We start from the raw sequence: 112,315 nt of genomic DNA, 5'->3' as shown, positions 1-112,315 counted from the left end.
CGTGATGTTTTATTGAGCAAAATAGGCTGCCAGCCGGAAAGGCTAAAGCGTTTAAGCATCAGGCCGATTTCATCGATCGCCAACTGGCGAATTTGCTCATTCGGGCTGCTTGTTTCCTGCTGCCAGCGCAACACTTCAAAGGTGCTAAGCTGCTGGGTCGCCAGTGATTTAACCACCATCCCGTGCGTGACGTGGTTGATAAGATCGCGATCCAGCGGCCAGGAGAGAAACAGGTGCATCGGCAAACTGAAAATCGCCATCTGGCGGCAGTTGCCGGGGCGGGTAAGCTGGTGTGGCGTACAGGCCCAAAACAGGGTGATATGTCCCTGCTTTATCTGCACGACTTCATTGTTGATTAAATACTCCACATCGCCGTCAAACGGAACATTCACTTCTACTTGCCCATGCCAGTGACTGCTGGCCATTCTGTGCGGTGGCCTCAGCTCAACGTCCAGTCGTTGATATTCGGAATAGAGCGACAGCGGGCTACGGGTTTGCTTTTCATCGCCGTTGCACATGTGCGGGTCGGGCGGGAGGAGGGATATTGCTTGCGTACTCATCGTCACTCCATTTCCTGAATTATCAGAATTATGCCCCTTTAGCCGGGAGGAAACCGGGAATCCGGACACAGAATCCGTCGATATTGTAGAGCGTAGCCTGACTATCAGGCCGAATACTCTGCTTTTTACACCATTTTGTCCCAAAAACTCAGATCTTCCGCGCGCCAGCATACGATCTGAGTTTTCGGGAATGCTCATCGGGGAAGACGGAGGTTTTCACCGGGAACGCGTGCCACCATGAAGGTGTTCACTACTGTTCTGGAGAGTCATGATGACGGCACCCAAAATTACCTTTATCGGCGCAGGTTCTACGATTTTCGTCAAAAATATCCTCGGCGATGTGTTTCACCGCGAGGCGCTAAAATCAGCGCATGTCGCCCTGATGGATATTGACGAAACCCGGCTGGAAGAGTCGCACATTGTGGTACGGAAACTGATGGACTCAGCGGGCGCTTCTGGCCGGATTACCTGCCATACCAACCAGAAAGCGGCGCTACAGGATGCGGATTTCGTGGTGGTCGCCTTTCAGATTGGCGGCTACGAACCCTGCACCGTGACCGATTTTGAGGTTTGTAAGCGTCATGGCCTGGAACAGACGATCGCCGATACGCTGGGGCCGGGCGGCATTATGCGCGCGCTGCGGACCATCCCGCATCTGTGGCGGATTTGCGAAGACATGACGGAAGTCTGTCCGAAGGCCACCATGCTCAATTATGTCAACCCGATGGCGATGAACACCTGGGCTATGTATGCCCGCTATCCGCATATCAAACAGGTCGGCCTGTGCCATTCGGTACAGGGAACGGCGGAAGAACTGGCGCGCGACCTGAATATCGATCCCGCTTCGCTGCGCTACCGCTGCGCCGGCATTAACCACATGGCGTTTTACCTCGAACTGGAGCGCAAAACGGCTGACGGGACTTATGTCGATCTCTATCCTGAATTGCTGGCAGCCTATGACGCCGGACAGGCGCCGAAGCCCAATATTCACGGCAATGAACGCTGCCAGAACATTGTGCGCTATGAGATGTTCAAAAAGTTGGGCTACTTCGTCACCGAATCATCAGAGCATTTTGCCGAGTACACGCCGTGGTTTATTAAACCGGGACGCGAGGATCTGATTGCGCGCTACAAGGTGCCACTGGATGAATATCCGAAACGCTGCGTAGAACAACTGGCGAACTGGCATAAAGAGCTGGAGGAGTATAAAACCGCCGAGCGTATCGACATCAAACCGTCCCGCGAGTACGCCAGCACCATTATGAACGCTCTGTGGACCGGCGAGCCGAGCGTGATTTACGGCAATGTGCGTAATGAGGGGCTGATTGATAACCTGCCGCAGGGAAGCTGCGTGGAAGTGGCTTGTCTGGTGGATGCCAACGGCATTCAACCGACGAAGGTGGGGACGATCCCTTCTCATCTGGCGGCGATGATGCAGACCAACATCAACGTGCAAACGCTGTTGACCGAAGCCATCCTCACGGAAAACCGCGATCGCGTGTATCACGCGGCGATGATGGACCCTCATACCGCAGCGGTGCTGGGTATCGAAGAAATCTATGCGTTGGTTGACGATCTGATCGCCGCGCATGGCGACTGGCTTCCGGCCTGGTTACGCCGTTAATCTCCAGCCGCGCTGGACGGCAGATCCGGCGTTTAACCTCTACTAACAGAAGGCGGGCGCTGGTAACAGCGACCCGGTACCCTATGAGCATCTCTCTGACAACAAAGCTGAGTTACGGGTTCGGTGCGTTTGGTAAGGATTTCGCCATCGGCATTGTGTATATGTACCTGATGTATTACTACACCGATGTGGTGGGACTCTCGGTCGGCCTCGTCGGCACCCTTTTTCTGGTCGCGCGAATCTGGGATGCGATAAACGATCCCATCATGGGATGGATTGTCAACGCCACGCGTTCGCGGTGGGGGAAATTTAAGCCGTGGATATTGATCGGCACCTTAACCAATTCGCTGGTGCTTTTCCTGCTGTTCAGCGCCCATCTTTTTGAGGGAACCGCGCAGGTTGTATTTGTCTGCGTAACCTACATCCTGTGGGGCATGACGTATACCATTATGGATATCCCATTTTGGTCGCTGGTGCCGACCATTACGCTTGATAAGCGAGAACGCGAACAACTGGTGCCGTTCCCGCGTTTCTTCGCCAGTCTGGCTGGCTTCGTCACTGCCGGTATAACGCTGCCGTTTGTGAACTACGTTGGCGGAGCGGATCGTGGGTTCGGCTTTCAGATGTTTACGCTGGTACTGATTGCGTTCTTTATCGCCTCGACTATCGTGACATTACGCAACGTACATGAGGTGTACTCCTCCGACAACGGTGTAACGGCGGGCCGCCCACATCTGACGTTAAAAACGATCGTTGGATTGATATACAAAAACGATCAGCTCTCTTGCCTGTTGGGAATGGCGCTGGCGTATAACATTGCCTCCAATATTATCAATGGCTTTGCGATCTACTACTTCACCTATGTGATTGGCGATGCCGATCTTTTTCCCTATTACCTTTCTTACGCCGGCGCGGCGAATCTGCTGACGCTGATTGTCTTCCCCCGGCTGGTGAAAATGTTATCGCGGCGGATATTGTGGGCGGGCGCCTCCGTGATGCCCGTTCTGAGTTGCGCAGGGCTCTTCGCGATGGCGTTGGCGGATGTCCATAATGCCGCTTTAATCGTGGCGGCGGGTATTTTCCTGAATATCGGGACCGCGCTCTTTTGGGTGCTTCAGGTAATCATGGTGGCGGATACGGTCGATTATGGGGAATTTAAGCTCAATATTCGCTGCGAGAGTATCGCTTATTCCGTACAGACGATGGTCGTGAAGGGCGGCTCGGCGTTTGCGGCGTTCTTTATCGCTCTGGTGCTGGGGCTGATTGGCTACACGCCGAACGTGGCGCAGTCTGCGCAAACCCTGCAGGGGATGCAGTTTATTATGATTGTCCTGCCGGTACTGTTTTTCATGATGACGTTGGTTCTCTACTTCCGCTACTACCGTTTGAACGGCGATATGCTGCGCAAGATTCAGATCCACCTGCTGGATAAATACCGGAAAACGCCGCCATTCGTCGAACAGCCGGATAGCCCGGCGATTTCTGTGGTAGCGACCAGCGATGTAAAAGCGTGAGCATGGTCTCTCGTGCAGGCCGGATAAGCGTAGCGCCATCCGGCAATTAACCGATAACGCGGCCCGGGAGAACGCCGGGCCTGCCAGGTTATTTCGCGCAGTTAGCGCACTGTTTGCTGACAATCTGCTGGAAGAAATCGTTGCCTTTGTCATCCACCAGGATAAAGGCCGGGAAATCTTCTACTTCAATTTTCCAGATAGCTTCCATGCCGAGTTCCGGATACTCGACGCACTCCAGATGCTTAATGCTCTGCTGTGCCAGAACCGCCGCCGGGCCGCCGATACTGCCCAAATAAAAGCCGCCGTGTTTTTTACAGGCATCCGTGACCTGCTGACTACGGTTGCCTTTCGCCAGCATGATCATACTGCCGCCGTGGGATTGCAGCAGATCGACATAAGAGTCCATTCGGCCTGCGGTGGTGGGGCCTAATGAGCCAGATGGATAACCTGCCGGGGTTTTTGCCGGACCTGCGTAATAGATGGGGTGGTCTTTAATATACTGCGGCAGGTCTTCGCCGGATTCAATACGCTCTTTTAGCTTCGCGTGGGCGATATCGCGACCTACGATAATGGTGCCCGTCAGCGACAGGCGAGTCGAGACCGGGTACTGCGATAGCTGGGCGAGGATCTCTTTCATCGGACGGTTGAGATCGACTTTCACCGCGTCGCCTTCGCCCGCCTGACGCAGCGCTGGCGGAATATACTGGCCCGGATTGTGTTCCAGTTTTTCGATCCAGATGCCTTCGCGGTTGATTTTCGCTTTGATGTTACGGTCTGCCGAGCAGGAGACGCCCATCCCCACCGGACAGGAAGCGCCGTGACGCGGCAGGCGAATTACGCGAATATCGTGGGCGAAATATTTCCCGCCGAACTGGGCGCCGAGGCCAAGTTTTTGCGCTTCTTCCAGCAGTTCCTGTTCCAGGTGGAGATCGCGGAATGCCTGGCCGTGCTCGTTACCTTCCGTCGGCAGCGCGTCGTAATAGTGGGTGCTGGCGAGTTTAACGGTTTTCAGCGTGCTTTCCGCCGAGGTGCCGCCAATGACAAAGGCGATATGGTATGGCGGACAGGCCGCGGTACCCAGCGTGCGCATTTTCTCAACGAGGAAGTTTTTCAGCTTGCCTGGGGTGAGCAGCGCTTTGGTCTCCTGATAGAGATACGTTTTGTTTGCTGAACCGCCGCCTTTCGCCACGCAAAGGAACTTGTACTCGTCGCCATCGACGGCATAGAGATCGATTTGCGCTGGCAGGTTGCTGCCGGTATTGACCTCTTTGTACATATCCAGCGGTGCGTTCTGCGAGTAGCGCAGGTTATCTTCGATATAGGTATTAAACACGCCTTTGGAGAGCGCGGCTTCATCGCCGCCGCCCGTCCAGACGCGTTGGCCTTTTTTACCCATGATAATCGCCGTGCCGGTATCCTGGCAGGTCGGCAGAATGCCTTTGGCGGCGATCTCGGAGTTTCTCAGGAATTGCAACGCCACATATTTATCGTTTTCGCTGGCTTCAGGGTCATGGAGAATGGCGGCGACTTGCTGCTGGTGTTCAGGACGGAGCATAAAAGACGCATCATGGAAGGCCTGCTGAGCCAGCAACGTTAACGCCTGCGGCTCAACGTTGAGGATAGATTCTCCGTTGAATTCACTGACGCTGACATAATCGGAGGTGAGCAGATAATACTCTGTTTTGTCCTCTCCCATCGGGAAAGGCGCCTGATAGATAAACTCTTTTTTCGACATGTGCTTCCAGCCTAATAGTAAGAAAATGTATTAAGAGCCTCATGGGCCAGACTCTAAGTCGCGCGCCGCGCATAACTTGGCGGCGCGCGCGGCCATTACAGGAATCCGTACATTGCGGCAAAGATCCAGCCAAAGACGCAGGAGACGCTCACGCCAATCAAACCCGGCAGAATGAAGCTGTGGTTAATGACGAAGCGGCCAATACGGGTTGTGCCGGAACGGTCAAACTGAATCGCCGCCAGATCGCTTGGGTAGGTCGGCAGGATATAGTAGCCATAACATGCCGGCGCAGAGGCCACGATATACGCCGGATCGACACCGATAGCCAGCGCGACGGGAACAATCGCCGCCAGCGCCGCGGCCTGGGAGTTAACAAACTTGGAGACCAGCAGCAGAACGATGGCGTAGGCCCACGGATACTCTTTGACCATTTCGCCCAGCACGCCCTGAATTTCCGACATATGCGCGCCGAACATGGTTTCCGCCATCCAGGCGATCCCGTATACCGCGACAATCGCAATCATACCGGAACGAAAAACTTCGTTTTTTGAGATAGACGCAGGATTGGTTTTGGTCAGAATGATAATGAGCGCCCCGGTCAGCAGCATGAACATCTGAATGACCAGCACCATCGACAACGGTTTGCCGCCGAAGGTTGGACGTAAGTCGGAGTCCGCGCCCAGGAGAGCGACCACGGCAATCGCCGCCAGGAAGATCCACATCGCCAGCCAGTTGCTTTTCGGCAGTTTTTTATCCAGCAGCGTCGCGGTATCGCCGTACACGTACTGACGGTTTTCCGGTACGGAGATAAATTTCTGAAACGCTTCGTCTTTATCCAGATCTTTACCGCGGAACCAACTAAAAATACCGATTGCCAGGATACCGAGCAGGGTAGACGGGATGGTGATCGACAGCAGATCGAGGAACTCCAGATGTTTTCCGTCAAATGTCACGTTGCCCAGCATCGCTACCAGAGAAACCACGGCGACGGAAACCGGACTGGCGATGATGCCCATTTGCGCGCCGATAGAACTGGCCGCCATTGGACGTTCCGGACGGATATTATTCTTGATCGCCACGTCATAGATAATCGGCAAAATGGTGTAGACCACGTGGCCTGTCCCACACAGAATCGTCAGGGTACAGGTGACGAACGGCGCCACAATAGAGACGTATTTGGGGTTGCGACGCAGCAGCTTTTCGGCAATCTGCAGCATCACATCCAGCCCGCCTGACGCCTGCAACGTTGCCGACGCGGCGACTACCGCGATAATGACCAGCATTACGTCAACGGGCGGTTTACCTGGCTGGAGATGGAAAACAAACACCAGAATGACCAGACCAATACCGCCCAACAACCCGAGCGCGATGCCGCCCTTTCGGGCGCCATAAAACAGACATATTAATATTATGAGAAGCTGTATACTAAATAACATTTTTATTTATCCTCGCGATAAACCCAGTCAATTTTGATAAATGGATCACAGCCATCCTCTGATTTGTGTGAATGAGCATCAGGAAATGGCGAATATTCAATGCGCCAGTGGCGACGATTAACGATTAAGGTTTTTACAGAGTTGCTTTAAGTAATTATTTTCTTGCGATGGTGATGTTCAGAGGGGAGTACCCTCTGGCGATGGGCAGGTGGAGTCAGCGAGAGCAGTAAATTATGATTTGTCTGTTTTAAAAACAGGCGTTTATTCTTTAATTTTTGTGTCTCGCCATCAGGTAAATCACGAGATAAAGCGAACAGAATGTGACTTATGTGATCATTGTCACGCCATTTTTTTAAATTATTAGTATGGCGTGTGGAGACGCGTATCTGCTCACCAATATACGTATTGTCCATAGGCGTAGCACAAGCTCCATTGCTACAAACATAATTTTATTTAAGTGTCAGGAAAATTCCGGACAAATCCCTTTTTTAATAAAAATACACACTCTCGGCATGGGATAATACTTAATTAACTTTTGTTAGCGTTTTGAAATTAAAAACAGCGCAGAGCGCTGTAATAATAGAAAATAACGTTAACAGGCCTGGGTTGAGTATATTTGATCTGACACAATTTCCCAGATTTGTTATTAATGTGATAGCGTTTTTATTGGCATTGTTATAATAAATGTTACCAGGATATAACGCTTCGCGTCGGCTTTATGCGGTATCCTTACTGACAATATTGTTTCAGTAAAGAGTAATGTTCCGGCTGAACGCGGTAGCGGTAAACCGGCCTGCCGGTCACGCCGTAATGAATACTGGTAAACAAGATATGGCAATTCACCAGCCAGATGAGATATTTACGGCAGGAGACGCGCGAGATATTCACTTCGTTGGCCAACTCGTCGGTAGAAAATTCCTGCTCCTGATGCGCATCAATCCACTGGCATAAGGTGCGTAGCGTTTGCTGCGTCAGCCCTTTTGGCAGCCGGCGAGGCTCCTGCTCGCTGGATGAATTACCGTGAATGAGCAGGTCAAGCTCAGACTGTTCGTAATACTGGCGTTTTTCCATCGCCGTTTTCTTACGTAGCCAGCCGGTCAGCGCTTCTTCAAAGCGCGTGGCCTGAAAAGGCTTGATCAGATAATCCACCACGCCGTAGTGAAGCGAATCTTTAATGGTGGCGGCGTCAGCGGCAGAAGAAATGACAATAACGTCGCTTTTGCAGCCTGCGCTGTGCAGGACAGGCAGCAGATCCAATCCGTTTTCCTGCTGCATGTAGATATCCAGCAGGATTAGGTCAATGTGATTTTCACTGTTGAAGATAAACTCTTTCGCTTTTTCCAGCGTCGAAGCGGTTCCACAACAATGAAAACCGGAGATTTGCGCGACATAGCGGCGATTTAACTCCGCGACCATCGCATCGTCATCGACAATTAATACATTGATCATAGGCTGGTCCTTTTTCCATCCCAGGGTAACTGTACAAAAAATTGTGTGAAGATCCCAGGCTCGGACTCCACGGAAATTACGCCGCCAAGCGCTTCAACCTGCTGTTTAACCAGCGCTAAACCGACGCCGCGTTCGGCGCCTTTCGACGAGACGCCTTTTTCAAAAATCGCCTCGATGCGCTCAGGTTCGATACCCGGACCGTCATCGCTCACTTCGCAATGCAGCCAGCCATGGCGGTAGTGTAACGAGACGCTGATTTCGCCGCCGGATTCCTGGCTCAATGCTTCCAGCGCGTTTTCAATCAAATTACCCAGCGCCGTAATCAGCACCGTAACCTGATCTTCATTGTTATTATCCGGTAACTGGCTGTCGCTGCTTATCACCAGGCTGTGCCCGAAATCAGAGGCGCGAGTAATTTTACTGAGCAAAAAGCCAGCGATAATCGGCGACTTTATTTTACCCAGCAGCAAACCGATCTCTTCCTGATAGTTATTGGCCGTCTTGATAATATACGCTTCAAGCTGCTTATAACTCTTCAGGTGCAATAATCCCAGAATCACATGTAATTTGTTCATGAATTCGTGGGATCGTTCACGGAGCGCATCCGCGTAGTTCACCATCCCGTCCAACCGCTGCATCAGTTGGCGAACTTCTGTTTTATCCCTGAAGGTGGATATCGCGCCGATAATTTCGCCGTTGCTGCGCACCGGAACGGTATTCACCAGCAGCAGGCGGCCTTTGACGATAATCTCTTCATCGCGGCGCGGCGTACCGTCACGCAACACTTCGCTAATGTCCACCACCTGCGACCAGGCATGACTCAGGGTGGATAATCTGGCGTCATCCTGCGTTTTTCGATAATCGAGCAGCGTCTGCGCCGCATGGTTAATCAACGTGACTTCGCCGCTATCATCCACGGCGATAACGCCCTCTTTGATTGACTGCAGCATCGCCTGGCGTTGTTCAAACAGGGTTGAGATCTCATAGGGTTCGAGGCCAAACAGGATACGTTTTAGCACCTTGACCAGCGCATACGTGCCTAATAACCCCACCAGAGCGCCGAACAGAATGGACCAGATAATACTGCCGCGGCTATTGTTGATCTGCTGCGTAACGTGACTGAGTTCCAGGCCGATCGCTACCACACCGATCTGCCGGTGGCGTTCATCATAAACCGGTGTGAAAACGCGCAGCGCTTTGGCAAGAAAGCCGCGATTAATGGCAACGTTTTCCTTTCCCTGCAGCGCGAGCAGAATGTCATCGCCTTTGAACGGTTGGCCGATTCGCTGCGTTTCTGGGTGTGAATAACGGATGCCCTGCATGTTGGTCACCACAATAAACAAAAAGCCATTATGCTGGCTCACCGCTTCGGCGAGCGTCTGAATGCCGCTTTCCGCAGGCGGTTTTTTCAGCCCCTCGCGAATTGCCGGAGAGTCCGCCAGCGAGCGCGCCACCGCCAGCGCTTTATCTGCCAGCGCGTCGCGCGTCATGCTGCTGATTTGCGAAAAATAGATCAGATGGACCACAACGAGCACCGAAAACAAAACGGCGCTGACCATCAGAATGACGGTAGTGCCGAGTTTCATGGGGCGTTTGCGTAACGCCCGGCATGGCAGGGAGTGTTTCATAGTGGACCTGAGCGGACGAATCGTAAGGTTATTATCCCTGATGAGGCGTCTAATTCAAAGGCATAGGCGATGTTGCTCCAGTGTTGAAAAGCCCGTCTTACCTTGTAGGGGGCGCTACCTGCTCATGTCGACTGGCAAACGTCATGTCGTTAATTAATATCGCCGGATACCGTGATGGGTAATTTATTTTCATCAGAATTGCATAAAATAATTTTTCATTAATTTTTATAATAACGTATGCGGTGTCACGTTTTATTTTTACTGACGTTCAGAATGCGTTTGATCACAATCAATCAGCGCTAATGTTTAATCTATTATGATTAGTTTTCATTACATATTATTAATAATTATGGAAGCAATGTGAGAAATAAAAAATGGAAATAAAAAAATGGCTGAACACAACCATAACCCGACGTGATGCTATTGTCGCTACTGCAAAAGTAGGGGCGGCGGTGACGCTAAGTCAGGCGATTACGCTGCCTTTTGCTACCACTGCCCAGGCGCAGGATACCCCGATACCGAAGGATGCCAACGACGAAACCGTCAGGCACAGCGCCTGTCTGGTCAACTGTGGCAGCCGATGCCCGCTTAAGGTTATCGTGAAAAATGATCGCATCGTGCGCATTGAGCCGGAAGACGCGAAAGATGACGCGGTATTCGGCGAGCATCAGATTCGTCCCTGCCTGCGTGGGCGTTCCAGTCGCTGGCGCGTCTATAGCCCGGATCGCATTAAGTATCCGATGAAAAGAGTGGGAAAACGCGGTGAAGGAAAATTTAAACGTATTTCATGGGATGAGGCCACGGCCTTTATTGCAGCGGAATTAACGCGCGTTAGCGAACAATATGGCCGGGAAGCTATTTATTATAATTATCAATCCGGGGCATATTATCATACGCAGGGCAGGCCCGCCTGGATAAGATTATTAAATCTCACCGGCGGTTATTTAAATTATCACAACACCTATTCCACGGCGCAAATCGCCACCGCCACGCCCTATACCCACGGCGATTATGTCGGTAGCCATTTTACGCAGATCGCGCATTCCGATCTGGTGGTGCTATTTGGTCTGAATCTCTCAGAAACGCGGATGTCCGGCGGCGGTCAGGTTGAAGAGCTGCGCCGGGCGCTGGAGACCTCGAAAGCCCGAGTCATTATTATCGATCCGCGCTATACCGATTCGGTGATTACCGAACACGCCGAATGGCTACCGATTCGCCCAACCACGGACGCTGCGTTAGTCGCCGGCATCGCGCATACGCTGATTACCGAACAGCTTCTCGACGAGGCGCTGGTAAACCGCTATTGCGTCGGCTATGACCGTAGCACTTTGCCGGACACGGCTGCGCCTAACGCCAGCTATAAAGATTATGTTCTTGGCACGGGCGATGACGGTATCGCGAAAACCCCGGAATGGGCGGCGGATATCACCGGTATTCCGGCAACGCGTATTCGCCAACTGGCGCGCGAAATCGCCTCGGCGCGCGCCTGCTATATTTGCCAGGGCTGGGGGCCGCAGCGTCATGCCAACGGCGAACAAACCGTGCGTGCTATTCAGACGCTGCCAGCGTTAACCGGCCACTTCGGGCGGCCCGGCACCAACAATGGCAACTGGCCTTACGGTACGCCGTATGGCGTGCCATTGTTGCCTGTCGGTAAGAATCCGATCAAAACCTCTATTCCTTGCTATCTATGGACGGACGCCATTCAGCATCCGGAGAAAATGACCGCGACGACAATGGGCGTGAAAGGCGCGGACAGGCTAAAAACCGGGATTAAGCTGTTTTTCAACCAGGCCGGTAATACCTTGCTGAATCAGCACGGCGAAACGAACCGCACCCGTCAAATTCTCGCGGATGAATCGCTGTGTGAAACCATTATCGTGATTGAAAACCATATGACGCCCAGCGCGATGTATGCGGATCTGCTGTTGCCGGAGACCAGCTATCTTGAGGCGGAAGACCTGGTGGACAGCTCCTATGCGGCGGGATCGCATAACTATATGATTGCGATTCAGAAAACCGTTAAACCGATGTGGGAAGTGCGCAGCACGTATGACATCTGCGCGGATATCGCCGGGCATCTTGGACTGCGCGAGCAATATACCGAGGGCCGAACTCAGGCGCAGTGGGCGGAGATGCACTATCAGCAGATCCGTGAGAAACGTCCATACCTGCCGGAGTGGAGCGTGGCGAAAGAGATGGGCGTGATTGACCAGCGTATCGCGACCGAGCAGCAGAGCCTTGCGTTTGCCGATTTCCGCGCCGACGCCGAGGCTAACCCACTCTCCACGCCGTCGGGCAAAATTGAAATTTACTCCCAGGCGCTGGCGGATCTGGCGCAAACGTGGACTTTGCCAGAAGGCGAGCGAATTCCCGCATTGCCGGAATTTTGTCCGGCGAAAGAGTCGCATCTTAACAAAGCGCTGACGGCGAAGTATCCGTTGCAGTTAAGCGGCTTCCATACCAAAGGGCATACCCACTCGACCTACAGCAATGTGCTGATGCTACATGAGGCGGTGCCGGATGAAGTCTGGATTAACCCGATTGACGCCAGCGCCCGCCAATTGAAGTCCGGCGATCGGGTGCATGTATTCAATGACCGCGGCGTGGTGGAGCTTCCCTGTAAAGTGACCCAGCGCATTTTACCCGGCGTGGCGGCGATGCCGCAGGGCGCGTGGACGCAGCTTGACGGCAACGGCGTTGATGTCGGCGGCTGTATCAATACGCTGACCAGCCACCATCCTTCGCCGCTGGCGAAAGGCAATCCGCAGCATACCAATCTGGTTGAAATTAAACGCGCTTAAGGAGTGATGTACGATGAAACAGTATGGCTTTTATGTTGACTCCTCGCGCTGTTCAGGCTGTAAAACCTGCCAGGTAAGCTGCAAGGATAATAAAGATCTGGATGTCGGTCCGAAACTGCGCCGCGTCTATGAATATGGCGGCGGAAGCTGGGTGAAAGAGGGGGAAAGCTGGCATCACGACACCTTTACCTACTACCTCTCTATTGCTTGTAACCATTGCGATGAGCCGGTATGTGTCTCCGGCTGTCCGACCGGGGCGATGCATAAACGCAAAGAGGATGGTCTGGTAGTGGTGGATGACAGCGTATGCGTCGGCTGCCGCTATTGTGAAATGCGCTGCCCCTACGGCGCGCCGCAGTTTGATACGCAGGCGAACGTGATGCGTAAATGCGACGGTTGTCTTGACCGACTGGAGAACAATCTGCGCCCTATTTGTGTGGATTCTTGCCCGCAGCGAGCGCTGGATTTTGGCCCTGTCGATGAATTACGGGCAAAATATGGCACGGAGAATCAAATTGCGCCGCTGCCTTCGGCGTCGTTCACCCATCCTAACCTCATTATTAAACCGCATCCGAAAGCGAGACCCACAGGCGATACGGAAGGCGCAATCATGAACATTCGGGAGGTGCGCCATGCATGAGTTACCGCTGGTCTTTTTTACGGTCTTTACCCAGAGCGCGGTCGGCGCGTTTATTCTGCTGCTGATTGGCGGCGCAATGGGGCTGGTCGCGCCGCGGCGTAAGGCTATCGGTCTGTTCTCGGTGATGTGCCTGTTTGGGCTTGGCGTCATTGTCGGCATCTTCCACGTCGGGCAACCGCTGCGCGCGCTGAATATGCTGCTGCGCGTCGGACATTCGCCGATGAGTAACGAGATTGTCTTGTCGGCGGCTTTTGCGGCGCTCGGCGGTCTGGGGGCGCTCGGTTTGTTGCTGAACCGGGCGACGCCGCTGTGTAACGCGTTGGTATGGTTGGCAGCGATAGTCGGGGTGGTCTTCTTATACGCCGTTCCGCAGATTTACCAACTGCCGACGGTGGCGACCTGGCGTTCATCTTACACCACGGCAATGATGATATTGACGCCGTTGATTGGCGGCGGCGCGTTGGCGGCATTGTTTGGCGTGCGCCGTCTGGGGCTACTGGTCAGCGTGTTGGCGATTTTGGTGAGCTTTTGTCTGCGCCCGGGCTATATGGCGACGCTGATGAGCGCCGATAGCGCTTTGACCGCTGCGCAGCATAGCTGGTTTACCGCCCAGGCGATATTGCTGGCGGTGGGCGTGGTCGGGGTGGTGGCCTGCGCGCGCCTGAAATCGAGCGCTGCGGTGCTGGCCATGACGGCAGTGGTGGTTATCGCGGCGGAGTTGGCGGGTAGGATTGCGTTTTACAATCTGTGGACGCTGCCAATGTAGTTTTTTGCCCGGTTTATGCCATGTAAGCCTGATAAGCGTAGCGTCATCAGGCGAAATATTTCAGGAGCTATTGCTATGCCTTCCCGTGCTGTTTTGCCGCGTATCCTCGGCGCACTGTTTTACTTCTCCCCTGAGAGGCCGGAGGTGAAAGCGTTGTTCGACTGTTTGCCAACGTTGCCTGAGCTTTACCCCTGGCGCGATCGCGGACATATTGAATCACTATGTGCGTCATGGTCGCTACCGGATGATGATGCGCTTACATGGCAATTTTCCGTGTTGTTTGAAGGCCAGGGAAAGATGCCCGTCCCGCCCTGGGGATCGGTCTATCTGGAAAAAGATAATTTGCTGATGGGGGAAACCACCGCCGATTATCGAGCTTTTTTACAGGCGCAGGGCATGGTATTCACTGACCGTGAACGCGAGCCGGAAGATCAGTTTGGCCTGATGCTATTAGCCTGTAGCGATCTGCTGGCTCGAGGCGACAACGTGGCGGCCAACCGGTTACTGGAGGCGCATCTGCTGCCCTGGGGATTCCGCTATCTGGAATTGCTGCAACGCAATACCGTTAGCGCCTTCTATGCCCGGCTTGCCATCGTAGCGACCTGTTATCTGCAGGATGTTCAGCAGCAACAGGGACTACAGCCTGAGAATAAACGGTTGTTTTTCTGAGGTATTGGTCAGGTTTTGATGGCGTGCCATAATGCTTGTGCCGCCATCGTGCCCGCTGTTGCGTCAGCGGGCACAGTTTACTATTACAGCTCCGGCGTCTTTTTGAAACCGGTCAGCATCAGCACCAGGCTCTGTTTTGAGTCCGCTGGCGTGAAATCGTAGTGATTTCCCTGACGGTCGCCGCCGATATACCAGGATATTTCCGTTTTCCCTTCCGCCAGCGCTTTGCGCACCGCTTTATCGACATCAACCATGCGATACTCATGTGAATGGTTTAGATATAACACGGCATCGGAACGGTAGTTGATCGCCGGTTTATTGTTCCAGGACACGGTACTGACGTGCCAGTCACTGCTGGTCGGGTAAAAGAAAATTTGATCGGCGCCGTTCGTTTCCGTTTTGCCGCCAAAAAGGCGAATACGGTATTTGAATAGCGAAGCGTCCATATTGGCAGGCAGGGGCGGGATCTTAAATTTCACCAGCGTGAGCGTTTCCGGGTGCTGCGTGCGTCCGCCATTTGTCCAGTCATCCTGTACGTACAAGGTATCGATGCTGGCATGAGGCTTGTCATCTTCGCTGCTTACCCAGGTATTTTCTTCCGCTTTACTGTAGGCGTAAGGAACCGTAGTGCCGCAATCCAGTCCCTGATTCATACACAGATCCGTCATAAACTGCGCGCCATCTTCCGTCCAGCCATTCATAAAATCGGCATGGGCGGTATAAAGACTTCCCCAGCGATCTGCCCGGGTTTCGCCATGCATTACCGGGTCCATCGACAATTCCACTTTAGACGTATCCAGCGAGGAGATCTGCGGGAGTACCCAGGCGATGTTCATATTCACCGTCGGGATTTTGACCGGATAGTCTGCGGAACATTTCCCGTGGTCGGCATAGATAGCGTTATTGTGACTATGGGTCGGTTTCAGGTTGACGCCATCCCAACAGTTGGGGAAAGCGATCCCGATATTAAACTGGACGGCATCGCCCGCTTTACGCAGGCCGCATATTTCGCCTACCTTGTTGGTGTAACCTTTGCCGTTGGCACATAAAAAGGTGATTGCGGAACTGGGGCCAGTACCGTGATGATCGCCTGCCAGTAACTCCAGCCCGGCCGGGAATGGATGGAGCGGATATTGCGCAACATTTGTAGATTGATAATAGGTCTTTTGGTAGGCCGGATTTACGATTTCACCATCGGGTAATTTCATGGACGGCGCCCAGTAAGCGGAGCTGTCGGCTTTATTATCACAGGTGGTATCTGGTTGCGCGCGCAACGTCTGGTAGGTTGAGACCGCGTCGGTGTGGGTGTTGCCAAAAAAGTCATGCCACATCGCCTGATTCGCTTTACCAAACATCATAATCGCGTCATCGCCCAGCGTGTGGTGATAGCCGCACACGACATGCGCCTGAGGACCGGCATGGGCCGGGAATGCGCCAGCGGCAACGAGCGTAGCCAGGCTGACGGTAATAAGGTTGAGTTTCATTTTTTTGCTGCCCGGTTGAATAGAAGTGGGAGCAGCAATAGCAGATCAGATTGCGGTGTTACATCTCATTAATTATCACTTTTTGTCATTCGCCCTGCATACAGGGGCGAATTTGCAGACGTACTATTTAAATAATTAGCCGAAACTACCCTCCTCTTGATTATGTCAATTTACAAAAAGGGTACGTTAGTGATTAAAATCGGGCTTTTTGTGATAACCCTCACTATTTCATTTTGCCTATGCTAATGGCGCTCGCCATAACCGAATAACGATTCTATCGGACATCGGCTTTATTTTTAAGAAATGCGTTACGACATCAGTCGTGGCGCGATCTGCTATGGATTTTTTATGAGATTACTAAAACGCGTTATTGTGGTTGTACTCTTGGGCGTGATTTTATTTATGGTCAGGGACGATATACGCTATGTTTATCAACTGATCCTCAAATATGGTGATAAACCCTCGGCGCTAGCACTGAGTAGCTATAAAGCGGTTATTCAGCAAAAACCAGTCGCAGGAGTTGAGAGTAACCTTTCAGGTTTGACCTACTCCGCCGAAGATAGGATGCTTTTCGCCGTTATTAATAATCCCCCTGAACTGGTCTGGTTAACGACAGAAGGGCAGCTGGTAGGGCGGATGCCGCTCCAGGGCATCCACGACCCGGAGTCTATTGCATGGAGTGGGGGCAACCAGTTCCAGATAGGCAGTGAGAAAGATGGCGCGGTCTATAAAACACAGGTGGATATTCAGCGCGGCACCATGCAGATAATCTCCATGGTGAAGCTTGAGGGCTATGACAAAGCAAAAAATAAAGGGCTGGAAGGTACGGCATGGGATGCGAAAAATGAGAGATTATATGTCGCAAAAGAAAGAAAACCCATTATGATCAAAGAAGTAGAGATGAGCAAAAATGGTATCACCAGAGCGTTGCCTTCTGCCATCACTGCAAGTGTGAGCGATGTCTCCGGACTTGAATACCATGCCCCAACGGATTCGCTGCTGGGGTTGTCGGACGAGTCAAAAATGATTCTGGAGGTCAGTTCCGAGTGGCGGGTGCGCGATCGATTGTTCCTGACGGCGGAGTGGTCAGGGCTCAGAGACGATATCCCCCAACCAGAAGGGATTGCCATGGATAATGAAAATAATTTGTATATTGTGAGTGAACCAAATCTGTTTTATAAATTTTCGTGTGATATACAGAATGACTAAAATCTATTTTTACTGTCACAGTATGCTAAAACAGAACAAGGTTATTAATACCATGATTTGACGATTGTTTGATTCGTTGATTCATTGTTGGGGATATTTATGTTTTACTTACCTCAGTAACGGATTACTTTGTGGTGTAGCGTAACGGTAATTGTCCTCCTCATATTTGCGGCAGCGTAGTCTGCCGCTTTTTTTTATAAATTAACTCTCTCTGTAATAATTAACAGACAATAAATATTATGCTGTTTTTTTCAGGAGGCCTTCGAAGAGACCTCGCATGGTGATGTTTAGTTATCAGGCATAATATTCTTCATCAACACTTACCGAATGCCATGTCGCCTCGCTAAGCGAAATCATTTCATCTACGCCGGAACTCTTGTTAACCGGGTTTTACGTCGGCGATGTGCCTGTAAATGTTCCATTGGCGGTGGCGCTATTCCCGGCGGGATCGGTGGCCGTAATGATGTACTGATTCTCCCCCCCGACAGAATAGCGGATTGCGGAACAGAAACATGCCAGTTACCGGTATCGTTATCAACACTGGCGGAGTAGAGTCGATCGTCAGCCAGCCGATAGACAGCGAAGAATTACCCCATAGCGTTTGCGGAACGAACACTGATTGAACAGCTTTCATTCACTGCTGTTCCCGGAGATTTTATGGGTATTATCGGTACATCAGGTTCAGGTAAATCTTCTTTAATCAAAGCACTATCAAATTCCAGTCATTGCTATACGGGAACAGTTAAATTAAACAACGTAGATATCACACCGATCTCTGAAGATGATATCCAGAATTGCCTTGCCTACCACTTTGGCAACATTTTAGAAAAAATTACGTAATATCGACTGATATGTAAAACTCATTCAGCATCAAATGGATTAATTCAACATCAGTAGTAATATCCATTTTTTTATAGGCTGATCTCTTTTGTGTTGAAATCGTTTTTATATTTCGATCTAATAAATTTGAGCAACTTTTAACAGATAATCCTGCTGCCACGTAATAAATGACTTTTTTCTCGCTCAATGTTAGGTCGAATTTTTTAGCGAGCAACAGAATCCCATCTCTTATATTAATATGTTTTGCTTTGTTCTTATACTGCATTGTCAGATATCTCAATTAACATATTGATGACGAGAGGAAGATAAAAACGCTAAAAATTCCGATGGTGTAGTTTTGAAGTGTTTTTTAAAAACGCATGTAAAATAAGAAGCACTATCATAACCACACATATAAGCCACTCGGGTAATATTATATTCACTATTGCGTAGAAGTTTTGTCGCTTTATTCATTCGCGCATTAAGGTAAACTTCGCTGAATGAGGTGTTCTCTTGTTTCAATTTCCTCTTTAATGTGGAACAACTCATATAGAGTGAGTCAGAAATATCCTTGAGCGCCCATTTTCGACTTATGTCGCTTATAATAATATTATAAATGTTTTCGGCTAATGTATTTTGCGATAGTTCTCTGAAGAGAGCAAATGCTTCGGGTTCATAGATGAACTCTGAAAGTAGAAATCTTATTAAATATTCCTTTTTATCTTGGGATAGTTTTTGGCTTTTATTTGAAGAGTGTAAGAGGTTGAATACTCTTGCTACGCCTGTTTCTATTGGCGCTAACAGATGTTTTGTCGTCGGTTTTGTTAATGGGGCCGAAAAGTCTGCATGTTCATACAGAAAAAAATTATAAGCATTTTTTATTGACGCTGAATCTAATTCAATTAAATTATAATTTAACTGTTCATGAGTCTCTTCCATTGTGATATGAATGGTTTGATCTTTAGCTAAAAATATTAACATTGGCCCTGATGCCGTAATATACTCCCCGGACGATGTCGTAATTGAAATTTTACCCGTGGTGAGCTTGATGAGCACGGACTGCAGTAAATTTAATCCCTGAAGTGATAAGGATTTCCTCTGCCAGTTTTGCGCTGATTGTAAACATTCAATGCTCCCCACCTGGACAGGTGAGGGATTAAATACTTTTAGCATGATAATTTCCTTTTATTAAATGTGCGTGTAAATCAAAAATTATTCTGAAAAATATTTCAAAAAAACTAATATATAGCTATATAATTATTTGCGAACTTAAGGTATCAGGTGGCGATCTTTTCATTTTCTATGGAAAATGCTATTTTATATTGCATTTCTACATATTATAGTATCGTTAAAAAACTATGTCGCGTATAAAAAAAAGATGGAAATTTACAAGAATTGGCTCATGTTATTATCAAATTATCTCTTTAAAATTTGAATTAAGTAATAATTTCCTTTAATCTTTTAGAGAATAGCTCTTTAATTTCATGGAGGTAGTTAGCATGAGGTATAAGATCTGATTTTAATTTGTGATAAGGTTTATCCTGGAGGTAAATATTAACGTTCTCGGTTAGGAAAGGCATACAACGCGGTAAATATATACTGCGGCGGGTAGATGGCGTAGCGATATCCGGAAGTTTGAGGGGGAGGGGACGCATTCAATCGTATGGTTGGCTTTATGAAAAACGGTGTAACACGTTATTGGGGTTCTTACTGTGCGTATCCGTTAGGTTTATGCTTTCTGATTATATAATGTTGCGTGTTTTGGCGCGGCAGTATTGAATCTTTTGCTGCGTCGGCCCCGAGGAGGAATCACTCACAGCGAATGCCAGCGCACAGCCTGGTACTGAATCTCTAAATGAGTAGAAAACCTTTCGGTTCGATACTCCGGTTCTATTCCTTCTAAATTTATCGTAATGACATCTGCGTTACGCGTGTTGTATACTTAATATCCACAGAAGTACAAGAGGACAACACTATGCCAGCCGCAAACAGTATGGCGATGAAACGCGAAACCCTGAACCTGCGTATCAAACCCGCCGAGCGCGATCTTATCGATCGAGCGGCGAAAGCCAGAGGGAAAAACCGCACAGACTTTGTGCTGGAAGCCGCCCGCGCTGCCGCAGAGGAAGCGCTGATCGAACAACGCATCATTATGGCCGATCCACAGGCTTATCAGGAATTTCTGGCTCGTTTGGATCAAACACCTTCACCTAATGCCGCACTGCGTAAAACCATGCAGACCCCTGCGCCGTGGGAGCAGGAAAAATGATCTCCGCCCCTGAGCCGCTTCATGCCGGACATATTCTTACTCCGTTTTGCTGCGGTGTGGATTCTATGGATAACTGGCTGAAACAGCGGGCGATGAAAAATCAGACCACTGGTGCGTCCCGTACCTTTGTGTGTTGTGGCAGCGATTCGAGCGTACTGGCCTATTACTCGCTGGCGTCCAGCGCGGTCACGACGAATACCTCCCCCGGTCGCTTTCGTCGCAATATGCCTGACCCGATTCCGATTGTGGTATTGGGGCGTCTGGCGGTGGATAAATCGCTTCATGGGCAGGGCGTTGGTCGGGCGCTGGTACGCGACGCAGGGCTGCGGGTTATTCAGGTGGCGGAGACTATCGGCATTCGCGGGATGCTGGTTCACGCCCTGTCGGATGAAGCGCGGGAATTTTACCAGCGGGTGGGGTTTGTACCGTCGCCGATGGATCCGATGATGTTGATGGTGACGTTGGGGGATTTGGTGGAGAGTGTTTAAACTCCAGAACGTATCCATTAACCTCACAGACACTTCAAGTTACGGATGAACATTGCCCCTGAAATAAAAAATGAATTCAGTTTTGAACATTTTCCATCAAATTAAGTGGGTTTTCGTCGATATGCAGCGTCAAGTTGTACAAAAAAATAGTTACGAAACACACCCTGGTCCTACGTTACTTATAAGAGTTATCGCTTGTTATTATGCAGCAGCGAGGTCAGCACAGAACCAATAAGTAATGAGTTACGTAAACAGAGAGTCTTTATCTCCGGAAGCGGTGTCCGTTCTGTTTGGTTTCGCCATAACCTTGAGAACTTCAAAAAGCGCCTGAAAGCGCTGGAACGTAGAGCCAGTGACGACGAGGCGTGTGGAGAAATCGAAACGGCGCATCCCGGTTATCTGGGGGCACAGGTCATATTCTATGTTGGCAACCTGAAAGGCGTTGGGCGTATTTACCAGCAGACATTCTCGACCAGACTGTGTGTTCTGTTCTTTTTGACGATCGGATGTCAGAAGATGATGGCTGCCGCCAGACTGACGATGTCTGTCCTGCTGCTCAATGTCCCGTCCGGGGGCGTGATGATGCTGTCAGGTCTGCTGCCCGGTGGCCGCTGGTTTGCGCAACTTTGTGTCCTGCACCTGACCGTTATCGGAGCCGTGTTATATCTCCCCTGATCATTCCTTTCCTGTCGAAAATTACACTGTCTGTTGTTTAATTATGTATTAACCCGGAGAGACTCTTTTAGCTCCAGCAGTCAGGCATTGCGGGTTGTTTATCTGCTGACTGAACGTTTTCTCTGTGTGTAAACACCTTCCCTTCTTCCACCTGTTCCATGTTTAAGAATGGAACGGAGGTTATTTTATTACGGCAACCATGTCCGTTTTTTTTATTTATTTCCCTTTTTTTAATATCTGAACATAATTTAATGCTCTCCCAGCCTGTTTTCTGAACGTTGTTTTTATCCGGCATTAATGATTCTGTATTTTATATACCCTGTTCACCGGCCCCTTTAATTCCCGGTTACTGTTTTACGTTTTGTTGAAAAACAGGAAGATACTTGCGTAGTGAATAATATCCTGCGGTACTTGTTCGGGGCTGGGAAGCCTCTGTGTTTGCGGTCGATTCCGGCTTAACTATAAATCAACGTCTTTTTTAAGTGCTGCGAGGATGCTGTGTATCCATTTGATTTAAATGTATTTTATATCGTGATATTCAGTTTTATTACATGAAGTTCTGTCTTTTTCGTTATTATTTTCTGTTTTTGATTCTGGTTAATTAATTCTTTATTTTTTAATGGAGTGGAATGCATGGTGGACTGGTTATTTGGCGATCTTTTGTATTGGCTTAATGCTATTTTATGGTGTATTAATCTATTATTTGTTTGTTTTTTGGTTTTTAGTGTTACATATTGGATTTGTTATGGATTAAAAGATCGTTAAAAATGGCCTTTTCAGCATTAATCTCTTAAATATAATAAGCGAAAAGATTAGTTATCTTCCCTTTACATGTTTTCCTTGCCGGGAAGGTTAAGGAAAAGTTAAGGAAGTTCCGTTGAAACTGAATAAAAAATCATTTTCCGGCGTCAGGATAGTGAGGGCCGGGGAACTCGAACCGGGGGCAGTGTCCGAAGAGCAGTTCTGGCTACTTGTTGATATATCCCCGATACACAGTGAAAAGATTATTCTGGCCCTGAAAGATTATTTCGTTTCCGGGTATTCCAGAAAGGTTGTGTGCGAACGCCACGGTATGAGTGGCGGGTATCTCAGCACCAGTGTTAACCGGCTGAATTTTATCAGCAGGAATGTGCATAAACTGGCGGGTTATTACAGCCATCATGAATGATAAAGCAGACTGAACCGTCTGCTCCGGATTTGCGATGAAAAAAATAAAGATACTTTTCCTTCTGCTGCTGGCAGGGGGCGGGCTTTCTCACGCTTCCGTTCAGAAAACCCTGTTCAGTGCTGATGTGGTGGCCTCTGCCTGTCATGTGGTGGTGGATGCTGACGGTACCGGCAGCAGCCGTCTGACGTTCGGGACATACCGTAAGTCGTCCGCTGCACCCGTGCCGCCGCGTGATTTCACCGTGCGTCTGTATGAGACCGGCGCCACCGTTCAGGGCTGTTCGGCCTTTCTGGCCGGGCAGATCGCCACCCTGAATTTCGGCAACCCGGGCCAGCTGGACGGACAGGGTGTGGTCACCCGTGGCGCCGGCGACGGTATCCGTATCGATGTGCGGGCCGCGGATACGCAGGCGGACTTCCGGGGGCGCATCACGCAGGCAAATCATGAGGTGAAGTACCCGGTGGATTTTGCCGCGAAGGGGCAGTTCCGGTTTCGTGCGCAGCCGGTGTTTCCGGCGGACGTGAAGGCGGGTGAGTACAACGGCGCCCTGACCTTTGTGGTCACCTACCAGTAAGGAATGCTGATGAACGGGAATAACGTAAGACAGCCAGCCTGCCAGATGTCTTTTCGCCATGCCGTGCTGGCATTTGCGATAGCGGTTGCCCTGGGCAGCGGTACCGCAAGTGCCGGAGAGAAACTGGACATGTCCTTTATTCAGGGCGGGGCGGGGATTAACCCTGAGGTCTGGGCGGCGCTGAACGGAGATTATGCGCCGGGGCGCTACCTGGTGGACCTGTCCCTGAACGGGAAGGATATCGGGAAGCGGATCCTGGACGTAACACCACAGGACAGCGAAGCGCTGTGTCTGTCAGAAGCGTGGCTGGCAAAGGCCGGAATTTATGTCAGCGCGGAGTACTTCCGTAAGGGATATGACGCCACGCGGCAGTGCTGGGTGCTGGCGAAAGCGCCGGCGGTGAAGGTGGACTTTGATGTCGCCACCCAGAGCCTGTCGCTGGCCATTCCGCAGAAAGGACTGGTGAAAATGCCGGAGAACGTGGAGTGGGACTACGGCACGGAGGCGTTCCGGATGAACTACAACGCGAACGCCAACAGCGGGCGGTACAACACGTCGGCGTTCGGCTCAGCAGACCTGAAGGCCAACATCGGTCGCTGGGTGGTGAGCTCGTCAGCCACAGCCAGCACCGGGGATGGCGGGAGCAACGAGGCCACGATAAACATGTTCACGGCCACCCGGGCCATCCGCTCCCTGAGTGCGGACCTGGCGGTCGGGAAGACCTCGACCGGTGACAGCCTGCTGGGCAGTACCGGCACGTACGGGGTGTCCCTGTCGCGGAACAACAGCATGAAGCCGGGCAACCTGGGGTATACCCCGGTGTTCAGCGGCATTGCGAACGGTCCCTCAAGGGTGACCCTGACCCAGAACGGCAGGATGCTGTACTCGGGGATGATGCCGTCCGGGCCGTTCTCCGTCACGGATGTGCCGCTGTACAGCAGCGGGGACGTGACGATGACCGTCACCGGGGATGACGGGCGGGTGCAGACGCAGGTCTTCCCGCTGTCGGTAATGGCCGGGCAGCTGAGTCCGGGACAGCACGAGTTCAGCGTGGCGGCCGGGATACCGGACGACGACAGCGACCTGGAGGGCGGGGTGTTTGCCGCGTCATACGGGTATGGTCTGGACGGGCTGACTCTGCGCACGGGAGGCGTGTTCAACCAGGACTGGCAGGGCGCCAGTGCCGGTGCGGTACTGGGACTCGGTTATCTGGGGGCGGTGTCTGCTGACGGCGCTTATGCCACGGCGAAGTACCGGGACGGCAGTCGCAGCGGGAACAAGGTGAAACTGGCCTGGAGCAAACAGCTGGCGCTGACGAACACCGGCCTGCGGGTGAGCTGGTCACATCAGAGTGAGGAATATGAGGACATGTCCTCCTTTGACCCGGCTGAAACATGGCTGCAGCAGAACCAGGGGCGCCGGACCCGGGATGAGTGGAATGCGGGCATCAGCCAGCCGGTGGGAGGGCTGTTCAGCCTGTCGGCGTCGGGATGGCAGCGGAGCTATTACCCGGCCTCCACGACCGGCAGTTACCGGTACGCTGATGACAACGGTAAGGAGACAGGAATTACCGGTACCCTGAGCACACAGATAAAAAGCGTCAGCCTGAATCTGGGCTGGTCCGGGTCCCGGAACATGAACGGGGAGAACACCTGGTCGGCCTCCGCGTCGGTGTCGGTGCCGTTCACCCTGTTTGAGCGGAAGTACAGCAGCAGTACCACGGTGAGCACCGGTAAAGATGGCGGCACCGGCGTCAGTACCGGTATCTCCGGGGCCCTGAACGACCGGTTCAGCTACGGTCTGGGCGGCGGCCGTGACAGTGACGGCGGTATCAGCAGTTACCTGAACGCCGCCTACAGCGGCGACCGGGCGAACCTGAACGGCACGGTGAACCACTCGTCCGGTTCGGGCACCAGTGGTTCGGTGTCAGCCAGCGGTTCGGTACTGGCGGTGCCGGCGGCGCGGGACATCATGTTCAGCCGGACCACCGGCGACACGGTGGCGGTGGTGAGCGTGAAGGACACGCCGGGGGTGAAGGTGATGTCCGGCAATGAAACGTCGGACAGTGACGGAAACCTGGTAGTACCGCTGAACAGCTATGACTGGAATACGGTGACCATAGATGCGGGCACGCTGCCGCTGGACACGGAGCTGTCCACGACCAGCCGGAAGGTGGTGCCGACGGACAGGGCGGTGGTGTGGATGCCGTTTGATGCTCTGAAGGTGCACCGTTACCTGCTGCAGGTGAGGATGCCGGACGGGGCCTTTGTGCCGGGCGGCACATGGGCACGGGACAGCAATAACACGCCGCTGGGCTTTGTGGCGAACAACGGCGTGCTGATGATTAACGCGGTGGACCGCCCCGGCGATATCACGCTGGGACAGTGCCGGATACCTGCGGCGAAACTGCAGGAGACGGCGAAACTACAGGAAATTACGTGCGAATAAGCATAACCGGACAATGATGACGATGAAACAGACCCAGAAAATGCGTTCTTTTTTCCGTAACAGAGTGACGAAGGCGCTGGGAATGACCCTGGCCCTGATGATGGCGAGCCAGAGTGTGCTGGCTTCCCTAGCGGCGGACCAGACCCGCTATATTTTTCGCGGCGACAAGGACGCGCTGACCATCACGGTGACCAACAATGACAAGGAGCGTACTTTCGGCGGCCAGGCGTGGGTGGACAATATTGTGGAGAAAGACACCCGCCCGACGTTTGTGGTGACGCCCTCCTTCTTTAAGGTGAAACCGCAGGGGCAGCAGACGCTGCGTATCATCATGGCCTCTGACCACCTGCCGAAGGATAAAGAGTCAGTGTACTGGCTGAACCTGCAGGATATTCCGCCGGCGCTGAAGGGCAGCGGAATTGCCATTGCCCTGCGCACGAAGCTGAAGCTGTTCTACCGCCCGGAGGCGCTGCTGAAGGACCGTAAAGGCGCCGAGGAAGGCATCAGCCTGCAGGTCCGTCCGGACGGGCGGACGATGCTGGTCAACACCACGCCGTATATCTACGCCATCGGCAGCCTGCTGGATGCGAACGGTAAAAAAGTTGCGGTGGACAACGACACGGCTCAGAAACTGCTGATGTTTATGCCGGGGGATGAGGTGCAGGTGAAGGGGAATGTGGTGAAGGTGGATTCCCTGAACGATTACGGCGAGCTGCAGACCTGGACCATCAACCAGAAAAAAACGGCGACTTCTCCCAGGCAGAAGACATCTGATACGGCGGTTAATTCGTCTGATAAAGCAGGTAAAAAATAACCCTTTCCGGTCCTGCGGAATAAAGAGAAACCATGATGAAAAAAGCACTGATGGCGGTGGCCCTCTTCAGCGCCCTGCCGGTCCTGGCGGCGGATTACAGCGAGAAGACGCAGTACCTGGGCGTGGTGAACGGTCAGGTGGTGGGCAACAGCGTGGTGAAGGTGACGCGCACCCCGGCGGACCCGGTGCTGTACCGGACGGAGAGCAACGGTCCGCTGCCGGAGACGCTGGTCATCCGTAATGCCGAAAGTCGCCCGGCATCCGGAAACATGGCGTATATCACGGTGAAACGGACACTGGGAGACGGCCGGGACGCACGGCTCACGCTGAAGACCACCCTGATGGTGGACGGGCAGCGGGCGGCCCTCTCGGCCAGCCAGCGGGGAGAGGATGTGGTTATCACGGTGCCGGCGGCAATCCGGCAGGTGGAGCTGAGAAGTGACGCGCCGGCGGAGCTGGAGGTACCGGCGAACTACCGGGGGAATGTGCAGGTGCCGGTGGAAGTGGAAGGTATCAGCGCCGGTTAAAAAGAACGGCAGGGCACCACGAATTACCTGAGTGAATGACGCACAGTTATTTACGGCAATAACGTAAAGCCATTCTGTATTACAGGGATAAATATCTCAGTGATGCCACATAAATAAGGTGGCAGGGGATGGCTTTGCGGTAAGACCGGGTAACAGACGGAATTACTATTTAATAACAAAATAGCTCTTTAATTGTTTTATAAAACTGAAAGGAATAAATTCATGAAAAAAACACTGATTGCACTGGCAGTGGCTGCATCTGCAGTGGTATCCGGCTCGGCTATGGCGTGGACCGGCGGCGGTAATGGCGGAAGTTTGGAATTAGGTGGTACCCTGGCACCGCAGGACAAATATATTCCATGGGAGACGAGTGTTGGTGCCGCTGTGAGCGATTTGAATGCACAGATTATAAAAGGTGAGAAAGCCGTTTCTATTTCACATACGAGTGCAATTCCAGTACTGGGTATTCGTAACGTAGCTAATGGTTTTACAGGTCTGCCGTTGATTGACCCACAGATTGATTATAAGGGAGCTGTTGATGCATCCCAGTTCATGACTGATGGAAAGGGACAGGTATATCTGAACGCAACAGTGAATGATGATAAAGGGAACAAAATCGGTACACTGAAAACCGTTCTTCGTGTCGCAGCTCAGGCAAACAATGGTGTTGATAGTAACGTTATGTTGTATGCTTCTTCAGCAGATAGCGGCTTCTTCGGGGGCTTACCACAATCAGCTGAAGGGGTGTTTGACTCAGGTGACGCTTATTCGTTTGCACGCACTCTGTTCCCGGGCATTGCTGAAACCTGGAGTGATAACGGAACAGCGTACGCTCCCGGTAATGTTGGTCAGTTTGATTTTAGTTCCACAGCGAACACCTACCATGCTTATTATGCTTCAGGCATCCCGCAGGATGCTAACTTGTCTATTACCCTGGATCAACCAGCTGCCAGCGACGCTATTAAATGGCACGTTTCCTTGCCGATTACGGTTTCTTATAACTAACCCGGCAGTTATCAGGCATAAACAGAATATAGCTGTTGTCTGACCATTAACCCGGTGTTCTGCTTTACGGCCGCTCACCGGTAATAAACCCGGTATTCCGGTATATTTATTTCCTGCTTCTCTGTCAGTCAGGAAATGTCCGCGAACGCCGGTGCCGGGTTTATTCTTTTCAGCTTATCTGAATGCTCGTTTTTTATTAATTATGACCAACGGATAAAACAGAGTGAATAACGATGAAAATAACGCATCATTATAAATCTATTATTTCCGCCCTGGCCGCGCTGGCCCTGTTTTATTCCGCAGCACCCCGGGCCGGAATTCTTGACGGCGGGGAAATACAGTTTCACGGTCTGGTCACTGACGAGGCCCCGAAATGGACCTGGCAGGTGGGCTCCCCTGACCAGACATGGGCGGTGGATACCGCTGATGCCCGAACAGAGAGCGGACAACTGGTTTTTGATTTACGCGGCAAGGATTCCCTGCCGTTTCTGGAAGGCCATCTGTATGAGGTGGCAGAGCGCGGTGGTCCCGGCTTCACGCCTTTCATCACGTTCAGCAGTAACGGTCAGCCGTTTTCCGTGACGGCTGGCGGTAGCACGACGGCGCAGCACTTCCGCGCCTCTGTCCCGGTACGTAACCCGGAGAACGGTCACGTGGCGGGGCAGCTTTCTTTCACCCTTGACCAGGGAATGGCCGTCAGCGCCGGACACCAGGAAGACGGGGCGGTTCTGCCGGCAGGCATGTCGCTCGTAAACGGTCAGAGCGTGAGCGGTGTGCAGGCCGGCACCCTGCCGCAGTGGCTCAAAAGCCGTCTGCCTTCCCTGCTGATGCTGAACCGGGGCTTCGGTAACGGAATGAGCACGGCAGATAACGGTCAGGTTATCAGTCAGGGCGTGCTGGCTGACGGCCGGGTGACCCGGCTGGCGGCGGCCTATGCGTCCGCCGTCTCGGATTTTGAGCTGCGCCTGCCGGCAGAAAACACTCCGGCGCAGTGGCAGACCGGGCTGAGTGTGACAGTGACGGTCCAGTAAAGAACGGGCAGGGAGAGGAAGAACACAATGAAACGAATGACGCTTTTACTGCTGGCTGCCAGCCTGCTGCCATCCTGTGTGCTGGCGTGGAACACGCCGGGGGAAGATTTCAGCGGAGAGCTGAAGCTGGGCGGGCCGGTGACCAGCACCCGTAATCCCTGGGCCTGGAAGGTCGGGGAAGGGAACACACAGATAAACACGAAAGCTGTCTCTGTCCTGCGCAGTGGGGAGCAGGTAATACCGGTTCCCCTGCCGGCCATGACGGTCCTGCTGGGAAAAACTATCCTGACCACCCCGGCCGGCCGGGAGGGGCTTGCGCCGCAGGTGACGTACGGTAAGGACACAGAGGGTTTTGCACTGACGTGGACGGCACCGGGTATGGCATCGGTGACACTGCCGGTGACGGGGGAGGGAAATGTCCGTACCGGGACATTCACCTTCCGGATGCAGGCGGCGGGTGTGCTGCGCCATGTCCTGGGGGACCGGGCGGAGTATGCCGGGCTGTATGGCGACCTGCAGGGCAACGGCTTGCCGCCACAGACGCAGGTGATGCCGGCAGGGCAGACGCCGGGTGTGCTGCAGACCCTGTTTGACAGTGAAGGCCCGGTCTGGCTCCGGGAGATGACGGTCAGCAGCGTGTCCGGACTGAGCCGGTTCAGTGACGCCGCCCTGCGCCAGGTTGACGGGGTATACGGCGCACAGACGGTGGCGGACAGCGGTGAGCTGCGTTTTAAGGGGGCGGTACCGTCCCGCTGGCATACCTCCCTGGCGGTGAGCATTGAATATCGGTAAGGCTGCAGGCCCCCGGTCACCCGTTCCGGGCCCCGCCGTTTTTGTGGGGCTGGAGCGGGCTGACGGCGTGTTTTTCTTTGTGAGTGTCCGGGATATCCGGCAGGTGCAGGAACATAACGGCCGGGTCAGGCTGGTATTCGGGGAAGGCACGACATTCATGACCAGAATGACGCTGTCTGAGTTTACTGCTGCCTTACATGAAGCCGGTGGCTGTTATCTGTCGGTTGTTGATGCAGGTACTGTGTTATGTCAACCACTCGCAGAGAAACCTGATGCCGGTAGTGAACTATTTCTGAGCAGGGATCGTAATGAAAATATCTGTACGTGTACTGGTCACGGTTTATCTGCTGGTTCTTGTGGGACTGTCAGCCATGCTGGCAGAGCTGATAAGCCCGGCGTTAAGTTAGCGGGGGCAGGATAAATGGAAAATGCCATGTCCCGCCGGAAACGCATACTGCTGACGGGGAACTGTGAATATGAACTGCTGGGGCTGTCACATCTGCTTGCCGGTATGGGGTATGCCGTGGTGCGACCGGAGATGTCACCTCCCGGGGCATATGACCTGGCCCTGGTGGCACTGAGTGCGGAGCCGCTGGCCGGCTGGGGGCGGCATCTGCAGGACATCAGAATGCTGCACGCGGCCAGTCCGGTTCCCATGGTTGTTCTGGTACCTTCGCGGCTGCAGGAAATGCGGCTACTGAGAGGAACTGCGCAGGTTATCAGTGGCCGGGACAGCCTCCTCCGGCTGCGTGACATGCTGCGTCAGGCGCTTGAGGGAAGAGCCGGGCCGGAAAGCTCAGGTGAACTGACTGAGTTGCGAAAGCGGACTCTGATATCCCTGTGTACGGCCATAAACAGGAATGCCTCACTGAAGGCGGCATCACGCAAGGATTATTACCTCCGGGCCTGCCTGGTGGAGTATGCAGGGGTGGAGAACCTGCATGTACTGTGCACGAGCGGCCTGTTACCCGGGGTGATTACAGATGAAACCGGACAACGGTTCTGATATGTGAAGACCCGGGGCAGGTATTTCAGCTTCCGGGACAGCATTGCTTCCCCGTAGTCACAGGAGAACAAAATGAGTAATGACGCTTGCGACAAAATTCTGTCTTTTATGCAGTCACAGGCAAACGGCAGGATAAATATACCGGTCAGGACCCGGAGTATTGCGGATGCGGCCGGGCTGACAATATACCAGGCCAGGGCTTATCTGGTTACGCTTGAGGGAGCGGGCGTGGTGGAGAAAATGAATGCAGGTAAAGGCGTGTCCGGCCGATGGCGGCTGGTCTGACGGATATCCGGTAAAACAGGGGCATGGAGAGAACAAGTGGCCGGAACAGATATTGTGGTAACTGACTGATGAACTTTCTGAAGATGATTTATTACATCTGTATTTCTTTTGTCGTCATGATATCACTGGTGTTTTTTGTATCGGTATTTCTGTTACTGAATATTGAATGAATATAATCCGGGGCTGCATGACAGGCCTTACGGGAATAAAGCTCTTTTTATCCGGACATCTCCATACCGGTAATTCCCCGGAGAATTTTTTTTGCAGAAGGACAACATGCCGGATGACGAAAGACGCGCCGGGTATGGCGGGGGACGCTTTTCGCTCCGGGCGCTGATTTTACTGCTTCTGACCAGCGCTTTCATCTCCGGCTTCCTGACCGGAGCCCTGGCCATGCTCTGGTTTGTCATTGACTGCATGTAATGCGATGAACTGAACATCCGGAACCATGACTCTGAGACGTTTACTTAAACAAAAACCGGCACTGCTGGCTGGCGCTCTTCTGATGGTGGCCGGTGCGGCCACACTGTATTTTCCGGAAACCTGGTACCCGGAGGAAACGCAGTGGCAGCTTGCGACAGAAAAAGACATTCCCGGTATACAGGGCGGTCTCTCCGGCCTGACGTGGAACCCGGACAGCGGAACGCTGTTTGCCGTGACCGACCATCCGTCGTCGGTGGTGGAGCTGGACACGGACGGGAACGTGCTGCGGGTGATACCATCGGATGGCGACCATGATTTTGAGGCCATTGAGTATCTCGGCCGGAACCGCTATGTCCTGTCCCGGGAACGGGAGCGGATACTCACCACCCACCACATTGACAGGAATACGTCTGTCCTGCCGCCGGCGTCATACACCCTGACCCTGGATGTGGACAGAAAAAGCGACAATGCCGGTTTTGAAGGCCTTGCCCGTGGACGGGGAGAGAATGCCCTGATAGTGGCGCAGGAAAAGAAACCGCTTCGTTTTTTAGAAACGGACCACAGCCATGACTCTCTGTCGGTCAGTGATTCACTGACGCACCGGTTGTCCCTGCCGTGGTTCCTGAAGGATATCTCCGGCCTGCATTACGACAGGAAAAACAGGCGGCTGTATGTGCTTTCCCATGAATCAGCCCTGGTACTGGTGTCAGACCCCGAGGGCGGCTGGTGGGTGATGCCGCTGCGCCGGGGACACAGTGGTCTGGAGCGGGACATTCCGCAGGCGGAAGGGATAGCTTCTGATGGCCGGAATTCGCTGTGGATAGTCAGTGAGCCAGACCGGTTTTACCGCTTCAGCCGGACAACGACGTCATGACGGTCTGGACGGACTGCAAACGGGTGGTTTGCGAATCGGGGAAACCAAAGGCGTTCTCCACGCCCGGTCGCCCCTACGCAGTTGCACTTCCTTTCATTTACTGTGGCCAGTTTGCGGGAAGACTTTCACCTTCAGTAATTAAGTTTGGGGTGATCTTCTTTACTCAATAAATTATTTTTGTCGTTCAGCTCCTCACGGACTTTTGCCAGTGACTTCTGAAAAGCCGGGATTGTTTGCAGCCTTGCAAACTCTACTGCTCCCACATAACGGCCAGCATCAACATCGCTTTGCCAGTGAGCACCGCATATCACTCTGCTTTGCCCGAACTCCCATCCTCGTCTGGCGAGCTCCTGCGCGCGTTCCGGTCTGGCCTGGGATAATACTAATGCCAGAAGTGTACCATAAGCAGTATGCCCGGAAGGGTAAGAGCCATCTTTTCTCAAAGTATCCTCATCTTCAGGACGGCAGGTAGAATGATTAAATAAGACAAAGGGACGAGTACGCATATAATATTTTTTTGCCGAAGCAGTAGCGTAGTAGCCGCCCATTTTCAGAAGATTCTGTAACATATTCCAGGTTTCTGGCGTATCTTTGGGATTAATTTTAGCACCCACTACTGGCGAGAATATTCTGGCTATATTTTCCACGCTTACATCTGCATCCTCAGCAGCTTGTTTCCATCGTGGGGAACCTTTTATCGCATAGCCCTTAAAATAAGCCTCCTTATCATAGCGGAAAGCCGGATCATCATTACCTGGCGGTGGTGGTAAGTAGAACTGACTGTTCACTGATTCTTCAGGAGAATGAAAGGGTTGCACTGTTTCTGCTGATGTATATTTAGCTACGATCAGTGGTAGAAAAAATAGTAAATAACGACTTTTCATAAAGACTCACTCCGGATCAGGAAATAATAAACAGATGTAATCCTATAATGATTTATTGCAATGGTTATTCAACATACAGGTAAAAAAGCAGGACGCTGCACTGGCATTATCGTCTGCCCATACCGAACTGACTGCAGCGGACAACAGAACAATACTGGTACTTCCGGCTAACAGCATTTTGTTTAACTTTTCCCCCGGTTATTTTTTATCTGCGTGCCTGACTGACACGCATTAGGTTAAAATGTTTACGTAATAACAAAGTATGAATGAGTATTTTAAAATATGTGCCCTGTTACCCCGACAGTTACCACCAGTTATGATGTGCTGAGTATTAATTTATGATTATGAACAAGAGCCGGAAACAGTATTTAAGAATAAAGAAACCGAAAAAGAAAAAATGCTAAAATTGGCGAAGGAATTGTTGTTGTCAGTGATGGAAAAGTTCATGGCGGAGATATTGGACTCACTTGTCGAGGCTAGCGAACCGTCAGATGGAGTGATACGCGTTATTACTGGTAATAATCTCCCTGTAGCTAAGTAAGCTTTTGACCCAGGCCCAAAGATGAGCGGCTGATCGCCGAAGCGCTGGGCGTTGCGCCAGAGAAAATCTGGCCTTCTCGTTATAGCTAGTCAGGCCGGAGATGGGGGCTACGGATTTCCACTCCCAGAAAAGCAAAAACCCAGCCATAGGCTGGGTTTTCTGAATAAGTGGTGCCCGGACTCGGAATCGAACCAAGGACACGGGGATTTTCAATCCCCTGCTCTACCGACTGAGCTATCCGGGCAACGGGGCGCATTAAACCGTAAAGGGGCGCGGTCGTCAACGGCTTTACACGAAAAAAGTGATAAAAGCGCGCTGACTGCCTGCTTTTCAGGCAAAATGCATAAAATCAGTACCCGTCAGGTGAGCGCTCCACCCTGACGGCACTGTGCAAAACGCAGAATATCTTCCGCCAACCGCTGAGCGGTATCTACATCAGCCTGACTGCGGTTGACCAGCATTCGGCTGAGACAACCTTCCAGCACCAGCTCCATCTGCCTTGCGACCATCGCCGGATCGTCAATTTCCAGCGTGGTCAGTAGCTCATGGGTAAAATCATGTGCCGCGCGTTTTTGTTGATTGGCCAGTTGGTGAATAGGATGGGTTGGGTCGGGATAAAACGTACAGGCGGCAATGAACAGGCAACCAGGATAACGGTTATTACTGACACATTCCGAGAGCGCGCTGTAGCGTGCCAGTAGCTTTTGTTCAGCAGAAAGCGTCTCATCAAGAAGAAGCTGGCGTCGCCAGATATCTACCTGCTGACTCAGATAACGTAGCGCGTCATATAAAATGGCTTCTTTATCTGGCCAGAAACGCTGTAATGTGTCGAGTGGGCGATTTACGCGCTCCGCCACCATTTCCAGCGTAGTATCGGCTATCCCTTGCGTCTCCAGTAATTTCAGGGCTTCTCCCAGAATATCTTCACGTTGCACGGTATTCTCCTCCGTCTTTGCTTTTGCAAGTGTCGCTCACGGTTGGCGATCGTGCAAATGCGCGCTAAAGGTGGCGGCGTCCATAAAGCCGGTGACTCGCGATTGCGGCTGTTCCTGGCCTTGGGCATTAAAGAACAGAATGGTGGGCAGCCCGAGGACTTGCAGATGCTTTAACAGCGCGACATCCTGCGCATTGTTAGCGGTGACGTTAGCCTGCAAGAGCACCGTGTCGCCGAGCGCCTGCTGGACCCGCGGATCGCTGAAGGTATACTTTTCAAACTCTTTACAGGCCACGCACCAGTCGGCGTAGAAATCCAGCATAACGGGTTTGCCTTTGGCCTGCGCCAGCGCCTGATTGAGTTCGTCCACGGTAGAAATAGCCGTGAAATTGAGGTGCGCTGGAGCTTGCGCGGATGGCGATCCGAACGCCCAATCCTGTAGAGGCCGCACGCTAATGAGCGCAGCCGCCAGCAGGATAATCTGTACGATACGCATCCACGCTCGTCTGGCCTGAAGGCTGGTGATAAAGGCCCAACCAAAGAAAGCGACGCCCAGCAGCGACCACAGACGTAAACCCCAAGCCTCGCCAATAATCCGCTCCAGTAAAAAGACCGGTAACGCGAGGATCACGAAACCAAAAGCGGTTTTAACATGCGCCATCCACGGGCCGCTTTTCGGTAGCAGACGGTTGCCAAACACGGTGACCAGCATTAGCGGCAGACCCATACCTAATGCATACAAATACAGCGTGCCGCCGCCCAGCCACATGTTGCCGCTCTGAGCGATATAAAGCAGAATCGCGCTTAACGGCGCTGTAGTGCAGGGCGAGCAAATTAATCCGGCAATCGCCCCCATAACAAAAACACCGCCGGGCGAGCCGCCTTGCTGACGATTACTCATTAATGTCAGCCGGGTTTGCAGTGAGGAGGGGAGCTGTAGTGTGAACAGGCCAAACATCGACAACGCAAGCAGGGTGAACACGATGGCAAGGCCGATTAACACATAAGGGTGCTGCAGCGCCGCCTGAAACTGTAATCCCGCTGCGGCGACGACCAGACCCAGTGCGGTATAGGTCAGCGCCATCCCTTGTACATAGATAAAGGCCAGCAGCAGTGCGCGCCCCGTCGACAAACGTTGCCTTCCCCCCAGGACAATACCGGAAATCAGCGGATACATGGGTAAAACGCAGGGCGTAAAGGCGATGCCTATGCCGATCAGCAGTGCCCAGAGCGCGGAAAAAGGTAGCTGGGCGGCGGGTTTTGACGTCTCACTCGTCTGGGTGACAGCAGGCGTCGGCGTGGCGTCTATTGCCGCGGCGACTTCACTTAGCGGCACCGTTTTCGTTTCCGGCGGATAACAGAATCCCGCATCGGCGCACCCCTGGTACGTTACCGTTAATGTCGCGCCAGCCGCCGCCTGGTTAACCGTTACCGGAACGTTTAGCCGCTTACGGTAGATTTCGCTTTTTCCGTAGAATTCATCTTCATGCCAGACGCCTGCCGGGAGTTGGACTGCGGCGATATCCGCTTTCGTTGGCGTGATGCTGATTTGTTTACGGTAAAGGTAGTAACCCTCTTTTACCTGCCAGGAGAGGGTAAGATCGTGTTGATTTTGCTGAAAATCAAAAACAAACGCCCGGTCGGCAGGGACGAACTGCGAGCGACCCGGCGCGTCGAATAATCCGGCGAAGGCGGATGTGCTGCACAGCAGCAGGATCAGCGTAAAGATGCGTTGAGCCATGAGAGGTAATCAGTATCTCCGTGAGTAACAGGTAAAACCAGAAGTTCAGGCGTTTGATACGGGTGATGAGACTTCAGGCAGTCGATAAGCGCTTGCTGATGTGAAACGGTGGTCTTTAAGATCATTTGAACTTCATACTCCTGCTCCAGTTTGCCTTCCCAGTAGTACAGCGATGTCGCGCCGGGGAGGAGGGTGGCGCAGGCGGCCAGTTTTTCCGCCAGCACTTTGGCGGCCAGATCCTGGGCGGTAGCTTCATCCGGGGCGGTACAAAGCACCACAACGGCCTCGGGGATGGAAATATCCTGACTCTTAACATCAAGCATAAACACCTCGAAAGAACAAAAAGACCCGCAAGTGAACGGTCACTATACAACGGACGAGGGCAGGATGTTAGTCAAAGGGCGGGAGAATGCGGGGCGTGATACGCCCCGCGGGTGAAACACTTACAGCATAAAGCTGCCCAGCAGGAAGCCGAAGCAGACAGCCAGAACGACGCCCAGGGTGCCTGGGATGAAGAACGGGTGGTTAAAGACGAATTTACCGATACGGGTTGTACCGGTGTCATCCATCTGTACCGCCGCAACCAGAGTCGGGTAGGTCGGCAGAATGAACAGGCCGGAAACGGCGGCGAAGGAAGCGACTGCCGTCAGCGGAGAGACGTTCAGCGCCAGCGCCATCGGCATCAGCGCTTTCGCCGTTGCCGCCTGAGAGTAGAGCAGCGCGGAAGCAAAGAAGAAGATGACGGCCAGCAGCCACGGATGACCCTGGATGACGCTACCCGCAGTGTCTTTGATCCAGTCGATGTTAGCGGATACGAAGGTATCGCCCAGCCACGCCACGCCCAGAATACAGATACAGGCGCTCATCCCTGCTTTAAAGGTGCTGGAGTTGAGGATGGCGTCAGTTTCCACTTTACACAGGATGGTGGTCAGCGTTGCGACGCTCAACATGATGATCAAAATAGCGTTGGTGGTGTTCATCAGCGGTTTTTCAACCAGGCCGAGGCTCGGACTGTTGACAATCGCATAAACAACCACGCAGATAACGCCCAGCAGGAACAGCCAGACGGAATTTTTTGCCATCGGTTTGATTTCAATCTGCTTTTCACCACGCAGTTCAATCAGCCCTTCTTCCAGACGCTTGCGGTAAATCGGGTCGTCCGACAGTTTGGAGTTGAACAGCATCGTGACCAGGAAGGACATCACCAGCACCGCCAGCAGCGTAGAGGGGATAACCACGGACAGCAGGTGAATGTAGCTAATGCCATGACCTTCCATAACAGAAGACATATACACCACGGCCGCAGAAATCGGCGAGGCGGTAATCGCAATCTGCGCGGATACCACGGCGGTCGAGAGCGGACGGCAAGGTTTGATTCCCTGCTCCTTCGCGACTTCAGCAATAACCGGCAGCGTTGCCAGGGAAATGTTCCCGGTACCAGCAAAAATAGTCAGGAAATAGGTCACAATCGGTGCGAGGATAGTGATGTATTTCGGGTTCTTACGCAGCAGTTTTTCCGTCTGGTTTACCAAATAATCCAGACCGCCCGCGACCTGCATAGCAGAGATCGCGGCGATAACCGCCATGATGATGGAAATGACATCGAATGGAATTGTCCCTGGCTTCACGCCGATGGCGGCAAGTACCAGAACACCCAGCCCACCAGCGAATCCAATACCGATGCCCCCAAGTCTGGCGCCCAAAAAGATTGCCAGCAAAACAATGATAAGTTCGACAACTATCATATTAGCCTTCCTTGTTGTTTAACAAGTTGATATTAAATTGTTGTTATTTGGTAACTTCTTGTAAGAAAAAAGGCACGTCATCGTGACGTGCCTCTTTGGTACTACCCTGTACGATTACTGTTCGCTTTCATCAGTATAACGTTTAGCTTTATAAGCCGGGTGCATCAAGTTCTGTACGGAGAAAATATCGTCCAGCTCGGCTTCCGTTAACAGGCCGCGCTCCAGCACAACTTCACGTACGCTCTTACCGGTTTCAGCACAGATTTTACCGACGATGTCGCCGTTGTGGTGGCCGATGAACGGGTTGAGGTAAGTGACGATACCGATGGAGTTATAAACGTACCCTTCGCACACTTCTTTATTCGCGGTAATGCCGTTAACGCATTTTTCCAGCAGGTTGTAGCACGCGTTGCTCAGAATGTGGATGGATTCGAACATCGCCTGACCGATAACCGGCTCCATAACGTTCAGCTGCAACTGACCGGCTTCCGCCGCCATCGTAACGGTGGTGTCGTTACCGATGACTTTAAAGCATACCTGGTTTACGACTTCCGGTACAACCGGGTTCACTTTGGCTGGCATGATGGAAGAGCCCGCCTGCAGTTCCGGCAGGTTGATCTCGTTCAGGCCGGCACGAGGACCAGAAGAGAGCAAGCGCAGGTCGTTACAGATTTTGGACATCTTCACTGCCAGACGTTTCAGCGCGCTGTGAACCATAACATACGCGCCACAGTCAGATGTCGCCTCAATCAGATCTTCCGCCGGAACACAGGCGAAACCAGTGACTTCAGCCAGTTTTTTCACCGCCAGCGGAGAGTATTCTTTCGGCGTGTTCAGACCGGTACCGATTGCCGTTGCGCCAAGGTTGACTTCCAGCAGCAGCTCAGCAGTACGCTCGATGCTTTTCACTTCTTCTTTCAGCAGGATGCTGAACGCACGGAATTCTTGACCAAGCGTCATCGGTACGGCGTCCTGCAACTGGGTACGACCCATTTTCAGGATGTCCTGGAATTCAACCGCTTTACGTTCGAAACCTTCACGCAACTGGTTGATGGCATCGATCAGTTTGACGATAGAGGCGTAAACCGCTACACGGAAGCCTGTCGGATAGGCATCGTTAGTGGATTGACATTTATTCACGTGGTCGTTCGGGTTCAGGTACTGATATTCACCTTTCTGATGACCCATCAGTTCCAGCCCGATGTTGGCCAGCACTTCGTTGGTATTCATGTTGACGGAAGTGCCCGCGCCGCCCTGGTAGACATCTACCGGGAACTGATCCATGCACTTACCGTTGTTAAGGACTTCATCACATGCGGCAATGATGGCGTTCGCCACACTCTTAGGAATGGTTTGCAGCTCTTTGTTGGCCAGCGCCGCCGCTTTTTTTACCATAACCATGCCACGCACAAATTCAGGGATGTCGCTGATTTTGTTATTGCTAATGTAGAAGTTTTCAATCGCTCTCAGAGTGTGAACACCATAGTAGGCTTCAGCTGGAACTTCCCTGGTACCCAACAGATCTTCTTCGATACGAATGTTGTTTGACATGTGAACCTTCTTTTTCAAGCTGCCAATGATTTTTACTTTAAAACACACAGGATATATGTGATTTCGAATGTTTTCTGACCGACGATTATCCCCTCCATCGGCCTGATAAACGAGATCATATGCTGGTTCAGAATTCCTACCGTAATCTGGATCACTTAAAGTGTGGGAATTTACCCCTTATTTATTATTTTGTGAAATAGGTCACCGCTTTAGTATTACTACCTAAAATAGGTGTACAAACCACTTGAAATTTTGCTACGCACCACCATATCGGATCGATGCGAATCGCAACCCCATTCAAATGGTCGTCGCAGACGGCCATGACTTACAGGAGAGTCCTTTGCGCTGGATACCCTTTTTAGCTGTCTTTCTCTATGTTTACATTGAGATTTCTATCTTTATCCAGGTCGCCCATGTGCTTGGCGTCCTGATGACGCTAATCCTGGTGATTTTTACGTCTGTTATCGGTATGTCGCTGGTACGTAACCAGGGTTTTAAAAACTTTTTGCTGATGCAACAAAAAATGGCGGCCGGTGAGAGCCCGGCGGCAGAAATGATTAAGAGTGTATCGCTGATCATCGCTGGCTTACTGCTCCTGTTGCCGGGATTTTTCACCGATTTTCTCGGCCTTCTCCTTTTGTTACCACCAGTGCAAAAACATTTGACGCTGAAGTTGCTGCCGCATTTACGTTTTTCCCGGATGCCGGGCGGCGGGTTTAGCGCGGGTACTGGCGGTGGCGAAACATTTGACGGCGAGTATCAGCGTAAAGATGACGATCGCGATCGTATTGAACATAAAGACGATCGTCGGGATTAAAGGTAGAAATGTTGGTCGGATAAGTCGCGCGAGGCGTTATCCGGCCAGCGGATGCGTCTTACGCCATGCGTTTTCGCTTCGGTAAAAACAGCCATAATGCAGCCAGCATGATAATGGCATATAAGCTTTTCCACCCCAGCATTGCCAGCAATAACAGGCACAGTAGACAACCCGTCACCGCCAGTGCATAGCAACGCCCTTTCAACAGTCGACAGCCCGCCAGCATACAAAGCAGATAGAGCATAATAAAAATACCGTTAGCATAGACGATCAGCGCATTGAGGTTAATCTTCAGGGCATAGACGACCAGGGAACTCACGCAACAACAGGCCAGAATAACGTTTAACGCGTGCAAGGGAAGGCGCCCGGGAGAGAGTTGAGCCAGATAGTGATCGGGCTGATATTGCATTTGCGTCCATATCAGACGCGCAAAACTCTGAGCATACACATTCAGGCTGGCAAAGCAGGTGAGATAACCAATAATGCAGGCTACCCACAACGCCTGGATACCGAAGAGATGAACAATAATAAGCGGTAGCGATGCTGTTGCCGCTATCTTGTCGCTATAGACGCCAAAATGCAGCACCACGGCGGTACAGGCCCAATAAATGGCGCCGGCCAGCATCAGGCCAATGATCAATGCGCGCGGAAAATCACGTTCAGGATTTTTAAATTCAGATGACAAATGCGTAAACGCCTCAATTCCCACAAATCCCCAGAACATGATCGCCAGGGCGGTACACAGGCGGGAAAAGGTGATTTCGTTTGCGGCTGGGAAGGTGATATCTGCAGGTTTAATTGCGCCTTTCCACAGAATGGCGGCAATAAGCGCGATAATTAATCCAGCGATAATGGCTTGCAGGTTGGCGCTGGAGCTGGCGCCGCGCGATCCCATAAACCATAGTAAACCTAGAGTACCCAGCTCCCCAAATAAGAGCTGTTCGCTTTGCCAGCCAAACAGCGCCTGGCCGAAACCCACCGCAATATGCAAGGCTGCGGGAAAACTAACAGGAATAACTGATAAAAACAGCCAACTGATCACTCGTTGCAGACGCGGGCCAAATGCCATCCCGACAAAATGCGCTACGCCGCCAGCGTGTGGAAAATGACGCCCCAGCACAGCAAAGACAATCGCAATAGGGAAAATCAAAATAATGAGCAGCGGCCATGCCCAAAGGCTGATGTCGCCTGCCGCCAGCGCAGCCAGCTCCGGAAGCGCAAAAACGCCAGTCCCTAATAATGATGTGGTTAACAAGATAACGCCCTGAACCAACCCAAGCTCTTTTTTTAGTTCATTCATCAGCTCATTATCCGGCGGCATTGTAACGTCAGGTGACGACAGGCATTTTTAAGCGTATCACACACGCCTTTTCTTATAGCAGGATGTTCTAAACCTTGGGTAAACGTGAGATAAGTAGCGTTTTTACCGCTTTTTTCGCTCAGAAGAATTTTTTTTCATCTCCCCCCTTGAAGGGGCAAAACCCCATCCCCATCTCTCTGGTCACCAGCCGGGAAACCGTTTACGGGCCGGCGTCACCCATAACTGATAATGACTTTCTCAAAGGAGAGCTATCAATGAGTATTCGTCCGTTACATGATCGTGTGATCGTCAAACGTAAAGAAGTTGAGTCCAAATCTGCTGGCGGCATCGTACTGACCGGTTCCGCAGCGGGTAAATCAACTCGTGGCGAAATCATCGCTGTCGGTAAGGGTCGCATCCTGGACAACGGTACTGTACAGCCGCTGGACGTGAAAGTTGGCGACATCGTTATTTTTAACGATGGCTACGGTGTGAAATCTGAAAAGATCGACAATGAAGAAGTGTTGATCATGTCTGAAAGCGACATTCTGGCAATTGTTGAAGCGTAATCCGCGAACGACACTGAACATACGAATTTAAGGGAAAGAGAAAATGGCAGCTAAAGACGTAAAATTCGGTAACGACGCTCGTGTGAAAATGCTGCGCGGCGTAAACGTACTGGCAGATGCAGTGAAAGTAACCCTCGGTCCGAAAGGCCGTAACGTGGTTCTGGATAAATCTTTCGGTGCGCCGACTATCACTAAAGATGGTGTTTCCGTAGCGCGTGAAATCGAGCTGGAAGACAAGTTTGAAAACATGGGCGCGCAGATGGTGAAAGAAGTTGCCTCTAAAGCGAACGACGCTGCAGGCGACGGCACCACCACCGCGACCGTACTGGCGCAGTCCATCATTACCGAAGGCCTGAAAGCCGTTGCTGCGGGCATGAACCCGATGGACCTGAAACGTGGTATCGACAAAGCGGTTGCTGCTGCGGTTGAAGAGCTGAAAGCCCTGTCCGTACCGTGCTCCGACTCTAAAGCGATTGCTCAGGTAGGTACTATCTCCGCTAACTCCGACGAAACCGTAGGTAAACTGATCGCGGAAGCGATGGATAAAGTCGGTAAAGAAGGCGTCATCACCGTTGAAGACGGTACCGGTCTGCAGGACGAACTGGACGTGGTTGAAGGTATGCAGTTTGACCGCGGCTACCTGTCTCCTTACTTCATCAACAAGCCGGAAACTGGCGCAGTAGAGCTGGAAAGCCCGTTCATCCTGCTGGCTGATAAGAAAATCTCCAACATCCGCGAAATGCTGCCGGTTCTGGAAGCCGTTGCAAAAGCAGGCAAACCGCTGCTGATCATCGCTGAAGATGTTGAAGGCGAAGCGCTGGCTACCCTGGTTGTTAACACCATGCGTGGCATCGTGAAAGTGGCTGCGGTTAAGGCACCTGGCTTCGGCGATCGTCGTAAAGCAATGCTGCAGGATATCGCTACCCTGACCGGCGGTACCGTAATCTCTGAAGAGATCGGTATGGAGCTGGAAAAAGCAACCCTGGAAGACCTGGGTCAGGCGAAACGCGTTGTGATCAACAAAGACACCACCACCATCATCGATGGCGTGGGTGAAGAAGCTGCAATCCAGGGCCGTGTTGCTCAGATCCGTCAGCAGATTGAAGAAGCGACCTCCGACTACGATCGTGAAAAACTGCAGGAGCGCGTAGCGAAACTGGCAGGCGGCGTTGCGGTTATCAAAGTTGGCGCTGCGACCGAAGTTGAAATGAAAGAGAAGAAAGCCCGCGTTGAAGATGCCCTGCACGCGACCCGTGCTGCGGTAGAAGAAGGCGTGGTTGCTGGTGGTGGCGTTGCGCTGATCCGCGTTGCTTCTAAAATTGCTGACCTGAAAGGCCAGAACGAAGACCAGAACGTGGGTATCAAAGTTGCGCTGCGCGCAATGGAAGCTCCGCTGCGTCAGATCGTGCTGAACTGCGGCGAAGAGCCGTCTGTTGTCGCTAACACCGTTAAAGGCGGCGACGGTAACTACGGTTACAACGCAGCAACTGAAGAATACGGCAACATGATCGATATGGGTATCCTGGACCCAACCAAAGTTACCCGTTCTGCGCTGCAGTACGCGGCTTCAGTGGCTGGTCTGATGATCACTACCGAGTGCATGGTGACCGACCTGCCGAAAAGCGATGCTCCTGATTTAGGCGCTGCTGGCGGCATGGGTGGTATGGGTGGTATGGGCGGCATGATGTAATTGCCCACACCCTGCATCCTTCAGGCTGTAGATGCGTTGGCTAACCCCAGTCACTTACTTGAGTAAGTGACTGGGGATTAACAAACTGGCCGCCTTCCTGCAACCAGAATGATTTGGGTGCTTATCTCCCAGAATTGAGAAACCCCCGGGCAGAAATGACCGGGGGTTTTTCTTTTGGTCATCTTTTTAGTATAAGATTCAGATACGGACAAAACGTCCAGCTCATTGATTATGGGGAATAACATGCACGTGAAATATTTAGCAGGGATCGTTGGCGCCGCGCTGCTGATGGCGGGTTGTAGCTCCAGCAACGAACTTACCGCTGCCGGCCAAAATGTACGCTTTGTCGAAGATAAGCCAGGCGCGGAATGCCAGCTTATTGGTACGGCAACCGGTAAACAGAGTAACTGGTTTTCAGGCCAGCACGGCGAAGAGGGTGGCTCAATGCGTGGCGCAGCGAACGATCTGCGTAATCAGGCGGCCGCGATGGGTGGAAACGTGCTGTATGGCGTAAGTAGTCCGTCGCAGGGCATGTTGTCCAGTTTTGTCCCGACGGCCAGCGAGATGAACGGCCAGGTTTATAAATGTCCGAACTGATATGTCTGAATCGTAACGCCCTCTGAAAGATTCAGAGGGCAATATGGTTAGCGTTTTTCCTGCGATGATGCCATGCGTAGATTATGCAACGCGCGCATGCATTGATCTTGCGTCAGACGCGCTGCTTTACCGGTTCCAAGCGTTCTGACAAAAACCTTACACGGTTTTCCTTCCAGCTTTTTAAGACGCGGGCTGAAATTCAGCAAGCGGCGTGATATCGCTTCAGCTTCTTTAGAGCCTGACTGACTGCGGGTCTTAATGATGGTGCCGCAATCATGCGATTGTCCTGCCTCATCCGTATAACGATAAACGAGCGCTAAATAATGGTTATACAGATTATGTTTCCAGTCAGGCTGGTTATAGGTATCGAATTCGATATTACCGTTTTCCAGGCAGTCAGCATCGTATAATGGTAAAAAGTCCAGCATTGAAGAAATACGCAATGCGAGCTCACGCATTTCGGCATTATTAATGGCGTGAATAATAGCCATCACCAGAACTTCAACCTGCCACTCACCGACCTGTAAATCAAGATGGCTACCATTGTGCAGCTTTAACGTAAAGGTTAATACTTTTTCTGTATTATCGCTCAACGCTAAAGATTCAACACGCTGATTAACATCGGCGTTTTCCAGCTCTTCACGGAGTATTGCCGGAATATTCTCATGCATTTTAAGCACATGACTGCTTTTGGCTTTCTGGCGTTTTTCCTGCTCTTGTTCCGGAAGCGAGTGTTGTAAATAAAGCCGGTGTTCAAGGCCGATCAACAAGTCTCGCAGCGCGAGCACAGGAAAGAAAAGCAGTGTTTCTTTATTTCTCAGTGACTTCACCTTAAGCGCCAGCGCGATAAACTTATCATTGTGACGAATAACGCCGGTATTTAGTCCCTTAATCGTTAAGGCCATGTCAATTCTCCACAAATATAAAATAATTAAATGTTTTACTGCAATGTATTTGATATATAAATTGTTTATGCCGTCCTATAAAAAGGAGAACCAGTATAATTCGAAAATGCAGTACACGCTAAGCGAGTCCTAAAACGGACTTTATTGAAAAGAGAGGACCGGAAAGGTGTATTTAACGAAGGTTAGTTTATCCTCGCCAGAGGGTGAGGAGAATCGTGGGGGAATCTCCTCGTAATATTGCGCGGTAATATTTTTCGTCGTCCCTGACGCGCCCGCGAGGATTAGCACTGCCGAAGCTGTAAATCCAGCGGTGTTTTGCTCGGTTCGCCGCCGATTTCACGCGCCAGTCTTGGCACCATATAGCCGGATACCAGCGTGAGCAGTTCGCGCATGATTTGCCGGGCTTCGTCATCGGTGACCATAAAATGCGCGGCGCCCTGCACTTTATCCAGCACATGCAGGTAATAGGGCATCACGCCGGCGTCAAATAGCGCGTTGCTCAGATTCGCCAGCGTTCGCGCGTTATCATTCACGCCACGCAGCAGGACGCTCTGGTTGAGAAGCGTGACGCCCACGTGGCGCAGTTTCTTCATCGCCAAGCAGAACGCCTCGTCCACTTCATTGGCGTGGTTGATATGGTTCACCAACAAAATTTGCAGATGTGACTGGTCAAAGCGGGCGACCAGTTCGTCAGTAATGCGTGCCGGGATGACGATAGGCAACCGGCTGTGGATGCGTAGCCGCTTGACGTGCTTAATGGCTTCCAGTTGCGTGAGCAGCCAGTCCAGCTCATGATCTTTCGCCATCAGCGGATCGCCGCCGGAAAAGATGATTTCATCCAGTTCCGGGTGTGCGGCGATATACTCCAGCGCGACTGTCCAGTTGCGCTTATTGCCTTGATTCTCCGCATACGGGAAGTGACGACGGAAACAGTAGCGGCAATTTACCGCACATCCGCCTTTTACCAGCAATAGCGCCCGGTTTTGGTATTTATGCAATAATCCTGGCACCACGCTGTGTTGCTCTTCCAACGGGTCGGTGGAGAAACCGGGGGCGACAATAAATTCATCCCGGGACGTCAGCACTTGACGTAACAGAGGATCGTCAGGGTTGCCCTTCTCCATGCGCGCAATAAAAGCGCGCGGCACGCGGAGGGCAAACAAGCGCCTGGCGTCCTGTCCTGCCCGGAGGTTTTCATCAGCTTCAATCTGTAAAAGATGCAGCAGTTCGTCGGGATTGGTCACAACATCGGCAAGTTGCGCTAACCAATCTTCTCGCAATGGGGTATTTAGGGTTACAATATGCGCCATTTTGTGGCTTAGCTACCAGTTAACAATTTCAGAGGGCCTTATGGCGACTTACTATAGCAACGATTTTCGTTCCGGTCTTAAAATCATGTTGGATGGCGAACCTTATGCGGTTGAATCCAGTGAATTCGTGAAACCGGGTAAAGGCCAGGCGTTTGCCCGCGTTAAGCTGCGCCGTCTGCTGACCGGCACGCGCGTTGAGAAAACCTTCAAATCGACCGATTCCGCTGAAGGCGCGGATGTAGTCGATATGAACCTGACTTACCTGTACAACGACGGTGAGTTCTGGCATTTCATGAACAACGAAACCTTCGAACAGCTGTCTGCAGATGCCAAGGCTATCGGCGACAACGCAAAATGGCTGTTGGATCAGGCGGAATGCATCGTAACCCTGTGGAACGGTCAGCCTATCTCTGTCACTCCGCCGAACTTTGTTGAACTGGAAATTGTTGATACCGACCCAGGTCTGAAGGGCGATACCGCAGGTACTGGCGGCAAACCAGCCACGCTGTCTACTGGCGCAGTGGTTAAAGTTCCGCTGTTCGTGCAGATTGGCGAAGTGATCAAAGTCGATACCCGTTCCGGCGAATACGTATCCCGCGTAAAATAATTTACGTTATCGGGAAAAATGGTGCAGCGTATGCTGCGCCATCCTATTTTTCGCGCCTCAATGATGAAACGCTTTATCTGCCTTGTCGCACTGGTTCTTCTTACCGGCACATTATTAACGGCATGTAATACCGCCCGCGGCTTCGGCGAAGATATTCAGCATCTTGGCCACGCCATCTCCCGCGCAGCCAGCTAATCGCTTCTCGTCTTCCTAAAATTAGTCGATCGCCCGTCATTTTCTGGGATGTTGTCTATTATTAAGTTGCTATACACAAACAACATTGGCTAGAAAAGGAAGACATTATGGTTAAAAAGACAATTGCAGCGATCTTTTCTGTTTTGGTACTTTCCACTGTATTAACTGCTTGTAATACCACGCGCGGCGTGGGCGAGGACATCTCGGACGGTGGTAGTGCGATCTCTGGCGCTGCAACCAGAGCTCAGCAGTAATCATCAACGGTACGGCATGGCGTCGTACCGTTAATCGATTTTCTCCGGAAGCATAAGAAAGGGAGAATACCGGTTATCCATATGAAGTTTCATACGGATATTACGTTTATAGGTGTAAACCGTTTTCCCGTGAATGCCAAGCGCATACGCAATCTCTTTATTGCTGGTGCCTTCCGTCCACATCGCGAGCACTTTTTCCTCCTGCGGAGAGAGCAATGGCGTGGCGCTTTCCGGCGCTTCCTGCAGTGGATGAGTATATAGCGCTCCTTTAATTCGTTGTGCAAGCTCATGTAAAGGCGTGTGTTTAGATAACACCGCATGACTGGCATATTGCGGTCTGTACGGCATATTCCCTGACTGTAATAATACCAACGGCGTCATCCTGCAGGCGGCAAAAAATGCATTGATAGGCTGCTCGGGTAAGGCATCGTTGAGAAAACCATATAAATCAGCGATAACCAGATGGGGCTTCCATTGCAGAATATGTTCTTTCGCCAGTATAAGGTTATTCATCCCGGATACCAGCAGTGAAGAACTGAGCACATCAGTGTGATTAAGCCAGGCCTCCATGCCCGTACGGGTAAAGTGGCATCGGTCTATCACTAAAATTTTCAACATAGTTTTTTGCACCCGGAAGTAGTAAAGCACTTTCTTTCCCAGAAGGCGTTCCATCATAGAGAACTCCTGTGGGCGCTAAATGCGAAAACTACGCGGCTTAAAAGGGCCAATTCCCGCCTTTAGACGGAAAAAAATAAAAAGGTTGAAATTCATTTTCTCTCAGGCAAGAATGGCTTTTCATCCGTATACGTTACAGGACGACCTGTAAACGCTATTCTCACCGGGGACGGCCCCATTAATTATCTGGAGCCTGCTATGTCCTGGATCATTCTATTAATCGCTGGTTTACTTGAAGTGGTATGGGCTGTCGGCCTGAAGTATACCCACGGTTTTTCTCGTCTGACCCCCAGTATTATCACCATTACGGCCATGGTTATCAGTATGGCGTTACTTTCCTGGGCAATGAAAACGCTGCCCGTTGGAACAGCGTACGCCATCTGGACCGGCATCGGCGCCGTCGGGGCGGCAATCACCGGTATCCTTCTGCTGGGCGAGTCTGCCTCACCGGCGCGTTTGCTCAGTCTTGGCTTGATCGTCGCAGGTATCATTGGGCTAAAACTCAGTGCGCATTAATTCGTCGCTGACATTGCTACGAACCTGATTGTTTTACCCAAATTAATTTATTGACGTCAAACCCCTCCCGGGTCGCGACGGCCAGCATTTGCTGTTTTATTTCCTCAGAAAGCGTTGGCGTGCGAGAGAGTATCCACAGATAGTCGCGATCCGGGCCGCACACCAACGCATGACGGTATTCCCGGTCAAGCGCAATCACGTTATAGCCGCCGTAGAACGGGCCGAAAAAAGAGACCTTGAGCGCGGCGCGGTTTGGACTACCGGTAAAATACGCTTTGCCTTCTGTTTTTTGCCACATTCCCCGATCCGGGTTATAGCCTTTATTGATGACATTAATCCCGCCATCGTCACGCAGACTATAGGTGGCCGTGACTTGTTCCAGTCCACGTTCAAATCGATGATCGAGGCGTGCGATCTCATACCAGGTGCCGAGGTAACGTTTGGCATCAAAGTTATTTACCACGGTAACGCCTTTAGGCGGAGTAGGCGAACTACAGGCGACGACCAGAAATGCGGCCGTAACTGCAGCAACGACGGGCAGAATGCGCATAAGATTTTCCTTCCAGTGTTTTTTCTAAGTGTAGAACCTGGCGGGAAAATGAGAGGCAGGAAAAGAAAAAACGCCCTCTTATCGGGTAGATAAGAGGGCATCGTGGCAACTTAGAGAGTGATAACGCCAATCGCTGTCACAACGGTCAGGATTGCCGCCAGACCGTAAAAGACCCATTTGCCCGCGGGCACGTGGATTTTCAGGTCATGCATCGCGTGGTGCATACGGTGTAGGCCACACCATAGCGGCAGCACAATCATCAGGAACAGAAAAACGCGACCAATAAAGCTTTGGGCGAACGTCAGTACGCGCTCAAAACTCAGGGCATCGCCCGGAAATAGCCCCAGCGGCAGCATGATGCCAACCAGTAGCACGATCACCGGCGCGATGATCGCGCCCCACATACCGCCTGCGCCAAACAGCCCCCAGAATACGGGTTCATCAGAACGTTTTGGGTTTGGATTAATCATCCGGGACTCCTTACCAGAACAGGGCAACATACAGAATGACTACGGTGACTACCGCAGTGACCACCCAAAGCCCTTTGATGATTGGCTCTGGCCCCATTTTTTCGTCTTTTACAATGATATTGGCCGCCTTCGGCGCCAGTTCAAACCAGGTTTTGGTGTGCAGCAGCGCGGCCGCCAGGGTGATCAGGTTTAAGATCACCACCACCGGGTTTTGTAAAAAGCCGACGAATCCCATCCAGGATTCCGCGCCGTGTTTGAGCGCAAACAGACCGAAAATCAGTTCAATACTGAACCAGACTGCCGGCACTGCTGTGCCTTCGCGCAGCATATAAAAGCGATAAAACGGCAGTTTTTTCCACCAGGTGGACGTCATCGGCCGCACATAGGGTTTGCGTTTAGTCGTCATGTTGCACTCCTTAGCGTGGTTTCAGGGTGGCGATAAGAAAGTCTTTCGAGCTTTCCACTTTACCCTGCTGAATGGCCGCAGCCGGATCGACATGTTTTGGACAGACTTCGGAGCAGTAGCCCACGAAAGTACAGGTCCATACGCCGTTCGGACTGTTCAACTGCGCCATACGCTCCTTCTTACCGTGATCGCGGCTATCTTCGTTATAGCGATGCGCCAGCGTAATCGCAGCCGGTCCGATAAACTCAGGATTCAGACCGAACTGCGGGCACGCGGCGTAGCACAGACCACAGTTGATGCAACCGGAGAACTGGTGATACTTCGCCATTTGCGCCGGGGTCTGGACATTCGGCCCCTGATCTGGCGTGCGAGAGTTGCCAATAATGTACGGTTTGATCGCTTCCAGGCTTTCGATAAAGTGCGTCATATCGACAACCAGATCGCGCTCAATCGGGAAGTTCGCCAGCGCTTCCACCTTCATACCGTTGGTGTAATCGCGCAGGAAGGTTTTACACGCCAGTTTAGGGACGTTGTTGACCATCATGCCGCAAGAGCCGCAGATCGCCATACGGCAGGACCAGCGGTAGCTCAGGTCTGGCGACAGGTTATCTTTGATGTAGCCCAACGCGTCCAGTAGCGATGTTGTTTCATCATAAGGAACTTCATAGAAAGCACTGTGCGGCGCGGTATCGGTTTCCGGGTTATAGCGCACCACCTCAACTTTCAGGTTTTTCATCTCAGCCATTCGCCTTCTCCTTCTTATCGGCTGCTTCCGCTTCACCGCCGTAAACACGTTTGGCTGGCGGCAGGGTGGTGATTTTCACGTCGCTGTATTCCAGACGGGTCGTGCCATCAGCATCGCGGAAGGCGAGGGTGTGCTTGAGAAAGTTCACATCGTCGCGCTCGGTACAGCCTTCATCCAGACGCTGATGCGCGCCGCGGGACTCTTTACGCGCCAGCGCAGAGTGCGCCATACATTCCGCCACGTTCAGACCATGACCCAGTTCGATGGTATACAGCAGGTCAGTGTTGAACACGCTGGAGGTATCGGAGATACGTACGCGCTTGAAACGTTCCTGAAGCTCGGCCAGTTTATCAATGGTTTTCTGCATCAGTTCCGGGGTACGGTAAATACCGCAACCTTCTTCCATAGACAGACCCATCTCATCGCGGATCTTCGACCAGTTTTCGTTGCCTTCCTGGTTCACCAGATTTTTCAGACGTTGTTCAATATCGGCAACCTGGGCGTCGAGCGCGGCGCTATTTGCGGCACCTGCCGTCGCAGCGCGTTCCATTGCTTGTTCGCCAGCCAGACGACCAAACACCACCAGTTCCGCCAGCGAGTTGGAACCGAGGCGGTTCGCGCCATGCAGGCCAACAGAGGAGCATTCGCCAACGGCAAACAGCCCTTTGACACGGCTTTCACAGTTCTGGTCGGTTTCAATGCCGCCCATGGTGTAGTGCGCGGTCGGACGTACTGGAATCGGTTCTTTAACCGGATCGACGCCGACATAGGCTTTCGCCAGTTCGCAAATGAACGGCAGACGTTCATGCAGTTTCTTCTCGCCGAGATGACGCAGGTCGAGGTGAACCACATCGCCGCGCGGCGTGGAGATGGTGTTGCCTTTACGCCATTCGTGCCAGAAAGCCTGGGATACTTTGTCGCGCGGCCCCAGTTCCATATATTTGTTTTTCGGCTCGCCCAGCGGCGTTTCGGGGCCCATGCCGTAGTCTTGCAGGTAACGGTAGCCATTTTTATTGACCAGAATACCGCCTTCACCGCGGCAACCTTCGGTCATCAGGATACCGGAACCTGGCAGGCCGGTCGGGTGATACTGAACGAATTCCATATCACGCAGCGGAACGCCGTGGCTCAGCGCCATGCCCATCCCGTCGCCGGTGACGATGCCGCCGTTGGTGTTATAGCGGTATACGCGGCCTGCGCCGCCTGTCGCCATTACCACGGCGTTGGCACGGATTTGCACCAGCGTGCCTTCCATCATATTCATTGCCACCAGGCCGCGCGCATGGTTGTCATCAACCAGAATATCCAGCACAAAATGTTCGTCAAAGCGCTGGATTTGCGGGAACTGCAGGGAAGTCTGGAACAGGGTATGCAGCATATGGAAGCCGGTTTTATCCGCGGCGAACCAGGTACGCTCGATTTTCATACCACCGAAGCGACGCACGTTAACGCTACCGTCCGGACGGCGGCTCCACGGGCAGCCCCATTGCTCCAGCTGCGTCATCTCAGTGGGACAATGGTGGACAAAGTAATCCACGACATCCTGCTCACACAGCCAGTCTCCGCCTGCTACCGTATCGTGAAAATGGTAGTCAAAGCTGTCATGATCCTGGGCGACAGCGGCTGAACCCCCTTCGGCAGCGACGGTGTGGCTGCGCATCGGGTACACTTTTGAGATCAGTGCGATTTTAGCATTGGGATTCGCCTGTGCGGCAGCAATTGCAGCACGTAATCCCGCGCCACCGGCGCCTATAATGGCAAGATCGGCTTGAAAGGTTTGCACGACATTCCTCCAGATTATTGTAATTTCACCCTCGCGCAGCCAGATAAAGCCTCTGGGTTCTGCGAAGTATGAATGCGTTTCCACTGCTCCTTTATGGGTACAACAGTATAGTCTCAGGGATGTCAGGGAAATTTGACGTGTTCGATTTTTTTAGCGTATCAGAGGGATGAATTATCATTGATTTTGATTAATTTAATTACTAAACCATCTGAAATCACTTTTTTTACCCTCCAGAAGGCACCCGATACGCCTGCGCAAAATTTGTTTCGCCCGCGCGTTGCGAGTAGACTTCGTGACCTTGTCTTAAACTGGAGAAAGAATCATGAGCGAAACGGCAACCTGGCAGCCGAGCGCGTCCATCCCCAATTTATTAAAACGTGCGGCGATTATGGCGGAAATCCGTCGTTTCTTTGCCGATCGTGGAGTGCTTGAGGTTGAGACGCCCTGCATGAGTCAGGCGACGGTCACAGACATTCATCTGTTCCCGTTCGAAACGCGTTTCGTCGGACCTGGCCATTCCCAGGGGATGAACCTCTATTTAATGACCAGTCCGGAATACCATATGAAACGCCTGCTGGCGGCAGGGTGCGGTCCGGTTTTCCAGCTATGCCGCAGTTTCCGTAATGAAGAGATGGGACGACATCATAATCCGGAATTCACCATGCTGGAGTGGTATCGCCCGCATTACGATATGTACCGCCTGATGAATGAAGTGGATGATTTGCTTCAGCAAGTGCTGGATTGTCAACCTGCGGAAAGTCTCTCCTATCAACAGGCGTTTCAGCGCCATCTGGAGATTGACCCGTTATCAGCAGATAAAACGCAACTGCGTGAGGCGGCGGCAAAGCTTGATTTAAGCAATATCGCTGATACGGAAGAAGACCGTGATACGTTGCTGCAACTGCTGTTCACGATGGGGGTTGAGCCGCATATAGGTAAAGAAAAGCCGACCTTTATTTATCACTTTCCGGCAAGTCAGGCATCGCTGGCACAAATCAGTACCGAGGATCATCGCGTCGCCGAGCGCTTTGAGGTGTACTACAAAGGTATTGAGCTGGCGAATGGTTTCCACGAACTGACGGACGCACGTGAGCAACAACAGCGCTTTGAACAGGACAATCGTAAGCGCGCCGCGCGCGGTCTGCCGCAGCAGCCGATTGACCAAAATCTATTGGATGCGCTGGCCGCCGGTCTACCGGATTGTTCCGGCGTGGCGCTGGGTGTTGATCGTCTGGTGATGCTGGCGCTGGGAGCAGAAAGCCTGGCGGACGTGATTGCTTTTACGGTCGATCGGGCGTAAATCTGAAATTCACTCTTTGGCGAGATAAAATGGCGCAATAAGCGCCATTTTGTAGCATATTTTTTCAATTATCCTCTGTTTGCCACAACATAAGGCTGGAACTTTGATGCCATTTAGGTATCAATCCTGTGTTGATTTTTTTATCGCTGACCTTTGTAAAAAAGAAGGCGGCGTCAATCGGTGAGCGGCGTCTGGCAAACGCGCTCGAGCGTAAGGGATGGTTGAATGACCCACACGATAAAAAAGATGAGCCTTATTGGGCTTATCCTGATGATTTTTACTTCTGTTTTTGGTTTTGCGAATAGCCCGTCGGCGTTTTATTTAATGGGGTATAGCGCAATCCCGTGGTATATATTTTCTGCCTTGCTGTTTTTTATTCCATTCGCCTTAATGATGGCTGAAATGGGTTCCGCTTATCGCAAAGAAGAGGGCGGGATCTATTCGTGGATGAATAATAGCGTGGGGCCACGTTACGCGTTTATCGGCACGTTTATGTGGTTTTCATCGTATGTCATATGGATGGTAAGTACGGCGGCAAAAATTTGGGTACCGTTTTCTACTTTTGTTTTTGGCGCCGATATGACGCAGCACTGGCGTATTGCGGGGCTTGAGCCTACGCAGGTTGTCGGGCTGCTCGCCGTCGGCTGGATGATTCTGGTGACGTGTGTCGCCGCCAGAGGGATCAATAAAATTGCGCGAATTACGGCGGTCGGAGGTATTGCCGTAATGTGCCTTAATTTAGTTTTATTGTTAGTGAGTGTCGCTATTTTGTTATTAAATGGTGGGCATTTTGCACAAGAAATTAATTTTACCTCGTCACCGAATCCGGGTTATCACTCCGGCCTGGCAATGTTGTCATTTGTGGTATTTGCTATTTTTGCTTACGGCGGTATTGAGGCTGTCGGCGGACTGGTGGATAAAACCGAGAAACCGGAAAAGAATTTTGCGAAAGGTATTGTTTTCGCGGCTATTGTGATTTCAATTGGTTATTCTTTGGCGATCTTTTTATGGGGCGTCAGCACTAACTGGCAACAGATATTAAGTAATAGCGCCGTTAACTTAGGGAATATCACCTACATTCTGATGTCGAGTTTAGGCACGACATTAGGTAACGCGTTAAACCTTTCTCCGGACGCAGCGATGACGGTGGGCGTCTGGTTTGCGCGTATCACCGGCCTTTCTATGTTTCTGGCTTATACCGGCGCGTTTTTTACGTTGAGCTATTCACCGCTGAAAGCCATTATTCAGGGGACGCCAAAAGCGTTGTGGCCCGCGCCGATGACGACACTGAACGCTAACGGTATGCCGGCGACCGCTATGTGGCTACAGTGCGTGCTGGTGAGTCTGTTTATTTTGCTGGTCTCTTTTGGCGGTGACACCGCATCGGCGTTTTATAACAAACTCACGCTGATGGCGAACGTCTCAATGACCTTGCCATACCTGTTCCTTGCGCTGGCATTTCCCTTCTTTAAAGCGCGTCAGGATCTGGAGCGGCCATTTGTTCTCTTTAAAACCAAAGCCTCTACCCTGGTCGCGACGGGTGTTGTGGTGCTGGTGGTGACGTTTGCCAACGTCTTTACCATCATCCAGCCGGTGATTGAAGCTGGGGACTGGGACAGCGCCTTGTGGATGATCGGCGGCCCGATCTTTTTCTCGCTGCTGGCGATGGCGATTTATCAGAATTACAGCAGCCGCATGAGCGCCGATCCGGAGTGGGCGGCGGAGTAAAGGCCGTATGCCGGATAAGACCCGACGGGTCGCATCCGGCATTTCTTGCCTGGATCATGCGCTACAAACTGCCCGCCGGGCGGCTGGTTTTACCCGCTGACGTTAACGTTCTCCCCGTTTGTTTACCGCCGAGACTCTCCAGACGCATCTGGAACGGCGGGAACGGCATATCAATACCGTGCTCGCGGAAGCCCGCCAGAATCAATTGGTGGATCTCATGGCGTAATGGCATACGGTGTCCCATTTCCGCGGCATAGATACGCAGTTCGAAAATTTGAATACCCTGCTGGAGATCCACCAGAAAGATTTCAGGCGGCGGGTTGTCCAGCACCAAAGAACAGCGCTGCGCCGCCGTCAGCAGAATTTGCGTCACCTCTTCGCTATTGGCATCCGCTGGCGCCGGGATGGTTAACACCACGCGCGTAACGGAGTCAGACAGCGACCAGTTGATAAACTGTTCGGTGATAAAGGCTTTATTCGGCACGATAATCTCTTTACGATCCCAGTCGCTGATGGTGGTGGCGCGGGTATTGATTTTGGTCACGCTGCCGGTGAGATCGCGAATGGTCACCGTATCGCCGATACGAATCGGCTTTTCAAACAAAATAATCAGGCCGGAGATAAAGTTAGCGAAAATTTCTTGCAGGCCAAAACCAAGCCCAACGCCGAGCGCGGCCACCAGCCATTGTAGCTTCGACCACTCAATGCCGATCATCGAGAAACCGACCAGCCCGCCAATCAGCATTAACAAATATTTGGTGATGGTCGTGATGGCGTAACCGGTACCAGGCGTTAAATCGAGATGCTGTAATAACGCCAGTTCCAGCAGCGCAGGCAGATTACGCACCAACTGCGTGGTTATGATAAAGACCAGAATCGCAATGAGCACCGCCCCGAGGGTAATCGGCTCCAGGCTTTCCACGCCTTGCACCGTAGAGGTGACATCCCACAGCGAAATATTCTCCAGGAAGCCGAATGCCGAGTGAATTTCCGACCACAGTACAATTACCGATAGTAGGGCGATAAGCATCAGAATTGAGCGGACCAGACGCAGCGACTGAGCGCTAATAGCGTCAAGATCGATTTCACTTTCATCGATGTCGACCGCGCCTTCCAGGCTGGAGGAATGCGCCGGTTCTTCTTCGCCGCGCGCGCGCTGCGCCAGCATTTCCGCCCGACGATGTTTGGCGCGGTCAAAAGCCAGTCGGCGTCGTTGGATCAGCATCCAGCGGCGAATGACGTGATAAATGACCAGCAACAGGAACCAGATGGCGACCGAGGTTTCCAGTCTCGCCAGTAGCGCCTGCGCCGTGGCCAGATAACCCACTGCCGCTGCCAGAATCGCGATAAGCGGCGCGCCCATCAACATATTCCACAGCAGGCTGTTGACCATGTTGTCGCCGTTGCCTTCTTTATCAAGATAGAGCGGGATGCCCGCTTTTTTCAGACTCAGCGTGACCAGCGCCAGCGCGCCGCATATCAGGATGAAGCAAAGGCGGCCCAACGAGCCGGAAAACTCCCGATCGTTAAGATTATCAAACATGATCACTGCCATGATGAGCGGCACGATCAGCCCAATGCTCATCAGGTAGTAGCGCATCGCTTTCGCTACCCGGTTTCGCGGCCAGCCAAAATGCGCCACAAACAGGCCATTAGGGCGGGCAAACGCGGCGCAAATCATGACTACCCACAACAGCGGTACTGTCGCCGTCACGCCATCGCCGATGGCGACGGCCAGCGGATACGGCCAGGCTTCCTGTAGACCATAGCCGAGCGTCGCCCACAAGACCGGCAGCGGCGAGGCGACCAGAATCGACCAGAACACCGTTCGCAGCGTCAGCGAGAAGTGATCCTGGGTGACTTTCCCGACGCGCGAGGCCGAGCGCTCAAGGAACCGGTTGAAGTGTTGGCGTGAATAGAGGCTAAACCCGACCAGCGCCAGCGCGCCGAATAACGGCAGTAGCGTCTCTTTGCTGGTCAGCATCATGATGCTGGCTTTACCTAACTGATTAAACGTATCTAATGAGATAAGCCGGCGTAAATCCTGAACCAAATCAACAGGCCAGGAGAGCGATAGCGGGCTAACGTCAGCGGTCCAGAACAGATAACGGTGGGTCGCTTCATTAACCTCTTTAAGCGCATCCTCCAGTTGGCTGTTGGAGACTTTCAGTTTGGTCAGCTCCAGGATCAGCGTGTCGCCGCCCTGTAACAAAGAGTTGAGCAGCTCGCGCTGAGTGCGAAGCTGGGCGTCAAGGATCTGGTTTTGCTCGGCGGTCAGCGGCTGTCCATTGGCCTGACGTATTTGCCGTAGCTGCGGCTGCTTATTGAGTAACTCTTCATAGCGCATACGGTGGACGCGTAGCTGCGCCATTTCCGTATCAAGCTGCTGCGGCTTAGGCATCTCTGGCAGACGGGCGACCTGCGCGCGCAGCGCTTCGCCAAGCATGTTGGACACGCCAAGCCATTGCGACTGCTCCCGCAGCGTATTGAGCGCCTGGCGCACCTGTAACGTTTGGCTGGTAGCCTGTCGCTGCTGCGAGGCGACCAGATCCATCCGCTGCGCTTGTTGATTGAGTGCCTGTGACAGCTCGCGGTTGACTTTAAATTGTTCGACGATGCCTTCCGGCAAACCGGCGCTGTTTTCCGCCAGCAGCTCAGTGCTTTCCAGCGCGCGTTCCGCTTCACGTTGACGCAGGCTATTGAGCTGATTGCGCAGCGCCTGAAGATACGCATCCAATTGCTGACTCTGTTTTTCCGCCAGCTCGGAACGCAGACGAGCCAGTTCCTGCCGGTTGTTGGCGGACAGTTGCGCCAACTCCAGTTCGTCGACTAACGCTTTTAGTTTGGCGGACTCCGCCTGCATACTGAGACTTTGCGCCTGGCTAAGCGCGGCACTTCCGCCTGCGGCGCCGAGCCGTCGCTCAATCTCATTAAGCTGGCGGCGGGCATCGTTTTGCTGTTGGGGAAGCTGGCTGAGCGAGTCGGCGATCTCCCTGACGCGCTCCTGCTCCTGTTGCGCCTCGCGGGTTTTATCCAGTAGCTGGCTGCTAACCTGCAAGATCTCCTGATTTAACGCTTCGGTGGACATCTCTGGCGGTACGCTGCGAGGTTCATCGCGCAGATTATTCAACTGGGCGCGCAAGGTGGCGGATAGCTTAGGGAAATTATCAATAACGTGTTGATATTGTTTCGCACGCTCAAGCGAGCCTTTTCGCTCTTCAAGCGCGTTTAACGCAGTCTGGAGCGCCTCAACGGCTTCCGGCTGAGCGGGCTTCGCCGCTTTTGCCTGCTCCAGTTCCTGCGTGATTTGTTTGGCGTCGGGGGCCGTTGCGGCGAACGCCCCCGTGCTGAGGCACCAGGCCATCAGAAAAGCGATAATCAGGCGCACGTCAGCATTCTCTCTTGATTAGGTGTCGTCTTTTTTATTGTCAACCAGCGGGCTGGCGTCGTGTTCGGCTTTAATTTCTTCTGCCGGCAGCGGAGCAGGTTCTACCTCCGGCGCGACGAATGTTTCGGTCGACGTCGCCAGCGGTTGGCCAATTTTGGTAACGGACAGGCTTGCCAGCGACGCGATCAGATTCACTTTCCCCGGCGCAAATAAGTTGATGACCGTGGAACCCAGTTTAAAGCGTCCCATCTCCTGGCCTTTCAACAAGGCGACAGACCCTTCATGTTCGCCTTCTGGCCAGGTCCAGCGCTTGATGATGCCTTCGCGCGGCGGGGTAATGGTCCCCGCCCAGACGGTTTCGATACTGCCGACAATAGTTGCGCCGACCAGAATCTGCGCCATAGGGCCGAACTCGGTATCAAACAGACAGATAACGCGCTCGTTGCGGGCAAACAGGTTGGGGACGTTTTGCGCGGTCAGATGGTTAACGGAGAACAGATCGCCCGGTACGTAGATCATTTCACGCAGGATGCCGTTGCATGGCATATGCACGCGATGGTAGTCGCGAGGGGAGAGGTAAGTGGTCACAAACGTGCCGTTGCGAAACTTATCCGCCATCAGGTAGTTACCCGCCAGCAACGCTTCAAGGCTGTAATTATGGCCTTTGGCCTGCAAAATTTTATCTTCTTCGATACGACCTAACTGGCTTATCACGCCGTCGGCAGGCATCACCAGGATGTTAGGATCGGTATTGAGCGGACGCACGTCATCACGCAGCGGACGAACAAAGAAATCATTGAACGTACGATAGCTGGCGGTATCCGGTTTTTGCGCCTCAGTCATATCAACTTTGTAATACTTTACGAAGAGATCGATAACCAGTTTTGTCAGCCATCCTGCTCGTTTGCTTGCGCCCCAGCCCGCCAGGCGAGTGAGCCATAGTTTCGGCAGAATGTATTGTAGCGAAAGTTTAAATGAGTTTAACAAGGTAGCCTCCAGGCCATTGTTGTTCCTGAACCGGCAGTTATACCGGTATCCTGAAAAAAGGGGACGATTCTAACGACGCCTAGCGTATCTGTCAGTCGTCCGTATCAGAAAAGTTTTTACGCGTTTTTACCTGCGCCATACTTTCAAGAATTCGGTGATAATTTTCGAAACGGGTTTCCGCAATAGCGCCGTTCTCTACCGCTTCGCGAATGGCGCAGCCTGGATCGGCGTCATGCTTGCAGTCCCGGTATTTGCAATGTCCCAAATAGTCATGAAATTCGACAAAGCCCCGGGTGATTTGTTCCGGCTCCAGATGCCATAAGCCGAACTCGCGCACGCCGGGGGAATCAATGACATCGCCGCCATGCGGGAAATGATACAGACGAGCAGCGGTAGTGGTATGTTGACCCAGACCGGAGACATTCGACACATCGTTCGTCAGAATCTCGTTCTGTAAGCCGAGTAGAGCGTTTAGCAGACTGGATTTTCCGACGCCGGACTGCCCGGCAAAAATACTGATGCGACCGGTTAATGCCTCTTCCAGCGGTTTCAGACCATCCTGCGTATGGCTGGAGACCATCAGCACGCGATAGCCGATATTGCGGTAGATATCCATCTGCTCATTAACGAAGTCCATACCTTCGTCGTCCAGCAGATCAATTTTATTGAGTACGATAAGCGGCTCAACCTGTAGGGTTTCACAGCCGACCAGATAGCGATCGATGATATTCAGCGACAGCTCCGGCAAAATCGCGGAGACGATAACGATTTGGTCAATGTTGGCGGCAATAGGCTTCACGCCGTCGTAGAAGTCCGGGCGCGTCAATACCGAGGTGCGCTCATGCACCGCTTCAACGATGCCTTTTACGTTGACGCCCTCTGCGGCGGCTTTGCCCGGACGCCAGACGACGCGATCGCCCGTCACCAGCGAACGGATAGTGCGGCGGATATTGCAACGGTGAACCTCGCCGTCAGCAGACTCCACATCGGCATGCATACCAAAACGGCTAATGACGATACCTTCTGCAGGCTCGCCAAACAGGTTGTCATCGTAGTCGGCTTTCTCCACGGACGTTTTTAAACGACGCTGGTGATTGGCGTTCACACGGCGCTGCTGGCCTTTGGAGAGTTTATTTTTGCTCAATCGTACTGGCTCCTGGTCGCCCATAGTGGGCAAAACATCTATGATACACGCAATTGTAGATGAATATAGTCACAGTGAATGTGACCTCTGAAGGGTGGAAAATAGCATGAGTGCCGATGAAAACAACCTGATTTGGATCGATCTGGAGATGACAGGTCTGGACCCCGAGCGCGATCGCATTATTGAGATAGCCACGCTGGTAACGGATGCCAGCCTGAATATTCTGGCGGAAGGGCCGACGATTGCGGTACATCAATCCGATGCGCAACTGGCGTTAATGGATGACTGGAACGTGCGCACCCATACCGGCAGCGGTCTGGTAGATCGCGTTAAGGCAAGTACGATGGGCGAACGAGACGCTGAACTGGCGACGATTGAATTTCTGAAAACGTGGGTGCCTGCGGGTAAGTCGCCGATTTGCGGTAACAGTATCGGTCAGGATCGTCGTTTTCTGTTTAAATATATGCCGGAACTGGAGGCTTACTTCCACTATCGCTATCTGGATGTCAGTACGCTCAAGGAACTGGCGCGCCGCTGGAAGCCGGAGATTCTGGCCGGCTTTACCAAGCAGGGCACGCACCAGGCGATGGATGATATTCGCGAGTCGGTGGCGGAGCTGGCTTACTACCGCGAGCATTTCATTAAGCTGTGAGGCGTAACATGCCGGATGGCAACGCCAGAGCGTCTCATCCGGCAGCTCTCCCGCCACTGAATTACTGCGTAAACCATTTCTCTTGCATTTGCGCATATTCCGGCGACGCTTTCACCTTGTCGAGCGCGGCATTAATTTCTTGCAATAGCGCGTCATTGCCTTTGCGTACCGCAATGCCTAACCCTTTTCCGTAGTAGTCAGGATCGCTGGCGCGTTCATCCATGATGGCGTAATCCGGATTGTTTTTTAGCCACTTTCCAATCGCGGCGACATCGCCAAACACGCCCTCAAGACGGTTATTTTTCAGATCGGTAAAGGCGTTTAGATAGCTGTCATAGGCGACAGGCGTGATAGCTTGTTGTTTATCCTGCAAATAGCGCTGATGCGTTGTACCGTTTTCCAGACCGACTTTTTTGCCTTTCAGATCGGCAAAAGTGTGATAAGCCCCTTTACGCGTGACGACTACCGCCGATAAACCTTCGTAATAGGGTTGGCTAAAGGAGACCTGCTGCTCACGTTTGGGCGTCATATCCATACCGGCGATCACCGCATCAAACTTTTTGAAGCGTAGGCCGGGGATCAGACTATCAAAGCTCTGGTTAGTGAATGAGCACTCCGCTTGCATCTCTTTGCAGACCGCGTTGGCGACATCAATATCGAAACCAACAATTTTATTATCGGCATCGACAAACTCATAGGGCGCATAGGTGGCGGAGGTGCCAAAATGTAATGTTCTGGCGGAAACGGAAGCGGCGTGAACGGAGAGGCTGGCTAACAGCATGACAATAAGTTTTTTTTTCATCTTGATCCCTGATATCAATTGGATGTTGTGGTCACCGTGCTATTCTTTTTTTGGCGCAGGGTGCTATTCTGATTCTGTGCCTTTAGGCGTGGCGTGAAAAGTTTTTTGTTGCATAGCGCGCGCTTTGCTCGTTTTTTGTCTTGTTTGGTGATTTAATCAGCATTCAAACAAAAATCGCGAAAAAATGCGTTCAGGGGCTTGCAGCTAAATGGATTTCTCGTATAATGCGCCTCCCGTAACGACGCAGAAATGCGAATTACGACAGCAACAAATTTGCGGGAATAGCTCAGTTGGTAGAGCACGACCTTGCCAAGGTCGGGGTCGCGAGTTCGAGTCTCGTTTCCCGCTCCAAAATTTGAAAGTACTTGTTAAGTACAAACCACCAATCGCAGGATTTCGAATTGCGACAAGGCGGCAACTGAACGAGTCCTCAGGAGCTTACTGAAGTAAGTGACTCAGGCGAGTGAAGGCAGCCAACGCAGTAGCGGTTCGAAAGACGAAGATTATGCGGGAATAGCTCAGTTGGTAGAGCACGACCTTGCCAAGGTCGGGGTCGCGAGTTCGAGTCTCGTTTCCCGCTCCAAAATTTGAAAGTACTTGTTAAGTGCAGACCACCAATCGCAGGATTTCGAATTGCGACAAGGCGGCAACTGAATGAGTCCTCAGGAGCTTACTGAAGTAAGTGACTCAGGCGAGTGAAGGCAGCCAACGCAGTAGCGGTTCGAAAGACGAAGATTATGCGGGAATAGCTCAGTTGGTAGAGCACGACCTTGCCAAGGTCGGGGTCGCGAGTTCGAGTCTCGTTTCCCGCTCCAATTCTTATCTACAGTAAAATTATCCACAACGAATATCGCGTTGGGGCACGTTTTGTTCCGCTTTCGTCAGATCCTTGTAAACAGACTTATCCACAGGTTGGCCCATTACTCCTGGAATGCAAAAAATTATACCTGACGCGTAGAATTTCTATAATTTACTGAAAAATATAGAAAAAATAAGATTTCAAAACGTTAGCGTTATTGACTGTTCCTTTTTTCCCTCTTGAATCGCAATGTGTTTTTATTTTTATACACAGCCTGTGAATAATTCAGGCATCGCGCACCAGCCCTTTTTCAATCACCCTGACCAGACGCTGTTTTTTCGGTAGCTGCACTTCAATGATGCAGGCGTTGCGCTTTTCAATTTGTTGCGCAATCGCCCATTCGATATGCTCATCGAGAAGTGGATGCTCACCCTTGCGGCTTTCCAGCGCCGTAATGACGGCATTACTCCACGGCGCATTCCCCAGCGCGACGGCAACATTGCGCAGCCAGCGTAAATGACCAATGCGCCGAATCGCAGAACCTTCAGTGACTTTCAGAAACTGCGCTTCGCTCCAGCTAAACAACTCAACCAAATCTGGGTTATGCAGCGCCTTGCGTGGGCTAAAATCTGCTTCGTCGGTCAACTGAGAGTAACGATTCCACGGACAGATAAGCTGGCAGTCATCGCAGCCGTAAATACGGTTGCCTATCAGTGGGCGAAATGCTTCCGGAATAGCGCCTTCCAGCTCAATGGTGAGATAAGAAATACAGCGCCGCGCGTCCACCGTATACGGTTCGACAATCGCCCCGGTCGGGCAAATGGTCATACAGGCGACGCATTTGCCGCAACCTTCCTCGACCGGCTGGTCGACCGGCAGCGGTAAATCAATCAACAATTCCCCCAGGAAAAAGAATGAGCCTGCCTCCCGATTAAGGATAAGTGAGTGCTTACCCGTCCAGCCAAGTCCGGCTTTTTCCGCTAATGGGCGTTCAAGAATAGGCGCAGAGTCGACAAACGGTCTAAAATTCAGCGAACCGCAGTACTGCTGGATCTGCTCGCCCAGTTTTTTAAGGCGGCTGCGTAATAGCTTGTGATAATCACGCCCCAGCGCATATCGGCTAACGTAGCCCAGCGTGGGATCCTTCAACGTACTGGCAAACGCGGCGTTGGCGGGCAGATAGTTCATGCGCACGCTGATGACACGTAGCGTACCGGGTAAGAGTTCATGAGGCCGGGCGCGCATCATACCGTGGCGCGCCATCCATGCCATCTCGCCGTGGTATTGTTTGTCCAGCCACGCCTGCAGCGCAGGTTCGGATGCGCGCAGATCGGTATCAGTAATACCGACCTGCTGAAAGCCCAGCTCCAGCCCCCACTGCTTAATATTTTGCGCTAACTGATTGAGATCGAGGGGCTTTGACATGATGGACCATAACATGAAGAAAAACCCTGTAAGTATACCACACTCCATTTGGCCCGCCGATGACATCAAACGGCTGGAACGCGATGCGGCGGATGCCTTCGGACTCACACTCTATGAATTGATGCTGCGCGCTGGCGACGCGGCATTTCGGGTAGCCCGTGACAGTTATCCTGACACCCGACACTGGCTGGTGTTGTGTGGTCATGGCAACAACGGCGGCGATGGTTACGTCGTGGCGCGACTAGCGCAAGCGGCGGGCATTAGCGTAACGTTGCTGGCGCAGGAGAGCGATAAACCGTTGCCTGAAGAAGCGGCGCAGGCGCGCGATGCCTGGCTGAATGCCGGCGGCATTATCCATGCTGCCGATATTATCTGGCCGGAAGCGACGGATCTGATTATCGACGCGCTGCTTGGCACCGGCATAGCCCAGGCGCCGCGCGACCCGGTAGCCGGTCTGATTGAACAGGCGAACGCCCATCCTGCGCCGGTTGTCGCCGTCGATATCCCGTCAGGCCTGCTGGCGCAAACGGGCGCCACGCCTGGCGCGGTGATAAGCGCCGCGCATACGGTCACGTTTATCGCCCTGAAACCAGGCCTGCTGACCGGCAAAGCGCGTGACGTTACCGGCATATTGCATTATGACGCGTTGGGACTGGAAGGCTGGCTGGCAAACCAGACGCCGCCGCTCCGGCGTTTTGACGCGACGCAGTTGGGGCAATGGTTAACGCCGCGTCGACCGACCTCGCATAAGGGCGATCATGGTCGTCTGGCGATTATCGGCGGCGACCAGGGAACAGCGGGCGCAATTCGGATGGCTGGCGAGGCGGCGCTGCGTACGGGGGCTGGGTTGGTCAGAGTTCTGACTCGCGGTGAAAACATCGCGCCGTTGCTGACGGCCCGCCCGGAACTGATGGTACATGAACTCACGCCTCAGTCGCTGGAAGAGAGCCTGACCTGGGCTGACGTTGTGGTGATCGGCCCGGGGCTTGGGCAGCAGGAATGGGGCAAAAAAGCCTTACAGAAAGTAGAAAACGTCCGTAAACCTATGCTGTGGGATGCGGATGCGTTGAACCTACTGGCAATCAATCCTGATAAACGTCACAATCGCGTGATTACGCCGCATCCGGGAGAGGCTGCCCGCCTGTTAGGATGTTCTGTGGCAGAAATTGAAAGTGATCGCTTACTTTCAGCGCAGCGTCTGGTAAAACGGTATGGAGGCGTGGTCGTGTTAAAAGGCGCAGGAACGATTATCGCCGCTGAACACCACCCTCTGGCTATCATTGACGCTGGTAATGCAGGGATGGCGAGCGGCGGGATGGGCGATGTCCTGTCCGGCATCATCGGCGCATTGCTCGGACAGAAGTTTACCCCGTATGATGCGGCATGTGTGGGATGTGTGGCTCACGGCGCGGCGGCGGACTTACTGGCAGCGCGTTATGGCGCTCGCGGCATGTTGGCGACCGATCTTTTTACTACGCTGCGGCGTATTGTTAACCCTGATGTGATTGACGTAAACCATGATGAATCGAGTAATTCCGCTACCTGACGAACAGGCGACGCTAGACCTGGGGCAACGGGTAGCCAACGCCTGTGATGGCGCGACCGTTATTTATCTGTATGGCGATTTAGGTGCCGGTAAAACGACGTTTAGCCGGGGATTTTTACAGGCGTTAGGCCATAACGGTAATGTAAAAAGCCCCACCTATACGCTGGTAGAGCCTTATGCGCTTGATAACATGATGGTATATCACTTCGACTTGTACCGTCTTGCGGACCCGGAGGAGCTGGAGTTTATGGGCATTCGCGATTATTTCGCCAACGACGCCATTTGTCTGGTGGAGTGGCCGCAACAAGGTAAAGGCGTTCTCCCCGACCCGGACGTCGAAATCCATATTGATTACCAGGCGCAGGGGCGTGAGGCTCGCGTAAGCGCGGTATCCTCATCGGGTCATTCGTTACTGGCGCGTTTAGCCGATTAGCTATAAAGGTGGCGGGATGATTTATCGCATCAAAAATGCCGTAATAGCAGCCTTAATCCTGCTGTGCGCGCAGGCGGGCGCCGCCAGTCTCTCTGATATTCAGGTGTCCAACGGCGAGCAGCAGGCGCGCATTACGCTGAGTTTTATCGGCGATCCGGAATATGCTTACTCACAGGACGGTAAACGTACCGTGGCGCTGGATATCAGGCAGACCGGCGTGATTCAGGGGCTGCCGCTTCAGTTTAGCGGTAACAATCTGGTGAAAACGATCCGTGCCGGAACGCCGAAAGATGCGCAATCTTTACGGTTGCTTGTCGATCTGACGGAAAATGGTAAAACCGAGGCTGTGAAGCGGCAAAACGGCGGCAACTATACGGTCATTTTCACCATTAATGCCGATGTTCCGCCGCCACCGCCGCCTGTCGTCGCGAAACGGGTTGAAAGCGCGCCCCGCCCGACGGAGCCGGCCCGTAATCCGTTTAAATCTTCTGATGATCGCCTGACCGGCGTAACCAGCAGCAATACCGTTACGCGGCCTGCGGCGCGCGCGTCGGCAGGCGCTGGCGATAAAGTGGTGATTGCTATTGATGCCGGACATGGAGGCCAGGACCCCGGTGCGATAGGCCCGGGCGGTACGCGCGAGAAAAATGTCACCATCGCCATCGCGCGTAAGTTACGCACATTGCTGAATAACGATCCGATGTTTAAAGGCGTGCTGACGCGTGACGGCGACTATTTTATTTCGGTGATGGGGCGGTCTGACGTGGCGCGTAAGCAAAACGCCAACTTCCTTGTCTCTATTCATGCGGATGCCGCACCAAATCGCGACGCCACCGGCGCCTCCGTCTGGGTATTGTCCAATCGTCGCGCGAATAGCGAAATGGCAAACTGGCTTGAGCAGCATGAGAAGCAATCCGAACTGTTAGGCGGCGCTGGCGATGTGCTGGCGAACAGTCAGTCAGACCCTTACCTGAGCCAGGCGGTACTGGATTTGCAATTCGGTCATTCGCAGCGGGTAGGGTATGATGTGGCGACGAACGTGCTAAGCCAACTGGATGGTGTGGGGTCGCTGCATAAACGTCGCCCGGAACACGCGAGCCTGGGCGTGTTGCGTTCGCCGGATATCCCGTCCATTTTGGTGGAGACGGGCTTTATCAGTAATCACGGCGAAGAGCGATTGCTGGCGAGCGACCGCTATCAGCAGCAGATTGCTGACGCTATATACCGGGGGTTGCGTAAGTACTTTGCAGCGCATCCGATCCAGTCTGCGCCGCAGGGCGGCCCAGGCCAGACGGCCAGTACCAACCAGCCTGGCGCCATAACCGCCGCGAATTAAGGAGATTTCATGCCGATTCAGGTTCTGCCGCCGCAGCTTGCGAACCAAATCGCCGCTGGCGAAGTGGTGGAACGCCCTGCGTCGGTTGTTAAAGAGCTGGTAGAGAATAGTCTGGATGCAGGCGCCACCCGCGTTGATATCGACATTGAGCGTGGCGGCGCGAAGCTTATTCGTATTCGCGACAATGGCTGCGGCATTAAAAAAGAGGAGCTGGCGCTGGCGCTGGCTCGTCATGCCACCAGTAAGATCGCCTCGCTTGACGATCTGGAAGCGATTATCAGTCTGGGATTTCGCGGCGAAGCGCTGGCGAGTATCAGTTCGGTCTCGCGTTTGACGCTAACGTCGCGCACGGCGGAGCAGGCGGAAGCCTGGCAGGCGTATGCGGAAGGGCGTGACATGGACGTGACGGTAAAACCCGCCGCGCACCCGGTCGGCACCACCCTGGAAGTTCTGGATCTCTTTTATAATACGCCCGCCCGGCGCAAATTCATGCGTACCGAAAAAACGGAATTTAATCACATCGATGAGATCATCCGTCGTATTGCATTGGCCCGTTTTGACGTCACGCTTAACCTGTCGCACAACGGCAAATTGGTACGGCAGTATCGCGCTGTCGCAAAGGACGGGCAAAAAGAGCGCCGGTTAGGCGCCATCTGCGGGACGCCGTTTCTCGAACAGGCACTGGCGATCGAGTGGCAGCATGGCGATCTGACCCTGCGCGGCTGGGTCGCCGATCCGAATCACACCACCACGGCGTTAACGGAGATCCAGTACTGCTATGTGAATGGCCGCATGATGCGCGACCGCTTGATCAACCATGCCATTCGCCAGGCCTGTGAAGATAAACTGGGCGCGGACCAACAGCCTGCGTTTGTGTTGTATCTGGAGATTGACCCGCATCAGGTGGATGTCAATGTTCATCCCGCCAAGCACGAAGTGCGTTTTCATCAATCCCGGCTGGTGCACGACTTCATCTATCAAGGGGTGCTGAGCGTTCTGCAACAGCAGACGGAAACGACGCTGCCGCTGGAGGATATTGCGCCAGCGCCGCGGCATGTCCCGGAAAACCGTATCGCCGCCGGGCGCAACCATTTTGCTGTACCCGCCGAGCCAACTGCGGCGCGCGAGCCCGCGACACCGCGTTATTCCGGCGGCGCATCGGGCGGTAACGGCGGGCGTCAGTCCGCAGGTGGTTGGCCGCACGCGCAGCCAGGTTATCAGAAGCAGCAGGGCGAGGTTTATCGCACGCTTTTACAGACGCCGGCGACGAGCCCCGCGCCGGAGCCGGTTGCGCCTGCGCTTGACGGACATAGCCAGAGTTTCGGTCGCGTACTGACAATAGTCGGCGGTGACTGCGCGTTGCTGGAACACGCGGGGACTATCCAGCTCTTGTCGCTGCCGGTTGCGGAGCGTTGGCTGCGTCAGGCGCAGCTTACACCGGGTCAAAGTCCGGTTTGCGCGCAGCCGTTGCTGATTCCGCTGCGTTTAAAAGTGAGCGCCGATGAAAAAGTCGCGCTGCAAAAAGCCCAATCTTTGTTGGGAGAATTGGGTATTGAATTTCAGTCAGATGCGCAGCATGTGACCATTCGGGCGGTGCCTTTACCCTTACGACAACAAAATTTACAAATCTTGATTCCTGAACTGATAGGCTACCTGGCGCAACAGACCACATTTGCAACGGTCAATATTGCACAATGGATAGCGCGTAATGTGCAGAGCGAACATCCGCAGTGGTCGATGGCGCAGGCCATATCGCTGCTGGCGGATGTTGAGCGGCTATGTCCGCAGCTGGTAAAAGCGCCGCCGGGTGGCCTGTTACAACCTGTTGATTTACATTCGGCGATGAACGCCCTGAAGCATGAATGATGTAAGCAAGGCGAGCCTGCCTAAGGCGATATTTTTGATGGGGCCGACGGCCTCCGGCAAAACGGCGCTGGCGATAGAACTGCGTAAAGTTTTGCCAGTAGAGTTGATAAGCGTTGATTCCGCCCTCATTTATCGGGGAATGGATATTGGCACGGCTAAGCCGAATGCCGATGAGCTGAAAGCGGCGCCGCATCGACTGTTAGATATACGCGACCCGTCGCAGGCGTATTCGGCGGCGGATTTTCGCCGCGACGCGTTAGCGCAAATGGCGGAGATCACCGCTGCGGGGCGTATCCCGCTGTTAGTGGGCGGTACCATGCTGTATTTTAAGGCATTGCTGGAAGGCTTATCGCCGCTGCCTTCAGCAGATCCGGAAGTCAGATCCCGGATAGAGCAGCAAGCAGCGGAGCTTGGATGGGAGGCGTTGCATCAGCAACTTCAGGAGATAGATCCGGTTGCCGCCGCGCGAATTCATCCAAATGATCCGCAAAGACTTTCCCGGGCACTGGAAGTTTTTTTCATTTCGGGTAAAACTTTAACGGAGCTAACGCAAACGTCAGGAGACGCGCTACCGTACCAGGTGCATCAGTTCGCTATCGCCCCGGCGAGCCGTGAACTGCTCCATCAGCGCATTGAACTGCGTTTTCATCAGATGTTGGCTTCAGGTTTTGAAGCAGAAGTCCGGGCGCTTTTTGCCCGAGGAGATTTGCATACGGACTTGCCTTCCATCCGTTGTGTGGGATACCGCCAGATGTGGTCATACATTGAGGGCGAAATCTCATATGATGAAATGGTTTATAGAGGTGTTTGCGCCACGAGACAGTTGGCGAAGCGCCAGATGACCTGGTTGCGCGGTTGGGAAGGGGTGCGCTGGCTTGACAGTGAGAATCCCGATCGGGCGCGAAAAGAAGTATTACAGGTTGTTGGTGCTATCGCAGACTGAATGTGTACAATTGAGACGTATCGTGCGCAATTTTTCAGAATCGAAAGGTTCAAAGTACAAATAAGCATATAAGGAAAAGAGAATGGCTAAGGGGCAATCTTTACAAGATCCGTTCCTGAACGCATTGCGTCGGGAACGTGTTCCAGTTTCTATTTATTTGGTGAATGGTATTAAGCTGCAAGGTCAAATCGAGTCCTTTGATCAGTTCGTGATCCTGTTGAAGAACACGGTCAGCCAGATGGTTTATAAGCACGCGATTTCTACTGTTGTCCCGTCTCGCCCGGTTTCCCATCACAGCAACAATGCCGGTGGCGGCGCCAGCAATAACTACCATCACGGTAGCAACGCGCAGGGTTCTACTGCGCAACAGGACAGCGAAGAGACTGAATAAGTTCACGCGCTGTTTATCCATGTCGGGGGCGTCGGATAATCGCCCCCGCTGGTTATTAAGAGGGTTTACGCTTGTTTGACCGTTATGATGCCGGTGAGCAGGCGGTACTGGTACACATCTATTTTTCGCAAGACAAAGATATGGAAGACCTCCAGGAGTTTGAATCTCTGGTCTCTTCCGCCGGTGTCGAAGCAATGCAGGTGATTACCGGTAGCCGTAAAGCACCGCACCCGAAGTACTTTGTAGGTGAAGGTAAGGCAGTTGAAATTGCGGAAGCCGTGAAAGCGACTGGCGCAGCGGTCGTATTGTTTGATCATGCATTGAGTCCAGCCCAGGAGCGAAACCTGGAGCGTTTGTGCGAGTGCCGGGTTATCGATCGCACCGGTCTTATCTTAGATATTTTTGCCCAACGTGCGCGTACCCATGAAGGTAAGTTGCAGGTTGAGCTGGCGCAGCTACGCCATCTGGCTACGCGTCTGGTGCGTGGCTGGACCCACCTTGAACGTCAGAAAGGCGGGATTGGTTTGCGCGGTCCGGGTGAAACCCAGCTCGAAACCGACCGTCGTTTACTGCGTAATCGCATTGTGCAGATTCAGTCGCGCCTGGAGAAAGTTGAGAAGCAACGTGAGCAGGGGCGGCAGTCGCGCATCAAGGCCGACGTTCCGACGGTATCGCTGGTGGGCTATACCAACGCCGGAAAATCCACCCTTTTTAATCAGATCACTGAAGCGCGGGTCTATGCGGCAGATCAGCTATTTGCGACGCTGGACCCCACGTTACGTCGTATTGATGTAGCGGATGTCGGTGAAACCGTTCTGGCGGATACGGTAGGCTTTATCCGCCATTTACCGCACGATCTGGTGGCTGCCTTTAAAGCTACCCTGCAGGAGACGCGTCAGGCGACGCTGCTGCTGCATGTGGTCGATGCGGCGGATGTTCGTGTGCAGGAAAACATCGAGGCGGTAAACACCGTTCTTGAAGAGATTGACGCTCACGAAATCCCCACCTTAATGGTGATGAACAAAATCGATATGCTGGACGACTTTGAACCGCGTATCGACAGAGATGAAGAGAATAAACCCATCCGCGTTTGGCTTTCAGCGCAAAGCGGCGTGGGAATACCACAGCTTTTTCAGGCTTTGACGGAGCGTCTTTCCGGCGAGGTGGCGCAGCATACGCTGCGTTTGCCGCCGCAGGAAGGGCGTCTGAGAAGCCGGTTTTATCAGCTTCAGGCAATAGAAAAAGAGTGGATGGAGGAAGACGGTAGCGTCAGTCTGCAGGTACGAATGCCGATTGTCGACTGGCGTCGCCTCTGTAAACAAGAACCGGCGTTGATCGAATACGTGATCTAGACGCGAAGTCATTCAGGTCGTATTGAGGCGGTAGCTGAGAGAATCTCAGGAGCTCACAACGAAGTGACCTGGGGTAAAAAAGCCGCCACTCAAGACGCAGCCTGAAAGATGATGTCTGTAACGGCGGTTCGTCTGAAGCATGGAGTAATTTCGCCTTATCCTCTGAGGTCGAAAGACAACGGGGATCACCGCATAACAAATATGGAGCACAAACATGGCGTGGAATCAGCCCGGTAATAACGGACAGGACCGCGACCCGTGGGGAAGCAGCAAACCTGGCAGCAACTCTGGGGGAAATGGAAACAAAGGTGGCCGCGATCAGGGACCTCCCGATCTGGATGATATCTTCCGTAAGCTGAGTAAAAAACTCGGTGGTTTTGGGGGCGGTAAAGGCACCGGTTCCGGCGGCGGTAGCTCATCGCAAGGCCCGCGTCCGCAACTGGGAGGCCGTATTGTCGCCATCGCCGCGGCGGCAGTAGTCATTATCTGGGCGGCCAGCGGTTTTTATACCATTAAAGAAGCCGAGCGCGGCGTTGTGACGCGTTTTGGTAAATTCAGCCATCTGGTAGAGCCAGGTCTGAACTGGAAGCCGACATTTATTGACGACGTCACGCCGGTGAACGTCGAAGCGGTGCGCGAACTGGCGGCGTCAGGCGTGATGCTGACGTCTGATGAAAACGTCGTGCGCGTTGAAATGAACGTGCAATACCGCGTCACCGATCCGCAGAAATATCTGTTTAGCGTGACCAGCCCGGACGATAGCCTGCGTCAGGCCACCGACAGCGCGCTGCGTGGCGTCATTGGTAAATACACGATGGATCGCATCCTGACCGAAGGTCGTACCGTTATTCGTAGCGATACCCAACGCGAGCTGGAAGAGACTATCAAACCGTACAACATGGGGATTACCCTGCTGGACGTGAACTTCCAGGCTGCGCGTCCGCCGGAAGAGGTGAAAGCCGCCTTTGACGACGCGATTGCCGCACGTGAAAACGAGCAGCAGTACATTCGTGAAGCGGAAGCGTATACCAACGAAGTTCAGCCGCGCGCCAACGGTCAGGCGCAGCGTATTCTGGAAGAGGCACGCGCCTATAAAACCCAGACTATCCTGGAAGCGCAGGGTGAAGTCGCCCGGTTTGCGAAGATTTTGCCGGAATATAAAGCCGCGCCGCAGATTACACGCGAGCGTCTGTATATTGAAACGATGGAAAAAGTGCTGAGCCATACCCGTAAAGTACTGGTTAACGACAAGAGCGGTAATTTAATGGTGCTGCCGTTAGATCAGATGCTGAAAGGCGGGAATGCGCCGGCGGCAAAGAGCGACAATAGCGCCAGCAACCTGCTGCGCCTGCCGCCGTCCACAAAGTCTAACGCCAGCGGAGCAAGCAACACGTCGTCCTCAAATCAGGGCGATATTATGGACCAACGCCGCGCGAATGCGCAGCGTAACGACTACCAGCGTCAGGGGGAATAACGATGCGTAAGTCAGTTATTGCGATTATCATCATCGTGCTGGTAGTGCTCTACATGTCCGTCTTTGTGGTCAAAGAGGGCGAGCGTGGCATTACGCTGCGTTTTGGTAAAGTTCTGCGTGACGATGAGAACAAACCGCTGGTTTACGCGCCGGGTCTGCACTTTAAGATCCCGTTTATTGAATCAGTGAAAATGCTTGATGCGCGTATCCAGACGATGGATAACCAGGCCGATCGCTTTGTGACTAAAGAGAAGAAAGACCTGATTGTCGACTCCTACATCAAATGGCGTATCAGCGACTTTAGCCGTTACTATCTGGCGACCGGCGGCGGCGATATTTCGCAAGCCGAAGTGCTGTTAAAACGTAAATTCTCGGACCGTTTGCGTTCTGAGATTGGTCGCCTGGACGTAAAAGACATCGTGACCGATTCTCGTGGTCGTCTGACTCTGGAAGTGCGCGACGCGCTGAACTCCGGTTCAGCCGGTACCGATGATGAAGTGGCGACCCCGGCGGCGGATGACGCGATTGCCGAAGCGGCGGAACGCGTCACGGCGGAAACCAAAGGTAAAGTACCGGTCATCAACCCGAACAGTATGGCGGCGTTGGGTATCGAAGTGGTCGATGTGCGTATTAAGCAGATCAACCTGCCGACCGAGGTTTCTGAGGCGATTTACAACCGTATGCGCGCCGAGCGTGAAGCGGTCGCGCGTCGTCATCGTTCACAAGGTCAGGAAGAAGCGGAAAAACTGCGTGCGGCTGCTGACTATGAGGTGACGAAAACTCTGGCGGAAGCCGAGCGTCAGGGACGTATCATGCGTGGTGAAGGTGATGCTGAAGCCGCGAAGCTGTTTGCCGATGCGTTCAGCCAGGACCCTGATTTCTACGCGTTCATTCGTAGTCTGCGCGCTTACGAGAAGAGCTTCGAAGGTAATCAGGACGTGATGGTACTGAGCCCGGACAGCGATTTCTTCCGCTACATGAAGACACCGAGTTCGACGACACGTTAAAATAGCGTCAGCGGTTTTAGACCAGCAAAACCACCGCATCCAAAGGATGCCGGTGGTTTTCTTTTATAAGGGCGATAAATGAATTCAACAATCTGGTTGGCGCTTGCTCTGGTATTAGTCCTCGAAGGGCTGGGACCAATGCTGTATCCCGGCGCATGGAAAAAAATGGTTTCGGCACTGGCGCAACTGCCGGAAAATGTTTTACGACGTTTTGGCGGCGGACTTGTGGTTGCGGGAGTTGTGGTCTACTACATGTTGAGGAAAACGATTGGCTGAGCAAAAAGTGGTCGGATTTGCCGCAGATTGAGTGCAAAAAGTGCTGTATATCTGAAAAAGCGATGGTAGAATCCATTTTTAAGCAAACGGTGATTTTGAAAAATGGGTAACAACGTCGTCGTACTGGGCACCCAATGGGGTGACGAAGGTAAAGGAAAGATCGTCGATCTTCTGACTGAACGGGCTAAATATGTTGTACGCTACCAGGGCGGTCACAACGCAGGCCATACTCTCGTAATCAACGGTGAAAAAAACGTTCTCCATCTTATTCCATCAGGTATTCTTCGCGAGAATGTAACCAGCATCATCGGTAACGGTGTTGTGCTGTCTCCGAGCGCGCTGATGAAAGAGATGAAAGAACTGGAAGACCGTGGCATCCCCGTTCGTGAGCGTCTGCTGCTGTCTGAAGCCTGTCCGCTGATCCTTGATTATCACGTTGCGCTGGATAACGCGCGTGAGAAAGCGCGTGGCGCGAAAGCGATCGGCACCACCGGTCGTGGAATCGGGCCTGCTTATGAAGATAAAGTGGCACGTCGCGGTCTGCGTGTTGGTGACCTTTTCGACAAAGAAACCTTCGCTGAAAAACTGAAAGAAGTGATGGAATATCACAACTTCCAGTTGGTTAACTACTACAAAGTTGAAGCGGTTGATTACCAGAAAGTTCTGGATGATACGATGGCTGTTGCCGACATCCTGACTTCTATGGTTGTTGACGTTTCGGACCTGCTCGACCAGGCGCGTCAGCGTGGCGATTTCGTCATGTTTGAAGGTGCGCAGGGTACCCTGCTGGATATCGACCACGGTACTTATCCGTATGTAACTTCTTCTAACACCACTGCAGGTGGCGTGGCGACCGGTTCCGGCCTGGGCCCGCGTTATGTTGATTACGTTCTGGGTATCCTCAAAGCTTACTCCACTCGTGTAGGTGCAGGTCCGTTCCCGACTGAGCTGTTTGATGAAACCGGCGAGTTCCTCTGCAAGCAGGGTAACGAATACGGCGCCACTACCGGCCGTCGTCGTCGTACCGGCTGGCTGGACACCGTTGCCGTTCGTCGTGCGGTACAGCTGAACTCCCTGTCTGGCTTCTGCCTGACCAAACTGGACGTGCTGGATGGCCTGAAAGAGGTGAAACTCTGCGTGGCTTACCGTATGCCGGATGGTCGCGAAGTGACTACCACTCCGCTGGCAGCTGACGACTGGAAAGGTGTAGAGCCGATTTACGAAACCATGCCGGGCTGGTCTGAATCCACCTTCGGCGTGAAAGATCGTAGCGGCCTGCCGCAGGCGGCGCTGAACTACATCAAACGTATCGAAGAACTGACCGGCGTGCCGATTGATATTATTTCTACCGGCCCCGATCGTACTGAGACGATGATTCTGCGCGATCCGTTCGACGCGTAATTGATGGATGATGCCCGGTAACGCTACGCTTACCGGGTCTATGATGAGTACGCATTTGTTGGCCGGATAAGATGCTTTGCATCACCCTTCGGCTCAAATGCGTCATTGTTCCCCGCTTTTTTCCTTCCTGAACCGAAATAAATTAGCAGCCTGACAGGTGGCTGGTTTATCATCAATACAGATAAGTTATATCCCGTTTTCCCTTTTCCTGAGGTTGATGTGCAGTTAACGAGTTTCACCGATTACGGCTTACGTGCGCTAATCTATATGGCGTCGTTACCAGATGGACGAATGACCAGCATTTCTGAGGTGACAGAAGTCTACGGCGTGTCCCGTAATCATATGGTCAAAATTATCAATCAGCTTAGCCGGGCGGGCTTTGTCACCGCCGTTCGGGGAAAAAATGGCGGTATCCGCCTGGGTAAACCGGCTAATACTATTTGTATTGGCGATGTGGTGCGTGAGCTGGAACCCTTATCACTGGTCAACTGTAGCAGCGAATTTTGCCACATCACCCCTGCCTGTCGTCTGAAACAGGCGCTTTCTAAGGCCGTGCAGAGTTTTCTCAAGGAGCTGGATAACTACACGCTTGCCGATTTGGTTGAAGAGAATCAACCGCTTTATAAATTATTACTGGTGGAGTGAAGTAAACTTCATTAGAGATGACAATGGAGGAACCTCAATGTCACAAGATCCTTTCCAGGAACGCGAAGCAGAAAAATACGCGAATCCTATCCCGAGCCGGGAATTTATCCTCGAACATTTAACGAAACGTGAAAAACCGGCCAGTCGCGAAGAACTGGCCGTAGAACTGAATATTGAAGGCGAAGAGCAGCTTGAAGCCTTGCGTCGCCGCCTGCGCGCGATGGAGCGCGACGGACAACTGGTCTTTACCCGCCGCCAGTGCTATGCGCTGCCGGAACGCCTCGACCTGCTGAAAGGCACCGTGATCGGTCATCGTGATGGTTACGGTTTCTTACGTGTCGAAGGCCGCAAAGACGATCTGTATCTTTCCAGCGAGCAAATGAAAACCTGTATTCATGGCGATCAGGTGCTGGCGCAGCCGCTGGGCGCCGATCGTAAAGGTCGCCGCGAAGCGCGTATCGTCCGTGTACTGGTACCGAAAACCAGTCAGATAGTCGGGCGTTATTTCACCGATGCGGGCGTCGGCTTTGTAGTGCCGGACGACAGCCGTCTCAGCTTCGACATTCTTATCCCGCCAGAAGACGTCATGGGCGCGCGGATGGGGTTCGTGGTCGTGGTTGAACTGACCCAACGTCCAACTCGCCGTACTAAAGCGGTAGGGAAAATCGTCGAAGTGCTGGGCGACAATATGGGCACCGGTATGGCGGTTGATATGGCGCTGCGTACCCATGAAATACCCTACATCTGGCCGCAGGCGGTAGAGCAGCAGGTCGCCGGGCTGAAAGAAGAGGTGCCGGAAGAGGCGAAAGCCGGTCGTGTCGATCTGCGCGATTTGCCGCTGGTCACGATTGATGGCGAAGATGCCCGTGACTTTGACGACGCGGTTTACTGTGAGAAAAAACGCGGCGGCGGCTGGCGTTTGTGGGTCGCTATTGCTGACGTGAGCTATTATGTACGGCCGCCAACGCCGTTGGATCGCGAGGCGCGCAATCGCGGCACGTCGGTTTACTTCCCGTCACAGGTTGTCCCAATGTTGCCGGAGGTGCTCTCCAACGGCCTGTGTTCGCTAAACCCGCAGGTTGACAGGCTGTGTATGGTCTGTGAAATGACCATCTCGGCGAAAGGTCGGCTGACCGGCTACAAATTCTATGAAGCGGTGATGAGCTCCCATGCGCGTCTGACCTATACCAAAGTCTGGCATATGCTGCAGGGCGATCAGGATCTGCGTGAACAATATGCGCCGCTGGTGAAGCATATTGAAGAGCTGCACAACCTCTACAAAGTGCTGGATAAAGCGCGTGAAGAGCGCGGGGGGATCTCGTTTGAGAGCGAAGAGGCGAAGTTTATCTTTAACGCCGATCGTCGCATTGAGCGTATCGAACAGACCCAGCGTAATGACGCGCATAAGCTTATCGAAGAGTGCATGATCATGGCGAATATCTCGGCGGCGCGCTTTGTCGAAAAAGCTAAAGAGCCGGCGTTATTCCGTATTCATGATAAGCCCACCACCGAAGCGATCACCTCATTCCGCTCCGTACTGGCGGAGCTGGGGTTGGAGCTGCCGGGCGGAAACAAACCGGAACCGCGCGATTATGCCGAACTGCTTGAATCGATTGCCGACCGGCCGGACGCCGAAATGCTGCAAACTATGCTGCTGCGTTCAATGAAGCAGGCGATTTACGATCCGGAAAACCGCGGGCACTTTGGCCTGGCGTTGCAGTCTTATGCGCACTTTACCTCGCCGATTCGCCGCTATCCGGATCTTTCTTTGCACCGCGCCATTAAGTACCTGCTGGCGAAAGAGCAAGGGAACAAGGGCAACACCACAGAAACGGGCGGTTATCACTACTCGATGGAAGAGATGTTGCAGCTCGGCCAGCACTGTTCGATGGCGGAACGCCGCGCTGATGAAGCGACGCGTGATGTCTCCGACTGGCTGAAATGTGACTTTATGCTGGATCAGGTAGGCAACGTCTTTAAGGGTGTGATTGCCAGCGTCACCGGTTTCGGCTTCTTTGTCCGTCTTGATGAACTGTTTATCGATGGACTGGTACACGTTTCCTCACTGGATAACGATTACTATCGCTTCGATCAGGTAGGGCAACGTCTGATTGGCGAGTCCGGCGGGCAGACATATCGCCTGGGCGACCGGGTCGAGGTACGTGTCGAAGCGGTGAATATGGACGAACGGAAAATTGACTTTAGCCTGATCTCCAGCGAGCGCGCACCGCGTAACGTCGGCAAAACGGCGCGTGAAAAAGCGAAAAAAGGTGAAAGTAAAAACGCCGGTAAACGTCGTCAGGTAGGTAAAAAAGTTAACTTCGAGCCTGATAGCGCCTTCCGCGGCGAGAAAAAAGCGAAGCCGAAAGCAGCGAAAAAAGACGCGCGAAAAGCAAAAAAGCCATCGGCTAAAACGCAGAAAATAGCCGCAGCGACCAAAGCGAAGCGTGCGGCGAAGAAAAAAGCGGCAGAGTGAGCAATACCCTCTTCAAACAGAAGAGGGTGAATTATCTGTAGGCCGGGCAAGCGTAGCGCCCCCGGCAAAACGTAAACAATGAGTACATTAATGAGCGAAATGATTTACGGCATCCACGCAGTGCAGGCCCTGCTGGAGCGCGCCCCTGAACGTTTTCAGGAAGTCTTTATTTTAAAAGGCCGTGAAGATAAACGTCTGTTGCCGCTGATCCACGCCCTTGAGTCCCAGGGCGTGGTTATCCAGCTGGCAAACCGCCAATATCTCGACGAGAAAAGCGACGGTGCCGTGCATCAGGGCATTATCGCTCGCGTGAAGCCAGGCCGGCAGTATCAGGAAAACGATCTGCCGGATCTGATCGCATTACACGATCGCCCCTTTTTGTTGATCCTCGATGGCGTCACCGATCCGCATAATCTTGGCGCCTGTTTGCGCAGCGCCGATGCCGCAGGCGTACATGCGGTAATCGTGCCGAAAGACCGCTCCGCGCAACTTAACGCGACGGCGAAGAAAGTCGCCTGCGGCGCAGCGGAAAGCGTGCCGTTGATCCGCGTCACCAACCTGGCGCGCACGATGCGCATGTTGCAGGAAGAGAATATCTGGATTGTCGGGACGGCGGGCGAGGCTGACCATACGCTGTATCAGAGCAAAATGCCTGGCCGCATGGCGCTGGTCATGGGTGCTGAAGGTGAAGGTATGCGTCGTCTGACCCGTGAGCACTGCGATGAGCTGATCAGCATTCCTATGGCCGGTAGCGTGTCGTCGCTGAATGTCTCTGTGGCGACCGGGATTTGTCTGTTTGAAGCCGTTCGCCAGCGCACCTGACGCTAATATTCTTTTTTAAGAAAATAACCATCCATAATCGGATGGTTTTTTTTTATCTTTGGCTGGTAATATAAAAAGCAAAACCTACCCTGTAACTCCCTTTATTTATAAAAAAGAGATAGAGATAATAATATGGCATGGACTCCACGGACGCTGGCGGATGCGTTAAACAACATCGCTGAATTAAATATTGATATAGAAAATAATGAATCTTCATTAATAATAAAAATGAATGATTATGGCGATTTACCACTGGCGGTTTTATTTACCTCGCAACAAATAGTTATCGAGACTTATATCTGTCCGGTAAATACGATTAGAGATACCGCGGAATTTAATCTTTTCTTGCTGAGAAATCAGAAGGTTTTACCGCTGTCTTCGGTCGGTATTACCCAGGTAAAACAGGAGGAATATTATGTCGCTTTTGGCGCGTTGTCGTTAAATTCGTCGCTTGCCGACGTGATGCTGGAAATCACCACGCTTGTAGAAAATGCGTTGGATATCGCTGAAATAACACAAGTCTATTCACAGGAATAATACAGGCGGCTTACATGGGAATTTTAAAAAGTTTGTTCACGTTAGGTAAATCATTCGTTGCTCAGGCAGAAGACGCCATTGATGAAGCACAGGGTGTACGTATGCTGGAGCAGCATATTCGCGACGCAAAAGCCGAGCTGGATAAAGCAGGTAAATCCAGAGTGGATTTATTGGCGCGGGTGAAGCTAAGCCATGACAAGCTGAATGATTTACGTGAGCGTAAAGCCAGCCTTGAAACACGGGCGTTGGCGGCAATGAGTAAGAATGTCGACGCCGCTTTACTCAACGAAGTGGCGGAAGAGATAGCCCGTCTGGAAAATACCATTCTTGCCGAAGAACAGGTGCTGACTAATCTGGAAGCCTCTCGCGATGCGGTGGAGAAGGCCGTAACGGCAACAGGCCAGCGGATTGCGCAGTTTGAGCAGCAACTTGAAGTGGTTAAGGCGACAGAAGCCATGCAGCGCGCCCAGCAGGCGGTGACGACTTCGACCGTCGGAGCCGCGTCGAATGTGTCTACGGCGGCGGAGTCGCTTAAACGTTTACAAACGCGTCAGGCTGAACGCCAGGCCCGGCTGGATGCCGCCGCGCAGCTGGAAAAAGTCGCCGATGGACGCGACCTGGACGAAAAACTGGCGCAGGCCGGTATTGGCGCAACCAATAAAAGCAATGCTCAGGATGTGTTGGCGCGTTTATAGCGTCAACAAGGCGAATAATGCTCTTTACATGGATGGTCAAAACCTGCCAGCGTCATTTGTCCAGACTGACCTGGCCTGTTTATCGGGCAGTATCTGCTTTGTTATCGGTAGCGCGAAAGCGCGCTACCGTGCTGAGCTCGTCGCTTTCATACGAGACGGCACATGAATGCGCGATCTCAAATGGCATTATGCCTAACGACAATCGCATTCTGGCTGAAGAGGTCGCATGGCAAGAGATAGAGGTTCCCCTATGATGCAATTTTTTCAGCGTTTGCTCGGTAAAACAAGCGCGCCAGCGCCGATTCGCGGACCATTAGGACTACATCTTAACGCCGGTTTCACGCTGGATACGCTGGCATTCCGGCTACTGAAGTCGTCGTTGCTGGTAGAGCTACCGGGTGAAAAATACACTGTCGCGGCAGCGAGTCGCATAGATTTAGGCGGCGGCAGTCAGATTTTTCGCTACTACACTTCTGGCGATGAGTTTCTGCAAATTAACACCACTGGCGGCACGGATGTTGACGACATTGATGACATCAAACTCTTTGTATATGAGGAAAGTTTCGGTATTAACGAGGAACGTCACTGGCGTTCAGCCATTGCGCCAGCGGCAATAGGGCCGATGACGCTCAATTGGCAAGAACGGCGCTGGCAGCGCTTTTTTAACCATGAAGAGCCGGGCAATATTGAACCTGTCTACATGCTGGAAAAGGTTGAAAATCAGCAGGCAGAGAAATGGGACGTTCACAATTTTACGATGGGCTTCCAGCGCCAGGTGACGGATGACGCCTGGGAGTATCTTCTATTGAACGGGGAAGAATCATTTAACGAACGCGGTGAGCCTGAATGGGTGTTTTCGCGCGCGCTCGGCGTGGATATCCCGCTCACCTCACTGACGGTTATTAGTTAAGCACATACAGGACAATTATGCATATACTGGACGCATTACTGGCTTTCTGCGCCTATTTTTTTATTGGCGCGGCAATGGTCATCGCATTTCTTTTTATTTACTCAAAGATAACGCCGCATAATGAATGGCAGTTGATAAAAAATAACAATACTGCGGCATCGCTGGCCTTTAGCGGTACGTTGCTGGGCTATGTCATCCCCTTATCCAGCGCGGCGATAAACTCGGTCAGCATCCCGGACTATTTTGCCTGGGGCGGCATTGCGCTGGTGATTCAACTGCTGATTTATGGCTGCGTAAGGTTATACATGCCTACGCTGAGCGAAAAAATTATTCATCACAACGTGGCGGCGGGGCTATTTATGGGAACCGCAGCGCTGGCTGGCGGTATTTTTAACGCTGCCTGTATGACATGGTAACGGAAGATCATGGCAAAAAAACGAAAATCCAGAAGAACATCCGGCGTAGGCCATTCGGCAATAAGACGGATAGCCGAACCGGTTAATCCCTTTGAGCGGCAACGAAATCGCTACACGCCAAAATGCCTGACGCTGGCGATTATGGGCGGAGCGGCCTTTTTTCTCCTGAAAGGGTGCGGTGATGGCGGCAATACTGACAACGACGGCGATGGGACGTTTTACGCCACGGTGAACGACTGTATTGACGATGGCAATAGTGCCAGCGTTTGCGCTGACGGCTGGAATAATGCGAAAACAGAATTTTACGCGAATGTGCCTAAGCAATTGACGCAGGAGAGCTGTCAGTCGCAGTTTGGCGTTTGCTACTTTGATAGCACCGATCGGAGTTGGGTTCCGGTATTAAGCGGCTTTTTGCTCAGCCGCGCGATTCGTCAAAACCGTGACGAACAATACATCTATAGCAGCGGCGGTTCATCCTACGCCTCCCGTCCCGTCTGGCGCACTACGTCCGGCGACTATGCGTGGCGCAGCGGCACAGGGAAAAGCGATACCGCGACCAGCCCTGGTTATACGACACGGAAAGCGTCCACCGTCTCCCGCGGCGGCTATGGCCGTTCTTCCAGCGCCCGCGGGCACTGGGGAGGCTAACCATGCTACGACATAACGTACCGGTACGCCGGGATCTGGATAAGATCGCCTGCGATCACGGTTTTGACTTTCATGTTATCGATAACGAAATTTACTGGGATGAAAGCCGGGCCTACCGTTTTACATTACGGCAAATTGAAGAACAGATCGAAAAACCGACCGCAGAGCTTCATCAGATGTGTCTGGAGGTTGTCGAGCGGGCCGTCCGGGATGAGCAGATCATGCAGCAGTTGGCGATCCCGCCATTGTACTGGGATGTCATCGCCGAAAGTTGGCGCAGCCGCGATCCTTCGCTTTACGGACGGATGGATTTCGTCTGGTGCGGCAAAGATCCAGTTAAATTGCTGGAATACAACGCGGATACGCCGACATCGCTCTATGAATCCTCCTACTTTCAATGGCTATGGCTGGAGGATGCTCGTCGTAGCGGCGCCATTCCGCGTGATGCCGATCAATACAACGCGATACAGGAGCGGCTGATCGCCCGCTTCAGCGAGCTGTACAGTCGGGAACCGCTCTACTTTTGCTGTTGTGAAGATACCGACGAAGATCGTACGACGGTGCTGTACCTTCAGGATTGCGCGCAGCAGGCGGGCCAGGAAACGCGATTTATCTATATTGAAGAACTGGGGCTTGGCGTAGGCGGCGTGCTGACCGATCTGGACGATAACGTGATTCGCCGCGCCTTTAAGCTCTACCCGCTGGAATGGATGATGCGCGACGACAACGGCCCGCTACTGCGAAAACGGCGTGAGCAATGGATTGAGCCATTGTGGAAAAGTATTCTGAGTAACAAAGGGCTGTTGCCGTTATTGTGGCGCTTTTTCCCAGGCCATCCGAATCTGCTGCCGGCCTGGTTTGAGGGCGAAAAATCGCTCGCAGCGCCAGGTGAAAGCAGCGTGCGGAAGCCGATTTATTCACGTGAAGGCGGCAACGTCACGATTTTCGACGAGCGGCAAAATGTTATCGATCATGCCGACGGCGACTACGCTGACGAGCCGATGATTTACCAGGCGTTTCAGCCTTTGCCGCGCTTTGGCGATAGCTATACGCTGATTGGCAGTTGGATCATTGACGATGAAGCCGCCGGGATGGGGATTCGCGAGGACAATACGCTAATTACCAAAGACACTTCCCGTTTCGTCCCACATTATATTGCCGGTTAATCATACTTTTGTGATCTTGCTCCGGCGTCAATGGCGCAGTCATGACCATACTTGACTTCAGCGCCATTGAAGGAGGGAGACACCATGTCCTGGCAAACACATACCGTCTTTAATCAACCTGCTCCGCTCAATAACAGTAACTTATTCCTGTCTGATGGCGCGCTGTGTGAAGCGGTTTCCCGGGAAGGCGCGGGATGGGATAGCGATCTTCTCGCCAGCATTGGCCAACAACTGGGAACGGCGGAATCACTGGAACTGGGTCGTTTGGCGAATGCGTATCCTCCTGAGTTGCTGCGTTACGATCCCCAGGGGCAACGTCTGGATGACGTTCGCTTTCATCCCGCCTGGCACCTGTTGATGCAGGGGCTTTGCGCTAATCGGGTACATAACCTGGCCTGGGAGGAGGAGGCAAGGGCGGGAAGTTTTGTCGCCCGGGCGGCGCGTTTTGTATTACATGCTCAGGTAGAAGCGGGAACACTCTGTCCTGTCACGATGACCTTTGCCGCGACGCCGTTGCTATTGCAGATGCTTCCCGCCACTTTCCATGACTGGCTGGCGCCGCTGCGCAGCGATCGCTACGATTCGCATTTGCTGCCGGGCGGGCAAAAACGGGGCCTGCTCATCGGCATGGGAATGACGGAAAAGCAGGGCGGATCGGACGTACTCAGTAATACGACCCACGCGGAGCGGCTGGCGGATGATTCATATCGGCTGGTGGGACATAAATGGTTTTTCTCTGTGCCGCAAAGTGATGCGCACCTCGTGCTGGCGCAGGCAAAAGGAGGATTATCCTGTTTCTTTGTGCCGCGTTTCCTGCCAGACGGGCAACGGAACTCTGTTCGTCTTGAACGCCTGAAAGATAAACTCGGTAATCGATCTAATGCCAGCGCCGAAGTCGAGTTTCAGGATGCCGTCGGCTGGCGTCTGGGAGAAGAGGGCGACGGGATTCGGCATATCTTAAAGATGGGCGGTATGACGCGTCTTGACTGCGCGCTCGGGAGTCATGGCTTAATGCGGCGTGCGTTTTCAGTCGCGATTTACCATGCTCATCAGCGTCAGGCTTTTGGTAAGCCGCTGATCGAACAACCGTTGATGCGACAAACCTTAAGTCGTATGGCGCTATGCCTGGAGGGGCAGACGGCGCTTTTGTTTCGGCTGGCGCGCGCCTGGGAGCAACGTCGCGAGGCGAAAGAGGCATTATGGGCGCGATTATTCACGCCAGCGGCGAAATTCGCCATCTGTAAGCAGGGAATCCCTTTTGTGGCTGAGGCGATGGAGGTTCTCGGCGGGATGGGGTATTGCGAAGAGAGCGAACTCCCTCGCCTGTACCGTGAAATGCCGGTGAACAGTATCTGGGAAGGTTCCGGCAATATCATGTGTCTGGATGTACTTCGGGTGCTGACAAAACAACACGGCGTCTATGACGTATTGAGTGAAGCTTTTGCGGAAGTCAAAGGTCAGGATCGCCATTACGACCGCGCGGTACGTCAGCTACAGCAACGTTTACGCAAACCGGACGAAGCAATGGGCAGAGAGATTACGCAGCAGCTTTTCCTGCTGGGATGCGGAGCGGAAATGCTGCGTCATGCCTCGCCGCCGCTGGCGCAAGCGTGGTGTCAGATGATGCTGGATACACGCGGCGAAATGCCGCTGCCTGCCCAGGTGCAAAATGATTTACTGTTAAGGGCGACCGGGGGACTGCGGTAACGTTTGGCCTGTGGTACATGCCATCCGGCGCGAGCCACGCGGCATCAGGCATAGAGTATCGCCTGTACGCGCCAGTTATCCGACTGTTGTTCTTCATACATTTGAATAATTCTGTACCAGGACGCACCCTGTTCATCGGCTTTCAGGGCGATAATCCGCTCTACATCCTGTGGGTTTCCTGCAACATTACTGACCGAGATCAGGCCGATTTCATTCAGACCCGTTACGCAGTCAGCACTGGCGAATTCGGCAGACTGTGCCGTCGTACTCACCAGTCCGGCAGAAAGCAGCAGTGAGGATAAGGCAAGTTCTTGTTTCATCGTCAGCTCCTTATTACATACCCCGCATTTAACAGGACGCTCCATCACGGTAAACCTGTTTGTGTATTGTGCACAGGTAAACGCATAGGGACGCAAAGCAATGTAAAACTGACTAAAAATCAATCTACTGTTATTGACGATACAAAATGGCTTGTGAATACCACTGGCCGGTTACAACCGTTTCATCAACCATTAAGATAACGTAATAATCGGCTTTCGCAGCGACGGCTTTCGCTCTGATTTCATCTATAGCATCATCCGGGGAGCCCCGAACCAGCGCGCTTACGGTCCCCATCCGCTGTAGTCCTTGCGTTTGATCGCGACGGATTTCCTGCGGGTGATCGGCGACAGGCGGCGCAGGTTGCGGCGTACCCTGCAGCACGCTACACGCGCTTAATAACAGCGCTGCTATCAATGAAGCAAACCGACGCATAACTCTATCTCGTTTCCTGATAATCATAGTGTAATGCCTTATTGATTTCCCTTTAGGGGGAATGTTCCCGAAGTGTTACCTGTCACGCGATTTTCGAATGAAAACGTTGCGAAAGCGTAACCCAGTTCTCAAACATTATGAATTATTGCGCTATCCATAAACTTGCGTTAAGTATTTCTCCGTGGCATACCGGATAAAAAGGAGAGAATAATGATAGCGATTGAAACACGACAATTAGCCGGAGGCGTCGTACTACATGCCTTTCCGGAAGGGAAACGCGCCGTGTCGCTTCCCTGTGTGGTGTTCTATCATGGCTTCACCTCCTCCAGCCTGGTTTATAGTTATTTTGCCGTTGCCCTGGCACAGGCAGGATTCCGGGTAGTCATGCCGGATGCGCCGGAGCATGGCGCTCGCTTCGGCGGCGACTCACAGGGACGGATACACCGATTCTGGCAGATTCTGCACCAAAACATGCAGGAATTTACGACGTTACGTGCGGCGATTCAGGCGGAAAACTGGCTACTTGACGGGCGGTTGGCGGTGGGCGGCGCATCCATGGGCGGTATGACGGCGCTGGGCATTATGACGCGTCACCGGGAGGTAAAATGCGGGGCCAGTTTAATGGGGTCGGGCTATTTTACCGGGCTTGCCCGGACGCTTTTCCCGCCGTTATCCCCGCAGAACCCGGCACAGCAGGCGGAATTCGACAATATCATTGCGCCGCTACGTGAATGGGAAGTCACACACCAGTTAGAGCGACTGGCCGACAGGCCGCTTCTGTTGTGGCATGGTCAGGAGGATGACGTGGTGCCTGCTATCGAAACCTTCCGGCTCCAGCAGGCACTCGCCGGGGCGAAGCTGGATAAGCATGTGACCTGTTTATGGGCCGCAGGCGTGCGGCATCGCATTACGCCAGAAGCGTTGTCGGCGACGGTAGCGTTTTTCCGACAGCATCTTTAAACGCGGAGTATGCTTACACCCTGGGCTTCAAGCTGTTGCAAAACTTGCGGATTGGCATTTTTGCCGGTAATCAGCATAGCGATCTGATCGGCGCGGCTGAACAGCATTCCCGCGCGCTCGCCAATTTTACTGCTATCGACCAGCGCGACCAGTTTCCCGACGACGCTGAGCATTTTTTGTTCCGCCATGGCGGTTAGCATATCGGTCTTGTACAGGCCATCCGCGGTTAAGCCCTTTCCGCTGGTAAACATCCAGTGGCCAGCATAGAGACTGTTTTCACTTCCCTGCGGGCTCAGGGTAATCGACTGGCTTTTGTTGTACTGACCCCCCATGATAATCACGCTGTCATGCTCTTGATCGATCAGATAATTCGCCAGCGGCAGATAGTTGGTAATGATCTGTACCGGCTTCCCGCACATTTCACGCCCCAGCAGGAAAGCGGTGGAGCCGCAGTTAATCACTACGCTTTCACCCGGGTTCACCAGCTGCGACGCCGCTTTCGCGATGCGTACTTTTTCATCGTGGTTTTGCGCCTGGTGCAGATTCATCGGCGTCCAGCGGGGCCGCTGTTGGGTAATGGCCTCTGCGCCGTTGCGCACTTTTTTAAGTTTCCCGCTTTCGTCGAGCTTGTTGATGTCGCGGCGCGCTGTCGCCGGGGAGATCCCCAGACGCTCAATCACGTTTTCGACGGTAACAAAGCCCAACTGTGCCAGCATATCCAGCAGTATTTGATGTCTTTGTGCTTCAGTCATGAGCTATTCCGATACAAATTGATTTGAAAAGATGATATTTGAAATAGCCTGGAAATACTAAAGTAAATGGAAAAAATGCCGGGTAATCCCGGCATGATATCGACTCACAGGAAGGATTTGAACGGTAGATCGGGTTCAATGGTAAAGCAATCGTCAAACCCACGCGGATAGTGGTATTCGAAATTGTCTTTATCCAGCGGCCAGGTAAACTTGCCGCCAACCTGCCAGATAAACGGTTTAAAACCATACTTCAGGCGATCTTTCTTCATTTCCCATAGCACGCGGATCTCTTGCGGATCGGCCTGGAAGTTCGACCAGATATCGTGATGGAACGGGATCACCACTTTGGTATTCAGCGATTCCGCCATGCGTAAAATATCCGCGCTGGTCATTTTGTCCGTAATACCGCGCGGGTTTTCACCGTAAGAACCGAGCGCGACATCAATTTGATGTTCGTTGCCGTGTTTCGCGTAGTAGTTGGAATAGTGAGAATCGCCGCTGTGATAGAGATTGCCGCCCGGCGTTTTAAACAGATAGTTAACCGCGCGTACATCCATGCCGTCCGGCAGTACGCCAGCGGCTTTCTGATCGGCGGGCAGGGTGATTAATGCGGTACGGTCAAAGGCATCAAGCGCATGAATTTCAATATCTTTCACTTTCACGACATCGCCCGGTTTTACCACGATGCAGCGTTCTTTAGGCACGCCCCAGCCAACCCATAAATCCACGCAGGTCTGCGGGCCGATAAACGGAACATCATCGGCGCAATTCTGCATTACGGCAGCCGCGACATTGACGTCAATGTGATCGTTATGGTCGTGGGTCGCTAGTACGGCGTCAATTTGACGGATAGCGAAAGGATCGAGAACAAACGGCGTGGTGCGCAGGTTAGGCTGTAATTTTTTGACGCCAGCCATACGCTGCATCTGATGGCCGGTTTTCATCAACGGATTACCGTGGCTCTGTTTACCGGTACCGCACCAGAAATCGACGCATACGTTAGTGCCGCCTTCAGATTTTAGCCAGATACCGGTACAGCCCAGCCACCACATAGCGAACGTACCCGGCGCGACCTGCTCTTGCTCAATCTCTTCGTTCAGCCAGCTTCCCCACTCCGGAAACGTGCTCAGAATCCATGATTCACGCGTGATGCTTTGTACTTTACTCATCGCATTTACCTTCATGTTTGTTCAAAATGGTTCAAAACGTGATTTGTTTTGATTAATCCTGACACTATTTTCTCAAGAAGGCAATGGGCTATTTTTTGACTTTTGAGTAGAGGAGAACGCAGCCAGAAGAAAATTTAATCTTTTCTGGCGTCATGGCGATGTATTCATCTTTATGATTTTACTTATTTTAATGAAGAAATGAGTTATTTATAAGTAAACCATGTATTAAGTGTGCTAATTATTTGCGCGCTACGTCACATTTAATCAAATTCAATCTTGTTGTGATTACTTTTGAAAATTACAGTGGAGGGACATTATTCTGAGCGCCTGTGACTCAGCAACCTTGTCTACCGGAGATCGTTATGGAGATCCTCTACAACATCTTTACCATTTTTTTTAATCAGGTAATGACCAATGCCCCGCTATTACTGGGTATTGTGACCTGCCTGGGCTATATCCTGCTGCGTAAAAGCGTCAGCGTGATCATCAAAGGGACGATCAAAACCATCATTGGCTTCATGCTGCTACAGGCCGGGTCCGGCATTCTGACCAGCACCTTTAAACCGGTGGTGGCGAAAATGTCTGAGGTTTACGGCATCAACGGCGCGATTTCCGATACCTATGCTTCGATGATGGCAACGATCGAACGGATGGGTGATGCGTATAGTTGGGTAGGCTACGCGGTGTTGCTCGCGCTGGCGCTGAATATTTGTTACGTCTTGTTGCGACGCATTACCGGTATTCGCACCATCATGTTGACCGGGCACATCATGTTCCAGCAGGCGGGGCTGATTGCGGTCTCTTTCTATATCTTCGGCTATTCCATGTGGACCACCATTATCTGCACGGCGATACTGGTTTCCCTGTACTGGGGTATTACCTCCAACATGATGTATAAGCCGACTCAGGAAGTGACCGATGGCTGTGGTTTCTCCATCGGTCACCAGCAGCAGTTTGCTTCCTGGATTGCCTATAAAGTCGCGCCGTTCCTGGGCAAAAAAGAGGAAAGCGTTGAAGACCTCAAACTGCCGGGCTGGCTGAACATTTTCCACGACAACATCGTCTCCACGGCGATTGTAATGACCATCTTCTTTGGTGCCATTCTGCTCTCCTTCGGTATCGACACCGTGCAGGCGATGGCGGGCAAAGTGCACTGGACGGTCTACATCCTGCAAACCGGTTTCTCCTTTGCGGTGGCGATCTTCATCATCACTCAGGGCGTGCGCATGTTTGTGGCAGAACTCTCTGAGGCCTTTAACGGTATCTCCCAGCGTCTGATTCCGGGCGCAGTACTGGCGATTGACTGTGCGGCTATTTATAGCTTCGCGCCGAACGCGGTGGTCTGGGGCTTTATGTGGGGCACCATTGGTCAGCTGATTGCGGTTGGCATCCTGGTTGCCTGCGGCTCCTCGATCCTGATTATTCCTGGCTTTATCCCGATGTTCTTCTCTAACGCCACTATCGGCGTGTTCGCTAACCACTTCGGCGGCTGGCGTGCGGCGCTGAAAATTTGTCTGGTGATGGGGATGATTGAAATCTTTGGTTGCGTCTGGGCGGTGAAACTCACCGGTATGAGTGCCTGGATGGGTATGGCGGACTGGTCGATTCTGGCACCGCCGATGATGCAGGGCTTCTTCTCCCTCGGTATCGCCTTTATGGCCGTCATCATTGTAATTGCACTGGCTTATATGTTCTTCGCTGGCCGCGCACTGCGCGCAGAAGAAGATGCAGAAAAACAACTGGCAGAACAGTCTGCTTAATAAGGAGTTTTGATTATGACCGTACGTATTCTGGCTGTGTGTGGCAACGGACAAGGCAGTTCCATGATCATGAAAATGAAAGTGGACCAGTTTTTAACCCAATCAAACATTGACCACACGGTAAACAGCTGCGCGGTTGGCGAGTACAAAAGCGAGTTGAGCGGCGCGGATATCATCATCGCTTCTACCCATATTGCAGGCGAAATCAGCGTGACCGGCAACAAATATGTGGTTGGCGTGCGCAACATGCTCTCTCCAGCTGACTTCGGCCCGAAACTGCTGGAAGTGATCAAAGAACATTTCCCGCAAGATGTGAAGTAAGGATGCAACATGAAATTACGTGATTCACTGGCGGAGAATAATTCTATCCGCCTGCAGGCTGAAGCGAATACCTGGCAGGAAGCCGTCAAGATCGGCGTCGATTTACTGGTGGCTGCCGACGTGGTGGAGCCGCGCTATTACCAGGCCATTCTCGATGGCGTTGAGCAGTTTGGCCCCTATTTTGTGATTGCCCCCGGCCTGGCGATGCCGCATGGCCGCCCGGAAGAAGGGGTCAAGAAAACCGGTTTTTCTCTGGTGACCCTGAAAAAGCCGCTGGAGTTCAACCACGAAGATAACGATCCGGTGGATATTCTGATCACCATGGCGGCAGTAGACGCCAATACCCATCAGGAAGTAGGCATCATGCAGATCGTTAATCTGTTTGAAGACGAAGCCAATTTTGACCGTTTACGCGCCTGCCGTACCGCGCAGGAAGTCCTGGATCTCATTGACCGCACCAACGCGGCAGCTTAAGAAGGAATTGAATATGTCATTACCAATGTTGCAGGTCGCGCTGGACAACCAGACTATGGATAGCGCCTATGAAACCACCCGCCTGATTGCCGAAGAAGTCGATATCATTGAAGTGGGCACCATTCTGTGCGTGGGCGAAGGCGTGCGCGCCGTTCGCGACCTGAAAGCGCTCTATCCGCACAAAATTGTGCTGGCGGACGCCAAAATTGCCGATGCCGGCAAAATCCTTTCTCGTATGTGCTTCGAAGCCAACGCAGATTGGGTGACTGTGATTTGCTGTGCGGATATCAACACTGCGAAAGGCGCGCTGGATGTGGCAAAAGAGTTTAACGGCGATGTGCAAATCGAGCTGACCGGTTACTGGACCTGGGAACAGGCGCAGCAGTGGCGCGATGCGGGCATTCAGCAAGTGGTTTACCACCGCAGCCGCGACGCGCAGGCCGCAGGCGTGGCGTGGGGTGAAGCGGATATTACTGCGATTAAGCGGCTGTCCGATATGGGCTTTAAAGTGACCGTGACCGGCGGGCTGGCGCTGGAAGACCTGCCGCTGTTCAAAGGCATTCCGATCCATGTCTTTATCGCGGGGCGCAGCATTCGCGATGCCGAATCGCCGGTAGAAGCCGCACGGCAGTTCAAACGCTCCATTGCCCAACTGTGGGGCTAAGGAGCGGCTATGCTGTCGAAACAAATTCCGCTCGGCATCTATGAAAAAGCGCTCCCTGCGGGGGAGTGCTGGCTGGAGCGCCTGCGGCTAGCGAAAACGCTGGGTTTTGACTTCGTTGAAATGTCGGTGGACGAGACCGACGCCCGACTGGCGCGGCTTGACTGGAGCCGCGAGCAGCGTCTGGCGCTGGTGAGCGCGGTTGCTGAAACCGGCGTGCGCGTGCCGTCCATGTGTCTGAGCGCGCATCGTCGTTTTCCGCTCGGTAGCGAAGATGACGCGGTACGGGCGCAGGGGCTGGAGATTATGCGTAAAGCGATTCAGTTTGCGCAGGATGTCGGGATTCGCGTCATTCAACTGGCGGGGTACGACGTTTACTATCAGCAGGCCAACGACGAAACGCGTTGCCGCTTCCGCGATGGGTTAAAAGAGAGCGTTGATATGGCCAGCCGCGCCCAGGTGACGCTGGCGATGGAGATCATGGACTACCCGCTGATGAATTCCATCAGTAAAGCGCTGGGCTATGCTCACTACCTCAATAACCCGTGGTTCCAGCTCTATCCGGATATCGGCAATCTGTCTGCCTGGGATAACGACGTACAGATGGAGCTACAGGCGGGAATCGGGCATATCGTCGCGGTACACGTCAAAGATACTAAACCCGGCGTGTTCAAAAATGTGCCGTTTGGCGAAGGCGTTGTCGATTTCGAACGCTGCTTCGAAACGCTCAAACAGAGTGGCTATTGCGGGCCCTATCTGATTGAGATGTGGAGCGAAACAGCAGAGAACCCGGCGGCAGAGGTAGCGAAAGCGCGTGACTGGGTGAAAGCGCGCATGGCCAGCGCCGGTCTGGTGGAGGCAGCCTAATGCAAAAACTCAAGCAGCAGGTATTTGACGCTAACATGGATTTGCCCCGTTATGGACTGGTGACGTTTACCTGGGGCAACGTCAGCGCTATCGATCGCGAACGCGGGCTGGTGGTAATTAAGCCAAGCGGTGTCGCCTATGAAACCATGCAGGCAGATGACATGGTGGTGGTGGATATGGATGGCAAAGTGGTGGGGGGAGGTTATCGTCCTTCTTCCGATACCGCTACCCATCTGGCGCTGTATCAACGCTATCCGTCGCTTGGCGGCGTCGTTCATACCCACTCCACCCACGCCACGGCATGGGCGCAGGCGGGGATGGCTATTCCAGCGCTCGGCACCACGCACGCGGACTATTTCTTTGGCGATATTCCTTGTACCAGAGCGTTAAGCGAAGAAGAAGTGCAGGGCGAGTACGAGCTGAACACCGGTAAGGTGATTATCGAAACGCTGGGCGAGGTGGAACCGCTGCATACGCCAGGCATTGTCGTGTATCAACACGGGCCGTTCGCCTGGGGGAAAGATGCGCACGATGCGGTACATAACGCGGTCGTCATGGAGGAAGTGGCGCGAATGGCGTGGATTGCGCGCGGTATTAACCCTGGCCTCAACCCCATCGACGATTATCTGATGAACAAGCACTTCATGCGTAAGCATGGCCCGAATGCGTATTACGGGCAGAAGTAAAACAACGCTCCGGGATCCTATCCCTCAGGGATGTAATTGGTCAGATTCCGGAGCTTCTTTCATAACACTCTATAGAATCATACTACTGTGTCTATCAACGGATTGTTTGTTAAAACTGACCCACAGCGGCGTCGGTATGGAGTAGCTGCGTTAATTGGTTTTGCAGCGGGTATTATTTCAGCATTTGTAAAATGGGGCGCGGAAGTTCCTTTACCGCCGCGAACGTTTTCCGGCGGGCGCGATGAGTTTAATCCACCGTATATTTTTTTGCGGGATTATTTAGGCATTGACCCAACACAAACGGTTTATACCTTTTCTGAGCATGTTATTAACCCTGTGATGGTAACTCACATTATCTTTTCGCTGGTGTTCGCAATAGGTTACTGCGTCGTCGCGGAAATTTTCCCGAAAGTTAAATTATGGCAGGGGATACTGGCGGGGCTGATTGTTACGGTTGTCGTGCATGGCATATTCTGCCCGGCGCTGAACTTAACGCCTCCGCTTACACAACTTCCTTTTGACGAGTACGCTTCTGAAATTCTGGGACATGTATTTTGGTTTTGGGTGATTGAATTAATGCGCCGCGATCTGCGAAACCGCATAACGCATGAGCCGGATGCCGAAGTGCCATTAACAACCCGATAAGCGAAAAAAATGCCCCCTGACCAGGGGGCAAAACTATGGCATTTTCCTGATACTAGCGATAAATCTCCGCGCTGGCATGCATGTTGCCGTTACTACCGGGCTCCCGTAACAAAATCGGGTGGTAGTAAGTTGCGCCTCGCGCATCAGTTTCTTCTTTCAGCGCCTGGCGGGCCTCGCTTTCAGTCGCGAAATTATGGTTTATGTAAATCACGCCTAAGCTCTGTATATCGTCCATATTTCTGGCCTGACGATTATCAATTTCAATGGCTGCCATTGTATTTACGCTGAGCAAAAATCCAGCCAGAAGGGGGAAAATACGGAAGAACATAGTGACCTCCTCGGCGGCGGTTGCTGACCTGGCCCTGCCTCCTTTTTTGTGAACCTCTGATGTTATTTTAATCGCTACCAGCAGGAGCGATAGCGACCATTTCTGATGCAGTTGTTCAAAAAATTACCGCATTTCCCGCTGATGCCTGATAAATCGTCAACTCGCTAGCTGTTATGGTGGTTAACAGGTCGGTATCTCATCCTTAATCTTTTACATTTCAGAACTGATCGGCAGGCACATAAATAATCGAACTATTGCCTTGAGTTTCGCCGGGCGTGTCAGTATTATAACGCGTCATTTTTCAGCCGACCTTTAACACGTTCCTTGCCTCCATGGGCCGCGGCTGACCCAGACAGGAGGCTGAATAATCCGTAAGGAGCAATTCGATGCGTCATTACGAAATCGTTTTTATGGTCCATCCTGACCAGAGCGAACAGGTTCCGGGTATGATCGAGCGTTACTCTGCCGCCATCACTGGCGCAGAAGGCAAGATCCACCGTCTGGAAGACTGGGGCCGCCGTCAGCTGGCTTACCCGATCAACAAACTGCACAAAGCGCACTACGTTCTGATGAACGTTGAAGCGCCGCAGGAAGTGATCGATGAGCTGGAAACTACCTTCCGCTTCAACGATGCCGTTATCCGCAGCATGGTTATGCGTACTAAGCACGCTGTTACCGAAGCTTCTCCGATGGTTAAAGCGAAAGACGAGCGCCGTGAGCGTCGCGATGATTTCGCTAACGAAACCGCAGATGATGCTGAAGCTGGGGATTCTGAAGAGTAATTTCTGATGACCAACCGTCTGGCGTTGTCCGGCACCGTGTGCAGGGCCCCCCTTCGAAAGGTCAGTCCATCAGGAATTCCGCATTGCCAGTTCGTGCTTGAGCATCGTTCTGTGCAAGAGGAAGCCGGCTTTCACCGGCAGGCGTGGTGCCAAATGCCCGTTATTGTTAGCGGACACGAAAACCAGGCCATTACTCACAGTATAACGGTCGGCAGCCGCATAACCGTTCAGGGGTTTATCTCTTGCCACAAGGCAAAGAACGGTCTGAGCAAAATGGTTCTGCATGCCGAGCAGATTGAATTGATAGATTCTGGAGACTAGCCATATGGCACGTTATTTCCGTCGTCGCAAGTTCTGCCGTTTCACCGCGGAAGGCGTTCAAGAGATCGACTATAAAGATATCGCTACGCTGAAAAACTACATCACCGAAAGCGGTAAGATTGTCCCAAGCCGTATCACCGGTACCCGTGCAAAATACCAGCGTCAGCTGGCTCGCGCTATCAAACGCGCTCGCTACCTGTCTCTGCTGCCGTACACTGATCGCCATCAGTAATCGGTCACGGTCCATTAATACGACTTTGAGAGGATAAGGTAATGCAAGTTATTCTGCTTGATAAAGTAGCAAACCTGGGTAGCCTGGGTGATCAGGTTAACGTTAAAGCGGGCTATGCTCGTAACTTCCTGGTACCACAGGGTAAAGCTGTTCCGGCTACCAAGAAAAACGTTGAATACTTCGAAGCACGTCGCGCTGAACTGGAAGCTAAACTGGCTGACGTTCTGGCTGCTGCAAATGCACGCGCAGAGAAAATCAACGCCCTGGAAACCGTTACTATCGCGTCTAAAGCAGGCGACGAAGGTAAACTGTTCGGTTCCATCGGTACTCGCGACATCGCTGACGCTGTGACTGCAGCTGGCGTTGACGTGGCTAAGAGCGAAGTTCGTCTGCCGAACGGCGTTCTGCGTACCACTGGCGAACACGAAGTGAACTTCCAGGTTCACAGCGAAGTATTCGCAAAAGTTATCATCAACGTGGTTGCTGAGTAATCAGGCATTCTCGTTTTTGCTAGCAACGAAACGTCGGCCCAGCGCCGACGTTTTGCTTTTTTAACCCCATCGCTTTTCGACTGGCTATCTCCCCCTCTTTTCGCGATAATCAAAAATAAAACATTATTTTAATTTCTTGGTGAAAGAATGGATACCCAACGCCAGGCCTCCCCGTTTGCCCGCAAAAACGTCGTTTATGTGTGTGCCGCATTTTGTTGCCTGCTATGGGGCAGCGCTTATCCAGCCATCAAAAGCGGTTATGACCTCTTTCAGATAGCCACCGACGATATCCCTTCTAAAATTGTTTTTGCTGGTTATCGTTTTTTGTTTGCGGGTGGGTTGCTGCTACTGTTCGCGCTGCTTCAGCGTAAACCGATTGGTCGGTTTCGTCCGCGCCAGTTTGCTCAGTTAACGTTACTGGGGCTGACTCAGACGTCGCTACAATATCTCTTTTTCTATATCGGCCTTGCGTTCACCTCCGGCGTGAAAGGCTCAATCATGAACGCGACAGGCACATTCTTCAGCGTATTGCTGGCGCACTTTATTTATCAGAACGACCGATTGAGCTACAACAAAACGCTCGGCTGTATTCTGGGCTTTGCGGGCGTCATGGTGGTGAACGTCAGCAACGGCCTGGATTTCAGCTTTAATCTGCCGGGAGAAGGCTCCGTGGTGCTGGCGGCGTTTATTCTTTCTGCGGCCACGTTGTATGGCAAACGTCTCTCGCAGACGGTCGATCCGATGGTCATGACTGGCTATCAATTGGGGATTGGCGGTCTGGTACTGGTCATTGGCGGCTACGTTTTTGGCGGTACGCTGACGATACATGGCTTCTCGTCGGTGGCGATTTTAGTCTACCTGACGTTGCTCTCGTCGGTCGCTTTTGCGCTATGGAGCATTTTACTCAAATATAATCGCGTGGGGATGATTGCGCCGTTTAACTTTCTGATCCCGGTTTCCGGCGCGGCTCTTTCGGCTATTTTCCTCGGCGAGAATATTCTGGAGTGGAAATACATGATTGCGCTGGTGCTGGTGTGTTCGGGGATCTGGTGGGTGAATAAGGTGAAGCGGTAATGCTTCACCTGAACGAATAGGGTATAGGCGGGGTAAGGCGTAGCCGGCGTTACTGTGCGCGAATAAAACTGCCGTCAGGCTGACGCGTAAACAGCACCTGTTGGCCGTTATCGCCATCTATCGTTAAACCTGTCACCACCCCGCTGGCATTCTGGCGAATTTTAATCATTTGACCATTTTTGAGATTACTCAGCGGCTTGCCAGCGCCTTCTACCTGCGCCATTGCATAAACGTCTGTTGGGGGCAGTCCGTGGTCACGGAACAGTTGCGCCAGAGTTTTACCAGGCTCTACCCGGTACGAGCGCCACTGTTGACCGATGCCGCTATCCTGCTGGAAAGGCTGCGTTTGCGGCTGGTTTTGTTCTTCCGGCTGGCCTTCCTGGATAGGTTCCGGCGCAACGGGCGCCACCTGATCCGGATCGTTTTGCGGCGCGACCAGTTGCGCCTGAAGCTGGGCCTCCGTCGGCGGCTGTGATTGCGATTGCAGATCCAATTGCGCTTCCCGCGTGACGACAGGCGAGTCGCTGGTCTCGCTGGCGGGCAGCAGGAAACCGATCACCAGCACGATAGCGGCAATGATAATGCCACGACGATGCATAGGCGGCAGCGGCTCCATGATGCGAAAATTATCCGGCGCGTGCCAGATTTTCGCCAGGGTTGGTTTTAATTCAAAGCGCCCGGGCATGGTTTACCTCCTGCTCCGCATCTCGTTCCTTAATCATAGAGTATAGATGGCTAACGCTATGATACTGGTAGTGCTATCCGCTTTCGTGACATCAATACGGATAATCTATTGTTTCTTTTTCCCTGCGATTTGTCATCCTCCCTGAGACAAAGTTTTACCAGAAGAAGCGTGGCTGTTATGCTGCCCGCTACTTTTTTGATATCCGATGAAGGAAAAATAATGGCCACCCCGACTTTTGACACTATTGAAGCGCAAGCGAGCTACGGCATTGGTTTGCAGGTAGGGCAGCAGCTCAGCGAATCCGGTCTTGAAGGGCTGTTGCCTGAAGCGCTGGTTGCAGGCATTGCTGATGCGCTGGAAGGTAAACACCCGGCGGTTCCTGTTGATGTGGTGCATCGTGCGCTGCGTGAAATTCATGAGCGTGCGGACGCGGTGCGTCGTGAGCGTTTCAAAGCGATGGCGGCCGAAGGCGTGAAATACCTGGAAGAAAACCGCGAAAAAGACGGTGTGAACAGTACTGAATCTGGTTTACAGTTCCGCGTTCTGACGCAGGGCGAAGGCGCGATTCCGGCGCGTACCGACCGCGTACGCGTGCATTACACCGGTAAGCTTATTGATGGCACCGTATTTGACAGCTCCGTCGCGCGCGGCGAACCGGCTGAATTCCCGGTAAATGGCGTGATCGCCGGCTGGATTGAAGCGCTGACTCTGATGCCAGTAGGTTCCAAATGGGAACTGACTATCCCACAGGAGCTGGCCTATGGCGAGCGTGGGGCCGGGGCATCTATTCCGCCATTCAGCACCCTGGTGTTTGAGGTGGAACTGCTGGAAATTCTCTAAGCGCTCCGGGTTTGCCGGATGACGGCGTAAACGCCTTATCCGGCAACCCTGACTTCAGCAGATGCCAATATTTTATTTTGCAAATGGCGTCGTTACGTGTATTTTTGTGAGCTAATTCGCATTATCAAAGTGATATAACACTCATTTTAAACATAAAATTAACATTGTATTTGAATCTTAGTATTCATCCCGCCGATTCTTACCTAATATCGATGAGTCCTGATAACAGGATCGTCGTATCATAGACCAAAGGCCGTAGAGCCCGCACAACACAGACAGGTACAGGAAGAAAAACATGGTAGATCAGGTAAAAGTCGCAGCCGACGAACAGGCTCCGGCTGAACAGTCGCTACGGCGCAATCTTACAAACCGTCATATACAGCTTATCGCTATTGGCGGCGCTATTGGTACCGGTCTGTTTATGGGATCGGGTAAAACGATCAGTCTCGCCGGACCGTCGATCATTTTTGTGTATATGATCATCGGTTTTATGCTTTTTTTCGTGATGCGCGCCATGGGGGAATTGCTGCTCTCGAATCTGGAATATAAATCGTTTAGCGATTTTGCTTCCGACCTGCTTGGCCCCTGGGCGGGATATTTCACCGGCTGGACGTACTGGTTTTGCTGGGTAGTGACCGGTATGGCTGACGTGGTGGCGATTACCGCCTACGCGCAGTTCTGGTTTCCCGGCCTTTCCGATTGGGTCGCCTCGCTGGCGGTAGTGATCCTGCTGCTAAGCCTCAACCTCGCCACCGTTAAAATGTTTGGTGAAATGGAATTTTGGTTTGCTATGGTCAAAATCGTCGCCATCGTGGCGTTGATTGTGGTCGGGCTGGTCATGATTGCGATGCACTTTAAATCGCCGACAGGCGTTGAAGCGTCTTTTGCGCATCTGTGGAATGACGGCGGCTGGTTCCCGAAAGGTATTAGCGGGTTCTTTGCCGGTTTCCAGATTGCGGTGTTCGCCTTCGTGGGCATTGAGCTGGTCGGTACTACCGCCGCAGAAACTAAAGATCCGGAAAAATCGCTGCCGCGCGCGATTAACTCAATACCGATCCGTATCATCATGTTCTACGTCTTTGCGCTGATTGTCATTATGTCGGTGACGCCGTGGAGTTCCGTGGTGCCGGATAAGAGCCCGTTTGTTGAGCTGTTTGTACTGGTGGGTCTGCCTGCCGCCGCTAGCGTGATCAACTTTGTTGTGCTGACCTCGGCGGCGTCTTCCGCCAACAGCGGCGTCTTCTCGACCAGCCGTATGCTGTTTGGCCTGGCGCAAGAAGGCGTGGCGCCAAAAGCGTTCGCTAAGCTATCGAAACGCGCGGTACCGGCGAAAGGCCTGACCTTCTCCTGTATCTGCCTGCTGGGCGGCGTGGTTATGCTGATGGTCAACCCGAGCGTGATTGGCGCATTCACCATGATCACTACGGTTTCGGCTATCCTGTTTATGTTTGTCTGGACCATCATTCTGTGTTCATACCTGGTGTACCGCAAAAAGCGTCCCCACTTGCATGAAAAATCCATCTATAAGATGCCGCTCGGTAAGCTGATGTGCTGGGTCTGTATGGCGTTCTTTGCGTTCGTGCTGGTATTACTGACGCTGGAAGACGATACGCGCCAGGCGCTGATCGTGACGCCGCTGTGGTTTATCGCGTTGGGTCTGGGCTGGCTGTTGATAGGTAAGAAACGGATGGCGGGAATGCGTTAATTGTTTTGCCCGGTAGCGCTGGCGCTTACCGGGCTTACAGCGTAGCGTTGATTTGTAGGCCGGATAAGGCGCGGTTTACAGCCGCCACCCGGCAAAATGCCTGGCTGGCGATTATTCCCCGGCCAGCGCGCGTGGGAACAGCACGTTATTCTCCAGGCTGATGTGCTCCATCAGATCATCAATCATCTCATTAATGCCGTTATACATCGCTTTCCAGGTGGTGCAGGCTTCTGGCGGCGGCGTTACATTTTGGGTGACGTGTTTGATGACGTCTACCAGCTCTCCCGCCTCGTCATGCTCGATTTCCATTACGCTTATCGGGCCCGTTGCCTGGCGACCCATACCCTGTTTGATCATGGGGAACAGGATCTGTTCTTCTTTCATCATATGGCTGGAAAGCTCTTCATGCAGCGCGGTGAGATATTTTGTCAGGCCGCGTGGGACGTTTGGCTTATCCGCGTGAACGCGTTCCACTTTGGTTGCCTGCAGGATAAGCTCCGGCAGTTGTTCGCGGTGTCGATCATGATAGCGCACCACGATATGGTCAATAATGTCCGCCAGCGGAACGGCGCGCCAGTCTTTTTCGATGGGCTGTTCAGCCAACTGCGCGAGTTGCGCTTCAATGATGTCAATATCGACGTCGTGACGCGCGGCGGCGCGCGCCAGCGTCTGTTTTCCGCCGCAGCAGTAATCCATATCGTACTGGCGAAACAGCGCCGATGCGCGGGGAATAGAGAGCGCCAGTTCGCCTAAAGGTTGATCGCGATAAGCCATTGCCGTTACCTCATTTGCAATAATATAAGTTGTATTTTAAATGCATCTTTAAGGCGAGGCTATAACTCTTTAGGGGTGCGTATAATTTAAGCCAGGATGAGATTAGCGTTCCGTGACCGGAACGACGGTCGCTTTTTCCGGTTTCGCTCTCACGGCAATGACCACGCCCGCCACCAGGAGCGCAATGCCGCTTAACGTCAGGAATGGCGGGATTTCCTGGCGCAGAATGAAGGTATAGAGCAGTCCCGCCAACGTCTCAAAAACAATCAGCGGCCCTAAAATAACGGTTGGCAATTTTTGGCTGGCGATATTCCAGCACAGCGCGCCCACCCAGGAACACAGCACCGCGATGGCGATCATCAGACCGATAAACAGCGCGGGATGCGGGCCAAAGGGCAGGGTAAATAGCGGTTTCTGGATACTCAGCCACAGACAGACCGCCGCGTAGCCGATTAACGAGACCGGCAGTGTAACCAGCGCCTGCGCCGTTGCCCACATCATGGGATGTTTGTCGGGATTTTCCCGCAGCCAGCGGGCGTTGCGCAGCGCATACCATGCCCAGCACGCTACGGAAATCAGCGCCAGCACAATGCCTGAACCATAGCGCCAGCCGCTAACATCGGATAATCCCTGACTAAGTTCAGCAATATTGACGCACAGCAGGCCAAAACCGATAAGCGCCAGCGCGGGCGCTAAACGCCGCCAGGATAATCTGCCGTCTCGTTGGCTATAGAGAACGTTAGCGAAAAGCGGAATGACGACCGGCAATGTCCCGATGATCATCGTCGACACCGGCGCGCCGGTTCGCTGAATAGCGCTGGCGAGGCAGGCGTAATAGATTACATTGCCCATCAGGGTCAGCGACAGGGCGGTGGACCAATCTTTGCGCGTCAACTGGCGTAACCGCGTGCGGCCTAACCAGGCAATCGGCAGGGCAATCAGCCCCAGCGCCAGATAGCGTCCCATTGACTGTAAGAGGGCCGGGTAATCCGGCACGATTAACGGGCCGACGAAAATCAATCCCCACATTAGCCCTGCCAGCAGGGCGTATAGCACGCCGCTAATCATCAGATTCTCCTCATAAACCGTTCTGTCATTATCAGAGAAGGTCTATGAGGATGCTACATAAATTAACTAAATTTTAACACTTACAGTACGGAGCGAAGGCTTTCTGTGAGCGTCGTCGTCGGGCGACCGATGAGTTTACGCAGCGTATGGCTGTCATCAAACAGGCCGCCTTTCGCCGCGCCAGCGTCAGAATTGGCTAACATATCCGCCAGTCCGTCAGGCAGGCCTGCGCCTTTCAGCGCGGCGGCAAAATCGACTTCACTCAGGTTCTGGTAGACGATTTTTTTTCCGCTCTGATGAGTAAGTTCATCCGCCAACTGGCTTAATGTCCAGGCGTCATCACCCGCCAGTTCGTAGACATTCCCGGCGTGACCCTCTTCACGGATGACGCGCGCGGCGGCGGCGGCATAGTCAGCGCGCATTGCGGAGGCGATTTTCCCTTCTCCCGCTGCGCCAATAAAGACGCCATGCTTCAGCGCGGCAGGGACGCTCGCCAGGTAGTTTTCCGTATACCAGCCGTTACGTAATAGCGTGTGAGGAATACCTGACTCAGCCAGCATTTTTTCCGTTTCAATATGTTCATCGGCGAGCGCCAGCGGCGATTTATCCGCATGTAGCAGGCTGGTATAGGCGATGAATTTCACCTTCGCGGCAATGGCGGCCTGAATGACGTTGCGGTGCTGCGCGGTGCGTTGTCCCACTTCGCTGGATGAAATGAGCAGCAGTTTATCAACGCCCTGTAAGGCGGTGGTCAGCGCGGCTTCGTTAGCGTAATCCGCCTGGCGAACGGCAATCCCGCGCTGACTGAGCGGGGCGGCTTTTTTCGGGTTACGGACGATCGCGACGAGGTGACTGGCGGGCGTCGTTTTTAGCAGGTTTTCAATAACGTGTTGGCCCAGTTGGCCTGTTGCGCCAGTGATAGCAATCATGGTGAACTCCTCAGTGTTGGTCTTGTGTTTTATTACGCTACCACCTAAACTTACTTTTAGTAAGTACGTACAAAAAGGTAAGTATCAATGCGCGCTCATACTCTTTCCCGGCAGTTGCGTGAAGGCAATCTCTTTGCTGAACAGTGCCCGTCCCGTGAGGTGTTAAAACATGTCACCAGTCGCTGGGGCGTACTGATTCTGGTCGCGTTACGCGACGGTACACACCGTTTTAGCGACCTGCGTCGCAAGATGGGAGGCGTGAGTGAAAAGATGCTGGCGCAGTCGTTACAGGCGCTTGAACAGGACGGATTTCTCAACCGGGTGTCATATCCAGTTGTTCCGCCGCATGTGGAGTACAGCCTGACGCCGCTTGGCGAGCAGGTGAGTGATAAAGTCGCCGCGCTGGCGGACTGGATAGAACTGAATTTGCCGCAGGTATTGGCGCAGCGGGACCGTTTATCAGATGGCGGCTAGCGCTTTATTCGGCCTGCCAGTCAGGCCGAATAAACGCAGCGCCATACGGGACACACGTTACTTGCTCAAATCCACCTGATAAATGGCAAAACCAATATCATCGACGGCAACCTTCTTCATCGGATACTGTCCTTTCGCTTTAATGAAGGCAGCGGCTTTATCGCCTGGCGATGTTTCAAAGCGGATATCCAGCGCCGTATTGCTGTGGATTGGCGCCAGACGCCAGTTATTATCCGCCGCCGGATGGATTTCGCCCGCGCGTTTTGACTCTGCGCCAATCCATGCCGCCAGCACGGCGCGATTTTCATCCGGAGACGCAAAGGCGATATGGCTGTCGCCCGTGCCGGCAAACTTGCCGCCGTAAGCGCGATAGTTATTCGTGGCGACCAGGAACGTAGCGTTCGGGTCGACAGGCTTACCGTTAAAGGTCAGGTTTTTAATACGTTCCGCCTGCGGATTCACCATCTGACATTCGCCATCATAGCGGGCGGGCTGTGACACATCGATTTGATAATTCACGCCGTCAATGACATCGAAATTATAGGTGCGAAAGCCATCCCAATTGATCAACGATTGCGGTTTGTTGCTATGAATATCAATCTGATTAAATTGTCCGGCAGAACATTCCAGCCACTCTTTTACCTCCTTGCCGCTGGCTTTCACCACCACCAGCGTATTCGGATAGAGATAAAGATCGGCGGCGTTACGGAAGGTCAACTGGCCTTTTTCCACCTCGACAAAGCTGGCAGGATCGTTCTTACGCCCGCCAACTTTAAACGGCGCGGCGGCGGACAGCACCGGCAGTTTCGCCAGATCCGGATCGCCCTGAATAAAGTGTTCCACATACGCTTTTTGCGCGTTATTCACCACCTGTACGGTAGGATCGTCCTGCACCAGAGCAAGATAACTGTACATATTATCGGCGGATTTACCGATGGGCTTGCTGACAAACTCGCGGGTGGCATCGTGATCGGCTTTCAGAATACCGACCAGCTTACTGTCTTCCGCCGCCAGCGACTTTTTAGCGGCGGCGTCGTAAATAGGCCGCGCTTCCGCTTTCGCCTGCGTAACCTGCCATTTGCCGTTGTCGTTGTTGAGCACCAGATCGACCACTCCCAGATGGTCGCCCCACATGCCAGGCATTACCGCAGGAATGCCGTTAAGCGTACCTTTGGCGATATCCGCGCCTTTGATGTCGGCAAAATCTTTACCGGGGAAGACGGCGTGGGCGTGACCAAACATAATCGCGTCAACGCCGGGAACTTCGCTGAGGTAATAAACCGAGTTTTCCGCCATGCTGTGGTACGGATCGGCAGAAAGGCCTGAGTGAGCAATGACTACCACGATATCTGCGCCTTTCTCGCGCATTTCGGGCACATATTTCCGGGCGGTTTCCGTAATGTCATTGACGGTAACTTTGCCGCTCAGATTCGCTTTATCCCAAATCATGATTTGCGGCGGAACAAAGCCGATATAGCCGATTTTCAGAGTTTGCGGGTGGCCGTCTTTATCAATAACGCTCGTCTCTTTAATCAGATAAGGCGTAAAGAGCGGCTTTTGGGTTTTAACGTCGATAATATTGGCGTTAACATAAGGGAATTTCGCGCCGGCCAGCGCGTTATGCAGATAGTCCAGACCATAATTAAACTCATGGTTGCCGAGGTTTCCAACCGCGTAATCCAGAGTGTTGAGCGCTTTATAGACCGGGTGAACATCACCGTCTTTGAGCCCTTTTGCCGCCATATAATCGCCCAGAGGGCTCCCCTGAATCAGGTCGCCGTTATCCACCAGCACGCTGTTTTTGACTTCATTTCGGGCGGCATGAATCAAACTTGCGGTACGTACCAATCCGAATTTTTCGGTTGCGGTATCCTTGTAATAATCGAAATCCATCATGTTGCTATGTAAATCAGTAGTTTCCATGATACGGAGATCGACGGTGGCCGCATTCACGCTGGCGGCGATCAGCGTAGCCAGAAGCGTTGCACTAAACTTAATCATCAGAGGCACCTTTTAAGAACGCAATAGAAAAGCCGGATAGTGAAAAATAGCGATGATAAACAGTGAAACCCGATATCGTTCCGACCGTCGCCAGAAGAAGGCGAAACCGCCCCATCCGGCCGATTTTTTGCGAGTGTTCACAGAAGGGTGAATCATGCCATGAAAGGTATTATCAAAACCGCAGACGGTATCACAGTTGGCGGAACCCTTAACGATCGGGTATAAGTAAAACAACGAGTTAACGCCCCCGTCATAAAGAGGTGGAGAATGTTAGAACAAGTATGCCAGCTTGCACGGAACGCGGGCGATGCCATTATGCAGGTTTATGATGGAGCCAAACCGATGGAGTACGCCCGCAAGCAGGACGATTCTCCAGTCACTGCGGCGGATATCGCCGCACATACCGTGATTCTCGAAGGGTTACGCACGCTCACGCCGGATATTCCGGTGCTTTCAGAAGAAGATCCGCCTGCCTGGGAAGTGCGCCAGCACTGGCAGCGCTACTGGCTGGTCGATCCGCTCGACGGCACCAAAGAGTTCATCAAGCGCAATGGCGAATTCACGGTCAATATCGCGCTGATTGAGCAGGGCAAACCGGTGTTGGGCGTGGTCTATGCGCCGGTGCTGAAAGTGATGTACTACGCGGCGGAAGGTAAGGCCTGGAAAGAGGAGTGCGGAGTGCGTAAGCAGATTCAGGTCCGGGATGCCCGCCCGCCGCTGGTGGTGATTAGCCGTTCGCATACGGATGATGAACTCACCGAATATCTCCAACAGCTTGGCGAACATCAGACAACTTCTATTGGTTCCTCGCTGAAATTCTGTCTTGTGGCGGAAGGCCAGGCGCAGCTTTACCCCAGATTTGGGCCGACCAGCGTCTGGGACACTGCCGCAGGTCATGCCATTGCCGTTGCAGCCGGGGCGCACGTTCACGACTGGCAGGGAAAAACGCTGGACTATACCCCTCGTGAATCGTTCCTTAACCCCGGCTTCCGGGTGACTATTTACTGAGGAGCTTATGCAGCAGGTCGACCACCTGCTGTACCTCTTGCTGGGTTAACGCGCCATCTTTCACCCATTGAACCCGACCGTCTTTGTCAAGCACAATGACGGCGGACCCCTCTTCTTTTAATTGCCAGGCGTTACGCGCCACGCCATTGCTGTCGACAATAAATTGCGACCACGGATAGAGCTTTTTATTACTTTCTATACTGCTACGCACGAACATACCGGAGCCTGGGATCGCATCATCAGTGTTCACAATTGTGGTCGTCTGGTATCTGTCATGCGGGAGCTTGGCTGATTTAATCGCTTCAATCAGCGTGGCGTTTTTTTCCTTCGCTGACGTTCGACCCGCAATGTGCAGCAGGACGCGCACTTTTCCCGCCAGCTGCGCGCTATTCCAGTTTTTATAACTAAACTCATCTTTATTCAACGTCAGTTCGCCACGATCGGCAATGCCTACCGGCGGCACCCGTTGGTTAACTTCAAGGTTATGCGCACAAGCCATTATGGGGAGTAGCAGACACGACATCGCCAGAATTTTACGTAGGGTCATGGTCATTCCTTCTTTATTTTTTTGCAGGTGATCCGACCACTTTGGGCCGATAGTTAATCATATGTGCGATTGATGCTTTTTCCCGCAAAGGGGATGCCAGTTTGCGGGCGGGCGCACACTTCCTGTGAAAAATGAAGGCATATACTGAGAAAAATGAGCTGATGTTTAGATAATTCTGAATAACTGTAATCAAAAGGTAAATATACTTATGCACACTGGAAACGACGTAGATATGGTCTATAGTCATATGGCATTAAAATTTGCGCCTTAAAACTGTTGGGCCGATTGTGGCACCGCAAGGGCGTAATACTCTGCAGGAGACAACAATGAAAATTTTCCAACGCTACAACCCGCTACAGGTGGCGAAGTACGTGAAGATCCTGTTCCGTGGACGGTTATATATCAAGGATGTTGGCGCTTTTGAGTTCGATAAGGGTAAGATTCTTATCCCAAAAGTGAGAGACAAGCAGCACTTGTCTGTGATGTCTGAAGTTAACCGTCAGGTTATGCGTCTGCAAACTGAGATGGCGTAACCAAAAGTGCTATGCAGTAGGTTAAAAAAGTAAAAAAAACGGCTCCTGAATCAGGAGCCGTTGATGTTTCTGGCAAACGGATTTCAGGCCGCGCTGTCTTCTTTACCTTGCGCATCGGGCAGTTTCGGTGCCGGTACGTTGCTTTTATTGTCGAGACGCGTCACCAGCAACTGATCGATACGGTAGTTGTCGATATCCACCACTTCAAATTTGTAGCCGGAAAACTTCACCGAATCAGTACGTTTTGGAATCTTGCGCAGCATAAACATCATAAAGCCGCCAATGGTTTCATAGTTGCCGGATTGCGGAAACTCATCGATATCCAGCACGCGCATGACGTCGTCAATCGGCGTGCCGCCGTCAACCAGCCAGGAATTTTCATCGCGTGCCACAATTTGCTCTTCCAGTCCCTGGCCGACCAGGTCACCCATTAGCGTGGTCATCACATCGTTCAGCGTAATGATACCGACGACCAGTGCGTATTCATTCATAATGACCGCGAAATCCTCGCCCGCCGTTTTGAAACTTTCCAGCGCCTCAGAAAGGGTCAGCGTATCCGGCACAATCAAGGTATTGCGAATTTGCACGCCGCCATTCAGCGCCATACTTTGGTTCGCCAGCACGCGGTTCAGCAGATCTTTGGAGTCTACATAGCCGATGATGTGGTCGATATCTTCATTACACACCAAAAATTTTGAGTGCGGATGTTCGGCGACCTTTTTCTTCAGGCTTTGCTCGTCTTCGTGCAGATCAAACCAGATGATACTTTCGCGCGGCGTCATGGAAGACGGTACGGTGCGGGATTCAAGTTCAAACACATTTTCAATCAGTTCGTGCTCTTGCTTGCGCAAGACGCCCGCCAGCGCGCCGGCTTCCACCACTGCGTAAATATCATCAGAAGTAATGTCGTCTTTCCGCACCATTGGAATTTTGAACAGGCGGAAGATGTTGTTTGCCATGCCGTTAAACAGCCACACCAGCGGGCGAAAAACGAACAGGCAGAAGCGCATCGGGTTGATGATACGCAAAGCCACAGCTTCTGGCGCAATCATACCGATGCGTTTCGGGGTTAAATCCGCGAACAGGATAAACAGCCCCGTCACCAGCGAGAAAGAGAGAATAAAGCTCAGCTGCTCGGAGAGTTCTGGCGACATATAGTGCGAGAAAAGGGCGGAAAAGGCGGGCGAAAATGCCGCATCGCCGACGATACCGCCAAGAATAGCGACGGCGTTCAGGCCAATTTGCACAACGGTGAAAAACATGCCGGGATTTTCCTGCATTTTCAATACGCGTTGTGCGTTGATACTGCCTTCATCAGCTAATAACTTAAGTTTAATCTTACGTGATGCGGCAAGCGAGATCTCGGAGATGGAGAAGAACGCACTTACAGCGATCAGGCAGAATATAATGAATATACTGTTTAACATATCTTATCCGGCGAAACGCCAGATCCTCGGAAGGGAAGTTTATAAATCCGTGTGGTAACGTTTAATGAAAACCGGCTCGTAGCAGTGAGCCGATAAGTTCAGGGCTAGTATAGCGTAAGCTACTGTAAAGTCGCCAGAGGGTTCATTTTCAACTCCGACAAGTTCCCCCTACGCCAGCGTCGTCACGCGTCAGGCGGCAGGCAAACGCCGATCCCGCCAATCCCACAGTAACCGTATGGATTTTTGTGCAGATACTGTTGGTGTTCATCTTCGGC

At 52.6% G+C, this 112,315-nt stretch carries 115 protein-coding genes, 4 tRNA genes and 6 pseudogenes (2 of these 125 running past the window's edge); 78 read left to right on the top strand and 47 right to left on the bottom strand.

The genetic code is table 11. The features are described from left to right. Window positions 1-560, bottom strand: the 5' portion of a protein-coding gene (melR, locus tag LDB27_RS20195; protein ID WP_000106992.1) for a transcriptional regulator MelR. Its footprint begins 373 nt before the window's first position; the window shows 560 of its 933 coding nt (coding positions 1-560); its start codon is at window positions 558-560; the stop codon falls past the left edge of the window. Window positions 561-828: 268 nt separating this feature from the next. On the opposite strand from melR, the gene melA reads away from it, so the two are divergent. Together melA and melB are read left to right on the top strand one after the other, a co-directional pair. After that, the gene (melA, locus tag LDB27_RS20190) at window positions 829-2,184 is read left to right on the top strand and encodes an alpha-galactosidase (RefSeq protein WP_001527488.1); all 1,356 of its coding nucleotides are present in this window, start codon (window positions 829-831) and stop codon (window positions 2,182-2,184) included. Window positions 2,185-2,267: 83 nt separating this feature from the next. Then, complete coding sequence (melB, locus tag LDB27_RS20185) at window positions 2,268-3,698, top strand: melibiose:sodium transporter MelB (RefSeq protein WP_000028070.1); 1,431 nt, start codon at window positions 2,268-2,270, stop codon at window positions 3,696-3,698. An 88-nt stretch (window positions 3,699-3,786) separates the two neighbouring features. Here the strand turns inward: melB and fumA are convergent, their stop codons facing one another. From fumA to LDB27_RS20160, 5 genes are all read right to left on the bottom strand, one after another. Beyond that, window positions 3,787-5,433, bottom strand: coding sequence for a class I fumarate hydratase FumA (fumA, locus tag LDB27_RS20180; RefSeq protein ID WP_000037190.1), 1,647 nt, complete (start codon window positions 5,431-5,433; stop codon window positions 3,787-3,789). Between the two features lie 95 nt (window positions 5,434-5,528). Then, window positions 5,529-6,869, bottom strand: coding sequence for an anaerobic C4-dicarboxylate transporter DcuB (gene dcuB, locus LDB27_RS20175; RefSeq protein ID WP_000899149.1), 1,341 nt, complete (start codon window positions 6,867-6,869; stop codon window positions 5,529-5,531). Window positions 6,870-7,015: 146 nt separating this feature from the next. Next, window positions 7,016-7,282: a hypothetical protein gene (locus LDB27_RS20170; protein ID WP_001530565.1), complete on the bottom strand. Its 267-nt coding sequence runs from the start codon at window positions 7,280-7,282 to the stop codon at window positions 7,016-7,018. Window positions 7,283-7,598: 316 nt separating this feature from the next. Continuing rightward, a complete protein-coding gene (gene dcuR, locus LDB27_RS20165; RefSeq protein WP_000611307.1) occupies window positions 7,599-8,318 on the bottom strand; it encodes a two-component system response regulator DcuR in 720 nt (239 codons plus the stop codon). After that, complete coding sequence (locus LDB27_RS20160; RefSeq protein WP_000682904.1) at window positions 8,315-9,946, bottom strand: sensor histidine kinase; 1,632 nt, start codon at window positions 9,944-9,946, stop codon at window positions 8,315-8,317. Before LDB27_RS20160 ends, dcuR begins: the two co-directional genes overlap by 4 nt. A 374-nt stretch (window positions 9,947-10,320) precedes the next feature. On the opposite strand from LDB27_RS20160, the gene LDB27_RS20155 reads away from it, so the two are divergent. The 4 genes from LDB27_RS20155 (at window position 10,321) to LDB27_RS20140 (ending at window position 14,825) form a co-directional block, all read left to right on the top strand. After that, on the top strand, window positions 10,321-12,750 hold the full coding sequence (locus tag LDB27_RS20155) for a DMSO/selenate family reductase complex A subunit (RefSeq protein WP_000403478.1): 2,430 nt from the start codon (window positions 10,321-10,323) through the stop codon (window positions 12,748-12,750). A 13-nt stretch (window positions 12,751-12,763) separates the two neighbouring features. Then, complete coding sequence (locus tag LDB27_RS20150) at window positions 12,764-13,390, top strand: DMSO/selenate family reductase complex B subunit (protein WP_000816143.1); 627 nt, start codon at window positions 12,764-12,766, stop codon at window positions 13,388-13,390. Beyond that, the gene (locus tag LDB27_RS20145; protein WP_000544922.1) at window positions 13,383-14,156 is read left to right on the top strand and encodes a dimethyl sulfoxide reductase anchor subunit family protein; all 774 of its coding nucleotides are present in this window, start codon (window positions 13,383-13,385) and stop codon (window positions 14,154-14,156) included. Before LDB27_RS20150 ends, LDB27_RS20145 begins: the two co-directional genes overlap by 8 nt. 75 nt (window positions 14,157-14,231) lie before the next feature. Further along, complete coding sequence (locus tag LDB27_RS20140) at window positions 14,232-14,825, top strand: molecular chaperone (protein ID WP_001542855.1); 594 nt, start codon at window positions 14,232-14,234, stop codon at window positions 14,823-14,825. A gap of 83 nt (window positions 14,826-14,908) precedes the next feature. Here the strand turns inward: LDB27_RS20140 and LDB27_RS20135 are convergent, their stop codons facing one another. Beyond that, on the bottom strand, window positions 14,909-16,309 hold the full coding sequence (locus LDB27_RS20135; RefSeq protein ID WP_000773778.1) for a DUF1996 domain-containing protein: 1,401 nt from the start codon (window positions 16,307-16,309) through the stop codon (window positions 14,909-14,911). Window positions 16,310-16,612: 303 nt separating this feature from the next. On the opposite strand from LDB27_RS20135, the gene LDB27_RS20130 reads away from it, so the two are divergent. Then, complete coding sequence (locus LDB27_RS20130; RefSeq protein WP_225519891.1) at window positions 16,613-17,518, top strand: SdiA-regulated domain-containing protein; 906 nt, start codon at window positions 16,613-16,615, stop codon at window positions 17,516-17,518. 294 nt (window positions 17,519-17,812) lie between these two features. Here the strand turns inward: LDB27_RS20130 and LDB27_RS20125 are convergent. Both LDB27_RS20125 and LDB27_RS20120 read right to left on the bottom strand, forming a co-directional pair. After that, window positions 17,813-17,947, bottom strand: a pseudogene (locus LDB27_RS20125) (hypothetical protein); the annotation flags it as partial. A 109-nt stretch (window positions 17,948-18,056) separates the two neighbouring features. Continuing rightward, window positions 18,057-18,156: pseudogene (locus LDB27_RS20120) on the bottom strand (hypothetical protein); the annotation flags it as partial. Between the two features lie 19 nt (window positions 18,157-18,175). Between LDB27_RS20120 and LDB27_RS20115 the strand changes: the two are divergent. Continuing rightward, window positions 18,176-18,358, top strand: coding sequence for an ATP-binding cassette domain-containing protein (locus tag LDB27_RS20115; RefSeq protein WP_001527266.1), 183 nt, complete (start codon window positions 18,176-18,178; stop codon window positions 18,356-18,358). Here the strand turns inward: LDB27_RS20115 and rtsB are convergent. The 3 genes and pseudogenes from rtsB to LDB27_RS20100 all read right to left on the bottom strand — a co-directional run bounded on the left by rtsB (window position 18,351) and on the right by LDB27_RS20100 (window position 19,996). Further along, window positions 18,351-18,638: a transcriptional regulator RtsB gene (rtsB, locus tag LDB27_RS20110; protein WP_001269916.1), complete on the bottom strand. Its 288-nt coding sequence runs from the start codon at window positions 18,636-18,638 to the stop codon at window positions 18,351-18,353. The genes LDB27_RS20115 and rtsB overlap by 8 nt on opposite strands. After that, window positions 18,635-19,510: an AraC family transcriptional regulator gene (locus tag LDB27_RS20105; RefSeq protein WP_000921676.1), complete on the bottom strand. Its 876-nt coding sequence runs from the start codon at window positions 19,508-19,510 to the stop codon at window positions 18,635-18,637. The genes rtsB and LDB27_RS20105 overlap by 4 nt, the downstream gene beginning before the upstream one ends. 263 nt (window positions 19,511-19,773) lie before the next feature. Beyond that, window positions 19,774-19,996, bottom strand: a pseudogene (locus LDB27_RS20100) (hypothetical protein). A 316-nt stretch (window positions 19,997-20,312) separates the two neighbouring features. Here LDB27_RS20100 and LDB27_RS20095 point away from each other — a divergent pair. The 3 genes and pseudogenes from LDB27_RS20095 to LDB27_RS20085 form a co-directional block, all read left to right on the top strand. Further along, a complete protein-coding gene (locus LDB27_RS20095) occupies window positions 20,313-20,606 on the top strand; it encodes a DUF1778 domain-containing protein (protein ID WP_001110453.1) in 294 nt (97 codons plus the stop codon). Then, window positions 20,603-21,094 carry a GNAT family N-acetyltransferase gene (locus LDB27_RS20090; protein WP_000622305.1) on the top strand — a complete coding sequence of 164 codons (492 nt, stop codon included), beginning with the start codon at window positions 20,603-20,605 and terminating at the stop codon, window positions 21,092-21,094. Before LDB27_RS20095 ends, LDB27_RS20090 begins: the two co-directional genes overlap by 4 nt. A 234-nt stretch (window positions 21,095-21,328) precedes the next feature. Further along, window positions 21,329-21,562: pseudogene (locus tag LDB27_RS20085) on the top strand (IS481 family transposase); the annotation flags it as partial. Window positions 21,563-21,836: 274 nt separating this feature from the next. Here the strand turns inward: LDB27_RS20085 and LDB27_RS20080 are convergent. Further along, window positions 21,837-22,064, bottom strand: a complete 228-nt coding sequence (locus LDB27_RS20080) for a hypothetical protein (RefSeq protein ID WP_001112995.1) — start codon at window positions 22,062-22,064, stop codon at window positions 21,837-21,839. Between the two features lie 582 nt (window positions 22,065-22,646). Between LDB27_RS20080 and LDB27_RS20075 the strand changes: the two genes are divergently transcribed. The 12 genes from LDB27_RS20075 to LDB27_RS20020 all read left to right on the top strand — a co-directional run bounded on the left by LDB27_RS20075 (window position 22,647) and on the right by LDB27_RS20020 (window position 32,716). Further along, entirely contained in the window at window positions 22,647-22,937 is a 291-nt protein-coding gene (locus LDB27_RS20075; RefSeq protein WP_000773469.1) for a PapB/FocB family fimbrial expression transcriptional regulator, read from the top strand. A 34-nt stretch (window positions 22,938-22,971) separates the two neighbouring features. Then, window positions 22,972-23,511, top strand: coding sequence for a fimbrial protein (locus tag LDB27_RS20070; RefSeq protein WP_000721295.1), 540 nt, complete (start codon window positions 22,972-22,974; stop codon window positions 23,509-23,511). A gap of 45 nt (window positions 23,512-23,556) precedes the next feature. Next, window positions 23,557-25,959 carry a F4 (K88) fimbrial usher FaeD gene (faeD, locus tag LDB27_RS20065; protein WP_369700140.1) on the top strand — a complete coding sequence of 801 codons (2,403 nt, stop codon included), beginning with the start codon at window positions 23,557-23,559 and terminating at the stop codon, window positions 25,957-25,959. A 22-nt stretch (window positions 25,960-25,981) separates the two neighbouring features. Then, window positions 25,982-26,773 carry a fimbria/pilus periplasmic chaperone gene (locus tag LDB27_RS20060; protein ID WP_023972573.1) on the top strand — a complete coding sequence of 264 codons (792 nt, stop codon included), beginning with the start codon at window positions 25,982-25,984 and terminating at the stop codon, window positions 26,771-26,773. Between the two features lie 35 nt (window positions 26,774-26,808). Continuing rightward, the gene (locus tag LDB27_RS20055; protein ID WP_000709797.1) at window positions 26,809-27,300 is read left to right on the top strand and encodes a DUF5462 family protein; all 492 of its coding nucleotides are present in this window, start codon (window positions 26,809-26,811) and stop codon (window positions 27,298-27,300) included. Between the two features lie 222 nt (window positions 27,301-27,522). Then, the gene (locus tag LDB27_RS20050; protein WP_000751772.1) at window positions 27,523-28,305 is read left to right on the top strand and encodes a hypothetical protein; all 783 of its coding nucleotides are present in this window, start codon (window positions 27,523-27,525) and stop codon (window positions 28,303-28,305) included. A 233-nt stretch (window positions 28,306-28,538) separates the two neighbouring features. Then, window positions 28,539-29,336, top strand: coding sequence for a F4 (K88) fimbria minor subunit FaeH (gene faeH, locus LDB27_RS20045; RefSeq protein ID WP_225519890.1), 798 nt, complete (start codon window positions 28,539-28,541; stop codon window positions 29,334-29,336). Between the two features lie 27 nt (window positions 29,337-29,363). Continuing rightward, window positions 29,364-30,128, top strand: coding sequence for a K88 minor fimbrial subunit faeI (locus LDB27_RS20040; RefSeq protein WP_000827664.1), 765 nt, complete (start codon window positions 29,364-29,366; stop codon window positions 30,126-30,128). A 421-nt stretch (window positions 30,129-30,549) separates the two neighbouring features. Further along, complete coding sequence (locus tag LDB27_RS20035) at window positions 30,550-31,134, top strand: hypothetical protein (protein WP_000426473.1); 585 nt, start codon at window positions 30,550-30,552, stop codon at window positions 31,132-31,134. Window positions 31,135-31,206: 72 nt separating this feature from the next. Then, entirely contained in the window at window positions 31,207-31,419 is a 213-nt protein-coding gene (locus LDB27_RS20030; RefSeq protein ID WP_000063794.1) for a FaeA/PapI family transcriptional regulator, read from the top strand. A 276-nt stretch (window positions 31,420-31,695) separates the two neighbouring features. Continuing rightward, window positions 31,696-31,842, top strand: coding sequence for a hypothetical protein (locus LDB27_RS20025; protein WP_001112365.1), 147 nt, complete (start codon window positions 31,696-31,698; stop codon window positions 31,840-31,842). A gap of 25 nt (window positions 31,843-31,867) precedes the next feature. After that, window positions 31,868-32,716, top strand: a complete 849-nt coding sequence (locus LDB27_RS20020) for an SdiA-regulated domain-containing protein (protein ID WP_000175391.1) — start codon at window positions 31,868-31,870, stop codon at window positions 32,714-32,716. A gap of 131 nt (window positions 32,717-32,847) precedes the next feature. On the opposite strand, the gene LDB27_RS20015 is transcribed toward LDB27_RS20020, so the two are convergent. Then, window positions 32,848-33,600, bottom strand: a complete 753-nt coding sequence (locus LDB27_RS20015; RefSeq protein ID WP_000842411.1) for a non-specific acid phosphatase — start codon at window positions 33,598-33,600, stop codon at window positions 32,848-32,850. A 555-nt stretch (window positions 33,601-34,155) separates the two neighbouring features. Here LDB27_RS20015 and LDB27_RS20005 point away from each other — a divergent pair. Further along, window positions 34,156-34,230, top strand: a pseudogene (locus LDB27_RS20005) (helix-turn-helix domain-containing protein); the annotation flags it as partial. A 79-nt stretch (window positions 34,231-34,309) separates the two neighbouring features. Here the strand turns inward: LDB27_RS20005 and LDB27_RS20000 are convergent. From LDB27_RS20000 to aspA, 6 genes are all read right to left on the bottom strand, one after another. Then, window positions 34,310-34,385 (bottom strand) — tRNA-Phe (locus LDB27_RS20000). A gap of 115 nt (window positions 34,386-34,500) precedes the next feature. Further along, window positions 34,501-35,076: a transcriptional regulator gene (locus LDB27_RS19995; RefSeq protein WP_001188509.1), complete on the bottom strand. Its 576-nt coding sequence runs from the start codon at window positions 35,074-35,076 to the stop codon at window positions 34,501-34,503. A 36-nt stretch (window positions 35,077-35,112) separates the two neighbouring features. Then, complete coding sequence (locus LDB27_RS19990; protein ID WP_000068895.1) at window positions 35,113-36,816, bottom strand: protein-disulfide reductase DsbD; 1,704 nt, start codon at window positions 36,814-36,816, stop codon at window positions 35,113-35,115. Further along, on the bottom strand, window positions 36,792-37,139 hold the full coding sequence (gene cutA / locus LDB27_RS19985) for a divalent cation tolerance protein CutA (protein WP_000887832.1): 348 nt from the start codon (window positions 37,137-37,139) through the stop codon (window positions 36,792-36,794). The genes LDB27_RS19990 and cutA overlap by 25 nt, the downstream gene beginning before the upstream one ends. 120 nt (window positions 37,140-37,259) lie before the next feature. Then, a complete protein-coding gene (dcuA, locus tag LDB27_RS19980) occupies window positions 37,260-38,561 on the bottom strand; it encodes an anaerobic C4-dicarboxylate transporter DcuA (RefSeq protein ID WP_000637595.1) in 1,302 nt (433 codons plus the stop codon). 114 nt (window positions 38,562-38,675) lie between these two features. Continuing rightward, on the bottom strand, window positions 38,676-40,112 hold the full coding sequence (gene aspA, locus LDB27_RS19975) for an aspartate ammonia-lyase (RefSeq protein WP_000069440.1): 1,437 nt from the start codon (window positions 40,110-40,112) through the stop codon (window positions 38,676-38,678). Between the two features lie 340 nt (window positions 40,113-40,452). On the opposite strand from aspA, the gene LDB27_RS19970 reads away from it, so the two are divergent. Then, window positions 40,453-40,929, top strand: a complete 477-nt coding sequence (locus LDB27_RS19970; RefSeq protein ID WP_001267291.1) for an FxsA family protein — start codon at window positions 40,453-40,455, stop codon at window positions 40,927-40,929. 58 nt (window positions 40,930-40,987) lie between these two features. Here LDB27_RS19970 and yjeH read toward each other — a convergent pair whose 3' ends face one another. Further along, the gene (gene yjeH, locus LDB27_RS19965) at window positions 40,988-42,229 is read right to left on the bottom strand and encodes an L-methionine/branched-chain amino acid transporter (RefSeq protein ID WP_023136358.1); all 1,242 of its coding nucleotides are present in this window, start codon (window positions 42,227-42,229) and stop codon (window positions 40,988-40,990) included. A 275-nt stretch (window positions 42,230-42,504) separates the two neighbouring features. On the opposite strand from yjeH, the gene LDB27_RS19960 reads away from it, so the two are divergent. From LDB27_RS19960 to LDB27_RS19950, 3 genes are all read left to right on the top strand, one after another. After that, complete coding sequence (locus LDB27_RS19960; RefSeq protein WP_000027827.1) at window positions 42,505-42,798, top strand: co-chaperone GroES; 294 nt, start codon at window positions 42,505-42,507, stop codon at window positions 42,796-42,798. 43 nt (window positions 42,799-42,841) lie between these two features. Continuing rightward, the gene (gene groL, locus LDB27_RS19955; protein WP_000729126.1) at window positions 42,842-44,488 is read left to right on the top strand and encodes a chaperonin GroEL; all 1,647 of its coding nucleotides are present in this window, start codon (window positions 42,842-42,844) and stop codon (window positions 44,486-44,488) included. Window positions 44,489-44,731: 243 nt separating this feature from the next. Continuing rightward, complete coding sequence (locus LDB27_RS19950; RefSeq protein WP_000558210.1) at window positions 44,732-45,085, top strand: DUF4156 domain-containing protein; 354 nt, start codon at window positions 44,732-44,734, stop codon at window positions 45,083-45,085. A gap of 47 nt (window positions 45,086-45,132) precedes the next feature. Here LDB27_RS19950 and LDB27_RS19945 read toward each other — a convergent pair whose 3' ends face one another. Then, window positions 45,133-45,990 (bottom strand): YjeJ family protein, encoded by an 858-nt coding sequence (locus LDB27_RS19945; protein ID WP_001229227.1) that lies wholly within the window; start codon window positions 45,988-45,990, stop codon window positions 45,133-45,135. 281 nt (window positions 45,991-46,271) lie between these two features. Next, on the bottom strand, window positions 46,272-47,300 hold the full coding sequence (epmB, locus tag LDB27_RS19940) for an EF-P beta-lysylation protein EpmB (RefSeq protein WP_000940479.1): 1,029 nt from the start codon (window positions 47,298-47,300) through the stop codon (window positions 46,272-46,274). A 40-nt stretch (window positions 47,301-47,340) separates the two neighbouring features. On the opposite strand from epmB, the gene efp reads away from it, so the two are divergent. The 3 genes from efp to ecnB all read left to right on the top strand — a co-directional run bounded on the left by efp (window position 47,341) and on the right by ecnB (window position 48,356). After that, window positions 47,341-47,907, top strand: coding sequence for an elongation factor P (gene efp, locus LDB27_RS19935; protein WP_000257282.1), 567 nt, complete (start codon window positions 47,341-47,343; stop codon window positions 47,905-47,907). A 60-nt stretch (window positions 47,908-47,967) separates the two neighbouring features. Further along, entirely contained in the window at window positions 47,968-48,102 is a 135-nt protein-coding gene (locus LDB27_RS19930) for an entericidin A/B family lipoprotein (protein ID WP_001670700.1), read from the top strand. Between the two features lie 107 nt (window positions 48,103-48,209). Beyond that, a complete protein-coding gene (ecnB, locus tag LDB27_RS19925; RefSeq protein WP_000239598.1) occupies window positions 48,210-48,356 on the top strand; it encodes a lipoprotein toxin entericidin B in 147 nt (48 codons plus the stop codon). Between the two features lie 30 nt (window positions 48,357-48,386). Here the strand turns inward: ecnB and LDB27_RS19920 are convergent, their stop codons facing one another. Then, window positions 48,387-48,974: a helix-turn-helix transcriptional regulator gene (locus LDB27_RS19920; protein WP_000912959.1), complete on the bottom strand. Its 588-nt coding sequence runs from the start codon at window positions 48,972-48,974 to the stop codon at window positions 48,387-48,389. Between the two features lie 255 nt (window positions 48,975-49,229). Between LDB27_RS19920 and sugE the strand changes: the two genes are divergently transcribed. Continuing rightward, the gene (sugE, locus tag LDB27_RS19915) at window positions 49,230-49,547 is read left to right on the top strand and encodes a quaternary ammonium compound efflux SMR transporter SugE (protein ID WP_000118469.1); all 318 of its coding nucleotides are present in this window, start codon (window positions 49,230-49,232) and stop codon (window positions 49,545-49,547) included. Between the two features lie 16 nt (window positions 49,548-49,563). Here the strand turns inward: sugE and LDB27_RS19910 are convergent, their stop codons facing one another. From LDB27_RS19910 to frdA, 5 genes are all read right to left on the bottom strand, one after another. After that, window positions 49,564-50,097, bottom strand: coding sequence for a lipocalin family protein (locus LDB27_RS19910; RefSeq protein ID WP_001221670.1), 534 nt, complete (start codon window positions 50,095-50,097; stop codon window positions 49,564-49,566). A gap of 110 nt (window positions 50,098-50,207) precedes the next feature. After that, window positions 50,208-50,567, bottom strand: coding sequence for a fumarate reductase subunit FrdD (gene frdD / locus LDB27_RS19905; RefSeq protein ID WP_000609650.1), 360 nt, complete (start codon window positions 50,565-50,567; stop codon window positions 50,208-50,210). Between the two features lie 10 nt (window positions 50,568-50,577). Continuing rightward, window positions 50,578-50,973 (bottom strand): fumarate reductase subunit FrdC, encoded by a 396-nt coding sequence (frdC, locus tag LDB27_RS19900; RefSeq protein WP_000208749.1) that lies wholly within the window; start codon window positions 50,971-50,973, stop codon window positions 50,578-50,580. A gap of 10 nt (window positions 50,974-50,983) precedes the next feature. Beyond that, window positions 50,984-51,718, bottom strand: coding sequence for a fumarate reductase iron-sulfur protein (gene frdB, locus LDB27_RS19895; protein ID WP_000829509.1), 735 nt, complete (start codon window positions 51,716-51,718; stop codon window positions 50,984-50,986). Further along, complete coding sequence (gene frdA, locus LDB27_RS19890) at window positions 51,711-53,501, bottom strand: fumarate reductase (quinol) flavoprotein subunit (protein WP_001192952.1); 1,791 nt, start codon at window positions 53,499-53,501, stop codon at window positions 51,711-51,713. The genes frdB and frdA overlap by 8 nt, the downstream gene beginning before the upstream one ends. A gap of 322 nt (window positions 53,502-53,823) precedes the next feature. Between frdA and epmA the strand changes: the two genes are divergently transcribed. Then, window positions 53,824-54,801, top strand: coding sequence for an elongation factor P--(R)-beta-lysine ligase (gene epmA / locus LDB27_RS19885; RefSeq protein ID WP_000004797.1), 978 nt, complete (start codon window positions 53,824-53,826; stop codon window positions 54,799-54,801). Between the two features lie 225 nt (window positions 54,802-55,026). Continuing rightward, window positions 55,027-56,529, top strand: coding sequence for a glutamate/gamma-aminobutyrate family transporter YjeM (gene yjeM, locus LDB27_RS19880; RefSeq protein ID WP_000149872.1), 1,503 nt, complete (start codon window positions 55,027-55,029; stop codon window positions 56,527-56,529). 61 nt (window positions 56,530-56,590) lie between these two features. Here the strand turns inward: yjeM and mscM are convergent, their stop codons facing one another. The 3 genes from mscM to rsgA form a co-directional block, all read right to left on the bottom strand. Next, window positions 56,591-59,917, bottom strand: a complete 3,327-nt coding sequence (gene mscM, locus LDB27_RS19875; protein ID WP_001236755.1) for a miniconductance mechanosensitive channel MscM — start codon at window positions 59,915-59,917, stop codon at window positions 56,591-56,593. A gap of 18 nt (window positions 59,918-59,935) precedes the next feature. Next, a complete protein-coding gene (gene asd, locus LDB27_RS19870) occupies window positions 59,936-60,904 on the bottom strand; it encodes an archaetidylserine decarboxylase (RefSeq protein WP_000934949.1) in 969 nt (322 codons plus the stop codon). Between the two features lie 91 nt (window positions 60,905-60,995). After that, window positions 60,996-62,048, bottom strand: a complete 1,053-nt coding sequence (rsgA, locus tag LDB27_RS19865; RefSeq protein ID WP_000041989.1) for a small ribosomal subunit biogenesis GTPase RsgA — start codon at window positions 62,046-62,048, stop codon at window positions 60,996-60,998. A gap of 106 nt (window positions 62,049-62,154) precedes the next feature. Between rsgA and orn the strand changes: the two genes are divergently transcribed. Continuing rightward, window positions 62,155-62,700 carry an oligoribonuclease gene (orn, locus tag LDB27_RS19860; protein WP_001271546.1) on the top strand — a complete coding sequence of 182 codons (546 nt, stop codon included), beginning with the start codon at window positions 62,155-62,157 and terminating at the stop codon, window positions 62,698-62,700. A gap of 61 nt (window positions 62,701-62,761) precedes the next feature. Here the strand turns inward: orn and LDB27_RS19855 are convergent, their stop codons facing one another. Beyond that, on the bottom strand, window positions 62,762-63,502 hold the full coding sequence (locus LDB27_RS19855) for an arginine ABC transporter substrate-binding protein (RefSeq protein WP_000727892.1): 741 nt from the start codon (window positions 63,500-63,502) through the stop codon (window positions 62,762-62,764). A gap of 275 nt (window positions 63,503-63,777) precedes the next feature. On the opposite strand from LDB27_RS19855, the gene LDB27_RS19850 reads away from it, so the two are divergent. The 3 genes from LDB27_RS19850 (at window position 63,778) to LDB27_RS19840 (ending at window position 64,317) form a co-directional block, all read left to right on the top strand. Further along, window positions 63,778-63,853 (top strand) — tRNA-Gly (locus LDB27_RS19850). Between the two features lie 156 nt (window positions 63,854-64,009). Further along, a tRNA-Gly gene (locus tag LDB27_RS19845) sits at window positions 64,010-64,085 on the top strand. A gap of 156 nt (window positions 64,086-64,241) precedes the next feature. After that, window positions 64,242-64,317: transfer RNA gene (locus LDB27_RS19840), tRNA-Gly, on the top strand. A 269-nt stretch (window positions 64,318-64,586) separates the two neighbouring features. Here LDB27_RS19840 and queG read toward each other — a convergent pair. Beyond that, window positions 64,587-65,726 carry a tRNA epoxyqueuosine(34) reductase QueG gene (gene queG, locus LDB27_RS19835; protein ID WP_001615111.1) on the bottom strand — a complete coding sequence of 380 codons (1,140 nt, stop codon included), beginning with the start codon at window positions 65,724-65,726 and terminating at the stop codon, window positions 64,587-64,589. Between queG and nnr the strand changes: the two genes are divergently transcribed. From nnr to LDB27_RS19725, 22 genes and pseudogenes are all read left to right on the top strand, one after another. Further along, window positions 65,725-67,272, top strand: coding sequence for a bifunctional ADP-dependent NAD(P)H-hydrate dehydratase/NAD(P)H-hydrate epimerase (nnr, locus tag LDB27_RS19830; RefSeq protein ID WP_000968673.1), 1,548 nt, complete (start codon window positions 65,725-65,727; stop codon window positions 67,270-67,272). The two genes, queG and nnr, sit on opposite strands and share 2 nt — an antisense overlap. Continuing rightward, window positions 67,244-67,705, top strand: a complete 462-nt coding sequence (gene tsaE / locus LDB27_RS19825) for a tRNA (adenosine(37)-N6)-threonylcarbamoyltransferase complex ATPase subunit type 1 TsaE (protein WP_000981984.1) — start codon at window positions 67,244-67,246, stop codon at window positions 67,703-67,705. The genes nnr and tsaE overlap by 29 nt, the downstream gene beginning before the upstream one ends. A 16-nt stretch (window positions 67,706-67,721) precedes the next feature. Next, the gene (amiB, locus tag LDB27_RS19820) at window positions 67,722-69,041 is read left to right on the top strand and encodes an N-acetylmuramoyl-L-alanine amidase AmiB (protein ID WP_000640350.1); all 1,320 of its coding nucleotides are present in this window, start codon (window positions 67,722-67,724) and stop codon (window positions 69,039-69,041) included. A 9-nt stretch (window positions 69,042-69,050) separates the two neighbouring features. Continuing rightward, window positions 69,051-70,907 carry a DNA mismatch repair endonuclease MutL gene (gene mutL / locus LDB27_RS19815; RefSeq protein WP_001122541.1) on the top strand — a complete coding sequence of 619 codons (1,857 nt, stop codon included), beginning with the start codon at window positions 69,051-69,053 and terminating at the stop codon, window positions 70,905-70,907. Continuing rightward, the gene (gene miaA / locus LDB27_RS19810) at window positions 70,900-71,850 is read left to right on the top strand and encodes a tRNA (adenosine(37)-N6)-dimethylallyltransferase MiaA (protein WP_001000734.1); all 951 of its coding nucleotides are present in this window, start codon (window positions 70,900-70,902) and stop codon (window positions 71,848-71,850) included. Before mutL ends, miaA begins: the two co-directional genes overlap by 8 nt. 82 nt (window positions 71,851-71,932) lie before the next feature. Continuing rightward, window positions 71,933-72,241: an RNA chaperone Hfq gene (gene hfq / locus LDB27_RS19805; RefSeq protein WP_001051875.1), complete on the top strand. Its 309-nt coding sequence runs from the start codon at window positions 71,933-71,935 to the stop codon at window positions 72,239-72,241. 71 nt (window positions 72,242-72,312) lie between these two features. Further along, window positions 72,313-73,593 carry a ribosome rescue GTPase HflX gene (hflX, locus tag LDB27_RS19800; protein WP_000460338.1) on the top strand — a complete coding sequence of 427 codons (1,281 nt, stop codon included), beginning with the start codon at window positions 72,313-72,315 and terminating at the stop codon, window positions 73,591-73,593. Window positions 73,594-73,807: 214 nt separating this feature from the next. After that, a complete protein-coding gene (hflK, locus tag LDB27_RS19795; RefSeq protein WP_000312505.1) occupies window positions 73,808-75,067 on the top strand; it encodes an FtsH protease activity modulator HflK in 1,260 nt (419 codons plus the stop codon). Window positions 75,068-75,069: 2 nt separating this feature from the next. Continuing rightward, entirely contained in the window at window positions 75,070-76,074 is a 1,005-nt protein-coding gene (hflC, locus tag LDB27_RS19790) for a protease modulator HflC (protein WP_001232417.1), read from the top strand. Window positions 76,075-76,152: 78 nt separating this feature from the next. Then, a complete protein-coding gene (locus tag LDB27_RS19785; RefSeq protein WP_001089290.1) occupies window positions 76,153-76,350 on the top strand; it encodes a DUF2065 domain-containing protein in 198 nt (65 codons plus the stop codon). Between the two features lie 102 nt (window positions 76,351-76,452). Continuing rightward, window positions 76,453-77,751, top strand: coding sequence for an adenylosuccinate synthase (gene purA / locus LDB27_RS19780; protein WP_225519889.1), 1,299 nt, complete (start codon window positions 76,453-76,455; stop codon window positions 77,749-77,751). A gap of 219 nt (window positions 77,752-77,970) precedes the next feature. Next, a complete protein-coding gene (gene nsrR / locus LDB27_RS19775) occupies window positions 77,971-78,396 on the top strand; it encodes a nitric oxide-sensing transcriptional repressor NsrR (protein ID WP_001177632.1) in 426 nt (141 codons plus the stop codon). A gap of 37 nt (window positions 78,397-78,433) precedes the next feature. Next, window positions 78,434-80,872, top strand: a complete 2,439-nt coding sequence (gene rnr / locus LDB27_RS19770; protein ID WP_000076351.1) for a ribonuclease R — start codon at window positions 78,434-78,436, stop codon at window positions 80,870-80,872. Between the two features lie 90 nt (window positions 80,873-80,962). Beyond that, window positions 80,963-81,694 (top strand): 23S rRNA (guanosine(2251)-2'-O)-methyltransferase RlmB, encoded by a 732-nt coding sequence (gene rlmB / locus LDB27_RS19765; protein WP_001293274.1) that lies wholly within the window; start codon window positions 80,963-80,965, stop codon window positions 81,692-81,694. Between the two features lie 132 nt (window positions 81,695-81,826). Next, window positions 81,827-82,231, top strand: coding sequence for a YjfI family protein (locus LDB27_RS19760; RefSeq protein ID WP_000312611.1), 405 nt, complete (start codon window positions 81,827-81,829; stop codon window positions 82,229-82,231). Between the two features lie 14 nt (window positions 82,232-82,245). Further along, on the top strand, window positions 82,246-82,926 hold the full coding sequence (locus tag LDB27_RS19755; RefSeq protein WP_000511976.1) for a PspA/IM30 family protein: 681 nt from the start codon (window positions 82,246-82,248) through the stop codon (window positions 82,924-82,926). A gap of 17 nt (window positions 82,927-82,943) precedes the next feature. Then, window positions 82,944-83,031, top strand: a pseudogene (locus tag LDB27_RS19750) (hypothetical protein); the annotation flags it as partial. Between the two features lie 121 nt (window positions 83,032-83,152). Further along, the gene (locus tag LDB27_RS19745; RefSeq protein WP_000090296.1) at window positions 83,153-83,836 is read left to right on the top strand and encodes a YjfK family protein; all 684 of its coding nucleotides are present in this window, start codon (window positions 83,153-83,155) and stop codon (window positions 83,834-83,836) included. 17 nt (window positions 83,837-83,853) lie between these two features. Further along, the gene (locus tag LDB27_RS19740; RefSeq protein ID WP_000547736.1) at window positions 83,854-84,252 is read left to right on the top strand and encodes a DUF350 domain-containing protein; all 399 of its coding nucleotides are present in this window, start codon (window positions 83,854-83,856) and stop codon (window positions 84,250-84,252) included. Between the two features lie 9 nt (window positions 84,253-84,261). Continuing rightward, window positions 84,262-84,900 (top strand): DUF1190 domain-containing protein, encoded by a 639-nt coding sequence (locus tag LDB27_RS19735; protein ID WP_001085586.1) that lies wholly within the window; start codon window positions 84,262-84,264, stop codon window positions 84,898-84,900. Between the two features lie 2 nt (window positions 84,901-84,902). Then, window positions 84,903-86,066 carry a glutathionylspermidine synthase family protein gene (locus tag LDB27_RS19730; protein ID WP_000943947.1) on the top strand — a complete coding sequence of 388 codons (1,164 nt, stop codon included), beginning with the start codon at window positions 84,903-84,905 and terminating at the stop codon, window positions 86,064-86,066. A gap of 84 nt (window positions 86,067-86,150) precedes the next feature. Further along, on the top strand, window positions 86,151-87,773 hold the full coding sequence (locus tag LDB27_RS19725) for an isovaleryl-CoA dehydrogenase (RefSeq protein WP_000118990.1): 1,623 nt from the start codon (window positions 86,151-86,153) through the stop codon (window positions 87,771-87,773). A 44-nt stretch (window positions 87,774-87,817) separates the two neighbouring features. On the opposite strand, the gene yjfN is transcribed toward LDB27_RS19725, so the two are convergent. After that, window positions 87,818-88,093, bottom strand: coding sequence for a DUF1471 family protease activator YjfN (yjfN, locus tag LDB27_RS19720; protein WP_001518964.1), 276 nt, complete (start codon window positions 88,091-88,093; stop codon window positions 87,818-87,820). Window positions 88,094-88,223: 130 nt separating this feature from the next. Continuing rightward, complete coding sequence (bsmA, locus tag LDB27_RS19715; protein ID WP_000586836.1) at window positions 88,224-88,553, bottom strand: biofilm peroxide resistance protein BsmA; 330 nt, start codon at window positions 88,551-88,553, stop codon at window positions 88,224-88,226. 183 nt (window positions 88,554-88,736) lie between these two features. On the opposite strand from bsmA, the gene yjfP reads away from it, so the two are divergent. After that, entirely contained in the window at window positions 88,737-89,486 is a 750-nt protein-coding gene (yjfP, locus tag LDB27_RS19710) for an esterase (protein WP_000560312.1), read from the top strand. Here the strand turns inward: yjfP and ulaR are convergent. Beyond that, window positions 89,483-90,238, bottom strand: coding sequence for an HTH-type transcriptional regulator UlaR (ulaR, locus tag LDB27_RS19705; RefSeq protein WP_000133618.1), 756 nt, complete (start codon window positions 90,236-90,238; stop codon window positions 89,483-89,485). The two genes, yjfP and ulaR, sit on opposite strands and share 4 nt — an antisense overlap. A 104-nt stretch (window positions 90,239-90,342) precedes the next feature. Further along, window positions 90,343-91,407, bottom strand: a complete 1,065-nt coding sequence (gene ulaG / locus LDB27_RS19700; RefSeq protein WP_000049161.1) for an L-ascorbate 6-phosphate lactonase — start codon at window positions 91,405-91,407, stop codon at window positions 90,343-90,345. Between the two features lie 362 nt (window positions 91,408-91,769). Here ulaG and ulaA point away from each other — a divergent pair, with 362 nt between their 5' ends. From ulaA to LDB27_RS19665, 7 genes are all read left to right on the top strand, one after another. Further along, on the top strand, window positions 91,770-93,167 hold the full coding sequence (ulaA, locus tag LDB27_RS19695) for a PTS ascorbate transporter subunit IIC (protein WP_000404876.1): 1,398 nt from the start codon (window positions 91,770-91,772) through the stop codon (window positions 93,165-93,167). A 15-nt stretch (window positions 93,168-93,182) separates the two neighbouring features. Then, complete coding sequence (gene ulaB, locus LDB27_RS19690; protein WP_000218358.1) at window positions 93,183-93,488, top strand: PTS ascorbate transporter subunit IIB; 306 nt, start codon at window positions 93,183-93,185, stop codon at window positions 93,486-93,488. Window positions 93,489-93,497: 9 nt separating this feature from the next. Beyond that, the gene (gene ulaC, locus LDB27_RS19685; RefSeq protein WP_000776531.1) at window positions 93,498-93,962 is read left to right on the top strand and encodes a PTS ascorbate transporter subunit IIA; all 465 of its coding nucleotides are present in this window, start codon (window positions 93,498-93,500) and stop codon (window positions 93,960-93,962) included. Between the two features lie 13 nt (window positions 93,963-93,975). Beyond that, window positions 93,976-94,626, top strand: coding sequence for a 3-keto-L-gulonate-6-phosphate decarboxylase UlaD (gene ulaD, locus LDB27_RS19680; RefSeq protein ID WP_000056761.1), 651 nt, complete (start codon window positions 93,976-93,978; stop codon window positions 94,624-94,626). Window positions 94,627-94,635: 9 nt separating this feature from the next. Next, on the top strand, window positions 94,636-95,490 hold the full coding sequence (ulaE, locus tag LDB27_RS19675) for an L-ribulose-5-phosphate 3-epimerase UlaE (RefSeq protein WP_000949530.1): 855 nt from the start codon (window positions 94,636-94,638) through the stop codon (window positions 95,488-95,490). Beyond that, window positions 95,490-96,176 carry an L-ribulose-5-phosphate 4-epimerase gene (locus LDB27_RS19670; RefSeq protein ID WP_001170774.1) on the top strand — a complete coding sequence of 229 codons (687 nt, stop codon included), beginning with the start codon at window positions 95,490-95,492 and terminating at the stop codon, window positions 96,174-96,176. Before ulaE ends, LDB27_RS19670 begins: the two co-directional genes overlap by 1 nt. An 87-nt stretch (window positions 96,177-96,263) precedes the next feature. Next, entirely contained in the window at window positions 96,264-96,821 is a 558-nt protein-coding gene (locus LDB27_RS19665; RefSeq protein WP_000026294.1) for a YagU family protein, read from the top strand. Window positions 96,822-96,873: 52 nt separating this feature from the next. Here LDB27_RS19665 and yjfY read toward each other — a convergent pair whose 3' ends face one another. Continuing rightward, window positions 96,874-97,149 (bottom strand): DUF1471 family protein YjfY, encoded by a 276-nt coding sequence (gene yjfY, locus LDB27_RS19660; RefSeq protein ID WP_000466076.1) that lies wholly within the window; start codon window positions 97,147-97,149, stop codon window positions 96,874-96,876. A 386-nt stretch (window positions 97,150-97,535) separates the two neighbouring features. Here yjfY and rpsF point away from each other — a divergent pair, with 386 nt between their 5' ends. The 5 genes from rpsF (at window position 97,536) to LDB27_RS19635 (ending at window position 100,049) form a co-directional block, all read left to right on the top strand. Continuing rightward, on the top strand, window positions 97,536-97,931 hold the full coding sequence (gene rpsF / locus LDB27_RS19655) for a 30S ribosomal protein S6 (RefSeq protein ID WP_001216673.1): 396 nt from the start codon (window positions 97,536-97,538) through the stop codon (window positions 97,929-97,931). A 6-nt stretch (window positions 97,932-97,937) separates the two neighbouring features. Then, window positions 97,938-98,252: a primosomal replication protein N gene (priB, locus tag LDB27_RS19650; RefSeq protein WP_001519453.1), complete on the top strand. Its 315-nt coding sequence runs from the start codon at window positions 97,938-97,940 to the stop codon at window positions 98,250-98,252. Between the two features lie 4 nt (window positions 98,253-98,256). Continuing rightward, window positions 98,257-98,484: a 30S ribosomal protein S18 gene (gene rpsR, locus LDB27_RS19645; RefSeq protein ID WP_000135199.1), complete on the top strand. Its 228-nt coding sequence runs from the start codon at window positions 98,257-98,259 to the stop codon at window positions 98,482-98,484. 41 nt (window positions 98,485-98,525) lie between these two features. Further along, window positions 98,526-98,975 carry a 50S ribosomal protein L9 gene (rplI, locus tag LDB27_RS19640; RefSeq protein WP_001196065.1) on the top strand — a complete coding sequence of 150 codons (450 nt, stop codon included), beginning with the start codon at window positions 98,526-98,528 and terminating at the stop codon, window positions 98,973-98,975. A gap of 147 nt (window positions 98,976-99,122) precedes the next feature. Continuing rightward, entirely contained in the window at window positions 99,123-100,049 is a 927-nt protein-coding gene (locus LDB27_RS19635) for a DMT family transporter (protein ID WP_000381075.1), read from the top strand. A gap of 49 nt (window positions 100,050-100,098) precedes the next feature. On the opposite strand, the gene LDB27_RS19630 is transcribed toward LDB27_RS19635, so the two are convergent. After that, a complete protein-coding gene (locus LDB27_RS19630; protein ID WP_001119446.1) occupies window positions 100,099-100,734 on the bottom strand; it encodes an OapA family protein in 636 nt (211 codons plus the stop codon). Between the two features lie 219 nt (window positions 100,735-100,953). Between LDB27_RS19630 and fklB the strand changes: the two genes are divergently transcribed. After that, a complete protein-coding gene (gene fklB / locus LDB27_RS19625; protein ID WP_000235161.1) occupies window positions 100,954-101,574 on the top strand; it encodes an FKBP-type peptidyl-prolyl cis-trans isomerase in 621 nt (206 codons plus the stop codon). A gap of 295 nt (window positions 101,575-101,869) precedes the next feature. Beyond that, window positions 101,870-103,279, top strand: coding sequence for a D-serine/D-alanine/glycine transporter (gene cycA, locus LDB27_RS19620; RefSeq protein ID WP_000228322.1), 1,410 nt, complete (start codon window positions 101,870-101,872; stop codon window positions 103,277-103,279). Between the two features lie 111 nt (window positions 103,280-103,390). On the opposite strand, the gene ytfE is transcribed toward cycA, so the two are convergent. The 3 genes from ytfE to LDB27_RS19605 all read right to left on the bottom strand — a co-directional run bounded on the left by ytfE (window position 103,391) and on the right by LDB27_RS19605 (window position 106,050). Beyond that, entirely contained in the window at window positions 103,391-104,053 is a 663-nt protein-coding gene (gene ytfE / locus LDB27_RS19615; protein WP_000331467.1) for an iron-sulfur cluster repair protein YtfE, read from the bottom strand. Between the two features lie 102 nt (window positions 104,054-104,155). Next, the gene (locus LDB27_RS19610; RefSeq protein WP_000623290.1) at window positions 104,156-105,121 is read right to left on the bottom strand and encodes a DMT family transporter; all 966 of its coding nucleotides are present in this window, start codon (window positions 105,119-105,121) and stop codon (window positions 104,156-104,158) included. Window positions 105,122-105,201: 80 nt separating this feature from the next. Continuing rightward, a complete protein-coding gene (locus LDB27_RS19605; RefSeq protein ID WP_000560616.1) occupies window positions 105,202-106,050 on the bottom strand; it encodes an SDR family oxidoreductase in 849 nt (282 codons plus the stop codon). 87 nt (window positions 106,051-106,137) lie between these two features. Between LDB27_RS19605 and LDB27_RS19600 the strand changes: the two genes are divergently transcribed. Beyond that, a complete protein-coding gene (locus LDB27_RS19600) occupies window positions 106,138-106,524 on the top strand; it encodes a winged helix-turn-helix transcriptional regulator (protein WP_001201295.1) in 387 nt (128 codons plus the stop codon). Between the two features lie 57 nt (window positions 106,525-106,581). Here the strand turns inward: LDB27_RS19600 and LDB27_RS19595 are convergent, their stop codons facing one another. Next, window positions 106,582-108,525 carry a bifunctional 2',3'-cyclic-nucleotide 2'-phosphodiesterase/3'-nucleotidase gene (locus tag LDB27_RS19595; protein WP_000589383.1) on the bottom strand — a complete coding sequence of 648 codons (1,944 nt, stop codon included), beginning with the start codon at window positions 108,523-108,525 and terminating at the stop codon, window positions 106,582-106,584. A gap of 267 nt (window positions 108,526-108,792) precedes the next feature. On the opposite strand from LDB27_RS19595, the gene cysQ reads away from it, so the two are divergent. Next, on the top strand, window positions 108,793-109,533 hold the full coding sequence (cysQ, locus tag LDB27_RS19590) for a 3'(2'),5'-bisphosphate nucleotidase CysQ (protein ID WP_000893398.1): 741 nt from the start codon (window positions 108,793-108,795) through the stop codon (window positions 109,531-109,533). Here cysQ and LDB27_RS19585 read toward each other — a convergent pair. Then, window positions 109,523-110,080: a YtfJ family protein gene (locus LDB27_RS19585; RefSeq protein WP_000175305.1), complete on the bottom strand. Its 558-nt coding sequence runs from the start codon at window positions 110,078-110,080 to the stop codon at window positions 109,523-109,525. The genes cysQ and LDB27_RS19585 overlap by 11 nt on opposite strands. A gap of 326 nt (window positions 110,081-110,406) precedes the next feature. Between LDB27_RS19585 and LDB27_RS19580 the strand changes: the two genes are divergently transcribed. Beyond that, window positions 110,407-110,613: a DUF1107 domain-containing protein gene (locus tag LDB27_RS19580; protein WP_000689229.1), complete on the top strand. Its 207-nt coding sequence runs from the start codon at window positions 110,407-110,409 to the stop codon at window positions 110,611-110,613. A gap of 83 nt (window positions 110,614-110,696) precedes the next feature. On the opposite strand, the gene LDB27_RS19575 is transcribed toward LDB27_RS19580, so the two are convergent. Together LDB27_RS19575 and msrA are read right to left on the bottom strand one after the other, a co-directional pair. Beyond that, the gene (locus LDB27_RS19575; protein WP_000934970.1) at window positions 110,697-112,040 is read right to left on the bottom strand and encodes a hemolysin family protein; all 1,344 of its coding nucleotides are present in this window, start codon (window positions 112,038-112,040) and stop codon (window positions 110,697-110,699) included. Window positions 112,041-112,222: 182 nt separating this feature from the next. Continuing rightward, window positions 112,223-112,315: the 3' portion of a peptide-methionine (S)-S-oxide reductase MsrA gene (gene msrA, locus LDB27_RS19570; protein ID WP_000051465.1), read on the bottom strand. It continues 546 nt past the right edge of the window; only the last 93 of its 639 coding nucleotides appear in the window; its start codon lies beyond the right edge, outside the window; its stop codon occupies window positions 112,223-112,225.

It is taken from the genome of Salmonella sp. JXY0409-18 (assembly GCF_020268625.1).
GTDB lineage: Bacteria > Pseudomonadota > Gammaproteobacteria > Enterobacterales > Enterobacteriaceae > Salmonella > Salmonella enterica.
This window is presented reverse-complemented; position numbering and strand designations above follow the sequence as displayed.

Excerpts from the sequence above, each read along its gene's own strand:
- LDB27_RS20025 (WP_001112365.1), top strand. The coding sequence starts at position 31,696 with ATGCCGGATGACGAAAGACGCGCCGGGTATGGCGGGGGACGCTTTTCG.
- rnr (WP_000076351.1), top strand. The coding sequence starts at position 78,434 with ATGTCACAAGATCCTTTCCAGGAACGCGAAGCAGAAAAATACGCGAAT.
- LDB27_RS20115 (WP_001527266.1), top strand. The coding sequence starts at position 18,176 with ATGGGTATTATCGGTACATCAGGTTCAGGTAAATCTTCTTTAATCAAA.
- LDB27_RS20070 (WP_000721295.1), top strand. The coding sequence starts at position 22,972 with ATGAAAAAAATAAAGATACTTTTCCTTCTGCTGCTGGCAGGGGGCGGG.
- yjfN (WP_001518964.1), bottom strand. The coding sequence starts at position 88,093 with ATGAAACAAGAACTTGCCTTATCCTCACTGCTGCTTTCTGCCGGACTG.
- faeH (WP_225519890.1), top strand. The coding sequence starts at position 28,539 with ATGAAAATAACGCATCATTATAAATCTATTATTTCCGCCCTGGCCGCG.
- fumA (WP_000037190.1), bottom strand. The coding sequence starts at position 5,433 with ATGTCGAAAAAAGAGTTTATCTATCAGGCGCCTTTCCCGATGGGAGAG.
- LDB27_RS19910 (WP_001221670.1), bottom strand. The coding sequence starts at position 50,097 with ATGCGCATTCTGCCCGTCGTTGCTGCAGTTACGGCCGCATTTCTGGTC.
- ulaG (WP_000049161.1), bottom strand. The coding sequence starts at position 91,407 with ATGAGTAAAGTACAAAGCATCACGCGTGAATCATGGATTCTGAGCACG.
- ulaA (WP_000404876.1), top strand. The coding sequence starts at position 91,770 with ATGGAGATCCTCTACAACATCTTTACCATTTTTTTTAATCAGGTAATG.
- LDB27_RS20035 (WP_000426473.1), top strand. The coding sequence starts at position 30,550 with ATGGAAAATGCCATGTCCCGCCGGAAACGCATACTGCTGACGGGGAAC.
- LDB27_RS19580 (WP_000689229.1), top strand. The coding sequence starts at position 110,407 with ATGAAAATTTTCCAACGCTACAACCCGCTACAGGTGGCGAAGTACGTG.
- ytfE (WP_000331467.1), bottom strand. The coding sequence starts at position 104,053 with ATGGCTTATCGCGATCAACCTTTAGGCGAACTGGCGCTCTCTATTCCC.
- LDB27_RS20015 (WP_000842411.1), bottom strand. The coding sequence starts at position 33,600 with ATGAAAAGTCGTTATTTACTATTTTTTCTACCACTGATCGTAGCTAAA.
- sugE (WP_000118469.1), top strand. The coding sequence starts at position 49,230 with ATGTCCTGGATCATTCTATTAATCGCTGGTTTACTTGAAGTGGTATGG.
- LDB27_RS20150 (WP_000816143.1), top strand. The coding sequence starts at position 12,764 with ATGAAACAGTATGGCTTTTATGTTGACTCCTCGCGCTGTTCAGGCTGT.
- ulaR (WP_000133618.1), bottom strand. The coding sequence starts at position 90,238 with ATGACTGAAGCACAAAGACATCAAATACTGCTGGATATGCTGGCACAG.
- tsaE (WP_000981984.1), top strand. The coding sequence starts at position 67,244 with ATGATGAATCGAGTAATTCCGCTACCTGACGAACAGGCGACGCTAGAC.
- LDB27_RS20160 (WP_000682904.1), bottom strand. The coding sequence starts at position 9,946 with ATGAAACACTCCCTGCCATGCCGGGCGTTACGCAAACGCCCCATGAAA.
- LDB27_RS19760 (WP_000312611.1), top strand. The coding sequence starts at position 81,827 with ATGGCATGGACTCCACGGACGCTGGCGGATGCGTTAAACAACATCGCT.
- LDB27_RS19740 (WP_000547736.1), top strand. The coding sequence starts at position 83,854 with ATGCATATACTGGACGCATTACTGGCTTTCTGCGCCTATTTTTTTATT.
- rplI (WP_001196065.1), top strand. The coding sequence starts at position 98,526 with ATGCAAGTTATTCTGCTTGATAAAGTAGCAAACCTGGGTAGCCTGGGT.
- LDB27_RS19945 (WP_001229227.1), bottom strand. The coding sequence starts at position 45,990 with ATGGCCTTAACGATTAAGGGACTAAATACCGGCGTTATTCGTCACAAT.
- LDB27_RS19930 (WP_001670700.1), top strand. The coding sequence starts at position 47,968 with ATGATGAAACGCTTTATCTGCCTTGTCGCACTGGTTCTTCTTACCGGC.
- epmB (WP_000940479.1), bottom strand. The coding sequence starts at position 47,300 with ATGGCGCATATTGTAACCCTAAATACCCCATTGCGAGAAGATTGGTTA.
- hflC (WP_001232417.1), top strand. The coding sequence starts at position 75,070 with ATGCGTAAGTCAGTTATTGCGATTATCATCATCGTGCTGGTAGTGCTC.
- groL (WP_000729126.1), top strand. The coding sequence starts at position 42,842 with ATGGCAGCTAAAGACGTAAAATTCGGTAACGACGCTCGTGTGAAAATG.
- LDB27_RS19785 (WP_001089290.1), top strand. The coding sequence starts at position 76,153 with ATGAATTCAACAATCTGGTTGGCGCTTGCTCTGGTATTAGTCCTCGAA.
- LDB27_RS19755 (WP_000511976.1), top strand. The coding sequence starts at position 82,246 with ATGGGAATTTTAAAAAGTTTGTTCACGTTAGGTAAATCATTCGTTGCT.
- epmA (WP_000004797.1), top strand. The coding sequence starts at position 53,824 with ATGAGCGAAACGGCAACCTGGCAGCCGAGCGCGTCCATCCCCAATTTA.
- LDB27_RS20030 (WP_000063794.1), top strand. The coding sequence starts at position 31,207 with ATGAGTAATGACGCTTGCGACAAAATTCTGTCTTTTATGCAGTCACAG.
- LDB27_RS19670 (WP_001170774.1), top strand. The coding sequence starts at position 95,490 with ATGCAAAAACTCAAGCAGCAGGTATTTGACGCTAACATGGATTTGCCC.
- LDB27_RS19950 (WP_000558210.1), top strand. The coding sequence starts at position 44,732 with ATGCACGTGAAATATTTAGCAGGGATCGTTGGCGCCGCGCTGCTGATG.
- yjeM (WP_000149872.1), top strand. The coding sequence starts at position 55,027 with ATGACCCACACGATAAAAAAGATGAGCCTTATTGGGCTTATCCTGATG.
- LDB27_RS20040 (WP_000827664.1), top strand. The coding sequence starts at position 29,364 with ATGAAACGAATGACGCTTTTACTGCTGGCTGCCAGCCTGCTGCCATCC.
- orn (WP_001271546.1), top strand. The coding sequence starts at position 62,155 with ATGAGTGCCGATGAAAACAACCTGATTTGGATCGATCTGGAGATGACA.
- LDB27_RS20095 (WP_001110453.1), top strand. The coding sequence starts at position 20,313 with ATGCCAGCCGCAAACAGTATGGCGATGAAACGCGAAACCCTGAACCTG.
- ecnB (WP_000239598.1), top strand. The coding sequence starts at position 48,210 with ATGGTTAAAAAGACAATTGCAGCGATCTTTTCTGTTTTGGTACTTTCC.
- LDB27_RS19585 (WP_000175305.1), bottom strand. The coding sequence starts at position 110,080 with ATGACCCTACGTAAAATTCTGGCGATGTCGTGTCTGCTACTCCCCATA.
- fklB (WP_000235161.1), top strand. The coding sequence starts at position 100,954 with ATGGCCACCCCGACTTTTGACACTATTGAAGCGCAAGCGAGCTACGGC.
- queG (WP_001615111.1), bottom strand. The coding sequence starts at position 65,726 with ATGTCAAAGCCCCTCGATCTCAATCAGTTAGCGCAAAATATTAAGCAG.
- LDB27_RS20055 (WP_000709797.1), top strand. The coding sequence starts at position 26,809 with ATGAAAAAAGCACTGATGGCGGTGGCCCTCTTCAGCGCCCTGCCGGTC.
- cysQ (WP_000893398.1), top strand. The coding sequence starts at position 108,793 with ATGTTAGAACAAGTATGCCAGCTTGCACGGAACGCGGGCGATGCCATT.
- ulaD (WP_000056761.1), top strand. The coding sequence starts at position 93,976 with ATGTCATTACCAATGTTGCAGGTCGCGCTGGACAACCAGACTATGGAT.
- LDB27_RS19635 (WP_000381075.1), top strand. The coding sequence starts at position 99,123 with ATGGATACCCAACGCCAGGCCTCCCCGTTTGCCCGCAAAAACGTCGTT.
- cycA (WP_000228322.1), top strand. The coding sequence starts at position 101,870 with ATGGTAGATCAGGTAAAAGTCGCAGCCGACGAACAGGCTCCGGCTGAA.
- aspA (WP_000069440.1), bottom strand. The coding sequence starts at position 40,112 with ATGTCAAACAACATTCGTATCGAAGAAGATCTGTTGGGTACCAGGGAA.
- frdB (WP_000829509.1), bottom strand. The coding sequence starts at position 51,718 with ATGGCTGAGATGAAAAACCTGAAAGTTGAGGTGGTGCGCTATAACCCG.
- LDB27_RS19990 (WP_000068895.1), bottom strand. The coding sequence starts at position 36,816 with ATGGCTCAACGCATCTTTACGCTGATCCTGCTGCTGTGCAGCACATCC.
- hflK (WP_000312505.1), top strand. The coding sequence starts at position 73,808 with ATGGCGTGGAATCAGCCCGGTAATAACGGACAGGACCGCGACCCGTGG.
- dcuA (WP_000637595.1), bottom strand. The coding sequence starts at position 38,561 with ATGATAGTTGTCGAACTTATCATTGTTTTGCTGGCAATCTTTTTGGGC.
- LDB27_RS19960 (WP_000027827.1), top strand. The coding sequence starts at position 42,505 with ATGAGTATTCGTCCGTTACATGATCGTGTGATCGTCAAACGTAAAGAA.
- rlmB (WP_001293274.1), top strand. The coding sequence starts at position 80,963 with ATGAGCGAAATGATTTACGGCATCCACGCAGTGCAGGCCCTGCTGGAG.
- LDB27_RS20170 (WP_001530565.1), bottom strand. The coding sequence starts at position 7,282 with ATGGACAATACGTATATTGGTGAGCAGATACGCGTCTCCACACGCCAT.
- LDB27_RS20145 (WP_000544922.1), top strand. The coding sequence starts at position 13,383 with ATGCATGAGTTACCGCTGGTCTTTTTTACGGTCTTTACCCAGAGCGCG.
- dcuR (WP_000611307.1), bottom strand. The coding sequence starts at position 8,318 with ATGATCAATGTATTAATTGTCGATGACGATGCGATGGTCGCGGAGTTA.
- yjfP (WP_000560312.1), top strand. The coding sequence starts at position 88,737 with ATGATAGCGATTGAAACACGACAATTAGCCGGAGGCGTCGTACTACAT.
- LDB27_RS19595 (WP_000589383.1), bottom strand. The coding sequence starts at position 108,525 with ATGATTAAGTTTAGTGCAACGCTTCTGGCTACGCTGATCGCCGCCAGC.
- dcuB (WP_000899149.1), bottom strand. The coding sequence starts at position 6,869 with ATGTTATTTAGTATACAGCTTCTCATAATATTAATATGTCTGTTTTAT.
- LDB27_RS20140 (WP_001542855.1), top strand. The coding sequence starts at position 14,232 with ATGCCTTCCCGTGCTGTTTTGCCGCGTATCCTCGGCGCACTGTTTTAC.
- LDB27_RS19735 (WP_001085586.1), top strand. The coding sequence starts at position 84,262 with ATGGCAAAAAAACGAAAATCCAGAAGAACATCCGGCGTAGGCCATTCG.
- mutL (WP_001122541.1), top strand. The coding sequence starts at position 69,051 with ATGCCGATTCAGGTTCTGCCGCCGCAGCTTGCGAACCAAATCGCCGCT.
- melA (WP_001527488.1), top strand. The coding sequence starts at position 829 with ATGATGACGGCACCCAAAATTACCTTTATCGGCGCAGGTTCTACGATT.
- yjfY (WP_000466076.1), bottom strand. The coding sequence starts at position 97,149 with ATGTTCTTCCGTATTTTCCCCCTTCTGGCTGGATTTTTGCTCAGCGTA.
- LDB27_RS19605 (WP_000560616.1), bottom strand. The coding sequence starts at position 106,050 with ATGATTGCTATCACTGGCGCAACAGGCCAACTGGGCCAACACGTTATT.
- ulaB (WP_000218358.1), top strand. The coding sequence starts at position 93,183 with ATGACCGTACGTATTCTGGCTGTGTGTGGCAACGGACAAGGCAGTTCC.
- LDB27_RS19745 (WP_000090296.1), top strand. The coding sequence starts at position 83,153 with ATGGCAAGAGATAGAGGTTCCCCTATGATGCAATTTTTTCAGCGTTTG.
- melB (WP_000028070.1), top strand. The coding sequence starts at position 2,268 with ATGAGCATCTCTCTGACAACAAAGCTGAGTTACGGGTTCGGTGCGTTT.
- ulaC (WP_000776531.1), top strand. The coding sequence starts at position 93,498 with ATGAAATTACGTGATTCACTGGCGGAGAATAATTCTATCCGCCTGCAG.
- ulaE (WP_000949530.1), top strand. The coding sequence starts at position 94,636 with ATGCTGTCGAAACAAATTCCGCTCGGCATCTATGAAAAAGCGCTCCCT.
- frdD (WP_000609650.1), bottom strand. The coding sequence starts at position 50,567 with ATGATTAATCCAAACCCAAAACGTTCTGATGAACCCGTATTCTGGGGG.
- LDB27_RS20080 (WP_001112995.1), bottom strand. The coding sequence starts at position 22,064 with ATGCCGGATAAAAACAACGTTCAGAAAACAGGCTGGGAGAGCATTAAA.
- LDB27_RS20155 (WP_000403478.1), top strand. The coding sequence starts at position 10,321 with ATGGAAATAAAAAAATGGCTGAACACAACCATAACCCGACGTGATGCT.
- LDB27_RS19610 (WP_000623290.1), bottom strand. The coding sequence starts at position 105,121 with ATGATTAGCGGCGTGCTATACGCCCTGCTGGCAGGGCTAATGTGGGGA.
- LDB27_RS20050 (WP_000751772.1), top strand. The coding sequence starts at position 27,523 with ATGAAAAAAACACTGATTGCACTGGCAGTGGCTGCATCTGCAGTGGTA.
- LDB27_RS20020 (WP_000175391.1), top strand. The coding sequence starts at position 31,868 with ATGACTCTGAGACGTTTACTTAAACAAAAACCGGCACTGCTGGCTGGC.
- frdC (WP_000208749.1), bottom strand. The coding sequence starts at position 50,973 with ATGACGACTAAACGCAAACCCTATGTGCGGCCGATGACGTCCACCTGG.
- LDB27_RS20090 (WP_000622305.1), top strand. The coding sequence starts at position 20,603 with ATGATCTCCGCCCCTGAGCCGCTTCATGCCGGACATATTCTTACTCCG.
- rpsF (WP_001216673.1), top strand. The coding sequence starts at position 97,536 with ATGCGTCATTACGAAATCGTTTTTATGGTCCATCCTGACCAGAGCGAA.
- LDB27_RS20130 (WP_225519891.1), top strand. The coding sequence starts at position 16,613 with ATGCGTTACGACATCAGTCGTGGCGCGATCTGCTATGGATTTTTTATG.
- nnr (WP_000968673.1), top strand. The coding sequence starts at position 65,725 with ATGATGGACCATAACATGAAGAAAAACCCTGTAAGTATACCACACTCC.
- LDB27_RS19575 (WP_000934970.1), bottom strand. The coding sequence starts at position 112,040 with ATGTTAAACAGTATATTCATTATATTCTGCCTGATCGCTGTAAGTGCG.
- yjeH (WP_023136358.1), bottom strand. The coding sequence starts at position 42,229 with ATGAATGAACTAAAAAAAGAGCTTGGGTTGGTTCAGGGCGTTATCTTG.
- amiB (WP_000640350.1), top strand. The coding sequence starts at position 67,722 with ATGATTTATCGCATCAAAAATGCCGTAATAGCAGCCTTAATCCTGCTG.
- LDB27_RS20135 (WP_000773778.1), bottom strand. The coding sequence starts at position 16,309 with ATGAAACTCAACCTTATTACCGTCAGCCTGGCTACGCTCGTTGCCGCT.
- bsmA (WP_000586836.1), bottom strand. The coding sequence starts at position 88,553 with ATGATTATCAGGAAACGAGATAGAGTTATGCGTCGGTTTGCTTCATTG.
- LDB27_RS19730 (WP_000943947.1), top strand. The coding sequence starts at position 84,903 with ATGCTACGACATAACGTACCGGTACGCCGGGATCTGGATAAGATCGCC.
- LDB27_RS20105 (WP_000921676.1), bottom strand. The coding sequence starts at position 19,510 with ATGCTAAAAGTATTTAATCCCTCACCTGTCCAGGTGGGGAGCATTGAA.
- efp (WP_000257282.1), top strand. The coding sequence starts at position 47,341 with ATGGCGACTTACTATAGCAACGATTTTCGTTCCGGTCTTAAAATCATG.
- LDB27_RS19920 (WP_000912959.1), bottom strand. The coding sequence starts at position 48,974 with ATGTTGAAAATTTTAGTGATAGACCGATGCCACTTTACCCGTACGGGC.
- LDB27_RS19855 (WP_000727892.1), bottom strand. The coding sequence starts at position 63,502 with ATGAAAAAAAAACTTATTGTCATGCTGTTAGCCAGCCTCTCCGTTCAC.
- miaA (WP_001000734.1), top strand. The coding sequence starts at position 70,900 with ATGAATGATGTAAGCAAGGCGAGCCTGCCTAAGGCGATATTTTTGATG.
- cutA (WP_000887832.1), bottom strand. The coding sequence starts at position 37,139 with ATGCTTGATGTTAAGAGTCAGGATATTTCCATCCCCGAGGCCGTTGTG.
- priB (WP_001519453.1), top strand. The coding sequence starts at position 97,938 with ATGACCAACCGTCTGGCGTTGTCCGGCACCGTGTGCAGGGCCCCCCTT.
- rpsR (WP_000135199.1), top strand. The coding sequence starts at position 98,257 with ATGGCACGTTATTTCCGTCGTCGCAAGTTCTGCCGTTTCACCGCGGAA.
- LDB27_RS20060 (WP_023972573.1), top strand. The coding sequence starts at position 25,982 with ATGAAACAGACCCAGAAAATGCGTTCTTTTTTCCGTAACAGAGTGACG.
- hfq (WP_001051875.1), top strand. The coding sequence starts at position 71,933 with ATGGCTAAGGGGCAATCTTTACAAGATCCGTTCCTGAACGCATTGCGT.
- purA (WP_225519889.1), top strand. The coding sequence starts at position 76,453 with ATGGGTAACAACGTCGTCGTACTGGGCACCCAATGGGGTGACGAAGGT.
- LDB27_RS19600 (WP_001201295.1), top strand. The coding sequence starts at position 106,138 with ATGCGCGCTCATACTCTTTCCCGGCAGTTGCGTGAAGGCAATCTCTTT.
- faeD (WP_369700140.1), top strand. The coding sequence starts at position 23,557 with ATGTCTTTTCGCCATGCCGTGCTGGCATTTGCGATAGCGGTTGCCCTG.
- LDB27_RS19725 (WP_000118990.1), top strand. The coding sequence starts at position 86,151 with ATGTCCTGGCAAACACATACCGTCTTTAATCAACCTGCTCCGCTCAAT.
- LDB27_RS19630 (WP_001119446.1), bottom strand. The coding sequence starts at position 100,734 with ATGCCCGGGCGCTTTGAATTAAAACCAACCCTGGCGAAAATCTGGCAC.